This window comes from Novosphingobium sp. JCM 18896 (genome assembly GCF_025938095.1).
Taxonomy (GTDB): domain Bacteria; phylum Pseudomonadota; class Alphaproteobacteria; order Sphingomonadales; family Sphingomonadaceae; genus Novosphingobium.
The window spans coordinates 326246-440507 of the sequence record NZ_JAPCZF010000004.1; the positions used below are offsets into that span (position 1 = coordinate 326246).

Consider the following 114262-nt stretch of genomic DNA (forward strand, 5'->3'; position numbering starts at 1 on the left):
GGCACGATCAGCCAGTCGGGGGCTAGATTATCGGTCACGAGGGTGATCGGAATCGTTAGGCCCTGGGCGGACCGTACCTTTCTCCGCACGCCGACGGTGGTCACGTCGAATTGGGTCACCCCGCCCATCGCAGCCTGGGAGAGCGCGTTGGCCGTCGCGAACACGTCAAGGACCGAGGTCAGCCCGGTGTCGAACAGGCATTCCAATGCGAGCACAGCTATCTTCATGGCGGGAATGACCCTAAAGTTGTCATTTGTGACGATACCGGGCTTGGCGCCCGATTGCTACCTCGGGCGGGTCGACGATGGCTCGACGCAACGAGGAGACAATCCATGAAAGTATTGGCAATCGGATCGGCGGCGAAGGCGATGTCGGACGAAGACCGCAAACGGATCATGCCGAGCGAGGTGCCGCACACGCTGCAGCTCTACCTCGACGGCAAGCTCGAACATTTCTGGTTTCGCCAGGACGTGCCGGGCGTCGCGTTCGTCTTCAACGCCGAAACCGTCGATGAGGTGAAGGTCATCACCGATGCCATGCCGTTGGTGATCGAGGGCTTCCTCTCCTACGAGTTCCAGCCCATCGGTCCGTTGAGGCCGCTCGGCCTGTTGCTGCCCGACTTCTGCCCTGCCTGAATCCGCCGATCGGGCCGCTTGGCGCGGCCCGATCCCCTGTCCGGTATTCAGGTGCCAAGTATCTGGAGGGCGATCGTAACGATTGCGGCGATGCCGACCATGAACGCGATCGTGCGAACGACTGGGACGCCGGCAGCATAGACGACATAGTGAACGATACGGGCGCCGAGAAAGGTCTTCGATGCCAGGATCGTGGCAGGAGTGCTGACACCCGTCAGGGCTGCCACAAGAACAAGCGGAGCGAAGACGGCCAGGTTCTCGATGGCATTGGCGTGAGCGCGGCGCGCACGATCCACCCAGGGATTGTCGGGCGGATCGCTGGCATCGCGGTGGGCCATGGATTTCATCAGGCCGAGCGTCAGTACTCTGGTCGTGACATAGGGCAGCCACATGAGGGCGGTCGTGAGAGTCAGCAGGCTTAGTATGTAGAGCTCTGCAGTGAGCTTCATGGCTCCGGTCCTTTTTTGGAATTGCAGCCATCGGATTTAGAAGCGCAATGAAATTTCCCTACAGTCGTATGCGACAACAATGGCATCATTCACGCCAAACACGTTGTAGAGCTTTCTGTCGGGTCAAGCTGGACAGATCGCTGATAAAGCGGTCGCTCAGCGGCCTTGCGCTTATCCCGTTAGCCGCCGTTGGTCATCATGATGTGCTGCCCCGAGACGATCCGATCTCACCTGCTGCAACTGGGCATAGGATCAGGAGGCTTCCTAGCGATCAATCGTCCGCTCGCTACCCAATATTGGATCCTCGGGAATCAGGTCTGCCCGAGGATGCCTTGTCCCCGTCGCCGCTCGCTATCGACGCTGCGGTAGCCTTGATTCTCAAGGCAATCGCAGTGGCGCTCGCGACGAACGCTCTTTCGAACTCGGCACGGGCTATATACAGACGAATATAGATACTGTGGCTCATAACTCGGAAAATCGGGGTGGGCTGCAGTGGGATCGAGGAGAGAGTGATGAGCGGAGTTGCGGAACTGGACGCCCCGACCACGGGCGGCGTCATCGAGGTGTTCAACCCTTCGACCGAGCAGCGGATCGGCGAAGTCGCGGACAGCGACAAGGCGGCGGTCGACCGTGCCGTCGCGCGGGCGCGCGAAACCTTCGAGAAAGGCGTGTGGAAGAACCTGACCGCGGCCCGCCGTGCCGAAGTGCTGTGGCGCGCGGCAGACATCATCAAGGAACGCGCCAACGAGATCGCTGCGGTCGAGGCGATCGACAACGGCATGACCCGCGCCCACGCCCGCAACCTGATCCTCGGTTCGTGCGAGATGCTCTATTATTACGCGGGCTGGGTGACGAAGATCCACGGCGATGCCGTCGACATCATCACCGAGGGCGGCATCATGGGCACGTTCCAGGAATACCACGGCTATTCGCTGATGGAGCCGATCGGCGTGGTCGGGCTGATCATTCCGTGGAACGGACCGTTCTACGTCGCCATCTCGAAGATCGCACCCGCGCTCGCCGCTGGCTGCAGCGCCGTGCTCAAGCCCGCCGAGGAGACCCCGCTCAGCGCGCTCAAGCTCGAGAGCATCTTCCGCGACGCCGGCGTGCCCGAGGGCGTGCTCAACGTGCTGACCGGCAACGGCGAGACCACCGGCGCGGCGCTGGCCGCCCATCCCGACGTCAACAAGATTTCGTTCACCGGTTCGACCGAGGTCGGCAAGATCCTTGTCCGCGCCGCATCGGGCAATCTCAAGCGGCTCCAGTTGGAGCTCGGCGGCAAGTCGCCGCTGATCATGTTCAACGACGCGGACCTGACGCGCGCCATTCCCGGCGCGGCGATCGGCCTGCTCGTCAATTCCGGCCAGAATTGCTGCTGCACCTCGCGCATGTACGTCCAGCGCGGCATCTACGAAGAGGTCGTCGACAAGCTCGCCGTCGCGGCCAAAGCGTTCCGCATGGGCGGCAGCGAGGACACCGACGTCGACCTGGGCCCGCTGATCAGCGCCAAGCAGCGCGACCGCGTGCTCGGCATCGTCAACGAAGGCGTGGCGCGCGGCGCCACCGTCGTCACCGGCGGCAAGGCGATGGACCGGCCCGGCTATTTCGTCGAACCGACGATCCTGACGGGCACGACCCCCGACATGCGGCTGATCACCGACGAGATCTTCGGGCCCGTCGGCTCGGTCATCCCGTTCGATGACGAAGACGAAGTGCTCGGCTGGGCCAACGATACCGAATACGGCCTCGCGGCCACGCTCTGGACCGAGAACATCGGCCGTGCCCACCGCCTGGCCAAGCGCATCCAGTCGGGCCTGGTCTGGGTCAACTGCGCGCTCGCCGCCGATCAGTCGCTGCCGTTCGGTGGCTACAAGCAGTCGGGCTGGGGGCATGAGCGCGGCTGGAAAGGCCTCGAGGCCTACATGAACACCAAGTCGGTCTACGTCGGTCTCTGAATGGCTAGCGCGGCGACGCGCCTGGCCAAAATGGCGCCAGATTTCAACCGCATGGCTGCGCGGCGAGAATCTGGCGCCCTATCCGGCAAGCGGTTTGGGCAATCTGTTCGGCCGCGACGCGCGCGGCAGAGGTCGGATCCTGACTACTGCCACGCGCGGAACGTGACCCCGACCGTTCGCGGATCGCTCGGCGTGCCTACGATAAGGCCTGAATTGCCCGCCTGGATCGTCAGGTTCTGGAGATAGTCCTTGTCGAACAGGTTGCGCGCGAAGACGCTGATCTCCCAGCCCTTGTCCGAACGGTAGCCGATGCTGGCATTGGTCAGGTTGTAGCCGTCGATCAGCGTGAAGCGCGAAAGGCTGGGGTCGCCGTAGTAGCTGCTGCGCCAGGCGGTATCGGCATGGAACACCAGATTGCCACCCTTGCCGAGCGGTACCGTATAGTCGGCGCTGACCGTTTCGACCCAGCGCGGCAGACCGACCAGCGGCTTGCCCGTGAGATTGCAGGCCGTGGTCGCCGCGGTCTGCACTTCGAGCGGACAGGGTCCGGCCGGATAGTCGGTGTACTCGCCGTGCGAATAGGCGAGCGAACCGCGGATCGTCAGCCCGTCAACCGGGCGTACGACCGCGTCGGCCTCGATGCCCTTCACCACGACTTCGGGGATGTTCGACAGATAGCCGCGCAGGGCCACGGTCTGGCTGCTGTCCACGATCGTCGCCTGGAAGTTGCGGACCTGCGTGTAGAAGCCGGTGAGGTTGAACGTCACGCGATTGTCGAGGAACTGGGTCTTTAGACCCACCTCGTAAGTCGTGTTGCGCTCGGGCTTGACCACGGCCGTGGTCAGCGCCGGCAGGTTGGCGCTGGTCAGCGGCAGGCCCGACATGTTGATGCCGCCCGACTTGAAGCCGCGCGCGAAGCTCGCATAGGCCATCAGGCCATCGGTGAAGCGATAGGCGAGGTTGGCGCGGCCCGACAGGCTGCCGTCGCTGTCGCGCGCCTCGTAGGTCTGGCGGCGCAGGATCGACAGCCGGGCGTTGGTCAGCGCGGTGATCTGCGCGGCCGTTCCGGTCAGTTCGGGCCCGCCGAACACCGGGCTGTCGTAGTTCCCGTACTTCTTCTCGTGCGTGTAGCGCAGGCCGCCGGTGACGGTGAAGCGCGAGGTCACGTCGTAGTTGAGCTCGGCGAAGGCGGCATAGCTGTCGGTGGTGAAATGGGTGCGGCCGTCGGTGCCGTAGCCGTCGAGCAGGTTCGCCGGCACGTTCACCGTCGTGGTTCCCGAGGTGAAGGTCGGACCGATCAGCCAATAGGCCGCCTGCGGGCCGTAGATCGAGATCGGCCGACCATCGAGCGTCTGGTGGAAGAAGTAGAGCCCGCCCACGTAGCGGAACGGCCCGTCGCCGTTCGAGGCCAGACGCAGTTCCTGGCTGTACTGATCCTGGCGCGAGAGGATGTGCTGCGTCACCTGGATGTTGATGCCCGTGTAGTCACGGTCGTTGGCGGCGTCCCAGTTCCAGAAGCGCCAGGCGCTCACCGAGGTCAGCGTGACGGGGCCGAAGTCCCAGTCGGCGATCGCGGTGACGCCGCCCTCGTTGGTATCGACACCGAGTTCGGCATCGATGTCGACCAGCCGGTCGTAGGGGTTGGTGCTCGGCGGCACATAGCCGAGCCCCGCCGCGAGCGACGGATACTGGCGCGCCGCCGCGCGCAGGCTGGTGCCGACGCGCACGAAGACCTGAGTGCAGCACTCGTTCTGGAAATTGGCGAAATCGGCGATCAGACGTAGCTGAAAAGCCTCTGACGGCTTGAACAGCAGCTGCCCGCGCACGGCCTGATTGCCGATGTTGTTCTGCTTGTGCCCGCCCTGACGAACATTGGTGATCACGCCGTCGCGGCGGGTCATCAGACCCGACACGCGCAGCGCCAGCGTGTCGTCGATCAGCGGCAAGGAGCCCGCGGCCTTGACCTGGAGCCAGTTGCGCTCGCCGTAGCTGATCTCCTGGTTCGCCTCGGGCGTGAAGGTCGGTGCGCGGCTGGTGATGTTGATCGCACCGGCCGTGGTATTCTTGCCGAACAGCGTTCCTTGCGGGCCGCGCAGCACTTCGATCTGCTCGATGTCGGAAAAGTCGAAAGCGGCCGTCGCCGGACGCGCGTGATAGACCTGATCGACATAGAAGCCGACACCGGGCTCGAGCCCGTCGTTGGCCTGGCTGACCGCGACGACGCTCGAACCGAGGCCGCGGATCGTGAACGAGGTGTTGCGCGGATTGGCCGACGAATAGTTGAGCACGGGCACGAGGTTGGTCACGCCTTGCGTGTTGACCGTGTAGGCGCGGTCCAGATCTTCGCCGCGCACGACCGAAACGGCGACCGGTACGTCCTGCAGGTTCTCCGCGCGGCGCCGAGCCGTGACGATGATCGCGGCGCTCGAATCCGCCTCGGCCCCCGCCGGACGTTCGGCTTCCTCTGCAAAGCTCGGATCGGCGGACAGCGCCAGCATCAACGGCGCGGCCAGCAAGGCCGCGCGGCGGTTCGAATTGGTCAACGGAAATCCCCCATGCCCATATTGGCTATATTCGCCTGTATATAGACGGGCGAGGCTTGGAAAGCCCCGCATTGTGCATCGCCGCATTCGGGCGCATCCTGCGCTTGCGCGGCCCGAAACGCCGCGCATGGAGAGGAGACAGCGATGAAGATCAGCGCACGAAACCAACTCGCGGGGACCGTCACCGCGATCACTGCGGGTGCGGTCAACGGCCAGATCAAGGTCGACGTCGGGGGCGGCAACATCATCACCTCGAGCATCACCGAAGAGGCGATCGCCGATCTCGGCCTGGCCGTCGGCGACAAGGTCACTGTGCTGATCAAGGCCTCCGACGTGCTGATCGGCAAGTAAGGGCCGACGGGGTCCGCTGTCGTCCCACTCAAGCGGTCATGCCACGCGCAATCTCGAAGTCTGAAGCCTGCCGGCTGTTCACATTCCAAGCCGTAGCCCCTCTCAATTAAGTAAACGATTACGGCTGAAGCGTAGGTAATAACGATGCAACACCGCTTTCCGACGGGTCCGGCGGCCCCTGAATTACCCCCGGTGTTCTGGTTCGGCGCGGTCTTACAGGCTGTGGGCTTTTGGCTTGAGATCTACCTCAGCGGCAGATTTGGAAGCTTCCTGGCCGCAATGGCTGGAATGGCATTCATATTGCCGATAGCCATGAAAGCCACCATTTCGGCACCTGTGCTCCAAGGACAGGTGGCGGAAGCCGATCTCGTCCTGAGGTTCGGGCTAGGACTCACAGTAGTAGCGGTAACTGTACACCTTGCCGGGATTGTGTTCGACAACGGCCGCCACTTCCAGGAGAGCTTATGGGCCGCCGCCGTAATCTCTTCGATAGCCGCCGGCCTTATCGCGTTTCGCGGAATTAAGCCATTTCCGGCCGCTCAAGGCTGACGCCGCTCGACATCGGCAACTGCCAACGTGATGTGATTCAATTCCGTAACCTGTGGAGGCATCGAAGATCTCACGACTGGGTTTCGGCGACCTTATCAGATGTTGCGCCCAGCACATCAAGCGAACCACGTCACGTAGCGCCTCAGTGATCGGAGCCGGCGGCAGATGGAATCCGCGACGTGGCGGACGGCCGGCTTACCTCTCCAGTTCGTCGATAGTGGCTGGTCTACAGAACTGATAGTCGACGGCATGAACGAAGTTTTTGAACTGGGCTCTCGCGCCGGCATGCTGCTCAAGTCGCGGGGTGAAACAGTCGCTATTGGAGAAACCTCAGCAGGCGGCCTGATATCTGCAAGCCTCCTGGCCGTGCTCGGAGCGTCGGACTATTATGTCGGCGGTGCGATCACCTACTCCGCCCGGTCGATTGAGGCACTCGCCGGCATCTCCATCAGGCAAATGAGGGCCGACGGAATTCGTTCGAGCTCTGAACCCTATGCTCTCCTTCTCGCAACCGAGATTCGTGCTCGCCACGGAACGGCAAGTTGGGGGCTGTCAGAGACTGGTGTTGCAGGGCCCGCCAACGGCTACGGCGATCCGGCTGGCCACACTTGCATGGCGGTCGTCGGTACAATCACCGCGGTACGGACGCTGCGCACGGGGATAGACGACCGCGTTACCAATATGTGGGCGTTTGCCGAGGCCACTTTAAAGCTTTTCGTCGAGATTCTCGAAACTGCGCCGACTTGACTTGGCGTATTCACGTCAAATGCGCCCGCCGCCATGTCTTGTTATCCGACGACCGCCTACCTGCCGTTGACGCCAACCTTTCGGACGTTCGAGGACGCGCACGGTGTCGTTTTAAGTCGTCGCTCGTTCAGCCGCTTTAGTTGATGCCCGTCATTGACGGCGCTGGAGCGGTGTTGGGGGAGAGGGCGCGACAATCGAGCAGGATCTACAGATGGGAAGCCGTTTTGCCCAATGGGCACAAATAGAACTCCCGGCATCACCACTCTCAACGGGGAGAGAGTGGCGCTGCCGGGAGCTAATCGGATGTCCGGCATCCGATCGATATCAACCTAGCTCATCCCAAGATGACGCCGTCATCCTGGCGGATATGTTCTCAGAAGAAGAACTGGGCAGAGGCAGAGATCAGACGGCCGTAGAGCGTGCGAACCGTGGCCAGACCGGTGGCCGGGATCGCGCCGCCGCCCGAATTGACTTCGGTGATCGCCTTGGTGTTGAACAGGTTCGAGACATTCAGGCCCAGTTCGATCCGATCGACCGGACGATAGCGCGCGAAGGCTCCAACCGTGGTGAACCCGGGCATCTTCAGGAGATTGACGTCGTCGGCATAGCTCGACGTCTGCCCCAGGATGTTGGCGCCGATCGTGACGCGCTCGATGTCGAACTGCGGGGTCAGCGTATAGAGCAGCGTCGGTTGGCGGCGCGGCTGCTTGCCGACCAGCGCGGCCTGTTCGGCGGCCTTGATCTCGCCGCCCGTGACGGTCACGCTACCGGTGACACTGAACGGCCCGCGGCGCACCGCACCTTCGACTTCGGCGCCGTAGGTGTGGTAGGAACGCGACACCAGCGTCGGCGTCTTGATGCCGAGGCTGTCGGCGATGGTCGGCAGGTAGGTGCCCTTGGTCGTCGCGTAGAAACCGGTCAGGTTCAGCGAGATGCCGTTGTTGCGATACTTGAAGCCCGCTTCGGTCTGACGGACCGAATCGTGGCCCGCATCCTCGTTGAGGAGCGCACCCGAGGTCGCGCTGATGGCCGGCGAGAACAGCAGCGCATCGGCGCCGGCGCGGCCGCCGAGGCTGTGGCGAGCGAACACCGAGAACGACTTGCTCACGCGGTAGTTCACGCCCATCGAATAGGATACGTAGTCGTAGTCGTAGTCGACCGGCTGCGACGAGCCCGGCGCGATGTAGGGGATACCTACGACCTGGCCGGTCGATGCACCCTGCTCGGCGCGGTCGCCGGCCGTCGTGCCATTGCCGTTGACGTCGATCACCTTGCGCGCGGTGCCGCGAGCGATCGTGCCCGAGACCGAGCCCCGATCATAGCGCACCGAGCCGCCGACCGACAGCTTGCCGGTGTGGAAGTTGAACGAGCCGTAGGGCGCCAGGACATTGTAGTCGAGCTTCACGCGCTTCTTGCCGTTGAGGCTATCGTCGTAGGCGTAGGCACCGTTCACGAAGATGTCGCGGCCGGTAGCATCCTTGACGTTGAGCAGCGCCGAATTGCCGCCGCCGACGAGGTCCTGAACGATGATCGAGGCGTAGTATTCGCGGTCCAGCGTCTGCTGCGAATTGTACAGGCCCGCCGTGGTGGTCAGGTCGCCGCCGCCGACTTCCCAAACGCGGCTGACGCGGAAGTCGTTGGTCACGTTGTTCAGGCTGTTGATATTGGTGTGGCCAATCGTCGAAACTGAGACGAGGCCGTTTCCGCTAACCGTGACCGGATTGACGGCGGTACCCTTCTGCGGTCCCGAAGCGTACTGGATCGATCCGCCGGGTGCGAAGTAGCCGAGGAGCGTGCTCGCTGCGGCGAACTGGATCTGCGGATCGAGGATGTCGGCTTGGCCCGAAATGTCCGAATAACGGAAGCGTTCGCTGAAGTTCCACTCGCCGAGCGAGAAGACGACGTCGGTGCCGATGGTGTTCGCCTTGACGCGGTAGCCGTCCTGGGCGTCGTTCCGCACGACGTTGCCCGAGGAATTGACCTGCACGCCGTCCGAGATGTAGCGCGACATCATCGTGTCATCGACCGCGTTGAACTGCGCCAGCGGACGGAAGACGGGCTTGTCGTTCGTGCCGGTCACGGACATCGGGCTCGCGATGTAGCCGGGGAACTTGTCGTCGAGGACCTTGCCGTAGAAACGGATATAGCCGCCGTCGAATTCCTTGGTCGCGTTGAGCTTGATCTGACCGCCGCGCATCGCGGTATAGCCGGTTTCGCGCGGGCCTTCGCCGCGGCGATAGAAGCCGCCGACGTGGAAGCGCCAGCCGTCGCCGAGGCGGTGGCCATAGTCGAAGTCGATGCGATTGCTGTCGTGGTCGAGGCCCGTCGAGAGCCGGACCGAACCGCCTTCGACCTCACCCGTCTTGGAGATCAGGTTGATCACGCCGCCGGGCGCGTTCGAGGCGAAGGTCGAGGCCGAACCACCGCGGATCGATTCGACCGAAGCGAGATTGATGTCGGCACGGACGAAGGCATCGGGACCCATGTTGGTCAGATCGCCGAACTCGAGCACGGGCAGGCCGTCCTCCTGGATCTGAACGTATTTGGCGCCGCCGTTGACCAGCGGCAGGCCGCGCACGGTGTAGCTGTTGAGGCCTTCGCCCGCGCCGCCTTCGACGCGGATGCCCGGAATGTTGCGGAACAGGTCGGCGAGCGACGGTGCCGACAGCTTCACGACCTCGTTATCCTTGAGGACGCTGGTCGAGGTCGCGCTGTCGAGCGGATCGCGCGCCTTGGCGACGCCGGTCTTGACGGTCGCGTCGTCATCGATGGTGCGGCTGGCTTCCCATGCGGTGAGCGGCTTGGGCTCATCCTTCGCGAGTGCGGGTGCGGCGTAGGTGGCGAGAGCCAGGACTGCCAGCGAAGCGCAATTCGCGGCGTATGAACGACGATTGTGAAACATGATTCCCCTTGTCCCGATTTGGTGTTCTTCGGAATTCGGGGGCAATCGAGAAAAATGCTTAATGTCCCTTCAACCATACCCTCGTTGCCATACCTGCGGTTCGCCTAATGATTTGAAACATGAATTATTTTCGCACAAAGAATTGCAATTGGTGTGTTTAATTTCTCGTTGACGCGATTTATGGTCTTAGTTTTTGGTTGGGCAGGCGGGGGAACTGGCTAAAACGGCCGACCTTCCCGTCGCTTTCCGTGCTGCACTGATCGCTTAAGCCACAATCTGACTGGGCCGACCTTAGATTGTCTAGGACGCCTTGCAGCCGATATCTTTCTGCAGGCCGTGATCTGAAAAATATTCGGCCTCTTTTACATCACGAGGTCGTCACGCGCTGGAGCTGGGGCGGAATGGGCGGATCCGCGCTAACTAGGGGTTGCGATGAAGGCGATTTGGCATCCCTGAAAGTGGTCGTTTGTTCACAATATGCTGCTTTGTGTTCGCTCCACCCATCGATCACAGCGGGCATCTCGCCGCACCACTATGGGGATGGCCGGACGTTCCTGCTCAGCACGGATTGTCCCTGGCCATTAGCGACCCGGGGCAAGGGCGCCAGGATCCTCTTGCTACGCCCACCGATGTGGCGGGGGGATTTTCAACAACGGCCTTTTGTTCATTCGCCCGGCGAGACGTGCGACCAAAAGTCGTTGAACTCGATCGCGTCGAAAAAGGCCGAGGCGTGGATGATCTGCCCTTCGCGCAGATTGAGGAACGGCGTAGCTATTCACATAGGGCTTGCCGTCGCGCGCCGTGCCGCGCGCATCGAACAGCACGATCACGGTGTCGCCGTCCGCGTGAAGGCTACGTACCATAGGCTTGAGGCCAACCCGCATCCGTGCGTTGAACGGCCGTATCACTTCGGCGAGGAAGGCCTCCTTGTTCGGATAGGTTTTCGAGGCCACCGAATGGCCCTCGATGGTCCAGCGGGCATCGTCGGCCAGGAGATCGAACGGGCTGCCGGTGCCGCTGCGCCAGGCTTCGAAGCTCTGGGCGACGGCGGCGTGGTTGCGAGTTTCGATTCCATCGGACGTGCGTCTGTAGCACTCCGGTCGGCATAGACGACAGCTAGCGCCGCGGTGCCGAAGCCGAGGAGAGTGCGAAGCAGCAAGCGGGAATTGCGACCAAGCTTCAATAAGCTTCGCTTGCTTGCTCTCTGACAGAGAGCGAAGAAATTTGATGTTATGGGATTTTGGGAAATAGAAGGTCGCCGTCAATAGGTAGCAAACATACGCGCTCTGCGGCCTGATGGCGCGTAAATGCGGCGTCGTTGCGCCAGCCGTCGTCACCATCCCCCTTGGCGATTTGATAATGGGCAGTCTCTATTGCTCGATTGGTTTTTCGAGCCCCTCAGCGAAATACCGCTCCGCCAATCGAACTGCGTCAAGCTGACGACGATGAGCAGGTAGAAATCCGACTGGTAGCCGTTCTCGACTCGGAGGTTTGTTTCGAATTCCACCCTCTCCGCCAAGTGATCCTAGCTATTCCCATGTTTGACGAGGCTACCGAGTAAGGCGCTCGGGCTTCCGGTTAGGGCGCCCTCTCAAAGCTGGGGCGGCTCGATGTCGGCTGCCGAATCCGCCAATTCGCACGGCTCGTCGCTCTCGCGGTCGGCATCCGTTCGCAAAGCTGGTATTCAAGGAAGCGGACGGTGTTTTCGAAAGCTTTCGGTCGATGATCGATCGCGAGGGTCGGCCTGTCACTCCATTGTGAAAATACCGTCATTCAACTGTCATTGAAACGCCATAGAGGCGCGTCCGGTAACTCATGGAGGACCGGGTGCGAGGGTTGAAGTCTAAGAGCGCCGTCTTGTCGCTGAGCCTGCTGGCGCTGACGCCCGAAGCGGCGCGGGCGCAGACGAACGAGGATCTGCAGCGGCAGATCGACGAGCTCAAGGCGCAGGTGCAGGTGCTGACGGCGGCGCTGGCTGCGCAGAAGACCGCCAGCGCCGTGGCTCAGGCCCCCGTATCGCCGCCGGCTTCGACGCCAACTCGTGCACCCGTCCCCGTGATGGCGGTCGCGCCAGCGCCATCCTCTCCCGCCGCCGCCACGCCGCCGGCGGCAAAGCCCAAGGCCTGGTACGAACGCCTGTCTCTGCGCGGCTATACGCAGATGCGTTACAACGCCTTCCTGTCGGGCGACGATACGGCCCCCGCAGGCCAATCGCGGCTGCGATCGGTCCACGATAGCTCGATCTCGGACCGCGGCGGCTTTTCGCTGCGTCGCGCGCGCCTGGTGCTGCAGGGTGACGTTTCGGATCGGGTCTCGCTCTATCTGCAGTCGGATTTCGCGACCGCGGTGAACAATCAGGCCGGGACCGAACGCCGCGAGGGCTACGTCCAGTTGCGCGACGCCTATGCCGACGTGTTCCTCGACAAGGCCAAGACCTTCCGCGTTCGCCTGGGCCAGTCGAAGGTTCCGTTCGGCTGGGAAAACATGCAGTCGTCATCCAATCGCCTGACGCTCGACCGCAGCGATGCGATCAACAGCGCGGTTCCCAGCGAGCGCGATCTCGGCGTGGTCGGCTACTATACGCCGCCGTCGGTCCAGAAGATCTGGGATCGGCTTTCGCACGATGGCCAGAAGCTTTTCGGCAACTACGGCGCCTTCGGGCTCGGTGTGTTCAACGGCCAGGGCACCAACCGCACCGAGCAGAACCGCGGGCTGATGAAGGTGGCCTTCGCGACTTGGCCGATCGAACTCGACGGGCTTGGCGACGGACTCGCAGGCCAGGTCTTCGAGTTCGGCGGCTCGGGCATGCTCAACGACGTCCAGCCCGAACTGCGCAGCGGTGCGGTGAGCGCGCAGGCGTTCAAGGACAATCGCATCGGCCTGCACGCCATGCTCTATCCGCAGCCCTTCGGCATCCAGGCCGAATGGAACTGGGGCAAGGGGCCCGAGTTCGATCGCGCCACGCAGGCGATCGCGACCAAGAACCTCAGCGGCGGCTACGTCCAGCTGATGTATCGCCTGCCGACCGATACCTTCGGGGCGGTAATGCCCTATGCGCGCTGGCAGAGGTATCGCGGCGGGTGGAAAGCCTCGACCAGCGCGCCGCGTCTCGAGACCGACGAACTCGAACTCGGCGTCGAGTGGCAGCCGTGGAAGGCGCTGGAGCTGACCGTCGCCTATGCCCGAATGAACCGCACCGAGGCGGACGAACGTCGCACCGGCCGGGCACGCGGCGATTTGATCCGCACCCAGGTGCAGTGGAACTATTGATCGTAGCGATGGCACGCCCGGCGGTTCGCATCTCTCGCTGCGCACCCGCCGGGCGCTCGTCGATCGGCTATCCGGCGACCGTGTAGCGGCTGCGCAAGGTCGCGAGGGCCGCGGCGTCGAGCCCGAGCCGATCGCGAAGATAGCCCTCGGCACCGCCCGGATGGGCGTCGATCACGCGGAACACACCCTCGATGTAGCTGCGGTCGACGCCCATGAAGGCACGCGACACGTCGGCCGGAAGCTGGCGCCAGACGGCGAAGGCCGGATCGGCCGCCGCGGCGGACAGGTCCGGCCGGAACGTCTGGTTGGACAGCAGATAGTCCTCGATGATCGTCTCGCGCGGGACGTCGAGCGCGGTCAGGATCAGCGCCGCGGCGACCCCGGTACGGTCCTTGCCGGCCGAGCAGTTGAAGGCCAGCGGCGCGTCATCGGCGAGCAGGCGATCGAACAGCTCGCGATACTGGTCGTTGAAATGCTCCAGGATCCCCGGATAGATCGCGGCCATCCGCGCCCGCGCGGTCTCGCCGCTCAGCTTGGCGAGATCGATACCCTCGAGCCCCATGGCGTCCTGCCGATAGTCGCGGGTCAGAATGTGCGGCGCGGTCTTGTCCGGCCAGGGCACGGGTGCGGCCTGGCGTTCCTCGGTGCTGCGCAGGTCGACGACCGTGCGCAGCTTGAGCTTGGCGAGATAGTCGAAATCGGCGGCGGTCAGATGGTTCATCGCGCCCGAGCGCAGAAGCATCCGCCAGCGCACCGTACGCCCGTCGCGGGTCCTGTATCCGCCGAGATCGCGGAAGTTCTGCCCGCCCTGGAGCAATAGCGCGCGGCTGGGTTCGGCCGCGGTTGCCGCCGCGGCCTCGTTCGGCGCCGCGTGCAGCGGCGCTGCGGCTGCCAGAGCGGCAAAGGCGAGCCCGCCGAGAACGCGGGCCAGGATCGTGTTGCGCATCGTCTTCGTCCTCATGGCTCAGAACCGCACCGTGGCGTCGATGCCGTAGGTGCGCGGATCGTTGAACATGCCGAACGAACCCAGGGTCGGGTTGGGGCCGCCGCGGTAGAACAGGTGTTCCTCGTTGAAGAGATTGCGGCCCCAGGCGGCGAGTTCGAAGGTCGCGCCGCGGCCGAGATCGATATCGCCGAGCGACACGCGGCCGTTGAAGATCGTCGAGGGATCGGACAGCACGTCGGTGCCCGAGGCGACGCGGTAGCCATCGGCGAAATTGCCGTCGAGATGGAAGCGCAGGGTCGCGCCGCCCAGCGGCAGTTCATAGTCGATCGCCGTGCTCAGCGCGTTCTTCGGGGTGAACACGACGTAGGACGGGACCAGCGCGGTGCTCGTGTCGAAGGGGTTGTCCGCCGGTGGCAGCTTGCTCTTGGTATAGGCGTAGGACCCGGTCAGCGTCAGGCCCTCGACCGGGGCGATCGTGAGATCGGCTTCGAAGCCGTCGATCGTGCCCTTGCCTGTGGCATTGACGGTCTCGATCGTCGTGCGGTTGCTGCCGCCGAGATTGACCGCGTTGAAGTCGATCTGAATGTCCTTGAACGACGTGTGATAGGCGGCGAGGTTCAGGCGCACGCGGCGGTCGAGCAGTTCGGCCTTGATGCCGCCCTCGATCGTCGAGACCGTTTCGGGATCGAAGGCGCGATAGGTCAGCGAGCGCGAATTGGCGCCGCCGGCGCGATAGGCGGTGCCCCAGCGACCGTAGACGTGGATCGCGTCGGTCGGGTCGAAGGCCAGGGTCACCATCGGGTCGAAGCGGTTCCACTTGCCCTCGAACGGAATGGGGCCGGTCACGCCGTTGAGCACCGGCACGGCGCCGTTGACCTTGGTCAGATGGCCTTCCTTCTTGTCGCTGGTGTAGCGGCCGCCGACCGTCAGGTGCAGGCGTTCGTCGAGCACCGGCGGGGTCCAGGTCGCCTGGCCGAAGACCGCGATCGAGTCGGTCTTCGCGGTGCTGGCGCGGTCGGGAAACACCGTTGCGGCACCCGCGGCCAGCGTGGGCAGGCGCGTCGCGGCGGTGCCGGTCGCGTTCCACACCATCGTGTTGGGCGACCAGGCGTCGTCGTCACCCTTCTCGTGATAGTAGAAGACGCCGCCGACGAAATCGAGATTGTCGAACTTGCCGAGCACCTGCAGTTCCTGGCTGAACTGCTCCTGGCGCAGCGAGGCGAGGCTGTAGCGCGCGAACTGGGCATTGGGTACGAAGCGGCCCGAATAGGCGCCGATCGAGTTGTCGAACTGGCTCTGGTCGAGCTTGCGATAGGCGCTGATCGAGCGGACCTCGATGCTGTCGGCGGGGTGCCACGACAGGTGCAGCATATGGCCGTGGATGTTGCCCACGCTCTCCTGCTGCGGCAGCCCGATGTCGACCGTGTCCATGCGTTCCGGGTGAACCTGGACGAGCGGCGCGAAATTGGCCGCTGGTGCACTCGGATGGCGATCGATCAGCTGGACGAAGATCGGCGTCGTGCGGTCCTGCGAGATGTCGAAGTCATAGCGCGCCGAGAAGCTGTCGCTCGGTTCCCACTTGGCGCCGAGGTGCAGGCCGCGGCGATCGTAGGAATTGAAGTCGTCCTCGCCCTCGAGCGTGTTCTTGACCGTGCCGTCGCGCTTGGTCAGCACGCCGTCGATCTTGACCGCGATGTTGTTCCAGCTCGGCAGGTCGAGATGCGCCTCGACGCGGTGCGCGCCGTAGTTGCCGACGCCGGCGGTCGCGCGCAGGCCGAACTTGCCGCTCGGTTCGCGCGTGACGATGCTGACCGCGCCGCCGGTCGAATTGCGGCCGAACAGCGTGCCCTGCGGGCCCTTGAGCACTTCGATGCGCTCGATGTCGAACAGCGCCGCGCCGAGGCCTTGCGAGCGGCCGAGGATGACGCCGTCGAGATAGACGCCGACGCCCTGGTCGCGGCTGGGCTGGTTGGCGTCGGACGGTACGATGCCGCGAATGCCGACGCTGACGGCCGACTGGCGCGAGAAGAACGGGGCGACGCGCAGCGACGGCACGCTGCCGTCGATCAGGTCGAGCAGGCTCTGCACGCGACGGTTCTTGAGATCGTCGCCGCCGAGGACCGAGATCGCGATCGGCGTTTCCTGGAGGTTGGTCTCGCGCTTCTGCGCGGTCACGACGATGCTCTCGAGCCCGGCCGCGGCATCCGCACTGGCTTCGGCAGTCGTGGCCGCGGCGTCGGCGGCGAGCGCGTCGGTCGCACCGAGCATGGCGCAAAGCGCGGCGCCGGCCATCAGCCAGGCGCGCGGATCGAAGGAAGTAGTCTGTCGCATTTTTGGTGTCCCCGCACTATGATTCGGCGGGGAACTAGAACGCCTGTATTGCCCTTCTGTGACGCTTGTCTTTGGTGGCGCGATCGTCGAATATGCACGGGCCTTGGAGAGATAGCGGTGCCCGGAGAGCTTTCGAACATTCTGGAGAATGGCGGGAAAACGCCAGAAAGACTTGTTTCAGCGGTGCTTTTTGCCTGGGAGAGCCAAGGCTCTGCCGGCATGACCGCGCGAAATCTGGCGGCGCTGGCGCATATTCCCGTCTCCTCGATCTACCATCATTTCGGGAGTATGGAACATTTGTTGCAGGTCGCGCAGGGCGATGCTTGCGCGGCGGCGGGTCGCTGGTGCGAACGGCAGATCGAACTATCGAGCGGCGGCAAGATCGGTGGACCGAGGGCGTTAGGCTCCTTGCTGGCCACCTTGATCGACGACTGGTGCGAGACGCAGCGGAGCCTGGCCTTCGCCTTCCGGCAATCGCAGCTGATGGCGCTGCGCGACCCGGCGCACCGTGAAAAGCGCACACCGTGGAGTGCGCTGTGGCGGGAGTTCTGGAAGGAAATCTGCGATCACCTCGATCTGGGTGACGTGGCGCAGGGGACCGCCTGGTTGTTCGAGGGGCTCATTGCGCTGCATCTCCTGCGGTGGCGTCGGCCGATCGATCGTGCGGCGCTGGAAGAACTGTGTCGCGGCTGGGCCGACTGGCTCGATGGTCGGCTGGCCGGGCCTTCGCCGTGGTTCGATCTGGCCCGCCGCGAAGCGATGGCGCTTGCCACCCAGCGTCCGGTCGGGGTCGAGACGAACGCTTCCAGCATCGCCGCCGCGGCGGCGCGCACGATCGAACAGCACGGCATCGCCGGCCTCACGCATCGTGCGGTGGCGGCCGAGGCCGATGTCACGCTGGGTGTGGTTTCGCACCGCTATCGCACGAGTGCCGATCTGCTCAACGCGGCCTTCGAGGCGATCTACAGTCGGATGGTCCCGCAAGGCGAACCCGAAGAGCGCCTGCGGACGCTCGGGCGGCAGGAGGCCATCGGGCATCTCGAAGGCGCCTTCGCGCCGCGGGCCAATGCTCTCGGGTTGGAAGAGCTGTCGGTTGCAACCGCGCGCGATCCCGCTTTCGCGGGTTTCGCTGCGCAATTGCGATATTTGCGTGGCCGCTCGGCCGGACCCTATTTCCAGGCGATCCTGGGCTCGGATCGCCCCATATCGCCGATCGACGCCGCGATCTTTTCAGCGTTTCTGAGCGGCCGGGGCAACGCCTGCCTCCACGAAGACTGGACCGCAACCGCAGCCGACGCGGCGCCGCTATTGACGCGGCTTGGCGCGTGGACCTGACGCCGCCTCAGCTCTCGCTGCGGACCATTTCGAAGCTCTTGGCCATGTGCTCGAAGAAGCCGTTTTCGGCCGGGTGGAAGGTCCATCCCTCGGCGGGATCGCGAATGGCGGCGATGTCCGCGGCGACCCGCTCGATCGACCAGTCCGGGCGATAGACGCCGCGCGTCTCGGTCACATAGGCGCGCGCCAGACGACCGGCCATCGACACGTAGAGCTCGCCGGTGACCGCGCAGTCCTCGTGCACCAGGTATCCGACCATCGGCGCCACCATGTCCGGCCCCATCGGCGGATACTGCGTGACGTCGAGTCCCTCGGCCATGCGCGTGACCGCGCCGGGCAGGATGATGTTGGACTTCACGCCGCGATCCGCGCCCTCGATGGCGATCACGTTGTTGAGCCCGATCATGCCCGATTTCGACACCGCATAGCCGACCGTCTGGGGCATCGTGTAGAGGCCGCCGATCGAACCTGTCAGCACCACGCGGCCATATCCTGCTTCGCGCATGTGCGGGAAGGCGGCATGGGTTACGTGGAAGGCGCCGAGCAGGTGGACGTCGACCACGCTGCGGAAGGCTTCGGTCTCGATCGTCGCGAAATCGTCGAAGCGGGTGTTGCCGGCGTTGTGGATCAGCACGTCGACCCGGCCCCAGCGGTCGAGCGCGCTCTCGATGATCGCGCGTCCGCCTTCGGGGGTGGCGACGCTGGCGGTGCAGGCGATGGCCTCGCCGCCTTCGGCCTCGATCCGGCGAACGGCCTCGGCGGCGACGCCTTGATCTGCGCCCGATCCGTCGAGCGAACTGCCGTTGTCGTTGATCACCACGCGTGCGCCGCGGCTCGCGAGCAGGCGTGCATATTCGAAGCCGAGCCCGCGCCCAGCACCGGTGATGACGGCGACGCGTCCGTCGAAACGCATGTCGGCCATTCCTCGTCCCCTTTTCGCTGCCCCGTCTACCGGCTGCGGTGACTCGGCGGTTCGGGCGAGCTTAAACGCGATGGCGGCAGGCGCCTTGACCTATCCGGACAATCCTCGCCTGCCGCGACATCTGCCATGGGGTCGTTCGGCGGCGTTCGGTCCAAACTCGCCGGGTCCCGAGATTGACAGGATCGTGCCGCCGTCATCTAGTCGGGCAAAACGGGGAGGGGACCCATGGATAACGCCTTGCGGCAGCCGGCCATCTGGATGGTCCTCGTCGCCGCGTTTCTCGACATGATGGCGATGGGCATCGTCATGCCGGTGCTGCCCGGCCTGATCGAGGACCTGACCGGATCGCTCGCCGCGGCGGGCATCTGGACGGGGGTGATCGGCAGTCTCTGGGCGCTGATGCAGTTCGTCTGCGCGCCGATCATCGGTGGCCTGTCCGATCGCTTCGGGCGTCGGCCGGTGATCCTGATCTCGACCGCCGGGCTGACGCTCGACTGGGTGCTGATGGCGCTCGCGCCCACGCTCTGGTGGCTGGTGATCGGCCGCATCATCGGTGGGATCACTTCGGCGAGCGCCACCGCGCTGTTCGCCTATATGGCCGACGTCACGGCGCCCGAGCGTCGCGCCCGTGCTTTCGGGCTGATCGGTGCGGCGATCTCGGCGGGTTTTGTGCTCGGTCCGGCGATCGGCGGCATTCTTGGCGAGATGTCGCCGCGACTGCCGTTCTGGGTTGCTGCCGGTTTTTCCGGAGCCGCCTTTTTCTATGGCCTGATCGTTCTGCCCGAGTCCCTGCCGCCCGGGCGCCGCAGCCCGTTCACTTGGCGATCGGCCAGCCCGGTCACGGCGTTGCGGATGGTGGCTGGTAGGCGCGAACTGAGCCGCCTGGCGCTCAGCGTGTTCCTGCTGACCTTTTCGCATCGCCTGTTCATGACGATCTTCGTGCTGTTCGCCGGGCATCAGCACGGCCTTTCGACCTTGCAGGTCGGTGCGCTTCTGGCCTTTTCCAGCGTGCTCGACCTGATCATGCAGGGCGTCGTCGTCGGTCCCGCGACCGCGCGCTTCGGCGATCGCCGAACGACGATTGTCGGCCTCGTCGGCGGTATGGCGAGCTTTCTGGCGATGGGGCTGGCGCCCAACGCCGTGCTGTTCGTCGTCGCGATGATCCCGGCCTCGCTGATGGGGCTGGCCGAGCCGACGCTCAAGTCGATGCTGTCGCGGCGGGTGGCCGAGAGCGAGCAGGGCCGGCTGCAGGGCGCGATGCAGAGCCTAGCCAGCGTCGCGGGGATCGTCGGGCCGGTGTTCTTCGGCTGGATCTATGCGATTTCGAGCGCCAGCCTGCCCGGGCTCGGCTTCGCGATCGCCGCGGGCATTCTCGCCATGGCGGCCATCGCCGCTTCGGCTCGAACACCCGGCCCGCTCGCCGAGCCGCAGTCGGCTTCGGGCTGAAGCGTCGCGGAGACCGGGCTTACTGGCTCCCGCTGCCCTTCTCGCCCAGCAGCGTCTGCCGCCAGAACAGCAGGCCGGTCCAGAACTGGTAGTCGGCGTTCTCCTTCTTGGCGAAGCCGTGGCCCTCGTTCTGGCCGAGCAGGTGCCAGGCCGGCCGCCCCTTGGCGCGCACGGCCTTGACGATCTGGTCGGCTTCGGAGGCCGGCACGCGCGGATCGTTGCCGCCGGTGACGACCATCAGCGGGATCGTCAGCTTGTCGACGCTGGTCAGTGGCGAGATCGCCGTGAGCTTGGCGCGCTGCGCGGGATCGCGCTCGTCGCCGTATTCGACGCGGCGCAGGTCGCGGCGATAGGACTGCGTGTTCTCGAGGAAGGTCACGAAGTCGGAAATCGCGACCACGCAGTTCGCGCCCTTGAACCGCGCGCCATAGCGTATGGCCGAGGCATAGCACATGTAGCCGCCATAGGAGCCGCCGGTCACGGCCATGCGTGCGGGATCGATGGACTGGTCCTTGGACAGCGTGTCGAGGAAGGCGCCGATGTCGCGCACCGAATCCTCGCGCTTGAACGGCCCATTGTCGAGATTGACGAAGCGCTTGCCGAAGCCCGTCGAACCGCGGACGTTGGGATAGAACACGGCGACGCCGAGTTCGTTGACCAGATAGTTGTTGCGGCCGAGGAAGCCGGGGCGCGACTGGCCTTCGGGGCCGCCGTGGATGTTGACGATCAGCGGGCGCTTGCCGGGAAACCTCTTCGCGTCGGGGCTGTAGAGGAAGCCCGAGACGCGTTCGCCGTCGAAGCTCTTCACCTCGACCAGCCGGGGTTCGACGTTGGCCTGGGGGTCGAGGCCGCCGGTTTCGCTCTGGGTCCAGCGGGTGACCGCGAGCGTCGCCGGATCGACCGAATAGGCGTCCGAAGGCGATCGGGCCGAACTGAAGCCGAAGCCGACCGTGCCCCAGGGCGCGATGTCCATCTTGCCGAGTGTACCCAGCGGCAAACCCTTGACCTCGCGCACGGCAGCGCCGGGAGCCGCCTTCGGGTCGAGCAGCCGCAGCTTGCTGGCGCCGGCCTCGTTCACCGCATAGGCGATGAAGCTGCCGTCCTTGGCTATGTCGAAATCCTCGACGTCCCAACGCTGTTCGGGGTTGCGCGGCGAGAAGGCGCCGCTGGCGAGGTCGATCGTGCCGAGGCGCTGGAAGTCCGAACCTTCGTCGCTGGTGACCCACAGTGTGCCGTCGGGCGCGAACTCGGCCTCGCCATAGGCGATCGTCCGGCCGTGATCGCCGATCGGCGTCAGCTTGCCGCTGGCAAGGTCGAGCAGGTGGAGGTTCGACTTGGTGATCGAGACATATTCGGAAACCACCGCGCGCTTGCCGTCGGGCGCGAAGTCGGCGATCTGCCAGCCGCCGCCCTTGACCTGGGCGACCATGCGGCTCGACTTGGGATCGCGCGGGTCGGCGACGTAGAGGTCGCTGTCGGTGCCGTTGCGCCGGGTCGAGCTGTAGCCGATCTGCTTGCCGTCGTGGCTCCAGGCGCCGAAGGCGTTGCGGCTCTTGCCGTCGGTCAGCAGCGTGAGCCGACCGTCCTTGAGCGTGTAGAGCTGGAAGAACTCGTCGCCGCCCTTATCCTTGACGACGAGCAGGACGTCGCCGGTGGGCGACCAGCTGCCGCCCACGGGTTCGGCCTCGAAACTCACCTGGGTACGCGCACCCATCGGTTGCTTGACGACGTGGAGCTGGGCGGTGTTGCCGAATCGCGTGCCGATCAGCATCGCGCGGTCGGCGGCGTTCCAGCCGGCGAAGGAGGCGGTGCGGAACTCCATGTAGGGCCGGGTTTCCTCCACGACCGCATCGGGCACCGGCGGGGCGCCATCGACGACCAGCGCGGCGGGGCGCTCGGCATCGGCAAGCGCGGCGGTGCTGCACAGGAGCATGGTGGCGAGAAGGGCTGGGCGCATGGGCGACGATCTCCGGGGAAGGGGTCTGCCCGGCATCCTACATTCGAACGCGCCGGATGCCAGCGATGGCCGGCAAGAAAAAGGCCCCGCCGAAGCGGGGCCAGTTCAAGGTGATCGTTCTGACTTTGCGTGGTGCCGGGATCAGCTGCCGAAGTTCACGCGCAGGCGCACGCCGTACATCCGCGGCGGGGCCAGCAGATAGTCGTAGACGCCGAGCGAGTCGAAGCCGCCGCCCGCGGTCGAGAAATAGGTCTTGTTCGTCAGGTTGGTGACGAAGCCCATCAGGTCGATGTTCGAGCCGGCGATGTTCTTCCAGCCCAGGTTGGCATTGACCACGTTGCTCGGCGCGATGCTGAGGTTGCCGTCGACCAGCTGGCTCGCGGTGTAGACGTAGTTCGCACCGATCGACAGGCGACCGAGGTCGTCGTTCAGCGGCAGATTGTATTCGGCCGCCAGCGTCAGGCGATGCTTGGGCGAATAGGTCAGCGGGCTGCCGACCGAACCGCGCGGCAGGACGCGTTCGAACGGGCTCTGCGGCGCCAGAGTCGGTGCGACCAGTTCCTTGATCTTGGTGTCGAGGTAGGTGTAGCCGAGCGTCAGGTTCAGCGCGTCGAAGACGGTCACGCCGGCGTCGACCTCGAAACCCTTGATCTCGGACTTGCCGGCATTGATGATCGCCGCGCCACCGGCGATGCCGCTGCCCTGCTTGGCGACCAGGCCGCCGAAGATCTGCTGGTTGCTGAAGTCGTTGTAGAAGCCGGCGACGTTGAAGTAGCCGTTGACCGCGCCGCGGAAGGTCAGCTTCGCGCCGAGTTCATAGGAGTCCACCTTCTCGGGGTTCCAGGTCTCGAGCCCCGGGTTGGTGAAGTTGACGCCGCCCTGGCGATAGCCACGCGCCCACTTCGCATAGAACAGCATGTCGGGCGTCGGCTTGAAGTCTAGGTCGATCAGCCAGGTCGGCTTGCTCGACTTGTTGACGATCGTCGTGCCGCAGGCGGCGGTGTTGCCGCCATTCGTCAGCAGGTTGACCGTGGGGTGGTTGAAGTTGTCGTTGCACGACCGCGCGACGGGGATCGTGCCGGTGCCGGGAATGGTCGCGAAGGTGTAGCGGTTGCTTTCCGAATAGCCGACGATCTTGTCGAAGGTGTAGCGGAAGCCGCCGGTCAGCGCGAGCTGGTCGGTAAACTTGTAGGTCGCCTGGGCGAAGACGCCGTGGTTGTCGAAGGACAGCTTGGTGCGCGATTCCGAGACGATTGCCCCCGGCGCGGTGAAGGTGGCCGACAGCGGCACCAGCGGCAGGCCGCCCGCGCAGCTCAGAGTGCCTGGATCGGTGCAGTTGCCGTAGATGCCCGTGCGCTGCTGGCTGAAGCCGAGCGGGCGGCTGAATTCGAGGTAGCCGCCGAGTACGAAGTTGAACTTGCCGTCGGCCGAATTGCCCTGGATCTGCAGTTCTTCGGTCGCGGTCGATTCCGCCGAGGCGTGATAGCCGGGCTGGGTGGCGAGGCGGATGTACTGGAACGGCGTGCCGATCAGCTGCGGGAACTGCGCGCGCGTGATCGGGGTGTCGGGGAAGCGGAAGTTGTCGCTGTAGAGCGAGAAGGCGGCATCCTCGCGGAATTCGCCGTAGCTCATGATGTTCTTCACCGTCAGCGTGTCGCTGGCACGCCAGGTCGTGGTGTTGATCACCTGCCACTGCTCGAGCAGGATGCGCGGGTTGGGATTGCTGACGTCGACGTCGAACAGGCTGTCGCCGCGGGCGGCCTGGCGATCGATCTGCGCGCAGCCGGCCTGGGCGGTCAGATAGCGAATGAATGTCGTCGCGGTCGGCACGAAGTTGCGATCGCACTCGGCGTAGCGCGTGGCATAGCCGTTGGTGTCCGACCGACTGTAGGTCGCGATCATGTAGTTTTCGAGGTCCGGCGTCAGATCGGCGACGATGCTGAGGCGGCCATAGACATAGTCGGTGTCGTTGTAGTCTTTGGGGCCGATCCCGGACTTGTTGTTCATGTAGCCGTCGCGCTTGTTGCGATCGAGCGAGAGACGGACCTTGAAGGTATCGGCCAGCGGGATGTTCAGCGCGGCCTGGAGACGCATCTGGTCATAGTTGCCGTAGGTGCCCTCGACATAGCCCTCGAGATTGTCGGTCGGCTTCTGCGGGACGAGCAGCACCGCGCCGCCGGTGGTGTTGCGGCCGAACAGCGTGCCCTGCGGGCCCTTCAGCACCTGGACGTTCTGGAGGTCGGTGAACGAGCCGGCGCCGACGGTGTTGCCCGAAGTGGTGCCGCCCTGCGCACGCACGCCGACGACGTCGGCGAAGTAGACGCCGACGGTCGGCGCGGTCGACTGGTCCTGGTTGAAGCCGCGCAGCGAGAAGGCGGCCTTTTCCGCACCGTAACGCGCATTGACCGACAGCGACGGCGTGTAGGTCGCCAGGTCGGACGCGACGACGATGTTGCGATTGGCGATCTGTTCGGGGTTGTAGACCGTGATCGAGATCGGAACGTCCTGGAGCCGCTCCTCGGTGCGGCGGGCGGTCACGACGATGTCCGGCGTGCTCGAATCCGCCGAGGCGCTCTGCGCGTAAGCGGGCGCAGCCGCGAGAATGGCGCCCGAAGCGGCCCCAGCGAGTAGTGCAAACCTGCCGATGAACATCGTGTATTTCCCCTCCGATTAATTGCATGTGTGCTATTGCATAATCGCGGGGCTAACCGATCGCGGCAATGGATACAATCGGCCTGCCGGAGGCCGTTTCACGTATTTTGTGGAGAGTTGCCCGATGGCATCACTTCGGCTCGAAAGCGGCGTTAGGGGCGCAAGTAACCGCGTTCGAGCGCGAGTCAGCCGCCCGCGCAGGTGATCCCGATAAGCCAGTCCGAAAAGGCTCGCATCGCGCTGGATATGGGGCGAGAGGACAGGCGGGTCAGCCAGTAGGAGCCGCGATCGACGGCGATGTCGAAGGGATCGACCAGCAACCCGCTCTCGCGCTCGCGGCCGAACATCGCCAGCGGCAGCAGCGCCACCCCCATGCCGCGGATCGCCGCCGTGGCCATCAGGTGCGAGGCGTCGAACACCGGCCCGTTGGCGACGGGCCCCTTGACCTGGGCCTGGGCGAACCAGGCCGGCCAGTCCTGCAGGCGATAGGACCGCAGCAGCGGGAACCGCGCAAGGTCGCCGGGATGGCGGATCTGTTCGGCCAGGCGCGGGCTGCACATCGGCGTCATCGGCGCGGGCATCAGGCTCTCGGCCGCGACGCCGTGCCACGATCCGTCGCCGAAGCGGATCGCCAGGTCGAGGCTCTCGGTCCAGAGGTCGACCGCATTGTTGTTGGTCAGCAGGCGGACTTCGATCCCGGGATGGGCCGCCTGGAAATCGGGCAGCCGCTCGATCAGGAAGCTGACCGCGAAAGTACCCACTGCGCCGACCGTCAGGATCTCGCGGACACCTTCGCCGGCAACCACGGCGAGCGCCGCGCTCATCCGCCCGAGCGCGTCGGAAACCACGGGGGCGAGCACGACACCTTCGTCGCTGAGCACCAGCCCGCGCGTGGTCCGGCGGAACAGCGGCTTGCCAATATGGGTCTCTAGCATCTTCACCTGCTGGCTGACCGCGGCTTGCGTCACGCAGAGCTCGTCGGCCGCGCGGGTGAAATTGAGATGCCGGGCCGCGGCTTCGAAGGCGCGCAGGGTGTTGAGCGATAGCGCGCGGATATCCATGCTCGTTCCTAGTTTTCCTGGGGACGGACCGCAGAAACCATCATTTGCTCCAGGCGTCAAACCTGCGGAGATTGCCGGCGACATCTTGGCTCTAGGGAAGGAAAATCCGATGATCGATCGACGCAGTGCTCTGGCTGGCGCGGTGGCCGTGCTCGTGGCGGGATGCGGCGAGGCGGCGTCGCCCGCCATCGGCAAAGCTGGGGGCAATTTCGCGCGTGAGGTCGCGGCGCTGAAGCGGATCGAGCAGGCGGCGCGCGGGCGGCTCGGGGCTTTCGTGCTCGATCCGGCCAGCGGTCGCAGCTTCGGCTGGCGCGAGAACGAGCGCTTCGCCCATTGCAGTTCGTTCAAGCTCTCGCTGGCGGCGATGCTGCTGGCTCGGGCCGACAAGGGCGAAGTCGATCTCGACGAGATCCTGCGCTGGACCAAGGCCGACATGCTCTCGACCAGCCCGGTCACCTCCGAACACGTCGCTGACGGGCTTCCCGTTCGCGAACTGGCGCGGGCGACCCTGGTGACCAGCGACAACACCGCCGCCAACGTCCTGCTGCGGCGTTTCGGCGGACCCGAGGCGGTGACGCGTTTCTGGCGCTCGACGGGCGATACGGTCAGCCGGCTCGATCGCTACGAACCCGCGCTCAACCTGACGCCGCCGGGTACCGAACTCGACACGACGACGCCCGCCGCCATGGCTGCGACCCTGGCCAAGCTCGTGCTCGGCGATGTGCTGGCACCCGCGAGCCGCGGCACCTTGCGCGAATGGATGATCGCGGTCGCGACGGGCCGTAATCGTATCCGCGCCGGCTTTCCCGCGGACTGGATTTCGGGCGACAAGACCGGAACCGGTGTCGACGAGACCCGCCACACCTACGTCGATCTGGCCTTCGGCGGACCGGCCGGCGCTTCGCCGGTCATCGTCACCGCCTATTTCGAGCCAGAACGTCTGGTCGAGCCGATGGACCCGGTTTCGACCGGCGCGCTTGCCGAAGTCGGGCGCGTCGCCACCGCTTTCGCCGGAAAGCGAGGTTGATAAGGGCCGGCGCGGTGCTTGGCCTCGGCCGTGAACCAATGTTACAGGCGCCGCCCGAGATTTACCCAGGAACCCGAGACATGCCCGCGACGATCGAACCCACTGCAAGCTTCAAGGGCAATCTCGCGTTGCTGCCGTCGGTCGAAGGCCTCGCGCGGATCGATCTCGTCGACGACGCGGGCGTGGTGGTCGCCAGCATCGAGAACCAGCCGGGCAAGCAGGGTTCGCTGGCGGTCTATCAGTACCTGCAGCAGCAGTTCGCCAGCCTCGATGCGCCGGCTGCAGAGCACGGCCTGGCCGTGTTCGCCGAGCATACCGCCGATGCGCGCAACCGTCCGGGCGCGCATCCCAACGTCGATCGCCTGATCGCCATCGTCGAGGGTGCCGCGCCGCTGACGATCACTGTCGTCGCTGCGGGTAACTAAGTCCCTTCTAGACGGCGGCTTGCCTGTCATCAGGCAGGTCGTCGCTCAGGCGCTTTCGGAACAGGCGGCGGATCAGCCGGTCCTCGAGGATTCGTCCGACGACATAGAGTACCGCGAAGAGCCCGGCGAAAACATAGGCCGGAACCGGCGATGGTCCTTCGTCCTCGTCCTTCTTGTCGTCCTTCTTCGGCTTTTCCGGCGCGGGCGCGCCGAGGAACTTGTCGACCGGGTTGAGCTCGCGGACGACCTCCTTCTTCTCGGGCTTCTTCTTCTCGGCCGCCTCGGCCGCCGGCTTGTCGAGCTTGCCCACGGCAATCGTCAGCCCGGCGAAGGTCAGGAACAGCAGCGGTGCCAGGAAGCAGAACAGCAGCGCCCGGCTGGTCAGGCGATAGCGCAGCACGCCGCCGGTGGCGCCCTGCTCGATCCGCAGCACGCCGCCGTCGAAGATCGACATCTTGTCCTGCGCCGCCTGGGCTTTCTTGCTGAAGGTCAGCGTGTCGCCGGTCCTCTGGTGGCTGGTGCCGCCCGTATGGAACAGCGGATCCAGCCGGTCGAAGGCCTCCTCGTGCGTCTGGCCGGGGGCGAGTTCGACACTGCCCCGAACGGTCCAGATCCAGTCGACGAGGCCTGCGTTCACGGAAGGTCCTTGAGGCTGGGCAGCGAAACGGGCGGTCGAAGCGCTGCCCGTCACTCGGCCGGCCACTCCGCGGTCATCGCTGCGGGCATCGCCTGGCCGTAGCGACCACGCCCGAACCTCTCCTTCAGCGACGTCCAGCCCTCGGTGAAGGGGAAGGTCATGGTCTCGCGGATCGACATCTTGCGCCCGCCTTCCATGCCCAGCAGCTCCGCCTCGCCATCGATGCAGGTGCCGAACATGCGATCGATGATGATCCAGGTGCCCGAATAGTTGCTGCGGCTGGCCTCATAGTCCTGCGAATGATGGACGCTGTGGTGCTCGGTTGTGTTGAACAGGAAGCGCCACCAGCGCGGCGTGTTGAAGCGCACGTTGATGTGCTGATAGGTGCTGACCGCCATGCCGAAGGTACCCGCGAGCAGCGCGGCGCGCGGCAGGAAGTCGAAGAAGCCGCCGATGCCGAGGCCTATCAGGAACAGCTCGATCGGATTGCCGACCGCGCCTTTGTTGATGTTGAGCTGGGTGATGTAGTGGTGCGGCGCGTGGATCACCCACAGCGGCTGCCAATTGTGCATGCCGCGGTGCATCCAGTACTGCCCGAAATCGAAGATGAACGAGATCAGGAAGGCCTGGACCAGCAGCGGCAGGCCGGTGAACCAGGACAGCTTTTCCCACTCGAACGCGTTCTGAATCGCACCGATCATCGCGCCGTCGCCGATATAGCCTTCGATCAGACGCAGGACGGTGAAGCCCAGTCCGACGTAGAACAGGTCGACCACGGCTTCCTTCCAGGTCAGTTGCCAGCTCTTGAAGCGCGGATTGACCCATTCGAGCGCCAACAGCAGGACCATGAGGCCGAGGCCGATGACGATCGCGGTGGAGGCCTTGGCGATCGAATTGGGGGCGTAGTACCAGAAGGCGATCAGCGCGAAGAACAGCGTCGGCTGGAACCAGGTGAAGACGAACCGTTTGACCGGTCCGCCTTCGACGCGCGGGACGTTCTCCCAGCCGACGGCTACCGGCGACTGCGCGCCGATGATCCTGTTTCCGACCCGAACTCCGTCCATGGTGCCTTGCCTCGTGCCACCTATCCCATGTCCCTTCAGGCGCGCCGATCGAACAGGGATATGTCCGCCCCCGCGGACTTCATCTCGAAGAGCAATCGTAACAGCGCACGTATTACGCCAGACCGCAATGGGATATATGGGGCATAGATAGCCTCTATGCCCCTGAGTGCCGGCATATGGCATTAACCATGATTCCGCGCCGCCGCGTATTGTAGGCAGCACGGTGTCCTGCAATCGAACGGAACCACTTCGGCCAAAGGGACGCGTTTTGCTGGAACTTCGGGATCTGTTGCGGTAATCTTAACAACTTGTTGAGATTCGCTTGCGGAATGGGGAAGGCGAAATGGGGGCAGCAAAGAACTTCGGATCGGTCACGCTGCGCAATAGCGCATTGGGTTCGGTTGCATTGGGGATGCTGGTGGTCGGGGCGGGCGCCATGCCCTTCGAATGGACCGTCGCGCAGCCTTCGCGGGTGGTGACGGCGCCTTTGATCGCGACGCCTGAGGTTCGGCGCGCCGTCGTCGCTCCGCTGAAATGGGCGAAGCGCAGCTCGCTGCCGAAGCTGACGGCCGTGGCCGCGCCCGACGCCATCGCGCTTCCGGTCGAGCCCGCCGCTGCTGTGGCGCCCGCGGCGACTGCCGTCGCGGTCGGTCCGATCGCGCTGTTGCCGCTGGCCGCGCCCATGCCTGCTACGCCGCAGGTCGAGACGGCCGCCATGATCGCGCAACTGCCGGTCGCAATGCCGGTGGCCGCGACGCCGCCTGCCGAAACGGCTGCGCTGGCCGTACAGCCCTCGCTCGCGGCGCCGATGTCTGCCGCGCCGCCGGCCGAGATGGCAGCTCTGGTCGCGCAGTTGCCGATCGCAGCGCCGACGCCTGCTGCGCCTCGCGTCGAGATGGCAGCCCTGGTCACGCAATTGCCGGTCGCGGCGCCCGCACCTGCTGCGCCCGCAGTCGAGGTGGTTGCGCTGGTTGCGCCGGCAGCGGAGCCGGTGGTCGAGCCCACCGCGCGCGCGGTCTTGCCCGTGGCGCCGATCGCACCGGCCGAGCCGGCGCTCGTGGCCGTGTCCACCGCGAAGCCGGTGATGCCGACGGCAGCGATGCGGCCGGCGATGTCCGACCTCATCCACGTCGATCAGATCTCGGCGCTCGCGCCGATGGCGCAGGTGCCTGCTGCCGGTTTGGCCGCTGCAACGCCGTTCTCGGCGACGCCCTACGGCATCTCCGAGGCGATCTACGTCGAGCAGATCTCGTCCGCCGCGCCGGCCCGGCTCGCGGCTCCGGCTGCCAAGCCTGTTGCGCTGGCTCCCGTCACGGTGACGAAGCTTGCGAAGACCTCGAATCCGTCGCTCGTGGCGAGCGGCGAGCGCTACAAGGTGACCGCTCGTGGGCTCGAGATGAACATTCCGGTCGTGGTCAACGGTACGCCCGGTGGCCGGGTGTCGCTGGTGATCGATTCGCACAATGCGATCTCGATGCGTCTCGCCGACGTACTCGGCCTCGTTCGTCCGCTGATGAACGACGCGAGCTTCGCACGGCTCAACGCCGCCGGGGCAGCGCAGGACTACGTGAGCTTCGCCACGCTGCGCGGGGCCGGGCTTGACCTGCACTACGACGCGGATGCCGATCGCCTGGCGCTGGCCGTCGCTCAGGATTGAACGACGGAGCGGCGCGTGACCGGCTAATCGTTAGTTAGCCGGCGATGGTCAGAAGTTGGCGCTGAGCCGGGTTCCGGCGAAGCCGTGCAGCCACTTGCGGTCGCCGCTGAACGACATGATCGGTTGGTAGTCGTAGCTGCTCGACGCGTCGAGAACGCGGTCGGTGCCATTGTCGAGCAGCCAGTAGCGGCCGCCGCGCTTGACCACGAGCAGCGCATGATCGGCGTTGCGGGCACGGTCGCGCGCGATGGTCAGGAAGACGTCGGAGCGCGGCACGCCGAGCGCGTTGAGCAGCGCCAGCTTGGCGATCGCGATGTCCTCGCAGTCACCGGCGCCGCGTTCGAGCGTGGCCTGCGCGCCGGCCCAGTAATCCGAGCGGCCGTAGAGCTTGCTGTCTTCGACATAGCGGACGTGGCGATTGGTCCAGCTGTTGACCGCCTGGAGCATCGCCTCGTCGCCAGCGGACTGGCTGGTCGCGGCGATCTGGCGGACGAAGGCCTGCGATACGCTGCCGTGACGCACGCGATCCCACTGGCGATCGAAGGCGGTGTGCCGCACTGCGAGCCGGCGGCTGCCGAGGTAGTCGTCGGGGCTGGCCATGGCGCCGCCCGGCATCTGGCCTAGCGAAAGTTCGCCACCGCGCTGCGGTAGAGCAAGGCCGGCGCAGGGCACGCCGCCGGCCGCGGGCTCGGGACGCCAGCCGATCGTGCCGCTGGCGGCGCCGGTGTCGGCTTTCGAGAGCGCGGTCGCGGCCTGTTGCGCGGCGATGCGTTCGAGCTGGCTGACGCCGCCGCCCAGGATCGCCGAAGCCTTGCTCTCCGCACCAGCCAGCGAGCCGGAGCCGTTGATGGCCGGCGTGCACGCGGGGCGCGCCTGGAATGCGCCGAACGGTGCGAGCAGTGTGAACGTGCTGGCCGAAGCCGGCGCGGCACCCAGAGCGGTCGCCGCGAGCGCGAGCAGTGCGAAGGGGGAGGTGCGGGTCACCATGCCCGCGAATCTCGCAGCTAGTGCTTTTGATCGCGTATAATTCCAAGGTTAACCATCCGTTGATGGAAGCGCAGGGCGAATGGCTCTCGGTGGGGCGCTCGAGGGAGCATCCTAGGTAAATGTAAACTTGATCAGTAGGGTTAACTTAATCTTTGTGAGCCAAATTGTGTGGGCAACATTGATGAGGTGACTCATGACCGGATCCATTCACAGCGTCGGCCGGGCCGACACCGCTCCGACGCATACCCGCCAGGCCAATTGGGGCTCGCTGATGTCGGCCATCCGTCGCGGCGACGCGAGCGCGGCTGAGACCGCGAGTACCGCGCTTCGCCAGGGCGAGGGCAAAGGGCAGGTGCCCAAGGGGCGCGCCGAGATTTTCGCGGCACTCGAAGGTGCGCTGCAGACCGGCGGTATCGAAGCGGCGCGCAAGGTGCTCGAAGGCGGCAAGAAGGCGGCTCCGGTCGAACAGCCGGCGGTGCCTGCCGCCCCGGTCGTGCCCACGACCAGCCAGGATGGCGCCAGCGGTTCGGTAGACATCCTCGTCTGAGCCGAGCGTGGCTGACCGAACCTAGCGTTTCCGCAGGAAGCTGGGCAACGGATCGATCGGCTGGCCGTTTACCCGCATCTCGTAGTGGAGATGCGGGCCGGTCGAGAGCCCGGTGGAACCGACGAAGCCCAGGATCTGTCCCCGGCTGACCCGTTGGCCCACGCCGACGCCGAGCCGCGACATGTGGCCATAGCGGGTCTCGAGACCGCGGCCGTGGTCGAGCGCCACGAACAGCCCGTATCCGCCACGCCAGTCGGCGGTGGTGACCACGCCGTCGGACGTCGCGACGATCGGCGAGCCCGTCGGTGCAGCCAGATCGATTCCCAGATGCGCGCGCTGGCGCCCCAGCAGCGGATGTCCGCGCATGCCGAACCCGCTCGTGAGCGCGCGTGCGGCGACGGGAAGGGCGTTGCCCGTCGGCGCCATGATCATGGAGGGGGCCGACAACGCCGAGGTCGTCGAGGGCGTCGAGAAAACCCGAGGGCGGCTAGTCGAGAATACCACCAGCGATCCCGTACCGGCGAGGCTGGTCCGCGCGGCGTAGACGGGTTTGCCCAGCGCATCTGCTGCCCGGCTCACGCTGATGACCGCGCGCGGCGCGCTTCGTGTGTCGATTTCGGCGGGCGCACTGCCGTGTAAGCCTGTCGCGCCGATCGTTCCGCCGGCCGCCGTGGTCGCGATTTCGCCTGCGATGGCTGGCGCTGCGCAGGCGGCGAAGGCCAGCGCGCCAATCGCCGCGGGTAGCCATGACCGTTTGAGCGCCACCAGGTTCATCCCGTTGTCCCGCCAGGCCTGCTTGCGACGGAGCACGCGCCGTCGAAGCGTTAAACTTTGGGAAAATATACCGGTCAAAAGGTAGTCGGCCAATACGAAAAAGCGTAAACCCGGCTTTCTCCACGCGCGCCGTCGCGGTGTGGCTGTCTCCTTTTGGGGCGGGATGCCTAGCCCTCAGGGTTAATTTATACCGGGATCGGCTCGGTTTTCTCGCGAGGTTTATCCTGAAACGGTGCCAGGTTGCTACGCTTGGTCGGCTCTGGAGGGCAGTGTAACTCGATTTGCATTTGTATGAGTTGCAATCATATAATTGAATTAAAACGTATTTTGTCCAAAAATTCGTTTGAATTGCCATCGCTTGCGAGCCGCTGGCCTGCGGGCAGTCATCGTTGACAAGACGTTAAATCTGCAGCAATGTTAATTTCTAGTTGGCGATGCCCCCCTTCGCCACGAGCTTCGAAGAACATGGAGACTGCAGTGGTTGAACCGTCGAAGGCGTTCGCCTCGCAACTTCGTTCGTTGCGTGAAGCGCGTGGGCTCTCCGTACGCGCGCTCGCGGACAGTGTCGGAGTTTCCAAGGTGACCATCTGGAAGTGGGAGCGCGGCGACAACGAGCCGCGTGCGCGCATGGCCACGGCCCTGGCGCGCGCGCTTGAGGTGAGTCCGGTCCAGCTGGGCCTCACCGCTGGTCCCGGTGCCAGTGAGCTGACCGACGATGGTGCGATCGCGGGCATGTCGACGGATCGCGGATCGCTCGAGGTGCGCGCGCAGGAATCCGCCGAAACGCTGGCCGAAGTGATCGCGCGCGCCAAGCAGATGATCGCCGACGCTTCGGGAACGGGGCGCAACAACATCACGATTTCGATCGAATACTGATCGAGGTGGGGCGGCCCTGACCGGCCGCGTGGAGGCAGCGACAAGCGCCTCGGCCGAGCGACCGACGCTTCCCGCTGTCAAGGCAAACGGCGCGAGGGAGGCGTTCGGCATGCACATTCGTCCCGATCGGCGACAAGCTGCTGGTCGAGGCGCGGGTCGCGCCCAAGGACATCGCCTTCATCAAGGCCGGCGATCCCGCGACGGTGAAGGTCACCGCCTACGACTTCTCGATCTACGGCGGCCTGGTCGGCCGGGTGCGCAACATCAGCGCCGACAGCATCTACGACGAGGCCGACAAGCAGGCCTATTACAGCGTCATGGTCGAGACCGATCGGGCCTATCTGGTCAAGAGCGGTCGCCGCCTGCCGATCATGCCGGGCATGATCTGCGACGTGGAGATCATCACCGGCCGCAAGAGCGTGCTGACCTATCTGTTGAAACCGGTGGTGAAGGGATTGAACGAGGCGCTGACCGAGCGTTGAAATAGGTGCCGATGGGCCGGCGTCGTCCGGCTGCGCCTATTCGATGACGAATTTCTTTCCCCTCTCATCCCATGGGTGACGAGGTGCGCTGGTGTTTTCTGAAATATCCTTGAATTTCTTTGGAACGGGAAATTGTATTTCTTGTTTGGGATATTTTTTCGGAATATAGGATATCGATAAGGGAACATTGTATTTTCCCAATGTATCTTACTTGACTCGATTGGCGAAAATTTCGGCGTTACAACTCTTGAACACATAAGAGTTGTGGGTGCGCAATTGGGACATATTCCGACTTTCTCTCCGGGTGATCTGGCCGTTCTGGTCGCCGTTGCCGATGCTGGATCGAGCCGCGAAGCGGCGAGCGCGCTGGGGCGCACGCCCGCCGCGGTAAGTTATGCCATCGGCCGGCTCGAACGCGACGCCGGCTTCCCGATCCTGGCGCGGCCTTCCTATCGCACCCAGTTCACCCGCCGCGGCGAGGCGCTGGCCTCGCGGGCGCGCTCGGTGCTGCACGAGCTCGAGGCGCTGGGCTCGCTGGCCGCGGTGCTCGCGAGCGGGGTCGAGCCGCGCTGGGTGCTCGTGGTCGACCGCGCGATATCGCAGCCGATCTGGTCCTCGATCGCCAAGGCCATCGCGCATTCCTTTCCGAATACCGAGCTCGAAGTGCGCGGCGCCGACGGCAACGACGCCTTCCAACTCCTGGCCTCGGGCTATGCCCAGGCCGCGATCGTCATGGACTATGCCTGCGGCGATCCGGTTCCGGGTTTCGAATACCAGCAGATGGGCAAGATCGAATTCGTCGAAGTGATGAACAACCGCCAGTCGGCCGATCCGGCGGGCGCCCATCTGCCCGAGATCGTCATCGGTGGCGATTTCCCGCACGACCGCCCGCATCAGGTGGCAAACCGGGTCAAGGTGTCCGATCGCAGCGTCCAGCTCGGCCTCGTGCTCGACGGGCTCGGCTGGGGACGCCTGCCGAAGGAACTGGTCGCGGCGCATATCGCCCGCGGCGACCTCGTGGTCATGCCCAATTCGCGGACGGTCGACTATTCGTTCTCGATCTGCCGCAAGAGCGATGCGATCGGGCCGGTCGCCGATCTGGTCTGGCTCTGCGCCGGCCTGCCGATCACGCAGGCGGTGATGTGAGGCGGCGCGGCGCCTAGGCCCGCGTCGCAAGGCTTGCGCAGGTTCGTTACAGGCGCCAAGCAGCCGCGATGCGCATTGCCCTTTTCGAGCCCGAGATTGCCGGGAATGTCGGCGCCGTCCTGCGCCTGGGTGCCTGCCTCGGCGCCGAGGTGGACCTGATCGAGCCGCTGGGCTTCGTCTGGGACGACCGCCGCGTGCGCCGCGCGGCGATGGACTACATCGATCACGTCGCGGTGACCCGCCACGCCGATTTCGCCGCGTTCCGCCAGGCGATGGGCGCGCGGCGGCTGGTGCTCTTCACCACCAAGAGCGAGAGCTCGATCTACGACTTCCGCTTCGCCGCCGATGACGTCCTGCTGTTCGGCAAGGAGAGCGCGGGCGTGCCGGCCGCGGTTTCCGAGGCCTGCGACGCCCGGGTGCGGATCCCGATGCGCCCGCAGGTGCGGTCGATGAACCTGGCCTCTTCGGCGGCGCTCGCGCTCGGCGAAGCCCTGCGTCAGACAGGCACCTTGCCCGGCGACCTGCGCGCATGACCGAACCCGCAAAGGCCGATCGCCCGGCGCAGTCGCGGCGGAACCGGACCTTCGAGGCGACGCACCAGGCGTTGATCGAGGCTTCGGTCGCGCTGATTTCCGAAAAGGGCGTGGACTCGCTGTCGGTTGCCGGCCTGGCGCGCGCGGTGGGAATGAACCGGGCGACGGTCTACTACCACTTCGCCAGCCGCGAGGCGCTGCTCGAGGCCGTCAGCACCTGGTCGTCGGAGCAATTGACGCGCGGCTTCGCCGGTTCCGAAAGCCAGCAGGAGCGGATCGACTTCGTCGCGCGCTTCGTGCTCGAGAACCCCGACCTGATTAAGCTGTGGATCGAGCAGTTCATCGCCCCCGGCGACATCCGCACGCGCTATCCCAAATGGGACGAATTCATCGCCGCCAGCCGGCAGCACGGCCCCCATGCGAGCGATGGCGGCGACGCGGGCGATATCGACGTCGAGGTCTACTGCACCTTCCTGCTCGCGGGCGCGATCATCGGCCCGCGCGTGTTCCAGAGCAGCGTCCGGCCCGACCTCAGCGAAGACGAGGTGATCGAGCGCTTCCGCGCCGAGCAGCAGCGCATGCTTCGGCGCGACGGCCTGCTGCGCAAATAGAAACTTCCAACACATGTGTTGGAAGTTTGGCGCGGGTGCGGTAGAGGAGGGCGACAAGACAACGAGAGGATTCGCTCGTGAAGCCAGCCGTCGCCACCTTTCAGCGCATCCCCGACGATGAGCTGTCGTGGCTGGGTACCGACCCGGTCCCGGCCAAGCCCTATTACGATCCCGCCTATTTCGAGCTCGAACGGCGCGCGGTCTTCCTCAAGAGCTGGATCCACGTCGGCCATGCCTGCGAACTGGCCGAGCCGGGCAGTTTCGTGCGTCGCGATCTGGAATTCGCACGGGCATCGCTTCTGATCGTGCGCGGCCGCGACCAGCGGGTCCGCGCCTTCCACAACGTCTGCCCGCACCGTGGCACCCGGCTGGTCGACGAGGCGGCGGGCCGCCAGACGAAGTTCAGCTGTCCCTACCACATGTGGACCTTCGGCACCGAAGGCGCGCTCCTGTCCGCGCCGGACTTCGAAGCCTTCGGTCTCGACAAGAAGGACTGTTCGCTGCGCGAAGTGGCGCTGCAGGAATGCGGCGGCATGCTGTTCGTCAATTTCGATCGCGACGCCGCACCCTTGCGCGAATGGCTGGGCGGCTATGCCGAGCGGCTCGAGCAGATGCCCGTCGCGCGTGCGACGACCTTCGCCGAATATACCTACGAGATCGCGGCGAACTGGAAGCTGACCTACGACAACTTCCAGGAGAACTATCACCTGCGCTTCATCCATCCGCGCTCGGGCGGTGCGGGGATCGGCGGCGACAACCAGTTCGGCTATCCCGCCAGCATGGGCTTCGACGGCCCGCATCGCACCCAGCGCATCTGGTCGAATCCCGAGCCCGATCTCAAGCCGTTCCAGCGCGCCGCCGCGATGCGCGGCATTCCGGCGCTGGCCGAGCAGGGCCTGCTCGATCTGCCCTATGCGCGCGACTATCTGGCCTTCTTTCCCAACCTCTTCGTCATCGGCACGCCGACGCAGCCGTTCTCGCACACGGTCTATCCGATCGCGGCCGATCGCTCGCGCGGGGTCGTGCGGGTCTATTGGGTGGGCGAGGATCGCAATGCCAGCCACCGCTTCGCGCGCGAATATTCGCTCGGCCAGATCCGCGACATCCATTGCGAGGACATCGCGATGATCGAACGCGGGCAGAGCGGGCTGACCAGCGGCGCGCTCGATCACATCCATTTCCAGAGCATGGAGGCGCTGTGCCGCCACCTGTTCAACGAGGTCGATCGGCGGGTGCAGGACCACGCCCGCGAAACGGGAGTCCCGGCATGAGCACCGCGTCTCTCCCCGAAGGTTTCGCCGCGCTCGAGGGCTTCGTCGATCGCTGGGCGCTCGACGGCACCGCCGCGCGCGCCGCGCGCCGCAGCGAGTCCACGGCCGAGGAGCGCGAGGCGTTCTTCGCGGCCGCCAGTCCGCTGCTCGATGCGGCGCTCGCCCATCTCGATGCGCATGAGCTGGACACATTGCCCGCACCCGAACAGCGGCTGATGGATCTCATGCTCGCGCTCGCGCACGTCGCCCTGGCGGTCGAGATCCAGGGACCCGACGAAGCGAAGTCCGCGCCTTGGCGCGATCGCATGCGGATCACCCGTTCGACCGCCGACCGGGGAGCGCCAGCATGTTCGAACTGACCGGCAAGACCGTCTTCATCACCGGCGGCGGTGGCGGGATCGGGGCGGGCATGGCGCAGGCCTTTGCCGAGCGCGGCGCCCGGATCGTCCTGGCCGACATCGAGCTCGCCTTCGCCGAGCGGGAAGCCGGCAAGCTGCCCGCTTCGGCCGAGGCGCGCGCGATCGCGCTCGACGTCCGCGATCTCGCCAGTTGGCAGGCCGCGAGTGAAGCCGTGGGCGCGATCGACGTCCTGTGCAACAACGCCGGCATTTCCACTGGCTTCAAGCCGCTCGTCGAGCTCTCGCCCGAGACCTTCGAGCGGTTGATGGCGATCAACGTCACGGGGGTGTTCAACGGCATCAAAACCTTCGCGCCGCAGATGATCGCGCGCGGCAGCGGCCATATCGTCAACACGTCTTCGATGAACGGCCTGAGCCCTTTCGCCAGCTTCGCGGCCTATTCGGCGAGCAAGTTCGCGGTGCTCGGGCTGTCCGACGCGCTGCGCGACGAACTCTCGCCGGCCGGGGTGGGGGTCTCGACCCTGTTTCCCGGCCTGACCCGCAGCCGCATGTCCGAGGCCGATGCCAGCGAACTGACGCGCGCGAACATGATGGACCCGGTCTGGCTCGGTCGCGCCGTGGTGCGCGCGGTCGAGGCCGACGAGCCCTATATCGTCACCCATCCCGAATACCGCGATGCGCTGGCCGATCGCCAGGCGCGCATCCTCGCAGCCTTCGGCGAGCCGGCACAGCCCGGATACCGCACCGGCCCGAGCGCTACGCGCTGAGCGAGGCGCTCATGGCGGGGGTCACTGCGGGCGGGCGGGGACCGGCGTGATGATGAAGCGGTCGTGGACTTGCGGCTGGCCGGGCTGATCGAGCGGCGCCTTCAGGCCGGTCCTGAGCTCGGCGATGGTCTCGACGGGCAGTTCGAGCGGATGCTCGTCGGGATGGGTCGCCGCTTCGTGCGGATAGTCCTGCCCCGGCTTGTTGGTCATCTCGATATGCGCGCCGAGCAGGGCGCGGATCGGGTGCCGCGCGGCGAAGCCGGCGACGCGGTCTATCGAGGCGCGATTGTCGGCAAGGAAGTTGACCGGGACGTAGAGCCTGCCGGGGTAGATGGTATCACCCGACAGCAGGATCCTGAGCCGCGGATCATAGACCATGATCGCAGCGGCCTGGTGGCCGGGGGTGGGAATGATGCTCAGCGCGCGTCCGCCGAGATCGTAGCGGACGATCTGATCGGGCCATTTCGCCACGCCGAAGAAACTCGCGACCTCTTCGGCCTTGAGCCCGACCACCGTGGTGTTCGGGCGTTCGCGGAAGGCCGCGTCGCCGGCGACGTGATCGCCGTGGCTGTGGCTGTGCGCGACGATCAGCGGGATGTCGCTGCGGCCGTGCGCCGCCAGCCATTCGGCCACGAGCCGGTCGACGGCGGGGCGGATGCGCCCGTCCTTCGCGCCGGTGTCGAGCAGCAGCGCCTTGTCGCGCCCGAACAGCAGGTAGAGGAACGGCGCTTCGAAATTGGTCTTGACCGATTGCCGGATGACAAAGGTGTCGGCGTCGAGCGCCTGGATCTGGACGACGGGCTCTTCCGCCTGGGTGCCGTCGATCCAGCGTTCGGCGAACAGGTGGGGAAGGGGAGCGGCCGCCGCATGGGCCGTGGTTGCGAGCAGCGCGCTGCAGGCGAGCAGGCTGCGGATGATGCCGTGGTCGAAATTCATTCTGCCCTCGTCCCGAACCGATCGTGATTTGGCGGGGCCGGCTTGCGACCGGCCCCGCTCCGCACAGGTCAATACTTGTACCGCAGCTCGAGGCCGAAGGTCCGCGGGTTGATGACGGTCTGCTTGTAGTAACGCAGGCGCACGCCATCGTTGAGGCCGACGCGCGAACGGTCGTTGGAGACCGAGGCGACGGCGTACTTGTCGAAGATGTTGTTGATGAAGAAGCCGATGCTGTACTTCTCGGCCTCGTAGGTCAGCGAGGCGCGGTTCAGGACGTAGCCGGGCAGCTTGTCGCCGAAGGCACGGTCCCAGCCGAGCCGGGTCACCACGTCGCCGCGGTAGGTCGCGGTCCAGTCGGCGATCAGGTTGTCGTTCCCGAACGGCGCCGTATAGGTCACACCCAGGCTGCCGCTGTTCTTCGCCGAACCGGGCAGGCGATCGCCGGCCAGCGCGTCGAGCTGGATCGGGCTGCTGGGATAGGTGCCCGCCGGCGAATTGACCGCGATGATCCCGGGCACGTCCTCGGTCAGCCTGGCGTTGACGTAGGAATAGGTGCCCTGGATCGACAGACGGTCGATCGGCCGCATGTGGAACGAGGCTTCGAAGCCTTCCGACTTGGCCTTGCCGCCGTTCACGGTGATGCCGACGATGCCGTTGAGCGTTGCGGAATCGACCTGGATGCCGTCCCACTTGATCTGGAAGACGTTGAAATTGAACGTCAGCTTGCGATCGAAGAACTGGGTGCGGATGCCGATTTCGGCGTTCTTGGTGGTGTCGGGACCGTACTGGATCTCGTTCGGCAGGCCGCAGACGTTCTGCTGGGTGGGATCGAGCGGCAGGATGCACGGCGCGACCGTGTTCGGGCCGCCGATGCGATAGCCCTTGCTGTAGGTGGCATAGAGCATGATGTCGGGCGTGATGTTGAACGAGGTGTTGAACTTCCACACCCAGCCGCTCTTCTTCGCATTGCCGCCGGCCGGCGCGATGTCATAGGGGCTGACCGGATCGCCGAGCAGCGGCAGCACCGAGGTGCCGCGGATGTCCGAGGTATAGCCGAAGTAGCGCGCCCCGGCGGTGACCTGCCACTGCGGGATGATGCGGAAGGTGCCTTCGCCGAAGATCGCCTTCTCGGTGATCTTCGATTTCACGAACGAAGCGTATTCGACCTCGTCGGTGTTCGGCTGGACGCCGAATTCGACCCAGGGGTGGTTCGGCACGATCTCGCGATAGTCGCGCTGGCGCTTCTGCTCGTTGTAGAAGCCGCCGAGGACCCAGGAGAACGGCCCGCCGTGGCGCGAGACCAGACGCACTTCCTGGTTGAACTGGCGGCGCTTGTCGGTGCTCTCGTTGTAGCTCGAGAAGGCCGGGAAGGTCTCGTAGCCATAGTCGAGGTCGAGCAGCAGGTCGGTGTTGTCGGACTGCGCCTGGTTGCGGACGTTGGTATAGGCCGAGGTCGCGACCAGATCGACGATGTCGGCGATGTTGGCGTTGATCTCCATCGACGCCAGGTGGGCGCGGCGCGTCACCGGTTCGGTATAGCGGCCGGCGCTCTCGTAGCGGCCGGTGCCGAGCACGCCGTCGCTGTTGTACTGGCCGCCTTCGGTCGTCGTGCGCTGGTAGGCGTAGGTGAAGTTGACCTTCAGGTCCTCGTTGAACTGGACCAGCAGCTGGTTGCGCGAGCTGACCGTGCGCTCGTAGTTGAGGTCCTGGCGGCGGTAGAGGTTGGCCGCATAGCCCGCGTCGGTGATCACGTTCGGGCCGTTCGGCTGCGGCAGCGACACGCCGGGGGTCTGCAGCAGCAGCGGATAGTCGATGAAGCCGGGATCGTAGAAATAGCCCGAGGCCGAGCGGAAGGCGATGTGGTCCTTGACGATCGGAATGTTGATCACGCCATCGACGTTGTAGCCGTAGTTGCGGCTGTGATCCTTGGCGAAGACGCGTCCGTGGACTTCGGCCTCGACCGCATCGGTGTTCGGTCGGTTGGGAATGTTGCGGATCGCGCCGGCCAGGGTGCCGAGGCCGTAGAGCGTGCCCTGCGGGCCGAGCAAGGTCTCGACGCGCGCGATGTCGAGCAGCTTGAAGTCGTAGTAGAGCGGCACTTCGCCCAGATACATGCCCAGCGCGTCGTCATAGGAGGCGCCGGTGGCGTCGGTGTCCGAGGCGTTGAGGCCGCGCAGCACGATCGAGCCGGTCGAGCCCGGGCCCGTGTCCGAGATGGTCATGCCGGGGGTGAAGTCGGCGAGATCGCGGACGTCGTCGATCCGCTGGCGTTCGAGCTGTTCCGAACCGACCGCGCTGATGTTGATCGGCACGTCCTGGATCGAGGTCGCACGGCGGGTGGCGGTAACGACGATCTCGCCGCCTTCGCTGCCTCCGGCGTTGTCCGGCGCCACATCCTGCGCGTAAACCGGAGCGATCCCAACGCCCATGAGCATCGTCGCGCCGAGCAGCGTGTTGCGAAACAGTTTCATAGTCACTCCGAGCCCTTTGTTTTATCGAGCCTTCAAGTGACACCCTTCCCCTTGACGCTCTGGCTATGCCGGCGCCTTGTCAGCCGCATTGCGGCTGATTGAATGCGGTATTCCGTGGTGCCCACCGCGCGTGGCGGCGGGCCTTTCTTGGCACAGAGGGCTGTGCCGATCGTCATTTGCCGGATGGTCCCAGGATCGGAACGCGGACCGAAAATCGCCCAGCGTCGGACAGCGCCGACAACGGACGGTGGGGCGCCCGATGATACAGCTCTGCAGGCCGGTGTTCGATCCGTTGAACCCTCGTTTTGTGCCGGCACCTGGCCGGCGAGACCACCCTTTTCGTTCGCCGCCTCGAAGGGCGACGACCCATACGGTATGGATATTACGGAAAGGGTCAAGAGTAATAATTCCGCACTTGCTCAGTATGACGGCTATTAATGCTGCGTCGCACAAATCTTCGGTTTTTCAAAGATTGGGGCTCGGCCTGCAGCTCGTGGCTCCGCGTCAAAAAGCCAGCGGCGTCATACGGACGACTCATTTTGCTCTCGCTGATTCGCGAATCATGCCGCGATCGCGACGATGGCCGAGAGGTGAGGGATCATCCCCACTCGCGAGGCCAGGATTTCCGACGATCAGTCACCCGAAGGCGAAAATCGCCGGGTAATCGCCGCGCCGGGGCGGGCCGCAAGGCAAGCCTCGGTCCAAGCCACGGCCCCGAGCCACCGTGGTATTACCTATTTTGCCATCTGTAATATTTTTTGATGGACAAGCCTCGGTCTCTCGCTGATGCTGCAATGCGAAAGGGGATCGAATCAATGATCGGGTCGTTCGTCAAGCTGAGCAGGATCGCACTGATGGCCGGGGCGCTTTCGCTGGTCTCGTGCTCGCCCGCCAAGGAGGCTTCCGCCCCCCGTACCGAGTTCAGCATCGGCTGGTCGATCTATGCCGGCTGGATGCCCTGGCCCTATGCGCAGCAGGCCGGGATCGTGAAGAAGTGGGCCGACAAGTACGGCATCAAGATCAACGTCGTTCAGGTCAACGACTACGTTGAATCGATCAACCAGTATACCGCGGGCAAGTTCGACGGCGTGGCCGTCACCAACATGGACGCGCTGACCATCCCCGCCGCCGGCGGCAAGGATACCAGCGCGATCATCGTCGGCGACTATTCGAACGGCAACGACGGTATCCTGCTCAAGGGCGCCGACAACCTCGCCGCGATCAAGGGGCGCCAGGCCTATCTGGTCGAGCTCTCGGTCTCGCACTATCTGCTGGCCCGCGCGCTCGAGAAGGCGGGTCTGAAGCCGACCGACGTGCGGACCGTCAACACCTCCGACGCGGACATCGTCGGCGCCTTCGGCAGCCCCGACGCCACTGCGGCGGTCGCCTGGAACCCACAGCTCTCGGTGATGCGCGGCCAGCCGGGCGCCAAGCAGGTGTTCAGCTCGGCGGAGATCCCCGGCGAGATCCTCGATTTGATGGTCGTCGACACCGCCACGCTCAAGGCCAATCCGAACCTCGGCAAGGCCCTCGCGGGCATCTGGTACGAGACGGTCGCGCTGATGCAGCGCCAGGATGCCGAGGGTAAGGCGGCGCGCGCGGCCATGGCCAAGCTCGCTGGCTCGACGCCCGAGAACTTCGACAGCCAGCTGTCGACGACCTTCCTCTACGCCGATCCCAAGGCGGCGGTGGCCGCGACTTCGGCCCCGGCGCTCGTGACGACGATGACGCAGGTGCGCGACTTCAGCTTCTCCAAGGGTCTGTTCAAGGGCGCCACCTCGGCCGACGCCGTGGGCATGGCGTTCCCCGGCGGCAAGACGCTGGGCGACGCGCAGCACGTGACGCTCCGCTTCGACGAAAGCTTCATGAAGCTCGCGGCGGACGGAAAGCTCTGAGCCGGGTTCCGCAAGGTCTAGCGAAAGTTGGTGTGACGACATGCGTTGGGTGAACCGTCAAATCGATCGGAGCGGGCGGATCCTGCTCGGATCGCTACCGATCCTGTTGCTGGTGCTGCTCTACCTGTTCCTCGCGGCGCAGCGGCACGCAGCCAATCCGATGGACAAGATCCTGCCGCTGCCCACGGGCATGGCGCAAGGGATGGCGGCGCTGCTGTTCCAGCCGGACCAGCTGACCGGCCAGCTGATCTTCTGGGCGGATACCTTGGCGAGCCTGCAGCGGCTGGGCATCGGCCTGGGCATCGCGACCGTATCGGCCCTGGTGGTCGGTCTGGTCCTGGGCATCCTGCCGCCGGTCCGCGCCACTTTCGGCCCGCTGGTGACCGGCATCGCCGTGATCCCGCCGATCGCACTGCTGCCGATCCTGTTCATCGCCCTGGGCCTGGGCGAGACGGCCAAGGTCGCGCTCATCGTCATCGGCATCGCGCCGGTCATGGTGCGCGACATCATGGCCCACGTTTCCGCCCTCCCGCGCGAACAGATCATCAAGGCGCAGACCTTGGGCGCCAGTTCCTGGCAGATCATGATCCGGGTGGCGCTGCCGCAGGCCATGCCGCGCCTGTTCCACGCGGTGAAGCTGGCGCTCGGTCCGGCCTGGGTCTTCCTGATCTCGGCCGAGGCGATCGCCTCCGACGTCGGCCTCGGCTACCGCATCTTCCTCGTTCGCCGCTATCTCTCGATGGACGTCATCATCCCCTATGTCGCCTGGATCGCACTGCTCGCCATCTTGATGGACGTGGCCCTGACCGTGCTGAGCCAGCGTCTCTACCCCTGGGCACACGGAGCAAGCCATTGAACGCGCGCGCCGAAACCCTCCTCAGCCTGCGCGACGTCTGGGTCGAGTATGGCGACAAGATCGTCCTCGAAAAGGTGGATCTCGACATCGAGGCCGGCTCCTTCGTCTCGATCATCGGTCCGTCCGGCGCGGGCAAGTCCAGCCTGCTGCGGATCGTCCTCGGCCAGGAAGTGCCGACCCGCGGCAGCATCCTGCTCGACGGTACGCCGCTGACCCCCGAATGCGGTCCCGATCGCGGCGTCGTGTTCCAGCGCTACTCGGTGTTCCCGCACTTGTCGGTGCTGCGCAACACGGTGTTCGGCCTCGAATGCGAGAAGGCGCCGCTGACCGCGCGACTGTTCGGCAAGGCGCGCCGCGCCGCCGAGGCCGAAGCCGCCGAAATGCTGCACGCGGTCGGCCTGGGTGATTCCATGCATCTCTACCCGGCGCAGATGTCGGGCGGCATGCAGCAGCGGCTGGCGATCGCCCAGGCGCTGATCAAGCGGCCGCGCATCCTGCTGCTCGACGAGCCGTTCGGCGCGCTCGATCCCGGCATCCGCGCGGACATGCACACGCTGATCACCAAGCTGTGGCGCGACTATTCGCTGACGATCATCATGGTCACGCACGACATCCGCGAGGCCTTCTCGCTGGGGACGCGCGTGCTGGCGCTCGACAAGCGCCGCCACGATCCCCACGCGCCCCACCGCTTTGGCGCCACCGCGGTCTACGACCTGCCGCTGCGCCGCGATGAACAGCCGGCGAGCGAAGGCATCGTCGTCGTCGCCGACACCCCGCTCAGCATCGAGGAGACTATTCGACATGGCTAGCGACACCGCGGGCCTGGCCCGGCTCAGCATGAGCCTTCCGGGCGATCTGTTCCGGCAGCTCGACATGATGGTCGAGGAGCGCGGCTTGCCGTCGCGATCGCAGCTGATCGCCGAGCTGATCCGTCACGCCCTGGCCGAGCACGAGGCCTTCACTCGCCCCGACGAGATGCTCGCGGGCACGATCACCATCGTCTACCGCGGCGATCGTGGCCGGGTGCGCCATCAGCTCGCGCAGACCCAGGCCGATTACCTCAAGGAGGTGATCTCGTCGCAGCACGTGTTCTTAGAGGACGACCAGTCGCTCGAGGTGCTGCTCGTCCAGGGACCGGCGCTGCTGCTCAAGGAACTGTGCGACGCGCTGCGCCGCGTGCGTGGGGTGCACCAGCTCCAGCTCGTCACGACGACCGCGCTGCTGCCGCCGCTTTACGACAAGGATGCCGAAGAAAAGGGAGTCGCGGCATGACCCAGGTTTTGGCAAATCCTTCGGCGGCACGCGATCACGCGCGCGCCATGGCGGGCACCGTGGTCGAGGCCATGCCGATCGTACCCCCGGTCGCGGGTGATCTGCCCGCGGGCGTTTCCGCCGACGACCTGCTGTGGGAAGAGACGATTGCGGCGGGCGGCTATGCCACGCGTCGGTTGGCGCGCGGCGATCGCCTGCGCTTGATCGATCTCGAGGGCGACGCCTGCGCATCGCTGCAAATCTTCAACGCCGAAATGCCGACCGAGAGGCTCAACGTCGCCGATACGGTGAAGATCCAGTGGAACGCCTATCTCGGCGCGGGCAAGCTGCTGCTCTCGGACATGGGCCGGGTGCTGATGAGCCTGATCGAGGACGGGGCCGAGACGCACGATACCTTCTGCGGCACGTCCAACGCCGAAACCAATGCCGCCAAGTACGGCAATGGCGCGAACAGCGGACCCTATCCGAACGGCCGCGATCGCCTGCTGCTCGGTGCCGCCAAGCACGGTCTGCAAAGGCGCGACGTCCATCCCTGCGTGAACCTGTTCAAGGGCGCGAAGATCGAGGCCGACGGCACGATCACGCCGCAGGTCGGGCCCTTCGCGCCGGGCCGCAGCCTGGTCCTGCGCGCCGAGATGGACGTGATCGTGGTGGTCGCCAACTGCCCCCACGTGCTCGATCCGCGCGAGGACTGGACCGTGACCCCGCTGCGCGCGACCGCCTGGCGCGGCCCGGTCACCTCGGCCGAAGATCCGGTCCGCAATGCGACGCCGGAGGGCCTGCGCGCCTTCCAGAACGTCGAAGACTATTTCCGTCGTTAACGAGGACAGGCCCCACATGAGCGTCGATCCCCACCTTTCCGGCCTTTCCGGCACTGTCGTCCACGATGTCGTCGTGCCCGCGCGCGCGCCGTGGCTGCACCGCATCGCGGCCGGCCAAACGCTCCGCATCGTCGATCTCGAGGGCAACCAGGCCGTCGATTTCCTGCTCTATGCGGCTGAAGACGACGCCGAGCGCTATTCCGCCCAGGATACGGTCTCGGCCCAAGGCAACCTGTTCCTGCGCCAGGGAACCGTCCTGCGTTCGAACGAAGGGCGGCCGATGATGACGATCGCGGCGACTTCGGTCGACTATCACGACACGATCGGCGGCGCCTGCTCGTGCGAGTCCAACACCCTGCGCTATGGCCACCACACCAAGGCGCAGCACGCCTGCGTCGAGAATTTCCTCGAAGCCAACCTGCTCGACGGCCGCGGCAAGCGCGACATCGTCTCCAACATCAACTTCTTCATGAACGTGCCCGTGGAAGCGGACGGCTCGCTGGGCATCGTCGACGGGATTTCCGCGCCCGGACTGACCGTGGATCTCAAGGCCGAGATGGACGTCGTCGTCGTCGTCTCGAACTGCCCGCAGATCAACAACCCGTGCAACGGGTTCAACCCGACCCCCGTGCGCATGATTGTCGCCGCATGAGCTACGATACCGTCCTCATCGCGAACCGCGGCGCGATCGCCACCCGGATCATCCGCACCCTGCGGCGCATGGGCCTGCGCTCGGTCGCCGTCTTCTCCGAGGCCGACGAGGGCTCGCTCCACGTCTCCGAGGCCGACGAAGCCGTCTGCATCGGCCCGGGCCGTGCGTCCGACTCCTATCTCAACGTCGCCAAGATCCTCGATGCGGCGCGCAAGACCGGTGCAGGGGCGATCCACCCCGGATACGGCTTCCTGGCGGAGAACGTCGATTTCGCCGAGGCTTGCGCCGAGGCGGGGATCGTCTTCATCGGCCCGACGCCCGACAACATCCGCACCTTCGGCCTCAAGCACAGCGCCCGCGAGCTGGCCGCGGCCCATGGCGTGCCGCTGGCGCCGGGTACCGATCTACTCACCGATGAGGAACAGGCAGCCGAAGCAGCGAACCGTATCGGCTTCCCGGTGATCCTCAAGGCGACCGCCGGCGGCGGCGGCATCGGCATGCGCGTCTGCGAGGACGAGGCGGCCGTGCGAGAGGGCTTTGCCGCAGTCCAGCGCCAGGGCCAGAGCAATTTCGGCGACGCCGGCATCTTCCTCGAACGCTACATCCGCCGCGCGCGGCACATCGAGGTGCAGATCTTCGGCGACGGCGAGGGGCGGATCATGCCGCTCGGCGAGCGCGACTGCTCGCTCCAGCGCCGCAACCAGAAGGTCGTCGAGGAAGCCCCCGCGCCGCTGCTGCCCGCGGCGGTCCGCAGCGAGCTCATCGCCGCGGCGACACGGCTCGGCCAGGCGGCGAACTATCGTTCGGCGGGCACGGTCGAATTCCTCTACGACGCCGAGCGCGAGGAGTTCTTCTTCCTCGAGATGAACACCCGTCTCCAGGTCGAGCACGGCGTGACCGAAGAGGTCATGGGCATCGACCTCGTCGAGTGGATGATCCGCGGCGGCGCCGGCGATTTCGCCTTCCTCGATGCGCCGATCCCCGAGCCGCGCGGCCATTCGGTGCAGGTCCGGCTCTATGCCGAGGACCCGGCGCTCGACTACCGCCCGACCTCGGGCACGCTGACCGCGGTCGAGTTCCCCGACGACATCCGCGCCGAGACCTGGATCATGGCGGGCAACACCGTCAGCCCCTGGTACGACCCGATGCTGGCCAAGCTGATCGTCCACGCGCCGACGCGGGCCGAGGCGATCAAGGCGATGCAGACCGCGCTCGATCGCAGCCGAGTCGACGGCATCGAGACCAACCTGCGCTGGCTGCGCGACGTCGTCCGCACGCCCGAGTTCACCAGCGGCGAGGTATCGACGCGCGTACTCGACGGCATCACCTCGAACCCGCGGTCGATCCGCGTGATCAGCGGCGGCACGGCGACGACCGTGCAGGACTGGCCGGGTCGCCAGAAGCTCTGGGCGGTCGGCGTGCCGCCTTCGGGCCCGATGGACGACCAGTCGTTCCGCCTCGGCAACCGCCTGCTCGGCAATCCCGAGGGTACCGAGGGGCTCGAGGTTACCGTGACCGGGCCGACGCTGAGCTTCACCGCGCCGGCGCGGATATGCCTGACCGGCGCCGATTTCGGCGCCACGCTCGACGGTCGCCCGGTTGCGCGCGGCGTGGCGATCGAGGTCGAGGCCGGGCAGACGCTCGCGCTCGGCCGCGCCGCAGGCGGTGGCCTGCGCGGCTATATCCTGTTCGCCGGCGGGCTCGACATCGCAGCCTATCTCGGCAGCCGCTCCACCTTCGAGCTCGGCCAGTTCGGCGGCCACGCCGCACGCCGGCTGCTCGCCGGTGATACCCTGCATCTCGGCGACCAGCCCACGGGCGCGGCGCTGCCCGCGGTTGCCTTGCCCGAGCTCTCGACCGAGTGGACCGTGCGCGTGCTCTACGGCCCGCACGGCGCGCCGGACTTCTTCACCGATGGCGACATCGATGCGATCGTCGCGGCCGAGTGGCAGGTCCACTACAACAGCAACCGCACCGGCGTTCGCCTGATCGGCCCCAAGCCGCAATGGGCGCGCAAGGACGGCGGCGAGGCGGGGCTCCACCCGTCGAACATCCACGACAATCCCTATGCGATCGGCGCGGTGGACTTCACCGGCGACATGCCGATCATCCTGGGTCCCGACGGTCCGTCGCTGGGCGGCTTCGTCTGTCCCTTCGTGGTGATCGCCGCCGATCGCTGGAAGATCGGCCAGCTCTCGCCGGGCGACAAGCTGCGCTTCGTGCCGGTCAATGCCGGCGACGCGACGACGGCCGACCGGCTGCAGCGCGAACTGGTCGCGACGGGCAGGGTTCCCGGTGCCGGCCCGGCGCGTCCGATCGAGACGCTTTCGCCGATCCTCGCCGAGATCGACGAGCGGCCCGGCTGCCCGCGCACGGTCTATCGCCAGCAGGGCGATCGCAACATCCTCGTCGAATATGGCCCGATCGTGCTCGACATCGAGCTGCGCATCCGCGTCCACGCGCTGATGACCGAGCTCGAGCGGCTGGCCCTGCCGGGCATCGTCGACGTCGTTCCCGGCATCCGCTCGCTGCAGGTGCATTTCGACGGCGAGACGCTGAACCAGCGCGCGGCGCTGACGGCACTGATCGCCGCCGAGGAGCGGCTGGGTGACCTCGAGGATTTCGCGATCCCCTCGCGCATCGTCCACCTGCCGCTGTCCTGGCGCGATCCGGCGACGCTCGAGACGATCGAGAAGTACATGAGCGGGGTTCGCGCCGATGCGCCCTGGTGCCCGGACAACATCGAGTTCATCCGCCGCGTCAACGGCCTGCCCGATACGGCGGCGGTGGAGAACCTGATCTTCGAGGCTAACTACCTCGTGCTCGGGCTCGGCGATGTCTATCTGGGCGCGCCGGTGGCCACCCCGGTCGACCCGCGCCACCGCCTGGTCACCACCAAGTACAACCCCGCGCGCACCTGGACGCCGCCCAACGTCGTCGGCATCGGCGGGGCCTACATGTGCATCTACGGGATGGAAGGCCCGGGCGGCTATCAGCTGTTCGGCCGGACCATTCAGGTGTGGAACACGCACCGCCAGACCGACGCCTTCATCGAGGGCAAGCCCTGGCTGCTGCGCTTCTTCGACCAGATCCGCTTCTACCCGGTCAGCGCCGAAGAGCTCGTCGAGTGGCGGCGTGACTTCCCGACCGGGCGGCGCGCGATCCAGGTCGAGGAATCGGAGTTCCGCCTCGCCGACTATCGCGCCTTCCTGGCCGAGAACGCCGAAGCGATCGCCGCTTTCGAAGATCAGCGCCAGGCCGCCTTCGACGAGGAGCGCGCGGAGTGGCAGCGATCGGGCGAGTTCGACCGCGTCACCAACCTGGCCGAGGCGGACGCACCGCAGGCCGGCGCGGTCGACGTGCCCGACGGGGCGGACGTCGTCGAAGCGCCGTTCGGCGGTAGCGTCTGGAAGCTGCTGGTCGCCGCGGGCGACGAAGTGAAGGCCGGCGATACGATCGCGATAATCGAGGCAATGAAGATGGAATGCGAAGTGCACAGCCCGGGTACGGGCACCGTGGCCGCCCTCTACGTTCACGAACGGCAGGCGCTGCAACCCGGTTCGCCGATGCTCGCGCTGAGGGCCGAGGCATGACCGCGCGGGCCGTCAGCACGCTCGAACGTCGCAGCGCGACGGGCATTGCCGCCGCGGTTCAGGCCGGCAAGACCAGCGCGGTCGCGGTGATCGAGGAAACCCTCGCGCGTCTGGCCGACTACGATGCGATCCAGCCGCAGGTGTGGATCAGCCGCGCGACCGCGGAAGATCTGCTCGCGGCGGCGCGTGCGGTCGACGCGCGGGTCGCGGCTGGCGAAGTGCTGCCGCTGGCCGGCGTACCCTTCGCGGCCAAGGACAACATCGACGTCGCGGGGCTCGAAACCACGGCGGCCTGTCCGGCCTTCGCCTATCGCCCGGCGGAATCGGCGACGGTGATCGAGCGACTGACCGCGGCGGGCGCGATCTGCGTGGGCAAGACCAACCTCGATCAGTTCGCCACGGGGCTCAACGGCACGCGCAGCCCTTACGGCAGCCCGCGCAACGCCTACAACCTGGCCTATGTCAGCGGCGGTTCGAGCTCGGGCTCGTCGGTCGCCGTGGCGGCCGGGTTGGTGGCTTTCGCGCTCGGGACCGACACCGCGGGTTCGGGCCGCGTTCCGGCCGCTTTCCAGCACCTGATCGGCTTCAAGCCGAGCAAGGGCCGCTGGAGCAACCGCGGGCTGGTACCCGCCTGTCGCACGCTCGACTGCATCACCGTCTTCACCGACGACACTGCCGACGCGCGGCTGGTCGACGGCGTGGTCGCGGGCTTCGACGTGGAGGATCCCTATTCGAAGCCGCTGGCCGACCGAACCTTGGGACGCAAGACGATCGGCGTGCCGCGCCGCGACCAGCGCGTGTGGTTCGGCGATGCCGAGTCCGAATTCCTCTACGACAAGGCGCTCGAGACGCTCTCCGGCATGGCCGAGATCGTCGAGATCGACCTGGCGCCGCTACAGGAAGCCGCGCTGCTGCTCTACGGCGGCCCCTGGGTGGCCGAGCGCACGGCGGCGATGATGGACATCCTCACGAACAATCCCGGTGCGGTCGATCCGACCGTGCGCGAAGTCGTCGAGCCCGGGCTGACGATGACCGCGGTGGAGCTGTTCAACGGCATCTACCGCATGGCCGAGCTCAAGCGTCACGCTGACCTGCTGTGGGAGGGCATCGACATGATGGCCTTCCCCACCGTGGGCACGACCTATCGCGTGACCGAACTCAAGGCCGCGCCGGTCCAGCTCAACAGCGCCTTCGGCGTCTACACGAACTTCGTGAACCTGCTCGACATGGCCGCGGTCGCCGTGCCGGCCGGCATCCGCGGCAATGCCACGGGCTTCGGCATCACCCTGATCGGCCCGGCCGATACCGACCGCGCGCTGCTCGACGCGGCCGACGCCTACCTTGCCGTTGCCGATCTTCCGTCCCCGCCACCACTCGATCTGGAGGGTAAAATGCAGACCGTGAAACTCGCCGTCGTCGGCGCCCATCTCAAGGACATGCCGCTGCATTGGCAGCTGACTTCGCGCTCGGCCGCCTTCGTCGGCGCCTTCGAAACCGCGCCGACCTACAAGCTCTACGCAATGGCCGACAGCGTGCCGCCCAAGCCCGCGCTGGTGCACAGCCCGGACGGCGCGCCGATCGCGCTCGAGGTCTACGAGCTGGGCGTCGCCGAGTTCGGCAGCTTCGTCGCCGAAGTGCCGGCGCCGCTGGCGATCGGCACGGTAACCCTGGCCGACGGCAGCAGCGTCAAGGGCTTCGTTTCCGAGCCCCGCGCGGTGACCGGTGCTGAGGACATCACCCACCTCGGTGGCTGGCGCGCCTTCATCAACGCGAAGGCCCCGGCATGAACCGCCTCCGCGCAATCACGCTGGCGCTGGTCGCCGGCATCGCCGCCACCCCGCTCGCCGTCCAGGCGAAGGCACCGGCCGAGCAGGTCATCCAGGTTCCCGGCTTCGCCGACTTCCTGGCCCCCGACGGCGACACCGTCTGGGCGACCAATCGCGGTCGGATCGAGCGCTGGTCGCGCACCCAGGGCAAGCTCGCCGAAGTGGCGATCGCCCGGCCCTGCGGCGCCATGGTGATCGCCGACGGCAGTCTCTGGGCCGCCAATTGCGCCGACGGCACGGTTAACCGCATCGATCTGGCGACCGCAAAGCTGGTCGCGACGATCCCCACCGGCCTCGCCAAGCTGACCAAGTCCGAGCACCAGCTCGCCGCGGGGGCAGGCTCGATCTGGGTCGCCAGCAATGCCACGGGGCAGATCTCGCGGATCGACACCGCGACCAATCAGGTCGTCGCGACGATCGCGGTCGATCCCGAGACGTCCTATCTGACCTTCGGCTTCGGTTCGGTCTGGGCGGTATGCCTGCCCGGGCAGACGATCCAGCGCATCGATCCCGCGACGAACAGCGTGACCAAGCGGACCGCCCTGGGCAAGGCGCCGGGCTTCCTCGCGGCTGGCGAGGGCGCGGTCTGGGTGCAGGAGCAGGGCGACGGCACGCTCGCGCGCATCGATCCGACCAGCGGCGAGGTCTCCGGCCGGGTCAAGGTCGGCACCGTGCTCAAATATGGGGACGTCGATACCGGTGCCGGCAAGGTCTGGCTGCGGACCACCGAGGATCAGACCTTCGTCGCGATCGATGCGCGGACGCTGGAGATCAACGCGCGGGTGGGCAAGCCCGAGGGCAGCGGTGCGCTGCGCTATACGCGTGACGGCCTGTGGACCTCGGCCCACGACGTTCACACGCTGACCTGGTGGCCCAAGCCCCGCAAGATCGCGAAATAATTCGTTCCACCCCTGGCCTGCCTCCTTGCTGCTGTGGGGAGGCAGGTCCTTTTTCGGGTCTTCGGCCCGTCCCGGTTCAACTTGAACCGGAACGAACCTGCATCATTATTACTTTGCCGTGATTTTCAAGGCAGCAGGCGTGTTCGCTTGCCGCGAAATCACTTAGCGGCTGTAGGCCACGCGGGCAGCAGCCGGAGCCATCGCCGTGCGCGCTTCGATCTGCGAGCGGACGTCGGCGATCACCGCGGTGCGGCATTCCTGCGACTTGGCTTCGAGCGAGAGGTGCACGTTGGCCAGACGCTCGCCGCAAACGGCGCGTGCAGCCTGGTCGACGCGGATCGCGAGGCGCTGCTCGCCATCGGCGGTCGACAGGTCGAGACCCTTGAGCGTGAGGATCGCCGAGTCCTGGGCGAGGGGGTTTTCGGTGGTGGTGTTCGCGGACGCCGAGGTCGCGAAAGCAAGTGCGGCGAGAGCCGCCAGACCAATCTTCATCGTCATCTCCTGTGCGTTAGGCAAGCGCCGCTGTTCGGCGATTGACGCCTACATAAAGCCAGGAGATGAAACTTACAATACTGCGGTCTAAATTATTCTTTTATTACTTGGGTTGTCTCCAGTTATTACTTCACCCGGATCGTCAGGGTGGCCAGATCGGTCACATGGCCGAGCAATCCGATGGGCAGATCGGCTTCGGTCGAGCTGTCGCGGACCGAGACGGTGATCGTCCGGGCATAGGGGGCAGACCATTCGCGCACCGCATCCATGGGCACCCGGACGCGCCAACGATTCTGGCCTTCTACAATGACTTGGCGGCCGTTGATCAGCACGGGCGCGGCGGCATCGGCGCGGTGGCCCGAGACCAGCAGGCAGCTCTCGGCGCCGCACGAGACGAGGCGCGTGCTCGCTTCGCTCGCCGCCATCGCGGGCGAGGCAAAGGCGGCGGTGAAGGCCGCGCCAGTCAGCAGAAGTCGGGAAAGGTCAGTCCAGGGCAATGCCTGCCTCCTCGAAGAAAAGCCTCACGGGCTCCAGAATTTCGGCGTGCTGCTTCCAGCGCGCGACCGAATCGGCGTAGATCGGCCGACGGACCTGCGCGGCGCTCGGCGTCGAGACGGGCGCGGCATTGGCGTGGAAGCTCAGGCAGTCGTCCGACCAGTCGAGATCGCAATGCGCGAGCAGGCGGCGCGTCTGGCCTTCCTGGTCGGCGACCAGATCCTCGTAACGCAGTTCGAGCACGCGGCCGGGCAGCGTCTCGCGCCAATGCGCCATCAGGCGATCGAAGCGGACATAGTAGGCGGCGATGTCGAGCAGGTCGTAGCTGTAGTCGTAGTAGCGCGAGCTGACCGCGAAGAGGTTGCGGAAGTTGCTCAGCACCGTGTCCATCGGGTGGCGGCGCAGGCAGACGATCTTCGCCGCGGGCAGGGCCTTCGCGATGAAGCCGGCATAGAGGAAGTTGCCCGGGAACTTGTCGGTGAAGCGCAGGCTCGCGTCGCGGCGGTGGTGGCTGGCGCGCTGGAGGAAGTCCTGGCCGATCGCGTCCATGTCAGCCTGCGCGGCCATGGCGACGGTCTCGGGGTCGAGCACCACCGGCGTGCGCGTGCCGGCAGCCTTCTTGACCGCGAGCGGCATTGCCTGGAGCTCGCCGGCGCTTTCGACCAGCGGGTGCGACGAGAGGATGCGGTCGACCAAGGTCGTGCCCGTGCGCGGCATGCCGATGACGAAGATCGGCGCCTCGACGGCGGTTCCCGGCTGGGCCGCGGTGAGCGCGCCGGCCGCTTCGACCGCGTCGAACACCACCGCATCGCGTTCGAAGGTATAGGGCAGGGCGCGGCGGTGCTCGCCATTCGCCGCGCAGAGCGTGTCGAGCGCCTCGGCCGGGCGGCCCACGTCTTCGAGCTCCTTGGCCAGCGCATAGCCCAGCAGCAGGCGGCCCTGGCCGTCGCGCGTCGCATTGCGCACTCGGCCCAGTCGCTCGACGTGGTTGCGGGCTGTGGTCTGCTTGCGCAGGCCGGCGAGCAGGTGGTGCGCGCGGGCATTGCCGGGCTCGAGCTTGAGCAGGTCCTCGAGCGCGGCGTCGGCTTCGTCGGTGCGCCCGAGGAAGTTCAAGGTCACCGCCTGGTTGTAGCGGTACTCGGTATTTTCGGGTTCGATCCGCACGGCTTCGACGAAGTGCGGCAGCGCGGCGGCGTGGTCGCCGAGGCGGGCGTAGACGCAGCCCATCGTGTCGCGGCTGAGTGCGTCGGTCGGTGGTGCCTGCTCGGCATCGCGCAGCATGGCGGCGGCGTCGCCGTCCTGGCGGACCAGGGTGAACAGCTTGGCGAGCTGGGCGCGGTATTCGCCCTGCGGGTCGAGTGCCACGGCATCGGCGATGTGCTTGATGCCCTGGCGGATGCGGCCGGCGCTGGATTCGACGATGCCGAGGAGGAAGTGGCCTTCGGCGTCCTTGGCGTTCTCCGCGATCAGGGTCGTGGCGAAACGGTGCGTCGCGCCCAGATCACCGCGCATCAGTGCGCTGCGAGCGGCTTCGATCCGGGCGGAACGCATGCCGGTCATGCCGTGGCCGCCGGTTCGGTCTGGTCGTTGTCGGCGCGGCGCGCCTTGTAGCGATCGATCAGCGGCTGGAACGGGAACACCGTCTGCTCCCAGATCGACAGGCGACGGCGATCGTCCTGGCCCACGAGCACGCCTTCGCCTTCACGGTAGGTGCCGAAGATACGGTCGAGCAGGATCAGCGAATTGCCGTAGTTGCAGCGCGTGCTCTCGTAGTCGGTCGAGTGGTGCAGGCTGTGGTGGCGGATCGTCGTGAAGAAGAACGAATACCAGATCGGCGGGTTCGACCGGACGTTGGCGTGAGCGAAGGTCGCGATGACGCCGGTGGTGCTGAATGCGGCGAACAGTGCGGTCTTGTCGACGTCGAAGAAGGCCAGCACGCTCAGGCTGATCAGGAACAGTTCGATCGGGTTGCCGACCGCGCCCTTGGCGGCGTTGAGCTGGGTGATGTGGTGATGCGGCGCGTGGGTCAGCCAGAACGGCGTCACGTTGTGCATCAGCCGGTGCATCCAGTACTGGCCGAATTCGAAGACCACCACGACCAGCGCGACCTGCGCGAGCCAGGGCAGGGCGGCCGCCCAGGCGGTGGTGATGCCGAGCGAGGCCTTGAGTGCGCGCAGCGGCTCCTCGGCGACGTTTTCGGTCAGCCAGGCGATGAGCGTGCCGCTGAGCACGGCGTAGAACAGGTCGGTGAAGAACTCCTGCTTGTTCATGCGCCAGCCGGCGTGGCGTTCGTGGACCTGCTCGAGCAGCAGCACGATGATCACGATCACCGGGCCGGCGGCGATGATGGTTGCCGGATGGTCGAGCAGCGACTTGGGGCCGAAGGCCCAGAAGCAAAGCACCAGCGCGATCATCGCTGGGGGAAGCAGGTTGAAGACTTTGTCCTTCATGCCATCACACTGCGCTGCAGTGCGTCATGAGGGCAGGCGCTATTTGGCGATGAAAGCCATAGCTTGGGTCTATGACCTGTGCTGGGCGCGAATCCTTCGGATCACCTCGTCCCAGAACAGCTGGGTCGCAGTGTCGCGCGCCGTCTCCGCCCGCGCGAGCAGGAAGATGTCGTAGGACGGCTCGAAATCGGCGTGGAGCATCGGCCAGAGCCGGCCCTTGGCGACCTCGCTCTCGGCGGCGAGGATCGGCAGGAAGCCGATGCCGATGCCGTGGACGATCAGCCGCCGCGCCTCGTTGATGTCCTCGGCGAGGCCGCTGACCCTGGTGCCCAGGCGGTAGCGCCGGCGCAGGTGGGTGATCTGTTCGATCTCGTCTTCGCCGGTGAGGACGAAGTCCTGGTCCTTGAGTTCGCCCAGCCGGCTCACGCGGTAACCGAAATAGGCGCTGCTGCGCGAGCAGTAGAGCTGCTGGCGCTCGACCAGCAGCGGCTCGTACATCAGGCTGCCGCGCACGCTGCTGTCGTAGCCGACGCCGATCTCGACCTCGCCCTGTTCGAGCGCGTCGAGCACCTGGCGCCAGGGCGAGACGCGGATTTCGACGTGGATCGCGGGATTGCGCCGGTGAAAGCTGGCGATCGCCTCGTCGAACTCGGTCGAGACCAGGCCCGAGACGATCTGCATGCGCACGATGCCTTCGACGCGCTTGGTCGCCTGGGCGATCTGGTGCGGCATCATCCGCGCCGATTCGAGCATGTCCTCGCACAGTGACATCATCGCCTTGCCGGCCGCGGTCATCTCGACGCCGGTGGCGTGGCGGTGGAGCAGTGTCGTCCCGACATGCTCCTCGAGCCGCTTGAGCGCGGCGCTGATGCTCGGCTGCTGGCGGTTGAGCTGCCGCGCCGCCGCGCCGATGCCGCCGGCGCGGACGATGTCGACGAAAGTGCGCATCAGGTTCCAGTCGACCCGGCTCGCGAACTTCTTGTCAATCAGCGGGGCGCGATCGCTCATCCTCGGTGCTTTCCTTGATCGGTCGCTTGATCGGCCGACTTGGTGTCGCGGCTAGATCGGCCAAGTCATAGATCAAATCAATGCAAATCATCGAACTGTCGTAACTACCCCTATGACCCGCTCCGCCTAAGGGTGGGCGCATGACCGTGCTGCCCCTCGTCGACATTTCCATGCTGGCCAGCGAGCGCCTCGAGGACCGGCTCGCGGTCGCCGAGGCGCTCGATCGCGCCTGCGCCGAGGCTGGTTTCCTCTACATCAAGGGAACGCAGCTCGACGCCGCGGTGTTCGGCCGGCTGCTGTCGCGGGCCGAGGCCTATTTCGCGCTCGACCAGGCCGCCAAGATGCGCAGCTACATCGGCGCTTCGGAAAACCACAGCGGCTACGTACCCGTGGGCGAAGAGGAGTTCGGCGTCGGCACCAGCGATCTCAAGGAAGCCTACGACGTCAACTGCGACTACCAGCCGACCACCGGCCGCCGGCCGCTGCTGGGGCCGAACATCTGGCCCGACATGCCAGGCTTCCGCGAGGACGTGCAGGCCTATTACGGCCACGTCACTGGGATCGGCCGCCAGTTGTTTCGGGGTTTCGCGCTCGCGCTGGGCCTGCCCGAAGACCATTTCGAGGCGCATCTGCAGAACCCGCCGAGCCAGCTTCGCCTGATCCACTATCCGTTCGATGCCAGCGCCGAGGATCGCCCCGGGATCGGCGCACACACCGATTACGAGTGCTTCACCCTGCTGTTCGCGACGGCGCCCGGGCTGCAGATCGTCGACCGGCAGGGCGACTGGGTCGACGTGCCGCTGATCGAAGGCACGATGATCATGAACATCGGCGACATGATGGAGATCCTCTCCAACGGCCGCTACGTCGCCACCCGGCACCGGGTGAAGAAGGTCCGCGAGGAGCGCTATTCCTTCGCGCTGTTCCATGCCTGCGACTACGACTACGTCGTCGCGCCGGCGGTGCATGGCGAGGCGCCGCGCTATGCACCGCTCAAGGGCGGCGAGCATCTGTTCAACCAGACCGCGCAGACCTTCGCCTACCTCAAGCGCCGGGTCGCCAGCGGGCAATTGGTCCTGGCCGATGCGGTGCCGCTCGATTCCTTCGGGCAGCGGAGCCTGGCCGGCTCATGAAGCTGATGGATCTGCTCGGCGTCATGCCGCCGGTGGGGGCGGATGGCCCGGCTTTCCCGAGCCGGCTGCTCGGCGCGTTCCGGCGCAAGAGCATCAGCTTCTGTACGGGGCTGACCGACGAGACCAGCGTCGTCTACTGGTTCCAGTCGCGAAGCTTCACCATCGACCTGCGCCTGCCCGACGCGGCGGCGACGCCGGTGCTCGCGCGGCAGGGCTGGGTCGGCGACACCTTGTGGGATGCCGACAAGCAGGAACTCTCCTGGGCGGTCGAAACGGGCTATCAGTTGCACAATCAGTGGCCCGAACCCGCGCGCTTCCACTACATCGGCAACAGCGTGCTCGAGTTCGCGCCGTCGGGCGCCTATGTCGAGGACTGGCGCCAGCAAAGCTCGACCGGCCCGCTGCTCGGTCTGCGGCTGCTGGGCATGCTCGATCGGCGTACGGGGCAGGAGCGACCGATGGACGGCGGGCTCATCCTGGCCGGCGAGCATATCGCCTATGCGCAGTCGCGGCCGCCGTCGATCCACCAGGCGCTGCGGAACGCTGCGAGTCTCGACCAGGCCCGGGCCGACGGGATCGTCACGGCGCGCGAGATCGAGAGCTACGAGGTCTCGGTGGCGATCGGCGGCCGGACCGTCACCCACAGCACCCAAGCGAACGCGGTCGGCCAGGAGATCGCCACGGGCGACTTCGAACTGCAGCCCGACGGATCGGTGATCCTGTCGCGACTGATCGACGGCGAACTGCGCGGCCTGCGTTTCGCGGTCGATCTGCATCTGCCCGAATTCGCCTTCGCGCGGCAGACGCCCTGCGATCCCGAGGCGCTGCGCTGGATGGAAGCGGAGCAGGACCATCTCGCCCGGCACGCATCGATCGCGCTGTGAACAGGATCTCGCTTCTTCCGACGCGCAGGGTCGCGGCGACCCGGGTATGGCTGGCGCCATGACCATCCTGTCCCATATCTCGCCGCGCCGCGCGCGCCTCGTCCTCCTGCCGCTACTGCTGGCGCCGCTCCCGGCCGCGGCCGCCGAACCGGCGCGTGCCGCGACCGCCGAGATCATTCCGCTGCCGCTGAACCCGGTCCTGCCCGCAGGCCAGCGCCTGTGCACGGCGAAGACCGCATCGGGGCTGGGCTACATGATGCTTCGCCCGGCGATGGGAGCGAAGCCGGCCGAGAGCGACTTCGTGCTGGTCAACTACATCGGCTACCTGGCCGCCACCGGCGCCGTGTTCGACCAGGGCACGCAGGCGGCCTTTCCGGTCAACGGGGTGATCCCGGGCTTCTCGGAAGGGCTGCAGATGCTGGCGAAGACCGGTGTCGCGCGCTTCTGTATCCCCGCGGCGATGGGCTATGGCGCCCAGGCCTCTGGGCCGATCCCGGCGAATTCGGACCTGGTGTTCCAGGTCGAGCTGCTCGATTCCAAGTCCGCTGCGGAAATCGAGGCTATGCGCAAGGCCAGCGGCGCCGAAACCACGTCGGGCAGGCAACAGGAGTAAGGAAAGCGATGGCTTTTACCGTCAACGTCAACGGCCAGGATCGTCAGGTCGATCTGCCTGGCGCCATGCCATTGCTGTGGGTGCTGCGCGACGAGCTCGGCCTGCTGGGCACCAAGTTCGGCTGCGGCATCGCGCAGTGCGGGGCCTGCACGGTCCATGTCGACGGCGCCGCCGTCCGCTCGTGCAGCCTGCCGCTCGAGGCCGTGGGCGAGGGCAAGGTCACCACGATCGAGGCGATCGCCAAGTCGCCGGTCGGCGCCGCGCTGCAGGCGGCTTGGGTCGAGCACGACGTGCCCCAGTGCGGCTATTGCCAGTCGGGCCAGATCATGACCGCCTGCGCCGCTTTGACGGAAAATCCCAAGCTGGGCCGCGCCGGCGCGGTCGAGGCGCTCAACGGCAACATCTGCCGCTGCGGCTGCTACAACCGCATCGGCGACGCGGTCGCCGCCGTCGCGCAGAAGCTCGAGGGAGGCGCCCGTGCCAAGGCCTGACACGATCGATCGCCGCTCGTTCCTGCGCGTCGGCGCGCTCGCCGGCGGCGGCCTGGCGCTCAACCTGGGCTTCGCCGCCGACCTCTTCGCGGCCGAGATCGGCAAGGGCGCTCTGCCCAGCGCCGGCATGCTCAACGCCTTCGTCTCGATCGCGCCCGACGGGTTGGTGACGATCGTCTCGAAGAACCCCGAGATCGGCCAGGGCATCAGCACCTCCTTGCCGATGATCATCGCCGAGGAGCTCGACGCCGACTGGGATCGCGTGGTCATCACCCGCGCCCAGGCGAACCAGGCGCTCTATGGCCCGCAGTTCGCGGGCGGATCGCTGTCGACGCCGACCAACTGGCTGCCGATGCGCCGCGCCGGCGCTACCGCGCGCGACCTGTTGGTGCGCGCCGCCGCCGCCGAGTGGGGCGTTCCCGCGGCTGAGTTGAGCACCGCGAAGGGGGTGATCAGCCACGCAGCCTCGGGCCGATCGACGACCTATGGCGCGGTCGCTTCGGCCGCAGCGAAGCTGACGCCGCTGCCGGCCGAGCAGATCAAGCTCAAGGATCCCGCGCGCTTCAGCATCATCGGCAAGCCGATGCGCCAGGTGGCGACGCCGGGCATCGTCCGCGGCGAGCCGATGTTTGGCCTCGATACGCGCCTGCCGGGCATGCTCTTCGCGGTCTATGCGCGCAGCCCGGTGATCGGCGCGAAGCTCAAGCGGGCCGAGCTCGACGCGGTCAAGGCCAAGCCCGGCGTGCGCCATGCCTTCCCGGTCCAGGGCAACGGCAATCCGATGGAGCTCGTCGACGGCGTGGCGATCCTGGCGACGCACTGGTGGCTGGCGCGCGATGCCAGCGACGCGCTCGTCGCCGAATGGGACGAGACGATCGGCGCGGGCCATTCGAGCACGACCTATGCCGAGAAGGCCGCGCCGCTGCTCAAGGCAGTGCCCGCCAAGGTCGTGCGGCAGGACGGCGACCTGGCGGCAGCGCGCGGCAGTGCGGCCAAGCGCGTCCAGGCCGAATATCACTATCCGTTCCTCCACCACATGCCGATGGAGCCGCAGAACTGCACCGCGCTCTACGAGAACGGCAAGTTCACGCTGTGGGCGCCGACCCAGGCGCCGCAGAACGGCATCGACGGTATCGTCAAGGCGCTCGGCGTGGCCGAGAGCGACATCACCGTGAACATCACGCGCATCGGCGGCGGTTTCGGCCGGCGGCTGATCAACGACACGATGGTCCAGGCGGCGGCGATCGCGAAGGGCGTGCCGGGCACGCCGGTCCAGCTCATCGTCACGCGCGAAGACGATACGATGCACGGCTTCTACCGGCCCGGCGGTTGGCACGCCTATGAGGCGCTGCTCGATGGCAAGGGCAAGGTGACGGGCTTCGCCAATCACCTCGTCGGCTTCGGCACGGGGGGCAAGCCGGTCCGCTCGGGCGAGATCAACGCGCAGGAGTTTCCCGCGGGCCTCGTCGACAATCTGCTGATCGGGCAGACCAATATCGAGACGATGATCCCGACCGGGCCGATGCGCGCGCCGTTCTCGAACGGCATCTGCTTCGCCAGCCAGTCGTTCCTCGACGAAGTGGCGCTGGCCAGCGGCCGCGACCTGCCGACCTTGCTGCTCGAAATGCTGGGCGAACCGCGGCAGCTGCCCTCGGCGCGGCCCGGACAGCGCGGCTTCGATACCGGCCGTGCCCGCGGCGTGATCGAGAAGGTGGTGGCGACCTCGGGCTGGAAGCAGCGGCCCAAGGCGCGCGGCAAGACCGGCTATGGTTTCGCCTTCTACTTCTGCCACCAGGGCTATTCGGCACAGGTGGTCGAAGTGCGCGTCGACCAGGGCAAGATCTCGGTACCGCGCGTCTGGACCGCGACCGACGTCGGCAGCCACATCATCAACACTTCGGGCGCGCAGCACCAGGTGCGCGGCTCGGTGATCGACGGGATCGGCCAAGCGCTGGGTCAGGCGATGACCTTCGAGAACGGCAAGGCGGTCGAGACCAATTTCGACGCGATCCAGATGGCGCGGCACGAGATCACGCCGGGCCGGATCGAGGTGGACTTCGTGATCAGCGACAATCCGCCGACCGGGTTGGGCGAACCGGCATTGCCGCCGGTAATCCCGGCGCTGACCAATGCGATCTTCGCCGCGACGGGCAAACGGATCCGTTCGCTGCCGATCCGGCTCGACGAGACCGCGGCCTAGCGCGCCATCGCGCAGGGCTGAGCCCGGTTGGAACGCGTCGCGACAGCGGGGGCGCGCTCCAACCGGGCCTTCGATGGCTCAGATCTGCTTCGACAGGGTCAGGCGCCAGTTGCGCGGATTGCCGGGCGTGACGCGGTCGATGCCGCCGGTGTCGGGCCAGTATCGCTTGTCGAACAGGTTGGCGACGGTGAGCGCAAGGCCCCAGCCGTCGCGCTTGTAGGACAGGCCGGCGTCGACCAGCGTATAGCCGGGCAGCCAGAGCAGGACCGAACCGTCGGGCCGGGTCGAATAGATGTCGCCGTTGCGCCTGGAGTTGTAGCTGACGCCGAGGTTTGCGCCGAGCCCGGCGAGCGGTCCCGATTGCACCTCGTACTGCGCGAAGGCGCCGATGTTGTGCTTGGGCACGTTCGACAGCGGCGCGCCGACGGTGAAGAAGTTGTCCTTCGTCACTTCGGCGTCGACGTAAGTGTAGGCCAGGCTCAGGTCGAAACCGGGACGCGGCTGCCAGTGCATCTCGGCCTCGACCCCGCGCGAGCGCTGCTCGCCGGTGATCACGACGAAGTCGAGATAGATCGGATCGGCGGTGGCCACGTTCTGGCGGGTCAGCTGGTAGATCGCCAGGCTGCCGCTGAGGTTCAGGCCCTCGGGCGCGAACTTGAGGCCGGCTTCGATGTTCTTGCCGCGCTCGGGCACGACGGGGCCGCCGATCGGATTGCCGGCGCTGTCGAAGCCCGCGACCTGCTGGGCGTAGAGCTGCGGCAGGAACGACTTCGACCAGGAGGCATAGGCGTTGACCCCCGAGACGAGCTTCACGGTGGCGCCGACGCGCGGGCTGAAGGCATGGTCCTTCTGCCCCGAGGAATCGGACCAGTCGTAGCGGCCGCCGAGCGTCAGGGTGAACAGGTCGCCGAACTTGAGGTGATCCTGGACGTAGATGCCGGTCTGGTGGCTCTTGCTGCTGCCCGGTGCGCCGCTGACCTGCGAGGTGTCGTAGGGCAGGTCGTAGTTCGGATTGACCAGGCTCAGCGGGAAGCGGGTCTGGTCGAAGTCGCCGGCGCTGAAATAGGTCTGGCGGTTCTGGCGATAGTCGAGGCCGGCCAGCCATTCGTGCTCGATGCCGCCGGTCTTGAACGAGCCCTTGAGCCGGTTGTCGACCGCGAAGTCCTTGTCGGTCGCGTTGTAGGGGCCGTAGTAGTAGCGGCCGATCGTCGCGGTCGGCAACTCGTTGAAGTCGGCGTCGTAGGACGGCGCGCCGCTCGCGTCGAGGAAGCCCGCGGCGAACATCCAGCGGTCCCAGAACTCCTTGCGCCGCGTGTAGCGCAAGGTCTGCGAGAAGCTCAGCGCCTCGCTGAAGCGATGGTCGAACATATAGCCGATCTGCACGCGGTCGCGGTTGTTGATCACGCGCTGGTCGCCGGCGTTGTTGATCGAGAAATCCTCGGGGATCGCGACGACGCCGAGCAGGACGGTGCCATAGGCCGGGACCGGCGAGATCGGGCTGTCGTGATCGCGCTGGTAGCGGCCGAGCACGGTCAAGGTCGTGTCGGGGCCCGGGCGCCAGGTGATCGCCGGCGCGGCGAACAGGCGGTTGATCCCCGAATTGCGCACGAAGCTGTCGGCATCGCGATAGGTCAGGTTGATCCGCGCGAGCAGGGTGCCGCTGGCATTGAGCGGGGCATTGGCGTCGACCGTGCCTTCGACCAGGTTCCACGATCCGGTCGAGGCGGTGACCTTGACGAAGGCCTCGTCGCGCGGACGCTTGCTGACGAGGTTGATCAGGCCGCCGAGCGGCGCCTGGCCGAACAGCATCGACGAGGGGCCCTTGAGCACTTCGATCTGCTCGATCGCCGAGAGCTCCTGGTTGAAGCCGACCCCGGCCTCGTTGACCAGGCCGTCGAGGTAGACGCTGCCATAGGCCGCGTCGAAGCCACGGATCGTATAGGCGTCGTAGAAGCCGTAGGTCGTCGAGCGCGACACGCCGGCGACAGTGCGCAGGGCTTCGGACAGCCGGGTGACGCCGCGTGCCTCGATGTCCGCGGCCGATACGACCGAGATCGCCTGCGGCGTCTCGATAAGCGGGATGTCGGCCTTGCCGGCGACGACCGCCTCGCGCAGCTGCGCGCCGGTGACGACGATGTCCGATCGCTGCGCCGGCTCGTTCTCACCGGTCGCGTCGTCGGCCCAGGCGGGCGAGGCCCAGATCGTGGCCAGGGCCAGGGCCGCGATGCTGGCGCGGCCGTTGAATGTCGTCATGTCACCCTCCTCTGAACGGCGGGCGGGGTAACGCTAATGAGAATCCTTATCAAGATAGATTGTAGCCGAACATTGCTCGGTGTGCGGGTCATCGGCGCAGCGATCACCATTCCGTCAATATAACCATTTGGGCATATCGGGCGTGCCGATATTGTATTAGCATGATGGTGGAAATCGGAGGACGCTGCGGGATCACGTTCCTGTCGCTTCGGGTTGCCTGCCATGACCATCGTCGAAAAGAAGTCGTTCTGCCGCATCTGCGGATCGGGCTGCGGCATCGTCGTCACGCTCGACGGCGAGCAGGTGCTCAAGGTCCGCGCCGACGAGGAGCATCCGGTCTCGCGCGGCTATACCTGCCCCAAGGGGCGGGCGATCGCGACCGATCACCACCGCGCGGAACGCCTCGAAGGCCCGATGATCCGAGTGGACGGCGAACTCGTCCCGACGACCTGGGATCACCTGCTCGACGATCTCGCTCCTAAGCTCAAGCGCATCATCGCCACGACCGGGCCGGTCGGTGTGGGCACTTTCATCGGCGGCGGCGGGTTCCTCGACGCCAGCGGCTTCTACAGCCTGCTGGCCTTCGGCAAGACCATCGGCACGCCGTCGTCCTACAGCGACATGACGATCGACTCGGTGTCGAAGGCGCTGGCAGGCGAGCTGTTCGCGGGGATCTCCGGCCTCGAGCCACGCGCGGACCTCTCGAAGACCAAGATGGTGATCTTCATCGGCACCAATCCGGTCATCTCGCACACGCGCACGATCCAGATGCACGCGCCCACCGCGGCGATGCGCGACATGCGCGCGCACGGCGCCGAGCTGTGGACGATCGATCCGCGCAAGTGCGAGACGGCGATGCGCTCGGACGGCTTCATCCAGCCGCGTCCCGGCCTCGACTATGCGGTGCTCGGCCATGCGATCCGCGAACTGCTGATCGACGGTGCCGACCGCGATTACATCGCCGACCACGCCCAGGGCGTCGACAGGCTGGCGGCGGCCGTCGAGCGCTTCACGCTCGATTACACCAGCGCGGTCGCCGGGGTAGAGGCCGAGACCCTGCAGGCCTTCGTCGCGGCGATCCGCAAGGCCGGGCGGCTCTCGGTCGAGACCGGCACCGGCGTCACCATGCAGCGCGCGGGCAACGTCACCGGCTGGCTCGCGCTGGCGCTGATGGCGGTGACCGGCTCGCTCGACCGCGAGGGCGGCTCCTGGGTCAATCCGGGCCGCATCATGCGCAAGGACAAGGCGGACTTCCCCGCCGCGCCCGAGGACGGCTGGAACCGGCCGGGCCCGAAGAGCCGGCCCGAATTGCGGGGCACCCACGGCGACTTCCCCTGCGCCGCGATCCCCGACGAGATCGCTGCCGGGAACCTGCGCGCGATGATGGTCTGGGGCGGCAATCTCGAAGTCTGCCTGCCCGAGACTGCGCGGAGCTATGCCGCGCTGCAGGACCTCGAAGTGCTCGGCGTGTTCGACGTGCGCGGCAACCGCACGGTCGACATCGCCACCCACGTCATGCCCACCAAGGGCCAGCTCGAACGCGCGGACATGAGCTTCGTCACCGACACCTCGTTCCCGCTGCTGGTCACGCAGTACACCCCGGCGCTGATTGCGCCGCTCGGCGATCGCAAGGCCTTCTGGTGGATCCTGGGCGAGCTGGGCAAGCGGATGGAGATCGATTTCTTCCCCGGCTTCGACCACGCGGCGGGCAGCGACGACAGCTTCCTTGCCTATGTCCTCGGCCTGTTCGGGCATGATTTCGCGGAGCTCAAGGAAAAGCGCCTGCTCATCGAGGAGCCGGTGATCGGCTGGGTGCAGAAGTTCGTCGACGAGAAGCTGGGCGGCTGGCGCCTCGCGCCGCGGCTGCTGGCCGAGCAACTCGCCGGCCTCGAAGCGCGCGAGAGCGCGCACGATGCCGACAAGCTGATCCTGATCCCACGCCGCCAGAAGTATCACGAGAATTCGAAGCTGATCGACCTGCGCGACCCGCCGCAGGTGATGATGAATTCGATCGATGCGCAGAAGCGCGGCTTCGCCGAAGGCGCGCTGATCCGGGTCAGCACGGTCAGCGGCAAGGTCGAGCGGCCGCTCAAGATCGACGACACCTTGCGGCCCGGGGTGATCAACATCCCGCACGGCTGGTCCGACGAGATGAACGTCAACAACCTCACCAGCACCACGCGCGAGGTCGATCCGATCACCGGCATGCTGCTGTTTTCGGGGCTGGAGGTCTCGGTCGAGGCGGCCTGAGGCTAGCGGACCACGAGCAGATTGACCGGATGCGCCGACATAGGGGGCATTCGCAAGGCCTCGTCGGTCCTATCAGCCGCCCTTGTCTTCCAGCCGTCGCCCCTGCGCAGGCAGGGGCCCAACCAAGCTCTCATCCTTCAACGGAAGGCGCGTGGAGGTGCGGTCAGTTGTGCCCCTGCCTGCGCAGGGGCGACGGGGAAGGGGCGGGGCCGCTTTTCCGGCGGTCACGGCTGACACTCGCCCGTACGCACCCTACGACCAAACCGCCGCGCTCCGGCCACGACATCGTGGGGTGTGCCTAGCCCGCCGGAAACAGGGTCGGTGCGTCCCCGGTCCGCCAGGGCTGCAGCCGGACCATGATCGCGGCGAACAGGTCCGAGGCGAGATGCCGGGTGAGCCAGGCCTGCAGGTGCGGCAGCGGCTGCGCGTCGAACCATGCGCGGTCGGTCTCTGCGAACTGCCGGACGAAGGGGAAGATCGCGGCGTCGGTCAGCCCGCGGTGGTCGCCGCAGAGATTGGCCTGTGCGGCCAGCCTGGCGTCGAGCACGCGCAGCAGTTCGAGCGCGGTGGTGCGGTGGTCCGCGGGGTCGGAGCCATGGCGCTCGGGATACTTGTAGCGATCGAGATGGTGCTTGAACGGTCCGTCGTTGACCGCGATGAGGTCGCGATTCTCGCGCCCCAGCCAGCCCTCGGGATCGCGCTGCGCGAGCGCCCAGGCCATGATCTCGCGGCTTTCCTCGATCACCCCGCCATCGGGCAGCACGAGCACGGGCACGGTCGCCTTGGGCGAGGCTTCGATCAGCTCGGCGGGCTTCTGCGCAAGCTTGACCTCGCGGATCTCGCAGGTCGTGCCGCTGATCAGCAGCGCCAGTCTTGCGCGCATGGCGTAAGGGCAGCGCCGGAAGCTGTAGAGGATCGGGTCAGCCATCGCCGTGTTCGGACGGCTTGGCCGGCAGCTTGGCACCGACGTGCGCGGTCCCGCGCTGCTGTGCCAGACGTTCCTGACGATCGCGTTCGGCATAGCCGGCGCGCTGGTCGTCGCTGCGTTCGGCATGGCAGGCCGGGCAACTCACCCCTTCGACGTAGAGCGGATCGGCCTGGTCGGCCGCACTCACCGGCCGGCGGCAGGCATGGCACAGCGCGTGGGTGCCGAGTTCGAGCCCATGCCCAACCGCGACCCTCTGGTCGAAGACGAAGCACTCGCCCTTCCACAGGCTCTCGTCGGCGGGCACGGTCTCGAGATATTTGAGCACGCCGCCGTGGAGGTGGTAGACCTCGTCGACGCCTTCGGCCTTGAGGAAGGCGGTCGACTTCTCGCAGCGGATCCCGCCGGTGCAGAACATTGCGACCTTGGGTGGCGCGCCCTGCCCATGACCTTCGCCGAGCAGCCGCTCGCGCTCGGCGCGGAACCAGGCGGGGAAGTCGCGGAAGGTCGCGGTCTGCGGGTTGATCGCGCCGGCGAAGGTGCCGATCGCCACCTCGTAGTCGTTGCGCGTGTCGATCACGATCGTACCGGGATCGCTGATCAGCGCGTTCCAGTCCTGCGGCGAAACGTAGTGGCCAGCGTCGGTCAGCGGATCGATTTCGGGCTCACCCATGGTCACGATCTCGCGCTTTACGCGCACCTTCATGCGGTGGAACGGCAGGGCCTCGGCGCGCGAATACTTGACCTCGAGTTCGGCGAAGCCGGGCAGGGCGCGGCAATGGGCGACGACGCGCGCGATCGCCTCGTCCGAACCCGCGATCGTGCCGTTGATCCCTTCGTGCGCCAGGATCAGCGTGCCCTTCACGCCCTGGCCACAGCACAGCTGCGCGAGCTCCCGCTGCACCGTTTCGCAATCGTCGAGCCGCGCGAACTTGTAGAGCGCGGCGACGCAAATCGGCGAAAGGTCGGTCTTGGCCACGAATGAGAAATCCAGCGAGTCAGATTGGGGTGAAGCGGCTCCCTAGGCGACTTGGTCGTTCGACAACAGCGCTAGAAGCTGGGCGAAGCCGACCGAGGCGATTTCCTCGACCGCAGCCGCTTGACCCGCCAGCGCCGGCCCCTTAGGTGACGCCGCTTGGTCGGGCCCTTAGCTCAGTCGGTAGAGCAACTGACTTTTAATCAGTAGGTCGCTGGTTCGAACCCAGCAGGGCTCACCATATTTCGCAACCGCCGGAGGGCGGTTGCGGCGTCCGACAGGCAGCTTCACACCAGCTTTGCGTCGAGCGTGATCTCCGCGCGGAACAGCTTGGAAACCGGGCAATTGCGCTCGGCGGTCTGGGCGAGTTCCTGGAACTGCTCCGCGTCGATCCCGGGGACCGCGGCCTCGAGCGAAAGCGCGATCGCGGGGATGGCGAAACCGCTGTCCTGTTGGGCCAGGGTGACCGTCGCCTGCGTATCGAGGCGTTCGGCCTTGAAGCCCGCCTTTTCGAGCGTCAGGGTCAGCGACATGGTGAAGCAGGCGGCATGGGCGGCGCCGAGCAGTTCCTCGGGATTGCTGCCTTTGACGCCTTCGAAGCGGCTGGCGAAGCCATAGGGATAGGCGGCCAGCGCGCCGCTCTCGGTGCTGATCTCGCCCTTGCCGTCCTTGAGGCCGCCCGTCCAATGGGCCGAGCCCTTGCGCCGAATTTCCATGGTCTTTCGCTCCTTGGCTGAGGTGCGGGAACGTACCCTACCGAACGCGCTTCCGCCAAGCATCGCGGAGGTGGGGCAGCCATACCATCGCATAGTGCACGCTGTTCATGGCGGGGCGGATCGGGCTATGCTGGCGGCATGGCGCGCGAGACCCAATCCGAGCTTCGCATGCGGATCGTCATCGAACGGCCGGTTGTCGGCGTGATGCACAGCCTTCAGGACAAGGACGGCCATCCGCTCGATCCCAAGCGTTCGGCCGCAGGCGAGCCGCTCGCGTTCGATTTCGCGATCCGCGTCGCGCCCGGCCCCAGGTTCTTCGGCGACCAGGTGAGGCGGGAAGGACCGCAGCGCCGCTTCGTCTATGTCCGCGTCGGGGAACTCGCCGGCGATCCCGCCTCGCCGTGGTCGCGCCGGATGAAGCTCGACATCCACGACATCGACCCGGACCTGCTCGACCGTGCCGTGGCCGATGGCGGCACGATCGAACTCACGGTCGACGGGACTGGCAAGGACGGCACGCCCGCCTGCGCCACCATCCCCGTCGCGAAACGGCTCAGATGACCTTGCGCTCGCGCAGCGCACCGATCCGGTCCCAGTCGTAGCCGAGCATTTCGAGCAGCACTTCCTCGGTATGCTCGCCGAATTCGGGCGCCTGGCGATGGATGCGCGCGGGCGTCTGCGAGAGCGCGATCGGGAAGCCAGGCAGGCGGATCTTGCCGTGCGAGGGGTGATCGAGCTCGGTGACGTAGCCGTTGATCAGCGCCTGCGGATCGTTCGCGGCTTCCTCGGTCGTGTTGATCGCGCAGACGGGCAGGTCGCCCCGGGCGGTCAAGCGGTCGAGCCAATGGGTGCGGTCCTGCGAGGCGAAGATGCGGTCGAGCACTTCGGTCGCCTCGCGCGCGTTGGCGCAGCGGCTCCAGTGATCGCCATAGCGTGCCGCGTCGGCCAGCTCGGGCGGGTTGCCCAGCGCCTCCATCACCACCGGCCAGTGCGGATCGGTGGCAAGGATCGCCAGGGCCAGCCACTTGCCGTCGGCGCATTTGAACGTGTTCCACAGCGGATTGCCCGGATCGCGGCGCGTCGGCACCTTGGCCTTCATGTGCTTCTGCATGTCCGAGACCGCGCGCTTGCCGTCCTGCTTCATCAGTTCGAGCACCACGGGCAGCCCGCGCAGCCACATCATCGAGCCGAGCAGCGATGTGTCGACCTTCTGGCCGATCCCGTGCCGCTCGCGCGCCATCAGACCCGCCAGCACGCCATAGGCCAGCATGATCGCGCCCATCTGATCGGCCATGCCGCCGTCGGGAGTGTCGGGCTCGTCCTCGTGGCCCGTGCGCAGCAGGAAGCCCGAGCGTGCCTGGCCGAGCAGGTCGTAAGCGCGCGAGCTGCGTTCAGGGCCCTCGGGGCCGAAGGCGCTGGCCGAGGCATAGATCAGCTTGGGATTGCGCTGTGACAGCGTCTCGTAGTCGAGCCCGATCTTCTCGGCGACCGAGGGGCGGAAGTTCTGGATGAACACGTCGGCGCCGGCGATCAGCTCGCGCACCAGCGCGACGCCTTCGGGCTGCTTGAGATCGACCGCGAAGCTCTTCTTGTTGCGGTTGTTCATCTCCCAATAGGGCGACTTGTCCGAGCCTTCGAAGCGCAGCATCGCGCGGCCGCCGTCGCCACGCTCGCGCTCCTCGATCTTGATCACCTCGGCGCCGAGGTCGCCCAGCATGGCGCCGGCGACGGGGCCCTGCTGCCAGATCGTCCAGTCGACCACGCGGATGCCGTCGAGCGGGCCCAGGCCCTGCGCCGTGCAGCTCACGCGCCGGCGCTTTCAGTGCAGTTCACCGCCCAGAGGCCCTGGCGGATATATTCCTTGGCGAGCGCGGCGATGCCCTTCTCGCCCTCGATGTATATCCGTGCCTGGCGCATCAGGTGCGCGGGGTTCTCGGGATCGATCGTCGAATGCAGCACGGCGGGCACGCCGAGCGCGAAGGACCATTCGGGCATTTCCTTGCGGTCCATCAGCACCGAGCCCGCGGCCAGGGTCGAATGCGCGCCGAGCCGCGACATCGGCATCATCGAGGCGGTGTTGCCCAGCATGCAGTCGTGGCCGATGAAGCCCTCGATGCAGCAGCCGTGACCGATCATCACGTTGTCCTCGATATGCGTCGCCGTATGGAGGATCGCGTTCTCCTCGATGTGGACGTTGTTGCCGATGCGGATCGGCGTGGTGTCCGAGCGGATCACCACCCCCGGCCAGATCGAGCAGTCGTCACCGATCTCGACGTCGCCGATGATCGTCACGTTGTCGGCGATCATGTTGTTCTTGCCGATGCGCGGCATCTTGCCGTTGAACGGATAGAGTTTCATCGCTTGTCTCCCAATCGTTGTGGTTCTTGGTGCCCGTCGGTCAGGCGGTCTGAAGCTCGGCCGCCACGCTGGCCGGCCGGTCGCCGATGCCGAGGATCGGGCCCTGCTTGACCGAAATCCGCTCGAGGTAGCGGTCGGTCGTCTGGTCGGGCACGCCGTAATGCATGACCAGGCGGTTATCCCAGATCGCCAGGGCGCCGGGCTCCCACTGCCAGCGCACCTGGTATTCGGGGCGGGCATATTCCTCGGACAGCCGCCTGATCAGCGCCTGCCCGACCTCGACCGGCATGCCCTCGATGTCGAGCGACCAGGTCGTGTTGGCATAGAGCGCGCGCGCGCCGGTGGCGGGGTGCACGCTGACCACCGGCTGGTGCACCTCGGGATACTTGGCGCGCAGTTCGTCCCACTTCTCGGCCGTGCCGAAGCTGTCGTTCTTCTTGGGCATCCGCTCGGCCAGGCTCGAGCGGAAACGCAGGCTCTCGATCTCTTGCCGCAGGTCCTCGGGCAGGCCGGCATAGGCCGCGACCGCGCTGGCGTAGCAAGTGTCGCCGCCGAAAGGGCAAGGCTCGATCGCGCGCAGCACCGAGACCGCGGGCGGCACCGGCAGGTAGCAGCCGTCGGTGTGCCAGACCGAGGCCGTGCCCTCGCGCGAGCCGGCCTTGCTGCGCACCGGCGTGATCATCGGCCGCGCGGGATCGGGGCCGTCGTCGATCGGTTCGCCGAACACCCGCGCGAAGGCTAGGTGCTCGGCGAAGCCGATATGCGCCTGGCCGCGCAGGAAGATCACGCCATGCGCGTAGAGCGTCTGGCGAAGGTCCTCCGCCTGATCTTCGGCGATCGGCGCGGCCAGGTCGATGCCCGACACCACGGCGCCGACCGCAGGCTGCAGGCGATAGACGCCGAGGCCGCTGGCCGTGCGATATTCGCGGGGCTGGTCCATCCTCTCTCCTCGTTCGGATCCACTCGTTCGCTCGGTGATCCTGATGCGGGCATGGTAGCGCGGTGGCCGGCGGCCCGCGCTTCCCAGGCGGCCAACTTGTGGTCCTGAGCGGCCAGATTGCCCGGCGCGGCTATCGGCAGCGCGCGGTTGTGATAGGATGGCGGAAACGAACGGTTGGATTGGGAGATGCCGGCGTTGAACGATTCGAGCGCCGACTATTCGGCGTTGAAGCGCCGCCTATGGCCGGGGGACTCGGTCGTGCCCGAGATCGCGGCGGCGCGCGATGCCACCTTGCTGCGCATGTATCCCGCGGGACAGCAGCCGCGCGCGGGTTCGCTCTGCAGCACGCCGGTCGACGTCGATTCCCACTGGCACTTCCACGACATGCACCAGCTGATCTACCCCTTCGAAGGCGCGATCGAGGTCGAGGCCGAAGCCGGGCGGCACCTGATCCCGCGTCAGCTCGCGGCCTGGATTCCGGCCGGGGTCGCGCACCGTGCGAGCCTGCACAAGGTGCGCTCGGTGGTGGTGTTCTTTCCCTGGGCGATGGTGCCGGATGCGGGCACGCACATCCGCGTGCTCCTGGTCTCGTCGCTGCTGCGCGAGATGATGCGCGAGTCCATGCGCTGGCCCTTGCATGCACCGGATACGCCGCTGCGCGAGGCCTTCTTTCGGACGATGGCGCTGCTCTGCGGCGAGTGGATCGAGAGCGAGGCCGACCTGTTCCTGCCCTCGAGCAACGATGCGCGGCTCAAGCGCGCACTCGATTTCACCGCGCGCAACAGCGCGGCGCGGCTGACCGACGTCTGCCTGCATGCCGGCATGTCCGAGCGCTCGTTGCGGCGCCACCTCAAGGCCGAGACGGGCATGACCTGGGAAGGCTATCGCCAGCGCAGCCGTCTGATCGCGGCGATCACCCTGCTCGGCGAGACCGAGGCCGCGATCGGCGATATCGCCGCGCGGTGCGGGTTCGAAAGTGCCTCGGCCTTCGCCAAGGCGTTTCGCGGCGTGGTGGGGGAAACGCCGCGCGACTATCGGCGCAGGTCCGTCAGCTAGCGAAGGTCAGGCGCTCCAGGCCGGTGGCGCCGCGCAAGGGCGTCGCCACCGGCAGAGGGCTTCGGGTCAGTAGGCCGCCGACAGGGTCAGGAACCACTGGCGCGGGGGGATCGGATAGGCCGAATAGTTGTTCGTGGCCGAACCGATCGAGAGCGTCGACACGCCCTTCTTGTCGCCGAGATTGGTGACGTTGAGCGCGAGCTCGACCTTGCGCAGCGGCAAGGTGCCTTCGGGAACCTTCGCCGCGATGCGCGCCGAGGTCAGGAAGTACGACTTGACGCTGGCATCGTTGGTGAAGGTCGCGAAGCGGCGGCCGACGTAGTCGCCGATCACCTGCGCCTCGAACGGCCCGACGTTGAGCGTCGCCACCGTCTTGTTCATCCACTTCGGCGTGCCGGGGAGCTGCTTGCCGCAGGTCGGCACGATGCCGCCGACGACGAGGAAGCCGCCGATGCAGGTGTCCGAAGCCGCGCCGATGCCGAGCGCGGTCGAGGTATAGTCGTTCTGGTACTTCGACAGGTTGTACGAGGTCGCGTTGTAGAGCGAGAAGGTCCGGCCGAAGCGCAAGGTGAAGGCCGCGTCGACGCCGTCGGTCTTCACGTCGCCGACGTTGACGAGGGTCGAGGTGCCGCCGGTGATGCCGCTGCCGGCGATGCCGCCGGGATTGGTCGGGATCGCCAGCAGGCGGTTCTTGAACTCGACGTGGTAGTAGTTGATCTGCGCCTGGAAGCCGATCTCGCCCGCGAAAGTGCGGCTGGTGCGCAGGCCCGCCTCGTAGGTCCAGCTCGTCTCCGGCTTGCCCTGCTCGGCGAAGGCGTCGAATGCGGCCTGGCTGCCCGTGAACCAGGGACCGCCACCGCCGGCCAGATAGGCCTGGTACTGGCGCAGGTTCTTCTGGACGTTGAAGTAGACCTGCTCGTGGCCGTTGAAGTCGTAGGTCGCGCCGAAGGCGGGCAGGAACCAGTTCTGCGTGTTGATCTTGCCTTCGGGCAGGGCGGTGGTGCCGCCGAGCGAGCCGACGCGCGGCTGGACGGGGAATTCACCCTTGGCCCACTGCGCGCTGGTCTTGAAGCCGGCCTGGATCAGCAGCCGGTCGTTGACCTTCCAGGTGTCCTGGAGGTGCAGCTGGAGCTGCTGGATGCGCGCTTCGCCCTGATACTGGGTGAACAGCGGCTGCAGCACGTCGCCGGGGCGGATGTAGGGCGTGCTCAGCGACGGATCGGCAAGCGGCACCGCGTACCAGCGGCGCCACTGCGTCGTGCTGTTGTGCTCGAACCAGCCGCCGAGCTCGATGCGGTGCGCGCCGAGATCGAGATCGAGCGAGGTGATCAGGCCGCCGCGGTCGATGCGGTATTCGGTGGTGCGGGTGATCATGCCCGAGCCGCCCGTCGCGGCGACCAGCGCGGCGCCGGCCGCGGCCGCCTGGGCGTCGGTCAGCGCGGTACAGGCGGCCGGGCGGATGCCGTTGGCGTTGGCGGCGAAGCGGCAGTTCGTCGGCAGGGTCGCATAGGCGGGATCGAGATAGGCCTGGGCCGTGGTGATCGACTGGCCGACCGGTCCGGCTACGACGCCGGCGCCGTCGTTGTGGTGGTAATAGCCGGTGTTCGTCCAGGTGATCTTGTCGGACAGGCGCGCCTCATAGCGCAGATAGCCGAGGTAGTCGGTGCGCTGCGCGTCCGAATAGTAGTTGCGATAGTTGCTGCCCTCGGCCGCGGGCGAATTGCCCAACGCGGTCATGTAGCTGGTGCGATAGCCGTTGAAGTCGGGGTAGAAGAACGGCTTGGTATAGGGCGTGTAGAGCTGCACCGGCGTGGCCGTGCCGCCCGCGGAGGGCACGAAGAAGACCGTCGCGTCCTCGTTCGGCTGGACCATGTCGTTGTAGTCGAGATAGGCCGTGAACTTGCCGGCATCGCTCTCGTGGACGAACTTGGCGTTGGCCTGCCAGCCCTTCTGGATGCCGTTGAAGTCCCAGGCGCGGGCGCGCTGGCGGACGCCCGAGATATAGGCCGAATTGCCGCCGCCGAACTCGCCGGTGTCGATGCGTACGAAGGTGCGGGAGGTGCTGTAGCTGCCGACGGTCTGCGCGGCCTGAATGCCCATCTCGCTGAGCGGATCGGCCGAGAAGGTCTCGACCGTGCCGCCGAGGTTGCTGTTCGACAGCGTGGCGAGGTCGCCGGCGCCCGTCGCCACGATCACGCGCGCGACGTTCTCCGAGATCACCGCACGCTGCGGCGACAAGCCGTTGTAGTTGCCGTAGCTCTGGTCGCCCAGCGGAATGCCGTCCATCGTGTAGCCGAGCTGGTTGCCGGCGAAGCCGTGGATCAGGATCTGCGCGTTCTGTTCGTTGTTACCCCAGGGGTCGGCGGTCACGTAGAGCACGCCGGGCAGGGTCTGGATCGCCTTGAGCGGCGAGACGCCGGGCAGGATCTTCTGGATTTCGGCCTGCTGGATCGCGGTCGCCGAGCGGGTCGTCTTGGCACCGGTCACGATGATCGAACCGGCATCGGCGCTCTCGGCCTCGGCCGCCGCTGCGTCCGCGGCTTCGGCAGCGACCTCGTCGGCGTGTGCCGTGGCCGCAACGCAAAGCGAAAGCGCCGTACCCGCCAGCATGGCGCACCGCACGACCACGGCCGCCGATCGAATTACCCTCATGGATCTCGTTCCTACCCTTCGCAGTGCGCTTGATCGCACGCTGCGAAGGGGCGGTTAGACATCCTGCATGGCGGTTTGATTTAACCGCGATGACGGTAATGTTTCAGCGGGATTGCTGCGTTCGGTCGGCCTAGTCGCAGGTGACGAGCACGTTGGTGATCTCGAAGGTCGAGACGTTCGGTTCCCACTCGATATGCGGCGTCGAGGCGAGCTTGATGCCGGGTACGCGCAGCAGCCGGTCCATCAGGAACAGGGTTTCGTTGAACGCCAGCGGCGAGCCCGGGCAGCGATGCATGCCGTTGCCGAAGCTCATCATCGGCGCCTGATCGCCGAGCCGCTCCTTGCGCGAGAGATCGATCGCATGGGGGCAGGCGCCGACCAGTGCTGGGTCATGGTTGGCGTGGCGGATGGATAGGCCATAGCGCGTGCCGGCGGTGAACTCGCCCTTGGCGTTCTCGGGCAGGTCTTCGGGTGCGCGGCGATAGAGCGTCGAGACGATCGGATCGAGGCGCAGGATCTCCTCGAGAATGCCCATCTTGCCTTCGTAGTCGGCGGCGAGGAAGGCGTCCTTCAGATAGTCCTTCTCGAGCATGTGCCAGGCGACCATCGAGATGAATTCGCGCGTGGTCTGCATGCCCGCGCCGCAGAGCATCATCACGTCGGCGAGGATCGCGCGATCACCGTAGTTCTCCTTGACGAGGGTGGAGATCACGTCGTCTTGCGGCTTCTGGCGGCGTGCCTTGACCGTGGGCAGCACGTCCTTGCGCCAGAACATCATCATGTCCCACACGCGCCGGATCTTCGCATAGCGCAGGCGCCAGCCGGTCATCGTGCGCATCTTGGTGGCGTAGAGGCAGTTCTCGATCCGTCGGGCGGTCTGCTTCATCCCCTCGCGGTCCTTGCCGCGGGTGACGCCGATCAGGTCGCCGACCAGGGTTACGGCCATCTGCCAGGACACCTCGTCGATCCGCAATTGCTTGTTCTTCTCGAGATCGGCGACGAGCATGTCGGCCGTCTTGCGCATCAGCGGCTCGAAATGCTCCTTGATGTAGCGCGGCGAGAAGTAGCTGGTGATGTGCTTGCGCCGGTCGCGGTGGGCCTTGCCGTCGAGGAAGATCAGCGGCACTTCCTCGGGCTTCATCCCGACTGCATTGGCGTCGAAAACGTCCTGCAACATGTGCGGACTGCGCAGGATGCTTTTGACCCGGTCGCCGTCGTAGACGACTTCGGCCTTCTTCTTGAAGATCTTGCCCTGCTCGTAGAGGTCTGCCGTCTTCCGGTCGTCCCGATCCTGATCCAGCGGCGGCTGTGCAAGGGTGGCCACGCGTACTCTCCAATGCGTCGTTATGATATATGGCGTATCATAGTTGCGATCGGGACTCGGGGGCAACCGCAAGCCGTCGCTCTGCCGCTGCGGGCAGTGATGGCTGCCTCGTCATGCAACTTGAGGCATTGGGACGATGAAAAACCAGGCCCGATGGCCGCACGGGCTAGACATTGGTCGGAGAAACGGGGGCGCCTCATGGACTCCGCGCATAGCTTGGCATAGCTCCAGGTCATCGCCGCCGGACGTCCGGGCCGTCACCCGGATAACCCACCGGCGGTTCTGCCTTATTGATTCCCTGATAGCCTGCCCTGCGGATCGCTCCGCAGGGCATTTTTTTCGTGCGCCCTATGCGTTGCAGAGTTCGGCTCGCGGCGCCGGTCGGCGCGAGAGCAGCACGGCGCCGAGCCCGATCGCCGAAGTCGCCGCGCCCGCGAGCGCTACGGTCGGGTAACCGAGGTCGAGCGCGATCACGCCGCCGCCGAGCGCCGCGCCCAGCGCATTGCCCAGATTGAAGGCGCCGATGTTGACCGAGGAGGCCAGGTTCGGCGCATCGGCGGCGGCGGTCATGACGCGGACCTGCAGCGGCGGCACCAGCGCGAAACTGGCGATTCCCCAGAGGAAGATCAGCACCGCGCTCGCCCCGGCCTGCGGCATCAGCGCGGCGAAGGCGATCAGCACAAGCGACAGTGCGGCCAGCGTGACGATCAGGGTGCGATCGACCGAGCGGTCGGCGAACTTGCCGCCGAGCCAGTTGCCGATCGTCAGACCCAGGCCATAGGTCACCAGCATCGCGGTGACGAAGCCCAGCGAGGCGTGGGTCACCTCGCGCAGGATCGGCACGATATAGGTGAAGACGGTGAACATCGCGCTCGATCCGACGACGGTCAGCGCGAGGGCGCCGAGCACGGGGCCGCGCGCGAGGACGCGCAGCTCGGTCATCGCATTGCCGCCGCTCTCGGCCGGGAGCGTGGGCAGGGTGAGCCGCAGCGCCGCCATCGTCGCCAGGCCGAGCGCGGCGATGCCCCAGAACGAAGCGCGCCAGCCCATGTGCTCGCCGGCCCAGGTCGCCAGCGGCACGCCGACGACGTTGGCGATCGTCAGGCCCATGAACATCGCCGCGACCGCGCCCGCCTGCCGCTGCGGCGGCACGAGGCTGGCGGCGACGATCGAGCCGACGCCGAAGAAGGCGCCGTGGTTGAGCGAGGTGACGATCCGCGCGAACAGCAGCATGGCATAGCCGTCCGAGATTGCCGCCAGGACGTTGCCGATCGTGAACAGCGCGGCGAGGCCGATCAGCAGAGCACGGCGCGGCACGCGTCCGGTCGTCAGGGTCATCAGCGGCGCGCCGGCCATGACGCCGATCGCATAGGCGCTGATCAGCAGCCCGGCGGCCGGGATCGACACGCCGAGATCGCCGGCGATCACCGGCAACAGGCCCATCGGCGCGAATTCGGTCACGCCGATGCCGAAGGCACCGACCGCCAGCGCGAGCAGTCCAGGGTTGAGTTTCATCGGAAAGGTCCTTCAGACGAGCGCGGGATTGAGGCGCGCGAAGCCCTCTTGCTGGCGATAGGGCGTGTGCGGGTAGGGCGGCAGCTCCTGACTGGCCGCGTCGAGCGCCGCGATCTGCTCGCGGGTCAGCGACCAGCCGACCGCGCCGAGGTTCTGGCGGAGCTGCTCCTCGTTGCGTGCGCCGATGATCACCGAGGACACGGTCGGGCGCTGCAGCAGCCAGTTGATCGCGATCTGCGGCACCTTGCGCCCGGTTTCTTCGGCCACGGCTTCGAGCGCGTCGATCACGCGGTAGAGGCGTTCGCTCTCGACCGGCGGGGCGAACTGCTCGGTGTCATGAAGCCGGCTGTTGGCGGGGAGCGGGCGGTCGCGGCCGACCTTGCCGGTGAGGCGGCCCCAGCCGAGCGGGCTCCAGACCAGTGCGCCCACGCCCTGGTCGGCGCCGAGCGGCATGAGGTCGGCTTCGTAGGCGCGGCCGATCAGCGAGTAGTAGACCTGATGCGCGACGAGGCGCTGCCAGCCGTTGCGATCGGCCACGGCCTGCGCCTTCATCAGCTGCCAGCCCGGATAGTTCGACACCCCGGCATAGCGCACCTTGCCCGCGGCGATCAGCTGATCGAGTGTCGCCATCAGTTCCTCCACCGGTGTAGAGGCGTCGAAGGCGTGGAGCTGGAGCAGGTCGATGTGATCGCTGCCGAGCCGGCGCAGCGAGGCCTCGACCGCGCGGATCAGCCGCGCGCGCGACACGCCCCAGTCCTGCGGACCGTCGCCCAAGGGCAGGCCGGTCTTGGTCGAGATCAGCACCGAGTCGCGGCGGCCGCGGATCGCTTCGCCGAGAATCTGTTCGGAAGCACCGTCCGAATAGACGTCGGCGGTGTCGAACAGCGTGACGCCCGCGTCGAGGCAGATGTCGATCAGGCGGCGTGCTTCGCTCGCGTCGCTCTGGCCCCAGGCGCCGAACAGCGGGCCGGTGCCGCCGAAGGTGCCGGTGCCGAAACTCAAGGTCGGGACGCGCAGTCCCGACGATCCCAATTGCCGATATTCCATGGTGGACCTTCCGATTGCAAATTCCAGGCATAGATGGACTGCGCCAGCTTGGCTGAGTAGCGTCGGCTCAGGCGAAAGATTTGTGCGACAGGAGCAAAGATGATCGGAGATGCCAGGCTGGCCGGCGGTGACGATCGGGCGCGTTCGCTGGAGATCTTCGTCGCCGTGGTCGATCATGGCAGCTTTTCCGCGGCGGGTCGCCTGCTCGAACTGACGCCTTCGGCGGTCAGTCGTGCCGTCGATCGTATCGAGGCGCGGCTCGGCGTGCGCCTGCTGCTGCGTTCGACGCGGGCACTGTCGCTGACCGCCGAGGGACAGGCCTATCTCCAGTCCGCCCGGCGCATCCTCGCCGATCTCGACGACGCCGAACAGCAGATCGCCGACCAGGGTGCGCCGCGCGGCCGGTTGCGGGTCAGCGCGGCGCTGTCGCACGGCCGGCTCTGCGTCGTGCCGCTGCTGGGCGACTTCGTCCGGCTCTACCCGCACATCATCGTCGACATCGCGCTGACCGATGCCCTGGTGGACGTTGCCGCCGGCCAGGCCGACGTCGCGATCCGCTTCGGGCCCTTGCCCGACAGTGCGCTCACTGCGCGCAAGCTGGGGGAGACCCGCCGCGTGATCGTCGCCTCGCCCGATTACCTCGCGCGCCACGGCACGCCGCAGTCGCCCGAGGACCTGCTCGCGCACAACTGCCTGAATTTCGATTTCCGTCGGGCAGAGCCGGTCTGGCCGTTCCGGCGTGACGGCGAGGAATTCGCCTTGCCGATGCGTGGCAATCTCGAGGCCAACAACGGCGAGACCCTGGGGCAACTCGCGGCGATCGGCATCGGCATCGCCCGGGTCGGCGCGTTCAGCGTTGCGCCCGAACTGGCCGACGGGCGGCTCGTGCCGATCCTCGAAGACTTCAATCCGGGCGACATCGAACTCGTGCATGCGGTCTTCGTCGGCGGCGCGAATACCCCGGCGCGGGTCCGTGCCTTCGTCGATTTCCTCGCCGAGCGGTTGCGTTAGACGTCGGTCTGACCGCCTTATTTCCCGCCGGCAGGCGCCGAAGATTGCAAAACCGCGCGAAGCTCCTATCTTGAGCCGGCACTCGTCGCCTGCGACGGACCTTATCGGCCTAGGGCCTTTTCGATCCATCTCATGCACCAAGCTCCGCCCACCATGTGGTGGCGGATCGTTCTTCTATTGATTGGATCGTTTCATGCCCGTTGGCACCGTCAAATTCTTCAACGTCGATAAGGGCTACGGTTTCATCCAGCCCGACGATGGCACCACCGACAGCTTCGTTCACATCAGCGCCGTCGAGCGCTCGGGCATGGCCACGCTGACCAAGGATCAGCGCGTCAACTACGAGCTCGAGACCGATCGTCGCGGCAAGATCGCTGCGGTCAACCTGACGTCGGCGTAACCGCATGGCGAAGGAAGAGCTTCTCACGCTCGAAGGCGTGATCGACGAACTGTTTCCCGACGGGCGCTGCGGCGTCATGCTCGAGAACGATCATCGGATCATCGCCTATACCGCCGGCAAGATGCGCAAGTTTCGCATCAAGTCGATCGTCGGCGATCGTGTCCGCGTCGAGATGACGCCCTACGATCTCACCAAGGGCCGCATCGTCTTCCGCGAGAAGGTCGCGGGTTCGGGCGGCCCCGGGCGTTTCCGCCGCTAAGGACCCGCCTGGCTTCGGGCGTGGCCGGCGGAACACCGGATAGAGGAGTTTTGCATGGCAGAGCCGATCACTTTCTATCAGAGCCAGGCCGAAAGCTGCGCCAAGGCCGCTGCCGAGGCCAGCCTGGAAAACCAGCGCGACAAGTTCCTCCAGGCGCAGGCCGCCTGGCAGGCGCTCGCTGACAAGACCGCGATGGTCCAGGCACAGGCCGCCAAGCGCGAGGCCGAACGCGAGCGCGCGCGAGTTGACTAGTAAATCGTGATGGAGCGCGGGCCTTCGGCTTCGCGCTCTACACGTAGTCGCGTTTCTGCGTGAAGCTCTGGAAGGTGTCCGGGTCTTCGAGCGGGATGCCGAAGCTTTTCGTCAGCATGGCCATGGTCACGTAGGTTCCGACGAGCGCGACGACTTCCATCAGTTGGACCCGCGAATAGACCTGGGCGAGTGCGTCCCAGGTCGAATCGCCGATGCGCTGCGTCCGCACGAGGTCTGCCGCCGCCTGTGCCAGGGTGGCATCGAAACCCGATAGGGCCGTTTCCGCTTCGCCGGCGGCCGCGATCGTCGCCGTGTCGAGACCCGCGGTTCGCGAGATCATCGCGTGGTGCCGGGCTTCGTATTCCTCGTCGCAGAGCGCGAGCGTGCGCATGACGAGAATCTGCCGGTCGTGCGGGGGCAACTGGGTTCCGGCGATCACCTTGGCGATCAGCGGCATGAACACCGCGTAGAATTCGGGGTGATTCACGAGCACCGCCGCGAAGTTCATCGTGCCCCAGCCGCCCAGCAGTTCCACCTGGGCCGCGTCCAGTTCTCCGGTGCTGGCCGGCGGAATGCGGACGGGAAAGTCGGGCATGGCTATCCTCTCCTGTTTTGTGTTCGCGGGCAGACTGGCGCGAAGCGGCGGCGTTTGCACGGGCGCGACGCGGCAAGCTTGGATCGCCGGGGCTTCGCGTTCCAACCATTGACGCTTGGGGTGGTGTTCCTGCGGAGCCCGCGGGGCGGGGCGTAAAGCCCGCGGCAAGCCCAGTTAAAGGAATTTCAGAATCGCTTTACGAATTGTTTACTACATCAGTTTACCAAGCACCTGTTCGGTCCATTTTTTTGGTTCGGATGTTCGACATTCTCTCTCCTGTCTGCCCCCGGCCCCGGCCGGGGGATCTTGTCCGGAAGACCGAAGGAACTAGCGGTCTGAAGGGGGTCAGAAGAGGGATTGCCGGAAAAATTGCATTAAGGGCTAAAAATCTTGGACGGTTTGAAATCTGCAGAAATCCGGGCCTTACGGGACCAGACGAAGCGCTTCCGGCCTTCCGAATTCAGGAATTTTAATCCGTTGGTAACCAAGGGTCTTAATAATAACCCTTAGTAACCGCTCTTGTTGCTGGAGGTCGCTCGAAGGGTCGGGCGGCACCCCCGGGAAACCGGGTGAGTTTTTAGGAACTGATCATGGCTGTTATCAACACTAACATCGCCGCCATGAAGGCGTCGAATGCGTCGACTTCTGCGAATAGAATGCTCGGCAGCGCTATGGAGCGTCTGTCGACGGGTAAGCGCATCAACAGCGCAAAGGACGATGCCGCCGGCCTCGCCATTGCGACGACGATGACTTCCCAGGTGCGCGGCATGAACCAGGCCATCCGCAACGCGAACGATGGTATCGCGTTGGCGCAGACGGCCGATGGCGCGCTCAACGAAGTTACCAACATGCTGCAGCGTATCCGCGAACTTTCGATCCAGTCGAAGTCGGGTACCTACAGCACCACCGACCGCACGAATCTGCAGGCGGAAGTCACGCAGCTGACGAGCCAGATCGACGACATTCTGACGAACACCAAGTTCAACGGCGTGACGTTGTTCTCGAAGGCTTCGAACGCCAGCGTTACGATCACGATCCAGGCCGGCGATGCCGCTGCGAGCACGATCAACCTGCGCATCGACGGCGTCGACGGCACCAAGCTGACCAACTCGTCGCTCGACGTGTCGGATCCGACCAGGGCTGCGGACACGATCGGCAACGTCGACTCGGCGCTGACCTCGATCAACACCACGCGCGCTGCGCTGGGTGCCGGCCAGAGCCGTCTGGAATCGGCCGTCAACAACCTGACGACCAACATGACGAACCTGTCGGAAGCCCGCTCGCGCATCGAGGACGCGGACTACTCTTCGGAGACGACCGCGCTGGCCAAGGCACAGATCCTCAGCCAGGCCTCGACTGCGATGATCTCGCAGGCGAACCAGAGCCAGCAGAACGTACTCTCGCTGCTCAAGTAAAACAGCCATAGGTAACGCCTGTCCCTTCCAGGCGAGCCCGACGGTCCTTCTTGGACCGTCGGGCCAATACCGCATGCGTCGATAGCGCGTGTGAAGGGAGCGAGCCCCAAGGCTCCATGAATGTGGACGCCGTGCGCGACTTGTGGTCATCTGCCTCCGGCCTGACGGCGGAGGAACCAGAGGTTGAACGACGCCGGCCCAGATTTCCCGCCGGGCGCCTTCGACCGGATCGACGAGGACGACGACAGCGTCTTCTACGCGCCGCCTCGGCTCGTCACCCACATCGACGAAAGCGCGATTGCCGCGCTGACCGACTGCTACCGCGCAGAGTTGCCCCAAGGCGGCCATGTGCTCGATCTGATGTCGAGCTGGGTCAGCCATCTTCCGCCCGAACTCGAACTCGGCGAATGCGTCGGCCACGGCATGAACGCCGAAGAGTTGACCGCCAATCCCCGCCTCGATTCGTGGTTCGTCCAGGATCTCAACCGCGATCCCGCGCTGCCTTTCGGCGATGCACGCTTCGACGCCGTGCTCTGCTGCGTCAGCGTTCAGTACCTGCAGAACCCGATCGCGGTCTTTGCCGAGGTGCGCCGGCTGTTGCGCCCCGGCGCGCCGTTCATCGTCAGCTTCTCCAACCGCTGCTTCCCGACCAAGGCCGTGGCGATCTGGCGCGCGCTCGATCTGCCGCGCCACGCCGGCCTGGTCGGCGCCTATGCCGAGCGCGCGGGCTTCTCCGCGATCGAGCCGCGCTTGCTTGCCAACGGTAGCCAGGGCGATCCGCTGGTGGTGGTAATCGCGCGGGCCTAACGGCCCGGCTCGACGATTTCGAAGACGTTGCCGTCGGGATCGCGGCAATAGAGCGCCTTCATGCCGCTGCCGGGGAAGGTGATCACGCGACTGTGGATGCGGACGCCGGCTGCGCGCAGCCGCTCGTGGGTTGCGGCGATGTCCTCCACTTCGACGCAGAAGTGCGAATAGCCGCGATCGCTGACCGGGTGGTCGGGCGCCTTGGGCCGCGCATCGGCGAATTCGAACAGTTCGAGCCGCAGTGCGTCGCTGCCGATCATGCACATCCGGCCCGCGACGTCGGGGATGGCCATGATCGTCGCGAAGTCCTCGCCGCCGAAGTCGAACACATCGCAGAGCGGTTCGAGGCCCAGCATGTCGCGATAGAAGGCTATCGAGCGTTCGATGTCGACGACCGACAGGCCGATATGGCTGAATTTCATGCGGCCATCCTTCACAGCGCCCGTGCGGTGCGGAACAGCTCGAGCAGGTGCGCGCCCTCCGCCGCGCCGCTGATCGCGGGAAGCGTGGCATCGCGTTCGGCGATCAGCACGTCGTCGCGTTCGAGCATGCGGCCGGCGACCTCGGCCGTGCCGCCGAGCACCAGCGCGGCATACCAGTCACCGCGCGCACGGGGCGCGATCGTCTCGCCCAGGGCCAGCCGGGTAGCGCGCACCACGCCGCGGTCGGGATCGTCGGCCGCGCCGAGATCCCATTGCCAGCCGGGTGCGAGCCGGGACTTCCACAGCCCCGCGGCGCCGTCGAGCGGCAGGCTCGACCGTCCTTCGTTGTGCCGGTTGCCTTCGGCCCTCGGATGGAACGCGAAAGTGCCGCCCTGGAGCGTGGGGTGATCGCGGTACTCGGGGGCATAGCCGCCGGACGAACGCGCGAGGTCGCCGAAAATCTCGAGCAGCCGCGTGCCCTTGGAGCCGGGCACCAGCGGACCGTATTCGATCGACGGTGCGGCGACGAAGGCGTCGCCCGGCGCCATGTACCAGTCGCCGACCGCGCAGTTGCCTTCTAGAATCACGACCACGGTCCAGCAGTCGTGCCAGTGCATCGGCCAGAGCTGGTTGGGCGGCATACGGATGTCGGGCAGGCACAGGACGAAATCGTCCTCGGGCGTGCCCAGCAGCACGGCTTCGCTCCAGGTCTGGCCGCCGGGAACGTCGGCGTGCACTTCGCCGTTCGGGCCGGCCATGCCGCCGGGATGAAGGCGCCGTACCGTCACGCCGGGGGCGAGGGCGTCGACCCGATAGGGCGCGGCTGGCCCGACGGTGCGTCTGAAGCCGGTCATGTCTCTCTCCCGTCCCGCTTTGCGGTTTATCCGAGTTTGCCACAAGACGATTGCGAAGCAAGCGCTTGGTGATCTACCCTCTTCGCGAGAGCACGAGGCGGATTCGCGCAAGGCGGACGCCGTGACGGCCATAATGGGGAGTGGGACGATGAACGGAGTTTTCGCCGGCGTACGCGTGATCGAGCTGGCGCAGTACGTCTATGTCCCCGGCGCCGGCGTGATGCTGGCCGATCAGGGTGCCGAAGTGATCAAGATCGAGGCGATCGAGGGCGATCCCTACCGCACGCTGCGGATCGCCGGTGGCAGCCGCAATATCGGCAACATCAACATCGCCATGGAGCAGAACAACCGCAACAAGAAGAGCGTCGCGCTCGATCTCAAGAGCGAGGAGGGGCGCGAGGCGCTGCTCAAGCTGGTCGAGACCGCCGACGTCTTCCTCACCAGCCTGCGCCCCAAGGCGCTACGCTCGCTGCGGCTCGACGTCGAGGACCTGCGCGCGCGCAATCCCAAGCTCATCTACGTGCGCGGCAACGGGCTGGGCTTCCGCGGCGCCGAGGCGGACCGTCCGGGGTTCGACGCCTCGGCCTTCTGGGCGCGCGGCGGCGCCTGCTTCGCCTTCACGCGCCCCGGCCAGCAGCCGACCTCGCCGCGCCCGGCCTATGGCGATCACACGGGTTCGATGGCCATCGCCTTCGGCATTGCCGGCGCCCTGTTCAAGCGTGCGCAGACGGGGGAGGCCTCGGTGGTCGAGAACTCGTTGCTTTCGACCGCGGCCTGGGTGCTGTCGGGCGACATCACCGCGGCGCAGATTCCCGGCTATGTCACGCATCAGGCGACGCCCATCAAGGTGCCGCTCAAATTCGCCTATACCACGCGCGACGGCCGCATGGTCCAGTTCATGGTGCTGAATCCCGAGCCCGCCTGGCCGGGCTTCTGCGAGGCGATGGGCCTGCCCGAGATCGTCGACGATCCGCGCTTCGCCACCGAGGAAGCGCGGAACGCGAACGCCGACGTGCTGATCCCGATGATCCAGGAGAAGTTCGGTGCGCGCGACTATGCCGAGTGGAAGCCGATCCTTTCGGGTCTCGATGCACCGTCGGAACTGATCAGTTCGATCGACGACGTGGTCAACGATCCGCAGGTCCATGCCAACGGCATGATCCAGACGATGGCGGTCGAGGATCGCGAGATCAACGTCGTCGCCGGACCAACGGCTTTCGACGGCGCGCCGGTTTCCGGGCGGCTCGATCCCGCGCCCGCGCTCGGCGCCCATACCGAGGCGCTGTTGCGCGAGGTCGGCTATGGCGAGGCGGAAATCGCCGATCTGCGCGCACGTTCGGTCGCACGCTGACAGAGGGAATGCGGTTTTAAGGGCGGCTGGCGCCGGCGTTCCGTTTCGGGACAGTCGCACGATTGCAAGCTGCTGTAATAATTCGTCAATTCGCCAGTGTTAGACAATCACAGCGGGCCCGGCTCCATTGGCTGCAGTCGGGTCCGCTACTGACTTTCGGCATCACGCGTCGGCAAGCCCGCGCCTTTTCCTCCGATGCCGAGCGATCCCCCGCAAAGAGATACTGGCATTATTGCGCACGGAGTCGCATGATGCTCCTTCCGGCCCGCGAGTCCGGCATCTGATCTCAAGTCGTTTTGCAGCTCCACCCCCCAGTGCCTAGCTGGCCTTTCCGGCCGATCGCGGAGGGAGATTTTTGAATGCGCACCACTTGGACCAAAGACTTTCTCGGGCGCCGGATCGACCGCTGTTACCTGATCGCCGCCTGGACTCGGATCGCCGAGAAGCGCGAGGCCTATCTCAAGCTGGCGCGTTACTATCGCGGCATTCTCGCGACCATGTCGAACCGCAACCTGGTGCCCGAAGGCGCCTGAGCGAGGCATGAACGCGCGCTGCAATACCGCTGCCTAACACCACATCTCCGGACCGGATCAGGCGCGACGCCGCTCGGGCTGCGTGTCGTAAAGCCGGCTGACGGCTGCGGGAACTTCGGTGGCGGGCAGCGCGCGCGAATAGAGGAAACCCTGGCCGGTATCGCAGCCCATGGCGAGAAGCTGGCTTTCCTGTGCCGGGGTCTCGATACCTTCGGCGATGACCTCCAGCCCCAGGCAGCGACCGAGGTTGATCACGGTCGAGGAGATCGCATCGGCATCGACGCTCGATCCGATCTGGCGGATGAACGAGCGATCGATCTTGAGCAGGTTCACGGGGAACTGATTGAGGTGCGATAGCGAGGCGTAGCCGGTGCCGAAGTCGTCGAGCGCGATGCGGATGCCCATGCCGCTGAGCCGTTGGAGGACGTTCTTCACCTCGTCGGCGCCCTGGCCGAGGAAGACGTTTTCGGTGACTTCGATCTGGATGCAGGTTGGCGGCAGATCGCGCTCGGCGAGCGCGGTGCAGATCGTCTCGACGAAGTCCTCGCGGCGGAAATCAGCGCTGGTGACGTTGATCGCGACGTGGCCGAAATCGATGCTGGCCGCGGACCAGCGGCGGATGTCGTCGAGCACCCCTTCGAGCATGCGGTCGCTGAGCAAGGTGCCGAGCACCGGATCGTCGAAGGCCGCTTCGATCGTATCGGGTCCGCGGAGCTGTCCGTCGCGATCGTGCCAGCGCAGCAACGCTTCGAAGCCGACGATGCGCGAGGTCCGCAGGCAGACCTTGGGCTGATAGTGCGGGACCACCGCGCTGCGCTGCAAGGCAAGGCGGGCCGAGGTGATCATGGTCTGGTGGCGTTCGACCTCGATCATCATCGCGCGTTCGAAGATCCGCAACTGGGCGCGACCAGCAGCCTTGGCGGCATAGAGCGCGATGTCGGCCGCCTTCATGATCTCCGAGCGATCGCGGCCATCGCGCGGGATGAAGCTGGCGCCCATGCTCGCGCCGCATTCGAGCAGACGGCCGGCGTGGCTGATCGGTTCGCGCAAACCTTCGTAGATCCGCTCGGCGATGCGTTCGACGTCGGCATTGCTCCGCGCCGCGACGAGCAGGGCGAATTCGTCCCCGCCGGTTCGCGCCACGAGATCGCCTTCGGCCACCGCCCCGGCGAGCCGACCCGCGATCGCGCAGAGCAGGGCATCGCCGGCGTCGTGACCGAGCGAGTCGTTGATCGTCTTGAAATTGTCGACGTCGACGATGATCATCGCCGCCGTGTCCGCCGTGCCGAGGTCTTCCAGCAGGCCGTCGAGCCGGTCTTGCAGGAGTGCGCGGTTGGGCAGCCCGGTCAGCGCGTCGTGCTGGGCCATCCAGATGGCCTGTTCCTCTGACCGCTTCTGGTGGGTGATGTCGCGCGAGACCACGATCAGCCGGCCCGAGGTGTCGGACGTGCGGTTGATCACGTTGTCGAACCAGCGCTGTTCGCCTGAAGGCGTCGCGTGGGTCGTCACGATGTTGACCAGATTGCCCGCTGCGGCCTTGGCCAGCGCGGCCAGCGCGACGTCGCGCACGTCGGCGGGAAGCAGGTTGAGCCAGTTTCGCCCGATCAGCGAATCCTTGTCCGAAACCTCCTGGCCCGGTCGCTTGCAGAACACGATGCGATGATCCTGATCGAGGATCAGCGTGTGATCGGGGCTCGATTGCAGGATCGTCTCGTTCAGCGACCGGCTGTGTTCGAGTTCGCCGATGGCGGTCATCCACGAAACCATCATGCGATGCAGCCCGAACGATGCAGACAGGATCGTCAGCATGAAGATCGGCAACTGGACGCTGATCACGGGCATGATCGGTTCGGCGGTGAGCAGGCCGGCCACGGCGCAGGGCAGCAGGGCCGCGACGACCATGGCTGCCGCCAGTCGGGGCGTGCCGAAGTTGCGCAGGCACATGCCACAGACCATCGCGGCTGCCGACAGGCAGGCGATCGTGGCGAGGACCCAGTCCTCGCTGGTGACGCAGATGAAAGTGCCGAAGCCGACCGAGCCGGCCCAGATGCACGACAGCCAGGCGGCCAGTTCGCGCCGTGGGTTTCCCCCGGCAGCGATCCGCCTGCGTCCGTCCACCAGCACGCAGAGACGCACGACGCCGAGCACGAGCTCGAAGATCAGCCAGCCGATGAACGGCGGAGTGCCATGGCGCAAGGCAGCGATCGTGGCGACCGCGGTGGTATTCAGGATGCCGCCCAGGAAGATCGGTACCGACTGGAACAGCGCATTGGTGAGCTTGGCGGCGATTGCGGGCGGCACAGAGGCCGGCGTGCCCAGCAACCAGGTCGCCAGTCTTCCCGTATGCTCCCGTAGAGACTTCATTCCACTCAACCCATGCGACCGCTGAAGTGGACTACAGTCGATTGGTTAACATTCACCCCGGATCACCGTTGGTGGCGCCGCATTTTTCGCGGCAGCCGCGGTGGCATGCTCCGCGGCAGACAAGGAGGCGCGCTTGGTCGATTCTCGCGCGAGTATTATGGTCGGTTGGAACCGGCCGCTTGCGGGACATACCGCTCTTCCGCTCGACAAGGCCGCAAGGGAGAGATGCCGATGACCTCGCAGACCTTCGCCGATGCCGTACCGGCTACGTCGACCCTCCAAATCGAAGCGATCTCGCCCGCCGTCGGCGGCATCGTCAGTGGTGTCGATCTGACCAAGCCGCTTGCGACGGAAACCGTCAGGGCGCTTCGCGCGGGCGTGCTCGAACACGGTGCGCTATTCTTCCGTGACCAAGATCTCACGCGCGAGCAGACCGCCGATTTCATGGCTCGTTTCGGAACCTTGGGCACCGATCCGTTCTCGGTCGCCGCGAAGCACCCGACGAAGGACAACGCCGTCCACAACATGCCGACATATGCCCAGCGCCGCGCGACTGCGGTCTGGCACATGGACTCAACGCTGGCGCCCGAACCCGCCGCCCTGCTGGCGCTGCGCGCGCTCGAACTGCCGCCTTCGGGCGGCGGCGATACCTGCTGGGGCAGCATGTATGCGGCCTACGAGACGCTGTCGGAGCCGGTGAAGGCCATGATCGACGGGCTCAGCGCCGAGCATTCGGCCTACAAGACGCTGCCGCTGCTTGGCGGATCGAACACCGGCTACCTCCAGGCCGACATGCGCAGCGTGCATCCGGTGGTGCGCGTGCACCCCGAGACGGGGCGCAAGGCACTGTTCGTCAACGAGCTCTGGACCGAGAGCATCGTCGGCCTGTCGCGGCACGAGAGCGACAGCCTGCTGGCGATGCTCTGGGCGCATTCGCGGTCCGAGGAGTTCACCATGCGCTGGCGCTGGCGGGTGAACGACATCGTGCTCTGGGACAATCGCGCGTTCCAGCACTATGCGGTCATGGACTACGAGGGCAATCGCGTGCTGCAGAAGAGCTATGTGCAGGGCGATCGGCCGCGCGGCCCCTTCGAAAACGGTTAGGCGCCGCGTCCCATGCCGCTGTCGGCCGTGGCATGGCGCTCGCTCCACAGGAAGCGGATCTGGCGATCGAGGATCAGCCAGCGTCCCTCGTGCCGGACATAGCGATCGACATAGCGAATGTGCACGTTGATCGACACCGGATCGACGTCGTCGCGGGTCAGGTGCCGGGCGACGCAGAGCACTTCGCCGCTGGCGGTGTCGCCATCCACCTCCACGAGATGGTTGGTCATCATGTGCATCGTCGCACGGTACATGCCGCGCATGGCATTGGGCACGGCCGCGAGCTGGTCCGAGCCGCGCAGATCGGCGAAGGGTTCCTCGGCGTCGGGCTGATAGCTGCGCAGCCGGCCTTCGGGATGGAACACGCGCTGGATCCCGGCGACGTCGCAGGCATCGACCGCGGCGGCATAGCGAAAGGCCAGCTGGTTCAGTTCGACGATGTCGGCGGTGTTCACGCGGATGTCTCCCTCGCTTGCGTCAACGCCGCGTCAGGAGGTCCGCACTTGCGATCCTAGTCAAGCGCTCAGGTCCCAAGCGCCGCCGGCTTGCGCGTCAGGCCGCGCGCCTGTGCTTCTCGAGGCTCTCGACCACGTCCTCGATCCGGCCCGGTCGGGCGAGGTAGTAGCCCTGCGCGTAGTCGAAGCCGGCCAGGGTCGCCTCGACGAGCTGCTGTTCGGTTTCGATCCCCTCCAGCACGCATTGCAGCGACAGCGTTTCCGCGAGGCCGCGGATGGCGCTGACGAGCCGGCGCCCGGTGTGGTCGTTCAAGCGTGCGGCGAAGCTGCGATCGATCTTGAGGATGTCGAAGGGCAGCTCGTGGAGCGTTGAGAGGCTGGAGAAGCCCGTGCCGAAGTCGTCGAGCGCGAGCAGGGCGCCGGTGTTCCGCAGTCGCTCGAGCGAGAGCCGCGCGGTGCCGAGATCGGTGATCAGCGAATTCTCGGTCAGCTCGAAGACGATCCGCTGCGGCGCGATCCCCGAGCGGGCGAGCCTGTCGAGCAGCGAGGTCACGGTGACTTCGTCGGCGATGTCGAGCGCCGAGAGGTTGAAGGTCAGGCGCACGTCGAGCGGCAGCCGGGCCGCGCCTTCGAGCGCCTTGTCGAACAGGGTGAGGGTGGTGCGGCGCGCCATGCCCACGCGCTCGGCGGCGGCGATTAGTTGTTCGGGCGGTACGGTGCCGACCTGCGGCGATTCCCAGCGTGCCAGGGCCTCGACGCCGACGAGCTGGATTTCGCGCGTCGCGAAGATCGGCTGGAAGACCACCGAAAGCTCGCGATCGAGGTCCGCGGCCTGGAATGCGCTGTCGACCGCCTGTTCGGAGCGGATCAGTTCCTCGAGCTCGCTTGAGAAGACGACGCAGGCGCCGCGCCGCTGCTCCTTGGCATGATAGAGCGCGAAGTCGGCGCAATCGAACAGGCCCTGTGCGGTCTGGCCGGCATCGGGATAGGTCGCCAGGCCCAGCGAGCATCCGACCACGACGGTCGCCTCGGGGAGCGGGACCGGTTCCTTGACGATGTCGCAGAACTGCTGGCCCCGGACCACGGCTTCCTGCGCATCGAGTTTCATGAGAACGCCGAATTCGTCGCCGCCGAGGCGGGCCACCACCATCTGGCCGGCGCTGACCTGCCGCAGGCGCTGCGATATGATCTGGAGAAGCTGATCGCCCTGAGCGTGCCCGTAAGTGTCGTTCACCGGCTTGAAGCCGTCGAGATCGAGCAGGGCAACGGTGAACGAACGGTCGCCCTCGGCAAGCAGGCGGTCGAGCTCGGCGAAGAAGAAGCGGCGATTGGGCAGGCCGGTCAGCGGGTCGGTCTGCGCGAGCAGGGCGTTTTCCTCGCTGAGCTCCTGGGCTTCGGCGCGCTTCTGCTCGAGCGCCTGCTGCGACAATTCGAGATTGAGGAATCCGGCGAAGGAATCGCGCAGGACCTTGAGGATGACGCCGGTCACCAGCGCGATGTTGATCGCGATCGCGGCGATGACCTCCGAGCCCTTGCTCAGGCAATAGGCGAGGAACGTGCCGATGACGATCGCGCAGACCAGTGCTGCGGCGTGCGGATGATAGCCGAGGCAGAACACGCAACCGAGCACGGTCACCGCGACGAACATCGCGACGTGCCCCTGTTCGTAGGGACCGCCGTACTGATCGAGCGCGATTGCCCAGGCGACGAAGAGCACGGCGAAGACACCCGCCATGACCAGCGTTCGCTGCAGGATGATCCGCGCTTCCGCCGGAGTGATCTGCCGGTCGGTCGGCACCATCAGCCAGCGGATGATCCTGCCGATGCAGGCCGTGATGAGCAGGGCGGGCAGGATAAGCGTGAGCACCGTCGGCGCGACGTGGCGATGGGTGAAGGCCAACGAGGCCGCGCTCAGCGACAGCAGCGAATAGAGCGGCGCGATCTGACGCTGCAGCTTGGCGACCTGCGCGACCTCGAAATGCGTCGCGTCGGCCGCATAGCGGTACCGCTTCAGCAGGGAGAATCGCCCATCCATCCGAATCGGCGTAACGGCAAGTCGTTGACGGGCGGTCAAAGTTGTGACGGGTAACAACCGAATCGGATGTTTAGCCCCTCGCAATATGCCCGTCAGCCCGTCGCCCAGAGACCCAGGGTGACATAGTCGGTCTTGCCGGTACCGAGCACCGGTAGCGCCTCGACGCTGCGGATGTCGCGCGGGACCATGAGCTCGGTCACGCCGTTGCCGCGTGCCCATTCCTGCAGCGCTTTTGCATCGGGCGCCTTGATCGTGGTGAACAGCACGAGCTGTTCGCCCTTCTTGGGATCGGGCCGGGTCACCACCGCATGTTCGGCGCCCGGCCAGACCGCGGCGGCATAGCCTTCGACCGCGGGCAACGAGACCATCTCGCCGCCGATCTTGGCGAACCGCTTGGCGCGGCCGCGGATCGTGACGAAGCCGGCCTGGTCGATCGTGACGATATCGCCGGTATCGTGCCAGCCCTCGGCGGGCGGCTGGAGCATGCCGGGCTCGCTGGCGAGGTAGTAGCCGGCCATGACGTTGGGGCCGCGGATGTAGAGCCTTCCGCCTTCGGTGATGCCGGGCACGTCGTCGAGCCGCGCCTCGATCGCGGGCAGCAGCCGGCCGACGGTGCCGGCCTGGTAGTGCATCGGCGTGTTGACCGCGATGACCGGCGCGGCCTCGGTCGCGCCATAGCCTTCGAGCACGCGCAGGCCGAACTTCTCGGCATAGACCTGGCGGGTTTCAGGCCGCACGCGTTCGGCGCCGGCGAAGATGTAGCGCAGCGAGTAGAAGTCGTAGCCGTGGGCCATGCGCGCATAGCCCGAGAGGAAGGTGTCGGTGCCGAACAGGATCGTCGCGTTGCAATCGTAGGCCAGCGCGGGGACGATCCGGTAGTGCAGCGGGCTCGGGTAGAGCACGGTGCGGATGCCGTTGAGCAGCGGCAGCAGGGTGCCGCCCGTAAGCCCGAAGCTGTGGAACACGGGTAGCGCGTTGAGCACGACGTCGCTGGCGTTGAAGTCGATCCGCGCGGCGAGTTGGGCCAGGTTCGACAGCAGGTTGCGGTGGGTCAGGACCACGCCTTTGGGCACGCCCTCCGATCCCGAGGTGAACAGGATCACCGCCGGTGCATCGGCCGCAATGCCGAGCTTGCGATGGTGGCCGGCGAGGCCCTGCTTGCGGAAGGCGGTCCAGAGCTTGGCGCCGGTGCCGATCGAGGCGCTGACGTCCTCGAGATAGACCACACGCAGGCCGTCGCCCTTGAGTGCGACGATCGTGTCGTGGAGCTTGGACTGATCGACGAAGGCGCGCGCGGTAACGACCGTGCGGATCGCCGCGGTGGTGCAGGCCGAGCGCAGGTTGGCGAGGCCGGCGGTGAAGTTGAGCATCGCCGCGACGCGGCCCTGCGCCTGGAGCCCGAAGAAGGCGACCGCAACGCCGGCGACGTTGGGCAGCAGCAGGCCGACGGCCTCGCCCTGGCGCGTGCCCGCGGCCAGCTTGCCGCCGAGCAGGTGGGCGGCGATCAGCAGGCGGTCGTAGGACAGAGGCTCGCGCTTGATGTCCTCGACCACCAGCGCCTTGCCGCCGTGGATCTCGCGCGCCTCGCAGAGCGCGTCGAACAAGGTGCGGTTCGTGTCGGTGGTGTCGAAGATCATCCGGCTCATCTCGTCGTAGAGGCGGCGGCCGGCCACGGCGCGGCGCTCGCGCGCCGACATCTCGCCCTCTATCGCGAAGCGGCGCGGCGGCAGGACGGTCAGCGAGACCTTGGGGAACCAGCGCTGGCGGACCTTGCCCTTGAGATAGGAGGCCGGCGTGTACTGCGGCCCGTCGAGGCGCAGTGGAATGATCGGCGCGTCGGCCTTGTCGGCGACCATGCCGGGGCCGTCGAACACCTTCATCAGCGCGCCGGTCACGGTGATGCGGCCTTCGGGGAAGATCACCAAGGTCCGTCCCTCGCGTACGGCCTTGACCATCGCCTTGGCCGCCATCGGGTTGGTTGGATCGACGGGGAAGGCCTCGAACAGGCCGAGGAACGGCTTGACCCACCAGGCCTTGGCGATGTGGGTGTTAATCGCGAAGGTCGGCTTGCCCGGCAGGAAGGCGCCGAGCAGCACGCCGTCGAGCAGGCTGAGGTGGTTGACCACGACCACGGCGCGCTCACCGGGCCTGGGCATGTTCTCGATGCCGTTGACCTCGACGCGATAGAGCGTCTTGAGGATCACGCGGATCGTCCACTTGAACAAGGTGTCGGGCAGCAGCCAGATCGAGACGAAGGCGACGACCAGGGTGGCGAGGCCGAGTGCACCGATCAGGCCGGGCACGCGGACACCGAGCGCCATGAGCCCGCTGATCGCCAGCACGCAGAGCACGGCGACGAGCGCGTTGACGATGTTGTTCGCCGCGATGATGCGCGAGCGTTCCTCGGGCGGGCTCTTGGTCTGGAGGATCGCGTAGAGCGGCACGATGAACATGCCGCCGGCGAAGGCGATCACGCCGAGGTCGATCAGCACGCGCAGCGAGCCCGGCGTGGCGAGGAACTGCGCGATCGAGGCGCCCGCGGTGCGCACCGCGAAGTGGCTGGTCGAGAGCCACAGGTCGATCATGCCGAAGGCCATGAACAGCGCCGAAACCGGCACGTACTTCGCCGAGACCTCGCCGCCGAGCAGCTTGTTGACCGCGAGCGAGCCCACCGCGATCGTCACCGAGAAGACCACGAGGAACAGCGTGGCGACCTGCTGGCTCGCCCCCAGGGGACCGCTGACCAGCGGCACGAATTCGGAGACGAGCACCGCGCCTGCGGCGAAGAACCACGAGATGCCGAGGATCGACAGCCAGACGCCGCGGCCGTGGCGCGCGGTCTTGAGGATATGCATGGTCCCGCGCCAGACGTTCCAGTCGACCGGGTGGTCACCCTTGAGTGGCGGGGCCGAGGGCACCGTCAGCGCTGCGCAATAGCCCAGCATCGCGCAGCCCATCGCCACGAGCCCGGCCTCCCACGGCGGCAGAACACCCGCGAGCAACTGGCCGCCGAGGATGGCGAGGAAGGTGCCCCCCTCGATCAGGCCGGTGCCGCCCATGATCTCGTGCGCGCCCAGGTGCTGCGGCAGGATCGAATACTTGACCGGGCCGAAGATCGTCGAGTGCAGGCCCATCAGGAACAGCGCGGTCATCAGCAGTGCGATCGACTGGAACCAGAAGCCGGCCAGGCCGATCGTCATGATGCCGATCTCGGCGAGCTTGATCCAGCGCACCAGCCGCGCCTTGTCGATGCGATCGGCGAGCTGGCCGGCGAGCGCCGAGAACAGGAAATAGGGCGCGATGAACAGCCCGGTCGCCGCCGCGGCCAGCATCTCGGCCTTGGCCGGCTCGGCCGCGAAGATCGTGAAGTTGGCGAGGAACAGCATCGCGAACTTCAGCACGTTGTCGTTGAACGCGCCCAGGAACTGGACGACGAACATCGGTGCGAAGCGGCGCTTGGTCAGCAGCGACAGGTCAGGTGCGGACATCGGTAATTTCCCCCCGGCAGAGCCGTAATAGCAGGAAAGTTAAAAACCACTCAGGCGGCGAAGAAGTAGTTGGTCAGGTGGAAGAACACCGGCGCGGCGAAGCTGACCGAGTCCATACGGTCGAGCGCGCCGCCATGGCCTTCGATCATCGTGCCCCAGTCCTTGGCGCCGAGCGAGCGCTTGACGGCCGAGAGCACGAGCCCGCCGGCAAAGCCCGCCAGCACGATCGCCAGCGCCATCAGCGCCGCCTGCCAGGGTGCGAAGGGCGTGATCCACCAGAGGCCGGCGCCGACCGCGGTCGCGGCGAGGCCGCCACCGATCAGGCCTTCCCAGGTCTTGGCCGGGCTGACGCGCGGCGCAATTTTGTGGCGCCCGAACAGCTTGCCGAAGACGTATTGCAGCACGTCGGAGAGCTGGACGACGGTGATCAGGAAGAACAGCAGCAGGAAGTTCTGCCCTGCGAAGCCCGGAACATGCAGGATCAGCAGCGCCGGCGCGTGGCTGACGCAGAACACGCAGAGCATCAGCGCCCACTGGATGCGCGCGGTGCGGGCCATGAAATCCTCGGTCTCGCCCTTGAGCACGGCGAGCACGGGCAGCAGCAGGAAAGCCCAGACCGGGATCAGGATCGCGAAAAGGCTCTGCCAACCGTCCCAGATCAGCCAGTACTGGAGCGGGATGAACAGGTAGAAGGCGAAAGCGACCGCGCGGTGATCCTCGGGCCGGGTCGGCGTGATCGAGAGGAATTCGCGCAGGCACCAGAAGCTGGTCAGCGCGAACAGCGCGATCGTCAGCTCCTTGCCGACGAGGAAGGCCAGGGCGAAGACCGCCACCATGGCCCACCAGGCCTTGATGCGTGCGTTGAGGTTGGTGACGGTTTCGCTTGGCTTGCGACGGGAGAGCGCGAAGCCCACCACCGAAGCCGCGGCGAGCAGCGCGAAGACGCCGCCGAGCAGCAGGATCATCTTGTCGTTCACTGGACATCTCCCAGCGTGCGGACCGCCTGGCGGGCGCGTTCGAGAAAGGCGGGCTTGGTCTCGTCCGCGGCGAGCGCGATCGGCGCGCCGAAGCTTGCGGTGCAGACGATCGGCGCGGGCAGGATGGCGCCTTTGGGATAGGCGCGCGCGAGGTTGGTCAGGTGGACGGGTACCAGTTCGACCGCGGGATAGTCGCGTGCGAGGTGGTGCAGGCCGCCCTTGAACCGCCCCGGTTCGGTCGCCGAGCTGCGCGTGCCTTCGGGGAACAGGATCAGCGAGTGGCCGCGGTCGAGCGCTGCGCGCAAAGGGGCAAGCGGATCATGGCGCGTGCTTCTGTCCACCAGCACGGCGTTGAGCACCTTGGTGGCGATGTGCCGGCGCAGCCGCCCTTTGCCCCAATAGTCCTGCGCGGCGACGGGATGCGTGGTCGGGCGCAGGTCCTCGGGCAGCGCGGCCCAGAGGATCAGCGTGTCGAGGTGGCTCGAATGGTTGGCGAAGTAGATCCGCTGCGCAGACGAGGGCGCGCAGCCCTGCCAGCGCGCGTGGCCGCCGACGAGGAAGCGCGTGGCGGCGCGGAGCAAGGCGCCGATCATCGTGCCGCCTCGTTCAGAAGGTGCGCCTGGCGCATGAGGCGGCGGCCGGCGGTGAGGGCCGAGCCGAGGGCGATCGCGCCGAGTATCCAGGGCAGGGCGGGGACGAAGAGGCTCGCCACGGCGCCCGCGGTCAGCAGCGCCATGCGGTGCTGCTTGGCCATCGGCCCGCGGAAGTCCTGCGGCAGGCCCAGCGAACCACCGAGCGCGCGGACATAGGCGGTGCCCATCGCGAGCAGCGCCGCGGCCCAGCCCAAGGTCGGCACTCCCGCGCCATAACCGGCCGCGACGAGCAGCAGCGCGTCCTCGATGCGATCGGGGAATTCGTTGAACAGCGCTCCGGTCGGCGACTTGCGGCCGCCCTCGACCGCGAGCAGCCCGTCCATCAGGTTGGCGAGCAGTCGCAACTGGATGAACAGCGCGCCGCCGAGCCAGAGCAGCGGCTTGTCGCCGGCGAAGACGAAACAGGTGGCGCCGGCGGCGGCAAAGCCGATTCCCGCGACCGATACGGCGTTGGGCGTCAGCGGCGTCTTGAACAGCACCTGCGCGAGCGTCGTAGCCCAGCCGGTCTGGCGCGATCGCAGCGGTCTGCGGTTGGCAATCTCGCTCATCGTTCGTTTCTCCGAAGCCGGCTCGACTCGCCGGCCCGGCATCAGATCGCACGATATTGATCACTGTTCAATTAAAATAATAGACAGTGTTCAATTGTCGGGTTAGGGCTGTCTGCATGGGTCGGAGATCGGATCATTCCCGGGAGGAGCTGCGCGCGCTGATCGTAGCCGAGGGGCATCGCCAGATGGCCGAGGTAGGTTTCGCCAAGTTCTCGGCGCGCGAGGTGGCCAAGGCGATCGGCTATTCGATCGGTACGCTTTACAACGTGTTCGGCTCCTACGATCAGCTGATCCTGGCGATCAACGGGCACACGCTCGACCTCTGGCTGGCCGATCTGGAAGCCAAACTTGACAGCTTGCCTGCAAGCCGCCTTCGCGCCGCAATCGACGCCTATTTCGATTTCGCTCTCGGCAACCGCAACGCCTGGACCGCGCTCTACGATTTCCGCCTGCCCGCCGACGAGGTCATGCCCGAGGACTATCGGATCAAGGTGACCGCGATCACCGAGGTCGTCGTCCGCGAGATCCGCAGCGAACTGCCCACCGAACATGCCGGTGAGGCACCCGCTCTGGCACGCTCGCTGCTCGCGACCGTGCATGGGCATTGCTACTTCGCGCTCAACGGCACTTTCGCCTTGCTCGGCGAGCAGGATCCGCTGGCCGCTGCGCTCGACCGCGTCGACGACGCGCTGGCGCGGTTCAAATCCTGATCAGCCGTGCCAGCGGCAGAAGTCGCTGGCCGTCGCCTGGGCGAGCAGGTCGCGATAGGCCGCGTCGTCGACCAGGCCGAATTGCAGGCTGGCGGTCTGATCGAGCGGGACCAGCGCGATCGGGCAGGCGACGGGGATGAGCTGCGAGCCCGAACCGACCTGTAGGGTCGACAAAAGCCCGAACATCCGCCGCTCGCGCGTCGCGCGGCCGAGCATGACCAGCCGGTATTGCCCTTCCTCGCTGGTTACCAGGTAGGTGTGGCCGGAGAGATTGGGCATCGACACGAAGCCTGCCTGGGTGAAGGCGCTATCGGCGCGCTCGCTCTCGGCGAAGCGCAAATGTCCGCTCGGCTCGTCCCAGAAGATCTCGGTGCGATAGGCATAGACCGCGTCGGGCTGGCTGAAGGCCGGGCGCAGGGTCAGGTAGCTGCCCTCGATCCAGCGCACCGCCGGCCGGCTGTAGGAGCCCATCGCCTCGGGCGCGAGCAGCGCGTCAGGCGCAGATGTTGCCGCCACCTGACGCAGCGAGGTGCCGAGCACGTCCTCGATCCGCACCACCGTGGCGAGCGTGAAGGGCCGAGCGCCCGATAGCGCCTTTTCCAGGGTCGACAGGCTGATCCTGGCCATGTCGGCCAGCGCCTGGCGCGAGATGCGCCGCCGCGCCAGTTCCTCGCGCAGCCGTGTCGCGATGGTCTCGTTCTCGGCGCTGCGCAGTTCGGTCATGCGGACATTTCCGCACATTTGCGCACATTCCGTCAAGCGGCTTGCACGCAGCCGTCCGAATGCGCCGCCGCCTGCCGAAACTGGCGGACATTTCGCGTGGCTGTCCGGCACGCGCGCTGCCTAGTCGAAGGGCTCCACAGAACGGAGCCAAGCCCATGCTGATCCATCCTCCCCTTCGCCCCGCCTTCCGCAAGGAAGCGCGCAAGCGCCTGAGCGTCGGCACGATCACTCTGGTCGCGGTCGTGGTCTCCTGCCTCGCCGCGAGCCAGGCCCGTGCCCAGGATGCAAAGGATCCCGCGGTCGGCGGCGCGCTGATGCTCCAGGGCAAGGGCGTGGCGACGACCATGCCCGCGGTCCGCCTGGGCACCGATATGGACGTCACCGTCAGCGGCCAGATCCTGCGCGTGCGCGTCACCCAGGCTTTCCGCAACACCAGCGACAAGTGGATGGAGGCGACCTATCTCTACCCGCTACCCGACGACGGCGCGGTCGATACCTTGAAGATGGTCGTCGGCCAGCGCGTGATCCTCGGCAAGATCAAGCGCCGCCAGGAGGCGCGCGAGATCTACGACCAGGCCAAGGCCGAGGGCCGCAAGGCGGGGCTGGTCGAGAGCGACCGGCCGAACCTGTTCCGCAATTCGGTGGCCAACATCGGTCCCGGCGAGACCGTGCTGATCTCGATCGAATACCAAGCGCCGGTCCGCCAGCTCGGCGGCGAGTTCGCCATGCGGCTGCCGCTGGTCGTCGGCCCGCGCTATGTCCCGCCGCACACGCTGACAGACGGCGCCGCCCTGGCCGATGCCACGCGCGTGATCGCGCCGCTGGCCGATCCCGCGCTGGCCAGCGTCCTGGGGCGTTCGCTCAATCCGGTGTCGATCACCGTCCACCTGGCGCCGGGCTTCGTGCCGGCGAACGTCATCAGCCCTTATCACAAGATCGCCGTGGTCGACGCCGGCCCGGCCGAGCGAACGGTCACGCTGGCAGCGGGCGAGGAGCCCGCCGACCGCGACTTCGAGCTGCGCTGGCGCTCGGCCAGTGCCGATCCGACGATCGGCCTGTTTCGTCAGGCGCTGGCCGGCCAGCAATATGTCATGGCGACGATCACGCCGCAGGCGAAAGTCGAGGCGGGCAAGCTGGCTCCGCGCGAGATGATCTTCGTGATCGACAATTCGGGGTCGATGGGCGGGGAATCGATGGCCGCGGCCAAGGCGAGCCTGCTGCATGCGCTGTCGACCCTTCGCCCCGAGGATCGCTTCAACGTGATCCGCTTCGACGATACCATGACCCAGCTGTTCGATCACGTAACCCCGGCCAGCGCCGAACAGGTCGCGCTCGCGCGCCGCTTCACCGAAGGGCTCGATGCGGCCGGTGGCACCGAGATGCTGCCCGCGCTCAAGGCCGCGCTGGTCGACGACAATCCCGACGATCCCGGGCTGCGCCAGGTGGTGTTCCTGACCGACGGCGACCTGTCGAACGAGAAGGAGATGATGGCCGAGATCGCCGCCCATGCCGATCGCAGCCGCGTGTTCATGGTCGGCATCGGCTCGGCTCCGAACAACTTCCTGATGCGCCGCATGGCCGAGACCGGGCGCGGGACCTACACGAACATCGGTGACGGGGGCGAGGTCATGGCCAAGATGACCGCGCTGCTCAATCGCCTGACCGCGCCCGCGGTGCGCGAGCTGGCGGCGCGCGTCGAAGGCTCGGCGCTGTCGCTGACGCCCGCGCGTCTGCCCGATCTCTATGCGGGCGAGCCACTGGTGCTGCTGGGCAAGGGTGACCGGATCGAGGGCAAGCTCGTGGTCAGCGGCAAGATCGGCGACAAGCCGTGGAGCCAGACCGTCGATCTCGACCGGGCGACGGACAGCCCCTCGGTCGCGCGGCTCTGGGCCAATCGCCGGATCGGCGATGTCGAGGCGCAGCGTTGGTCGGGGCAGATCGAGAGCGAGGCGGCTGACGATGCGATCGCCGAACTGGGCCTGACCTACAACATCGTCACCACCCAGACGAGCCTCGTCGCGGTCGACGAGACGCCGGCCCGGCCCGAAGGTGCACGGCTGACGCGTGAGGACCTGCCGCTGCTGTTGCCCAAAGGCTGGGATTTCGACCGACTGCTCGGCAAGGATGCGCCGGCGCCCGCCGCCAGCGCGCCGCCGCCCGAGCAGGAGCAGCAGATGGACCTGCCGCAGACCGCCACGGGCTTCCTGGGCGCGATCTACCGCGGGCTGGCCTTGCTGGGGTTGGGGCTCGCCGGTCTGGCGGCGTCGCGTCGCCGCCGTGCTGCGGAGCCGCGCTCGTGAGCGCGACCGGCTGGCAGCGCGGCGCGATCGCCGCCGCCTCGCTGGCGCTCTGCCTCGGCGGGCTCGCTAGCGTAACGCAGGGCGTCGCGGTGCCGGTTCGCGCTCGGCTGGCACAGGATGGGCTCGAGCACGAGTTTGCGCGCCGGCTGGAAAACCATCGCGTGACCTTGGCGGCGGAACCTCGGGGGCGCCGCCTCGCGCGCCCGGCCAGCGGGTCCGCAGCTGCCACCCTGGCGCTGCCGAGCAGCGGCCCGATCGCGCGGATCACCGTGGCCCGGCTCGGGGTTGCCGAGATCGTTCTGGCCGGCGCCGCGACTCACGAGCAACTCGCGCGTGGCCCGGCCGTGATCAAGCAGGGGGATGCGGCGAATCCGGTCACCGTTCTCGCCGCGCATCGCGACACGCATTTCCTTTTCGTCCGTGATCTGCGCGAGGGCGACGAAATCACCCTGCAATATGTCACCGGCAGCAAGGAACGCTATCGCGTGGTGCGTTTTGAGACCCTTCGATGGGATACATTTTTCTATCCGCTCGATCCGGCACGGCCGCTGTTGGCGCTGGCGACCTGTTACCCATTTGGAGGAACCGAATACGGCGGGCCGTGGCGCAGGGTGGCATGGGCTGAGCGAGTTGCGTGATTTTGGCGTGTATTACCGCAATCAATTTTACGCAAGTCGTGGTCAATTTGTCGAAATGCGCCAGATCAATTGTGATTCAATCGTATCGCGCGCGCTCGATGATGCGCATTTAGACCCGAAGTCGATGAATACATTGGATCCGTTGTTGCGCTCGAAAACAGAATGAGTCAGGTTTCGAGAACGCCGTTCCTGATTTGCCGACAAAGGCAGACGGGAATGCGCTGTGGGAACAGGATGGGAGTGAGAGGCATGAGAGGATCGATCACGTGCGCCTTGGTCGCGACGACGGCGCTGACCTGGATGACGCCGGCACTGGCGCAGGACGAGGCGAATAGCGGAGCTGCGGCAGGCGACATCATCGTGACCGCGCGTCGTACCGAGGAACGCCTGCAGGACGTTCCGATCTCGATGACCGTGTTCAACCAGGAACAGGTGACCGCGCGCAACATCGTCTCGGGCAACGATCTCGCCACCTATACGCCGTCGCTTTCGGCCAACTCGCGCTTCGGCGCCGAGACCGCCGCCTTCGCCATTCGCGGCTTCACCCAGGAAAACTTCACCTCGCCGTCGGTGGCGACCTATTTCGCCGACGTGATCGGGCCGCGCGCTAACGGCGGTACGGCCGGTGGTAACGGTGCCGGTGTCGGCCAGTTCTTCGACCTGCAGAACGTCCAGGTGCTCAAGGGCCCGCAGGGCACGCTGTTCGGCCGCAACACGACGGGCGGCGCGGTGCTGATCGTGCCGCAGAAGCCGACCGACGAACTCGGCGGCTATATCGAGGGCTCGATCGGCAACTTCGACATGTACCGCATTCAGGGCGTGCTCAACGTGCCGCTGGCCGATACCTTCAAGGTCCGCCTCGGCTTCGAACGGCAGAAGCGCGACGGTTTCGTCCGCAACAAGTCGGGCATCGGGCCGGCCGACTACGACGACGTCGATTACTGGGCAATCCGCGGCGCGATCGTCGCCGATCTGACGCCCGATCTCGAGAACTACCTGATCGTCCGCTACAGCGAGTCGAGCACCAACGGCACCTTCGGCAAGATCGTCGGCGTCAACGCCGTGGGCTGCGACGCCGGAGTCGATCGCTCGCGTTATCCGCTGCCCGGATCGTCGCAGGTCAACCTGCCCGGGCAGACGCTCGCGACCACGGCCTCGTTCCTCGCGCCGCTCGCCTGTTCCGGCACCGTGGCACGCCAGCGCGCGCGGGGCGACGGGTTCTGGGACGTGGAATCGGGCAACACCGATCCCTTCCTCAAGATCAAGCAGTGGGGCGTGACCAACACCACGACCTGGCGCGTCAGCGATACGGTGACCCTGAAGAACATCGCCAGCTATCAGCAGTTCCGCCAGAAGCAGAGCCTGCTGATCGGCAACGACAACTTCACCTTCCCAGCCAGCCCGAACCCGGCCTGGACCGGCCTGCCCTTCACCTGGGTCGGCGTCTATCCGGCGCAGGGCCTCGCCAACGTCGAGCAGGCGACCTTCACCGAGGAATTCCAGATCCAGGGCAAGTCTGGTGACGGCAAGCTCGACTACGTGCTGGGTGCCTACTACGAACGCGCCGATCCGCTGAGCCCGTTCCAGGGCACATATTCGAACATCAGCTACGTCAACTACTCGCCCGCACCGGCGGCGCTCGGACTGCCGGCGGGGACGCTGCTGCCGTTCCTGGCGACGCTGTCGTGTTCGAACGTCGGCCTGTTGCAGTGTACGCCGATCAACACCTTCGGCTCGCCGCAGATCCCCAGCCTGCTGCAGAACTCGCTGACCCGCTACTGGTATGAGAACATCGGCTTCTTCGGCCAGGCGACCTACAAGCTGACCGACCAGCTCTCGCTGACTGGCGGCATCCGCTACACGATCGACAAGACCCGCGCCGAGGGCGGTACGCGCCAGCTCTTCTTCTTCGCACCCAACCAGTACAACGCGGTCTGCGCCGCCAACAACGCGATCCCGGCGGCCAGCGGCGAGGACTGCGTCACTGCGCTGCCGGCGTCGAGCGCGCGCCAGACGACCAAGCGGCCGACCTGGCTGATCAACCTCGACTACAAGCCGACCGACGACGTCATGCTCTATGCCAAGTATGCGCGCGGCTATCGTCAGGGCAATATCAACGCCTCGAACACGATCCCGCAGGGTTGGGGGCCGGAGAAGGTCGAAAGCTACGAAATCGGTGCGAAGCTGTCGTTCCGCGGCGATCTCAGCGGTTATTTCAACGTCGCCGGCTTCTACAACGACTTCAGCGACCAGCAACTCGCGGCCTCGCTGATCCCCTCGCCGGGCTCGACCGCTTCGCCGGCCCAGGCGATCGTCAACGCCGGCAAGTCGCGCATCCAGGGCTTCGAGGTCGATGCCCTGGCCTCCTACTCGGCCTTCAGCCTCGGGGTGGGCTATACCTATCTCGATACCAAGCTGAAGAGCTTCACCCCGGTGAACTTCCCCGGCTATCTGCCGGCGACGCCGAACTCGGACCTCGGTGGCCCGCTGCCGCTCTCGCCCAAGCACAAGCTGACGCTGACGCCGTCGATCCGACTGCCGCTCGACGAGAGCGTCGGCAAGGTCACGCTCAGCGCGACCTACGTGCACACGTCGAGCCAGGTCACGTCGGCCTCGGCAGTCACGCCGTTCGGTACGGTGCCGGCCTTCGACCTGCTCAACCTCAACCTTGCCTGGAACGGCATCGCCGGCTCGCCGATCGATCTGGCGGCCTTCGTCACCAACGTCACCAACGAGAAGTATTACACCTTCCTCGGTGGCGGCTGGCAGTCGACCGGCGTCGAATATGCCAGCCTCGGCATGCCGCGCATGTACGGTCTGCGGCTGAAGTTCCGCTTCGGCGCCATGGCCGACTGACCTATCGGAGCTTCCGGCCTGTCTTCGGGCAGGCCGGAAATCCCGCGACTTAGCGCGCCGACGGAGCTGTCCCGACCAGCGCGGGGCCCACGTCCTGGCGATCCTCGAAACGCAATCCGCAGCCGCCGTCGATCTGCCAGATGGCCACGGCCGGCACGCGTGACAACCCCGGTATCTCGATCAGGACCCGCTGCCCGGGGCGCGGCAGTGTGGGCCCATCGGCGCGCAGGCCGTGGGGCGAGAGGTTGCGGATGCGGCAGGCGCGTTCGTCGCCCGAGACGATCAGCATGCCCGATGCGGCAAGACTGGCACGGCCCTCGCGCCGACGTTCGCCGAAGGGAAGATTGTCGAAAGGGGATGAGGCACTCGAATTGCTCATTTCTGTCCTTGTTTTCAGCGAATCTTGACGCGGAAGCGCAGCTGGAACTGGGTGCCCGTCGCGAAGGTGGAGGTGGTGCGCACGCGGATGCCACGGACATTGGCGTCGTAGCCGCTGGCATCGGGCGTGGGCGTGTAGGTCCAGGTCGTGCCGTTGTAGAAATCGATCCCGTCGGTCGTGCTCGCCAGGCTGGTGAAGGTGTAGCCGAGCCCGCTGCCGCCGAGCCCGGTGCCGAGCAGGCTGCCGTCGAGGAATTCGACCGGCCCCTTGCCCGCCGCCGCGATGTCGGACACGCGCAGGATCACGTTGGCCGGAAGCATGTCCTCGCTGACGATGTTCCGGACGGGCCAGAGCCAGTTCGCGTTCGGATTGAGGTAGAGGATCTTGTAGTCGACGATAGCGCCTGGCAGCGAACGCGGCGTCACGGTATAGCCGAGCGGATCCGAGATCACCGTCGCGGTCTTGGTGATCGTCAGCGGGTCCGCCAATGCCGGCGAGGCAGTGACGAGCGCGAGCAAGGTGAGGAAAAGGCGGCGCATCAGCGGGCCTTCCCCAGCGCGCGGCCGATCGAAGCCTGGTCGAACTTCAGGCGCATCGTCAGATAGGCGCCCTGGCGCGTGTAGCGGTCGTTCTCGAAGTCGCGGTCGCGATAGCCGGCGACGTTGTAGCCGGCGCTGACCCACAGGTTGCCGCCGGGCGAGAAGCCGGCCGAGGGACCGAAGCTGAAGGCCTTGGCGCCGCGGTTCCAGGCGTGCTGCATCGATCCCTGCACGCCCAGGTCGAAGCGGCGTCCCAGATCCTTGCGCAGGTCGAAGCCGATCACGTCGACGTAGCCCGTGTAGTCGTCGTCGCCGAAGCTGCCGCGCACCCATTTCGAGCCGTAGTAGACGGTGGCCTCGAAGCCATGACCGTCGCCCTCGGCGCCGCTGCGATAGTTGACCGCGAGATTGTTGACCAGGCGCAGGGTCGACTGGAAACCGCCGAGGCCGGTCGAGATGCCGAGGACGTTGCCCGCGGTGATCCCGGCATCGGCCTTGTCGTTGCGGAATTCGAAGCGTTCGAGCAGCGACCAGCGGCTGTCGAGCGGTCGCAGCGCCAAGGCGACGTCGGCGTTGAGCGACGATCCGCTCGCACCGTCGCGCTGGCGCAGCCGCGAATAGCGCAGGCCGGCGGCCAGGGTCTGGCCTTCGCCGAGCGTGCGCAGGACGCTGGTGGTCAGGTTCCAGCGATCGTCCTTGTCGCCGTGGCGGAATTCGAGCCGGCCGGTCCACGACCAGCGCGCGGCGCGGTAGGTGGCGCCGAGGGTCACGGCGGTGAAGTCGCCGCTGTCGTTCTGCCCGGCAAAGCCGCTGCCGACGCCGATCGGCGAGAAGGCGTTGATCGCCGCGCCGGTCGGCACCTTGCCGCTGATCGTGTTGCTGGCGTCGAGCGAGGCGTCGATCGTCCAGCTCTTGCCCAGAGGCAGCGACTGGCTGAGGCCGTATTGCGCGAAAGTGCGGCGGCCGTCCTCGGCCACGGCCTGCTGGTTGAGTGTCGAGGTCAGCTTGGCGCCGGTCCAGGGGGCGACGTCGAAGCCGACTCGCGCGGTGTGCGCGGTATAGTCGTCGCCCTTGGCGATCTCGTAGCCGCCGAGCAGGCGGATGCCGTCCTTGACCCTCAAGGCGGCATTGATCTGGTGGCGGACGGGGAAATCGACGCTGGCCTTGTCGCCGCCGGGGGCGAACTGGGTCTGGCCCGAAAGTTCGAGCTTGCCGTCGAACAGCGCCTGGCTGCCGCCGATCGTCAGCAGCTTGGAATTGCGGTCCTTGCCGTCCATCCCGCGATCGAGCGCGAGCTGGCCGCCGACGAAGACCGTACCGCCCTGGCGGCGATGTTCGAGGCGGACGTCGGCGGCGGTGCGCGTGCCCGGCGCGTCGAGCTGCTGCTGGTGCCAGACCGTGCCGGTGAAGGTCAGCTTGTCGTTGAGGCGCCAGGAGCCGTCGACGCCCAGCTTGCGCGTGCCGGCCTCGATCAGGTTCTGCTGACCGAGGCCGAAGCCGCGATCCTGCTGGCGGGCGTAGACGAGCACGTCGACCGACTGGCCATGGTGCTCGGCCTCGGCCAGCCAGGCGCGGCCCGAATTGATGCCCTGGCGGCCGCCGGTAGCCAGTTCGCCGCGCAGTTCGGTGTTCTTCGCGGGACGGGCCTTCACGTCGACCGCGACGATCGTGCCATTGCCGTCGCCGACGCTCTCGTCGCGGATGGCGCTGGCGCCGAGCTCGACCTTGCCCTGGGCGAGGCTCGCCGCGGCGCGGCCGCCGGCGACGAGCTTCTTGCCCCGGCCGAAGGTCTCGTACTCGACCACGACAAAGATCGGATTGAGCTGCGCGTCGCGGCTCAGCACCGGCTGGCGGAAGCGGATCGTGCCCGAGGTCACGTCGATGTCGTAGTCGATGTGGCGCGTCAGCAGTTCGCTCGACACCACCAGTTCGGGGCGCAGGCGATCGCGGACCTCGATGCGCAGCTTGTCGCTGTTGGGGATGATGTCGCGCGCGGAGAGGCGATAGGGGCCCGACAGACCGTTGCCCTGGAACTCGTCGCGCGCATAGCGTTCCTCGCTGTGTGCGGCGAAGCCGGTGAAGCTGATGGTCTTGCCCTGGTACTCGACCTTGGCACCGTTGAGCGTGCGGCTGTAGCGACCGAGGTTCGTCCGCGTCAGGCCGGTCTCGAAATCGCCGAACAGCGCATAGAATTCGCGGCGTTCGAGGCGGAGGTAGAGCTTGCGGCGCGTCGGCGCGTCATAGCCCTGGCGCGAGCCGTCGCCATAGGCGGTGTAGTAGCGGTTGGGATCGATCGTGCCGAGCAGGCCGCGATCGGGATCGAAGCTGCGGTCGCTGTCGTAGGCCAGGGTCAGCAGCCACGAGCCCTTGATCCGGCCCTTGGCATAGAAGGCGAGCTGGCCGTCGGTGACGAGCTTGCCGCGCTGGCTGCGGGGCAGGGCGCTCGACCGCGTCTTGAGCGTGTCGTAGCCGATCGTGCCCGAACCGAAGCCGACGATCATCCAGTCCTTCTGCGTCGCCGCGAGCCAGGCGCGAATATCGCCGGTCCGGGCCGCGTCGCGGTCGCCGAGCGTCAGGGTGGCGTGGACCGCGCCCGCCTGGGTCGTGGGTTCGAGCGCGATGAAGGCCAGGCCGTCGTCGCTGGTGACCCGGGCCGTGGCCTCGGCGCTGTCGGTCCCGGCCAGCTGGCGCGCCTGCTGGAGTTCGATCTCGGTCGCCGCGACATAGGGCTGGTCGACGCGGAAGGCCACGGTCGTGCCGTCGCGCGCGGGCTTGCCGGCGCGGTCGGTCAGGCGCACCGCGATCAGCGGGCGGGTCAGGCCGTCGGCGACGAGCAGGCTCTTTTCGGGCACGAAGGTGGCGGTCACGGCCGCGCCCGAGGCGTGGACCGTACGCGTCAGCGTCTCGACCAGCGTACCGTCGGCGGCGAGCACGCGGGCTTCGAGCTGGTTGTCACCCTCTGCGAGCGGCAGGCCGGTCCAGCGCGAGATCGCGACGTTGCGTGCGGCATCGGCATCGGTCGTGTCGAAGGCGAGGGGATCGATCGGCTGGCCGTTAAGGCGCAGCGCCACGCGCTGGCTGGGATAGTGCTTGATCACCACGCGCAGGGTCGGCGCGCGCGGGTTGTGGTCGACTTCGGGAAACAGCATGGCGATGCCCGGCTGTTCGAACGGCAACCAGTCGCGGTTGCCCGCGGCATGGGCATCGGACGCGACGAGCGGGAGGGCGCTCGTGGTCTCGGCCTTGAGGCCGGTGGGGCGCAGCTGGAAATCGACGCGCTTGAGCAGGCCGCCGTCGCTCTCGACGAAGCGCGAGATGGCGCTGCCGGCCTGGCGCGTGTCGGCGTCGCAGGCGACGGGCTCGTGCGTCGCGGGCAGGCTGGCGGTGTCGATCTGGACGACGTGGCGGCCCGGGCGAACGCCTTCGACGTGGTAGAGACCGTCCTTGTCGGTGATCACGAAAGTGCCGTCTTCGAGCATCAGGCGGATGTTGGGAACGCCCTTGCGCTTGTCCGAGGGATCGCCGCAGCCGCCTTCGGTGACGCGGCCGATCAGGGTGAAGCCGTCGGTGAACAGCAGGGCCTTGATGCGGACGGGTGCCGAGGCCTCGTTGCCGGTCACGCCGTTGTCGGCCGAGGCCAGGACGCGGTTCACCGCTTCGCCCTTGGGGGCGCCGGGGGCGACGGTCACCACGTAGCTGAGATCGATCGACGCGCCGGCGGCGATCGTCGGGATGAGGAATTTCATCGAGCGGCCGTCGGTCGCGACCTCGGGCTCATCCGCGCCGCGCGTCGAACGGCGTTCGTAGCGCAGACCCTGCGGCAGCAGATCTGTCACCTGGACCGCGCGTGCCGCGACTTCCCCGCGATTGGCCACGGTCACGCGATATTGCACGAAGTCTCCGGGCGAGGCTTCGCGAACCGAGGCGGATTTGGTCAGCAGGAGCTTGGTATCACCCTGCCGATCGACCGGAATGTCGGCATAGAACGGATCGAGCGATTCGATGACGAAGCCGCGGCCGAAGGAGGCATCGTTCAATATGAAGTGACGACCCGTCGGGTCCTTGCGCTTGGCGAGTTCGGCAGGCGACTGCGTCGACGGTGCGGTATAGCCCGGCGGCGGCTTGATGCTGATCTGATACTTGCCCTTGTTGACCAGCGGAAAGCGGTAATTGCCCTGGCTGAAGTCGTATTTGCGACCGCTGGCGTCGGTCACGCTCGAGCCGGTGACTACGGTGGAGGGATAGCGGCTGACGCCGTCGTCGCCGTAGACGACCGCGCGTTGGCCGTTCTCGTCCCACAGCGAGACTTCGGCGCCATCGATGAGTGCACCCGTCTGCGAATCGAACACGTAGCCCGCGGGATCGACCAGGATCCAGGCGT

Annotated in this window: 97 protein-coding genes and 1 tRNA gene (2 of these 98 cut by a window edge); 51 read left to right on the forward strand and 47 right to left on the reverse strand. The window is 66.5% G+C overall.

All coding sequences use genetic code 11. From position 1 onward, the window contains the following. Positions 1–227: the start of a GlxA family transcriptional regulator gene (locus tag OLX23_RS16200; protein ID WP_264446052.1), read on the reverse strand. Its footprint begins 736 nt before the window's first position; 227 of the gene's 963 nt are visible here — the first part of the coding sequence; the start codon lies at positions 225–227; the stop codon falls past the left edge of the window. A gap of 105 nt (positions 228–332) precedes the next feature. Here OLX23_RS16200 and OLX23_RS16205 point away from each other — a divergent pair, with 105 nt between their 5' ends. Then, entirely contained in the window at positions 333–635 is a 303-nt protein-coding gene (locus tag OLX23_RS16205) for a hypothetical protein (protein WP_264446053.1), read from the forward strand. Between the two features lie 47 nt (positions 636–682). Here OLX23_RS16205 and OLX23_RS16210 read toward each other — a convergent pair whose 3' ends face one another. Then, the gene (locus OLX23_RS16210; protein ID WP_264446054.1) at positions 683–1084 is read right to left on the reverse strand and encodes an MAPEG family protein; all 402 of its coding nucleotides are present in this window, start codon (positions 1082–1084) and stop codon (positions 683–685) included. 512 nt (positions 1085–1596) lie between these two features. Here OLX23_RS16210 and OLX23_RS16215 point away from each other — a divergent pair. Then, complete coding sequence (locus OLX23_RS16215) at positions 1597–3039, forward strand: aldehyde dehydrogenase family protein (RefSeq protein WP_264446055.1); 1443 nt, start codon at positions 1597–1599, stop codon at positions 3037–3039. A gap of 143 nt (positions 3040–3182) precedes the next feature. Here OLX23_RS16215 and OLX23_RS16220 read toward each other — a convergent pair whose 3' ends face one another. Next, positions 3183–5537, reverse strand: a complete 2355-nt coding sequence (locus OLX23_RS16220) for a TonB-dependent receptor (protein WP_264446269.1) — start codon at positions 5535–5537, stop codon at positions 3183–3185. Between the two features lie 189 nt (positions 5538–5726). Here OLX23_RS16220 and OLX23_RS16225 point away from each other — a divergent pair, with 189 nt between their 5' ends. From OLX23_RS16225 to OLX23_RS16235, 3 genes are all read left to right on the forward strand, one after another. After that, the gene (locus tag OLX23_RS16225; protein ID WP_264446056.1) at positions 5727–5933 is read left to right on the forward strand and encodes a TOBE domain-containing protein; all 207 of its coding nucleotides are present in this window, start codon (positions 5727–5729) and stop codon (positions 5931–5933) included. Between the two features lie 192 nt (positions 5934–6125). Next, the gene (locus OLX23_RS16230) at positions 6126–6482 is read left to right on the forward strand and encodes a hypothetical protein (RefSeq protein WP_264446057.1); all 357 of its coding nucleotides are present in this window, start codon (positions 6126–6128) and stop codon (positions 6480–6482) included. A 165-nt stretch (positions 6483–6647) separates the two neighbouring features. Continuing rightward, positions 6648–7229: a CinA family protein gene (locus tag OLX23_RS16235; protein WP_264446058.1), complete on the forward strand. Its 582-nt coding sequence runs from the start codon at positions 6648–6650 to the stop codon at positions 7227–7229. A gap of 373 nt (positions 7230–7602) precedes the next feature. On the opposite strand, the gene OLX23_RS16240 is transcribed toward OLX23_RS16235, so the two are convergent. Further along, on the reverse strand, positions 7603–10131 hold the full coding sequence (locus tag OLX23_RS16240) for a TonB-dependent receptor domain-containing protein (protein ID WP_264446059.1): 2529 nt from the start codon (positions 10129–10131) through the stop codon (positions 7603–7605). A 617-nt stretch (positions 10132–10748) separates the two neighbouring features. Next, on the reverse strand, positions 10749–11471 hold the full coding sequence (locus OLX23_RS16245; protein ID WP_264446060.1) for a nuclear transport factor 2 family protein: 723 nt from the start codon (positions 11469–11471) through the stop codon (positions 10749–10751). A 475-nt stretch (positions 11472–11946) separates the two neighbouring features. Here OLX23_RS16245 and OLX23_RS16250 point away from each other — a divergent pair, with 475 nt between their 5' ends. Next, complete coding sequence (locus OLX23_RS16250; protein WP_264446061.1) at positions 11947–13401, forward strand: OprO/OprP family phosphate-selective porin; 1455 nt, start codon at positions 11947–11949, stop codon at positions 13399–13401. A gap of 67 nt (positions 13402–13468) precedes the next feature. Here OLX23_RS16250 and OLX23_RS16255 read toward each other — a convergent pair whose 3' ends face one another. Next, the gene (locus OLX23_RS16255; RefSeq protein ID WP_264446062.1) at positions 13469–14347 is read right to left on the reverse strand and encodes a tyrosine-protein phosphatase; all 879 of its coding nucleotides are present in this window, start codon (positions 14345–14347) and stop codon (positions 13469–13471) included. 18 nt (positions 14348–14365) lie between these two features. After that, positions 14366–16678: a TonB-dependent receptor gene (locus tag OLX23_RS16260; protein WP_264446063.1), complete on the reverse strand. Its 2313-nt coding sequence runs from the start codon at positions 16676–16678 to the stop codon at positions 14366–14368. 117 nt (positions 16679–16795) lie between these two features. Here OLX23_RS16260 and OLX23_RS16265 point away from each other — a divergent pair, with 117 nt between their 5' ends. After that, positions 16796–18013, forward strand: a complete 1218-nt coding sequence (locus OLX23_RS16265) for a TetR/AcrR family transcriptional regulator (RefSeq protein ID WP_264446064.1) — start codon at positions 16796–16798, stop codon at positions 18011–18013. Between the two features lie 7 nt (positions 18014–18020). Here the strand turns inward: OLX23_RS16265 and OLX23_RS16270 are convergent, their stop codons facing one another. After that, on the reverse strand, positions 18021–18935 hold the full coding sequence (locus OLX23_RS16270) for an SDR family NAD(P)-dependent oxidoreductase (protein ID WP_264446065.1): 915 nt from the start codon (positions 18933–18935) through the stop codon (positions 18021–18023). Between the two features lie 225 nt (positions 18936–19160). Between OLX23_RS16270 and OLX23_RS16275 the strand changes: the two genes are divergently transcribed. Next, on the forward strand, positions 19161–20381 hold the full coding sequence (locus tag OLX23_RS16275; RefSeq protein WP_264446066.1) for a TCR/Tet family MFS transporter: 1221 nt from the start codon (positions 19161–19163) through the stop codon (positions 20379–20381). Positions 20382–20400: 19 nt separating this feature from the next. Here the strand turns inward: OLX23_RS16275 and OLX23_RS16280 are convergent, their stop codons facing one another. The 3 genes from OLX23_RS16280 to OLX23_RS16290 all read right to left on the reverse strand — a co-directional run bounded on the left by OLX23_RS16280 (position 20401) and on the right by OLX23_RS16290 (position 26051). Next, positions 20401–22338, reverse strand: a complete 1938-nt coding sequence (locus OLX23_RS16280) for a prolyl oligopeptidase family serine peptidase (protein WP_264446067.1) — start codon at positions 22336–22338, stop codon at positions 20401–20403. 141 nt (positions 22339–22479) lie between these two features. Then, on the reverse strand, positions 22480–24990 hold the full coding sequence (locus OLX23_RS16285; RefSeq protein ID WP_264446068.1) for a TonB-dependent receptor: 2511 nt from the start codon (positions 24988–24990) through the stop codon (positions 22480–22482). A 185-nt stretch (positions 24991–25175) separates the two neighbouring features. Beyond that, positions 25176–26051: a LysR family transcriptional regulator gene (locus tag OLX23_RS16290; RefSeq protein WP_264446069.1), complete on the reverse strand. Its 876-nt coding sequence runs from the start codon at positions 26049–26051 to the stop codon at positions 25176–25178. Positions 26052–26160: 109 nt separating this feature from the next. Here OLX23_RS16290 and bla point away from each other — a divergent pair, with 109 nt between their 5' ends. Beyond that, positions 26161–27078 (forward strand): class A beta-lactamase, encoded by a 918-nt coding sequence (gene bla / locus OLX23_RS16295; RefSeq protein WP_264446070.1) that lies wholly within the window; start codon positions 26161–26163, stop codon positions 27076–27078. A gap of 80 nt (positions 27079–27158) precedes the next feature. Next, positions 27159–27503 (forward strand): DUF2322 family protein, encoded by a 345-nt coding sequence (locus OLX23_RS16300; RefSeq protein WP_264446071.1) that lies wholly within the window; start codon positions 27159–27161, stop codon positions 27501–27503. Positions 27504–27510: 7 nt separating this feature from the next. Here the strand turns inward: OLX23_RS16300 and OLX23_RS16305 are convergent, their stop codons facing one another. Next, the gene (locus tag OLX23_RS16305) at positions 27511–28140 is read right to left on the reverse strand and encodes a hypothetical protein (RefSeq protein WP_264446072.1); all 630 of its coding nucleotides are present in this window, start codon (positions 28138–28140) and stop codon (positions 27511–27513) included. A gap of 50 nt (positions 28141–28190) precedes the next feature. Next, a complete protein-coding gene (locus OLX23_RS16310; RefSeq protein WP_264446073.1) occupies positions 28191–29204 on the reverse strand; it encodes a sterol desaturase family protein in 1014 nt (337 codons plus the stop codon). A gap of 343 nt (positions 29205–29547) precedes the next feature. On the opposite strand from OLX23_RS16310, the gene OLX23_RS16315 reads away from it, so the two are divergent. Beyond that, positions 29548–30861, forward strand: a complete 1314-nt coding sequence (locus OLX23_RS16315) for a hypothetical protein (protein ID WP_264446074.1) — start codon at positions 29548–29550, stop codon at positions 30859–30861. Between the two features lie 48 nt (positions 30862–30909). Here OLX23_RS16315 and OLX23_RS16320 read toward each other — a convergent pair whose 3' ends face one another. Then, the gene (locus OLX23_RS16320; RefSeq protein ID WP_264446075.1) at positions 30910–31848 is read right to left on the reverse strand and encodes a transglutaminase-like cysteine peptidase; all 939 of its coding nucleotides are present in this window, start codon (positions 31846–31848) and stop codon (positions 30910–30912) included. Between the two features lie 193 nt (positions 31849–32041). Between OLX23_RS16320 and OLX23_RS16325 the strand changes: the two genes are divergently transcribed. Next, positions 32042–32395 (forward strand): hypothetical protein, encoded by a 354-nt coding sequence (locus OLX23_RS16325; protein ID WP_264446076.1) that lies wholly within the window; start codon positions 32042–32044, stop codon positions 32393–32395. Positions 32396–32416: 21 nt separating this feature from the next. Here the strand turns inward: OLX23_RS16325 and OLX23_RS16330 are convergent, their stop codons facing one another. Beyond that, positions 32417–33169 (reverse strand): M23 family metallopeptidase, encoded by a 753-nt coding sequence (locus tag OLX23_RS16330; protein WP_264446077.1) that lies wholly within the window; start codon positions 33167–33169, stop codon positions 32417–32419. A 465-nt stretch (positions 33170–33634) separates the two neighbouring features. Between OLX23_RS16330 and OLX23_RS16335 the strand changes: the two genes are divergently transcribed. The 8 genes from OLX23_RS16335 (at position 33635) to OLX23_RS16370 (ending at position 39214) form a co-directional block, all read left to right on the forward strand. Beyond that, entirely contained in the window at positions 33635–34045 is a 411-nt protein-coding gene (locus tag OLX23_RS16335) for a helix-turn-helix domain-containing protein (protein WP_264446078.1), read from the forward strand. A gap of 125 nt (positions 34046–34170) precedes the next feature. Next, entirely contained in the window at positions 34171–34527 is a 357-nt protein-coding gene (locus tag OLX23_RS16340; RefSeq protein WP_413629907.1) for an HlyD family efflux transporter periplasmic adaptor subunit, read from the forward strand. Positions 34528–34803: 276 nt separating this feature from the next. After that, positions 34804–35673: a LysR family transcriptional regulator gene (locus OLX23_RS16345; RefSeq protein ID WP_264446079.1), complete on the forward strand. Its 870-nt coding sequence runs from the start codon at positions 34804–34806 to the stop codon at positions 35671–35673. A gap of 68 nt (positions 35674–35741) precedes the next feature. Beyond that, positions 35742–36206, forward strand: a complete 465-nt coding sequence (locus OLX23_RS16350; RefSeq protein WP_264446080.1) for a tRNA (cytidine(34)-2'-O)-methyltransferase — start codon at positions 35742–35744, stop codon at positions 36204–36206. After that, positions 36203–36817: a TetR/AcrR family transcriptional regulator gene (locus OLX23_RS16355; RefSeq protein ID WP_264446081.1), complete on the forward strand. Its 615-nt coding sequence runs from the start codon at positions 36203–36205 to the stop codon at positions 36815–36817. The genes OLX23_RS16350 and OLX23_RS16355 overlap by 4 nt, the downstream gene beginning before the upstream one ends. A 77-nt stretch (positions 36818–36894) precedes the next feature. Next, the gene (locus tag OLX23_RS16360) at positions 36895–38088 is read left to right on the forward strand and encodes an aromatic ring-hydroxylating oxygenase subunit alpha (protein WP_264446082.1); all 1194 of its coding nucleotides are present in this window, start codon (positions 36895–36897) and stop codon (positions 38086–38088) included. Further along, positions 38085–38447, forward strand: a complete 363-nt coding sequence (locus tag OLX23_RS16365) for a hypothetical protein (protein WP_264446083.1) — start codon at positions 38085–38087, stop codon at positions 38445–38447. Before OLX23_RS16360 ends, OLX23_RS16365 begins: the two co-directional genes overlap by 4 nt. Further along, positions 38435–39214, forward strand: a complete 780-nt coding sequence (locus OLX23_RS16370; RefSeq protein ID WP_264446084.1) for an SDR family NAD(P)-dependent oxidoreductase — start codon at positions 38435–38437, stop codon at positions 39212–39214. The genes OLX23_RS16365 and OLX23_RS16370 overlap by 13 nt, the downstream gene beginning before the upstream one ends. 21 nt (positions 39215–39235) lie before the next feature. On the opposite strand, the gene OLX23_RS16375 is transcribed toward OLX23_RS16370, so the two are convergent. Together OLX23_RS16375 and OLX23_RS16380 are read right to left on the reverse strand one after the other, a co-directional pair. After that, positions 39236–40150: an MBL fold metallo-hydrolase gene (locus tag OLX23_RS16375; protein WP_264446085.1), complete on the reverse strand. Its 915-nt coding sequence runs from the start codon at positions 40148–40150 to the stop codon at positions 39236–39238. A 68-nt stretch (positions 40151–40218) separates the two neighbouring features. After that, positions 40219–42621 carry a TonB-dependent receptor gene (locus OLX23_RS16380; RefSeq protein ID WP_264446086.1) on the reverse strand — a complete coding sequence of 801 codons (2403 nt, stop codon included), beginning with the start codon at positions 42619–42621 and terminating at the stop codon, positions 40219–40221. Between the two features lie 815 nt (positions 42622–43436). On the opposite strand from OLX23_RS16380, the gene OLX23_RS16385 reads away from it, so the two are divergent. Genes OLX23_RS16385 through OLX23_RS16425 form a run of 9 tightly spaced genes read left to right on the forward strand, consistent with a single transcriptional unit; the run spans position 43437 to position 54435 of the window. Next, complete coding sequence (locus tag OLX23_RS16385) at positions 43437–44516, forward strand: putative urea ABC transporter substrate-binding protein (protein WP_264446087.1); 1080 nt, start codon at positions 43437–43439, stop codon at positions 44514–44516. A gap of 40 nt (positions 44517–44556) precedes the next feature. Continuing rightward, positions 44557–45372 carry an ABC transporter permease gene (locus OLX23_RS16390; protein ID WP_264446088.1) on the forward strand — a complete coding sequence of 272 codons (816 nt, stop codon included), beginning with the start codon at positions 44557–44559 and terminating at the stop codon, positions 45370–45372. Then, positions 45369–46181: an ATP-binding cassette domain-containing protein gene (locus tag OLX23_RS16395; RefSeq protein ID WP_264446089.1), complete on the forward strand. Its 813-nt coding sequence runs from the start codon at positions 45369–45371 to the stop codon at positions 46179–46181. The genes OLX23_RS16390 and OLX23_RS16395 overlap by 4 nt, the downstream gene beginning before the upstream one ends. Beyond that, positions 46174–46644, forward strand: coding sequence for a CopG family ribbon-helix-helix protein (locus tag OLX23_RS16400; RefSeq protein ID WP_264446090.1), 471 nt, complete (start codon positions 46174–46176; stop codon positions 46642–46644). Before OLX23_RS16395 ends, OLX23_RS16400 begins: the two co-directional genes overlap by 8 nt. Continuing rightward, on the forward strand, positions 46641–47465 hold the full coding sequence (locus OLX23_RS16405; protein WP_264446091.1) for an urea amidolyase associated protein UAAP1: 825 nt from the start codon (positions 46641–46643) through the stop codon (positions 47463–47465). Before OLX23_RS16400 ends, OLX23_RS16405 begins: the two co-directional genes overlap by 4 nt. A gap of 16 nt (positions 47466–47481) precedes the next feature. After that, on the forward strand, positions 47482–48117 hold the full coding sequence (locus OLX23_RS16410; RefSeq protein ID WP_264446092.1) for an urea amidolyase associated protein UAAP2: 636 nt from the start codon (positions 47482–47484) through the stop codon (positions 48115–48117). Continuing rightward, the gene (uca, locus tag OLX23_RS16415) at positions 48114–51710 is read left to right on the forward strand and encodes an urea carboxylase (protein WP_264446093.1); all 3597 of its coding nucleotides are present in this window, start codon (positions 48114–48116) and stop codon (positions 51708–51710) included. Before OLX23_RS16410 ends, uca begins: the two co-directional genes overlap by 4 nt. Beyond that, positions 51707–53497 carry an allophanate hydrolase gene (gene atzF, locus OLX23_RS16420; protein WP_264446094.1) on the forward strand — a complete coding sequence of 597 codons (1791 nt, stop codon included), beginning with the start codon at positions 51707–51709 and terminating at the stop codon, positions 53495–53497. Before uca ends, atzF begins: the two co-directional genes overlap by 4 nt. Beyond that, positions 53494–54435, forward strand: coding sequence for a YncE family protein (locus tag OLX23_RS16425; RefSeq protein WP_264446095.1), 942 nt, complete (start codon positions 53494–53496; stop codon positions 54433–54435). The genes atzF and OLX23_RS16425 overlap by 4 nt, the downstream gene beginning before the upstream one ends. A 162-nt stretch (positions 54436–54597) precedes the next feature. Here the strand turns inward: OLX23_RS16425 and OLX23_RS16430 are convergent, their stop codons facing one another. From OLX23_RS16430 to OLX23_RS16450, 5 genes are all read right to left on the reverse strand, one after another. Further along, positions 54598–54927, reverse strand: a complete 330-nt coding sequence (locus tag OLX23_RS16430) for a UrcA family protein (RefSeq protein WP_264446096.1) — start codon at positions 54925–54927, stop codon at positions 54598–54600. A 125-nt stretch (positions 54928–55052) separates the two neighbouring features. Then, positions 55053–55424, reverse strand: coding sequence for a hypothetical protein (locus OLX23_RS16435; RefSeq protein ID WP_264446097.1), 372 nt, complete (start codon positions 55422–55424; stop codon positions 55053–55055). Then, complete coding sequence (locus OLX23_RS16440; protein WP_264446098.1) at positions 55411–56982, reverse strand: tetratricopeptide repeat-containing sulfotransferase family protein; 1572 nt, start codon at positions 56980–56982, stop codon at positions 55411–55413. The genes OLX23_RS16435 and OLX23_RS16440 overlap by 14 nt, the downstream gene beginning before the upstream one ends. Next, positions 56979–57872, reverse strand: a complete 894-nt coding sequence (locus OLX23_RS16445; protein WP_264446099.1) for a sterol desaturase family protein — start codon at positions 57870–57872, stop codon at positions 56979–56981. The genes OLX23_RS16440 and OLX23_RS16445 overlap by 4 nt, the downstream gene beginning before the upstream one ends. A gap of 69 nt (positions 57873–57941) precedes the next feature. After that, complete coding sequence (locus OLX23_RS16450) at positions 57942–58880, reverse strand: LysR family transcriptional regulator (protein WP_264446100.1); 939 nt, start codon at positions 58878–58880, stop codon at positions 57942–57944. 140 nt (positions 58881–59020) lie between these two features. On the opposite strand from OLX23_RS16450, the gene OLX23_RS16455 reads away from it, so the two are divergent. The 5 genes from OLX23_RS16455 to OLX23_RS16475 are packed head-to-tail and all read left to right on the forward strand — an operon-like array spanning position 59021 to position 64201. Beyond that, positions 59021–60013, forward strand: a complete 993-nt coding sequence (locus tag OLX23_RS16455) for an isopenicillin N synthase family dioxygenase (RefSeq protein ID WP_264446101.1) — start codon at positions 59021–59023, stop codon at positions 60011–60013. Further along, positions 60010–60897, forward strand: coding sequence for a hypothetical protein (locus OLX23_RS16460; protein WP_264446102.1), 888 nt, complete (start codon positions 60010–60012; stop codon positions 60895–60897). The genes OLX23_RS16455 and OLX23_RS16460 overlap by 4 nt, the downstream gene beginning before the upstream one ends. 58 nt (positions 60898–60955) lie before the next feature. Further along, the gene (locus OLX23_RS16465; protein WP_264446103.1) at positions 60956–61510 is read left to right on the forward strand and encodes an FKBP-type peptidyl-prolyl cis-trans isomerase; all 555 of its coding nucleotides are present in this window, start codon (positions 60956–60958) and stop codon (positions 61508–61510) included. A gap of 8 nt (positions 61511–61518) precedes the next feature. Further along, on the forward strand, positions 61519–62001 hold the full coding sequence (locus OLX23_RS16470; protein ID WP_264446104.1) for a (2Fe-2S)-binding protein: 483 nt from the start codon (positions 61519–61521) through the stop codon (positions 61999–62001). After that, positions 61988–64201, forward strand: a complete 2214-nt coding sequence (locus OLX23_RS16475) for a xanthine dehydrogenase family protein molybdopterin-binding subunit (protein ID WP_264446105.1) — start codon at positions 61988–61990, stop codon at positions 64199–64201. Before OLX23_RS16470 ends, OLX23_RS16475 begins: the two co-directional genes overlap by 14 nt. 78 nt (positions 64202–64279) lie before the next feature. Here the strand turns inward: OLX23_RS16475 and OLX23_RS16480 are convergent, their stop codons facing one another. Then, positions 64280–66454, reverse strand: a complete 2175-nt coding sequence (locus tag OLX23_RS16480; RefSeq protein WP_264446106.1) for a TonB-dependent siderophore receptor — start codon at positions 66452–66454, stop codon at positions 64280–64282. Positions 66455–66676: 222 nt separating this feature from the next. Between OLX23_RS16480 and OLX23_RS16485 the strand changes: the two genes are divergently transcribed. Continuing rightward, positions 66677–68704 carry a molybdopterin-dependent oxidoreductase gene (locus OLX23_RS16485; RefSeq protein ID WP_264446107.1) on the forward strand — a complete coding sequence of 676 codons (2028 nt, stop codon included), beginning with the start codon at positions 66677–66679 and terminating at the stop codon, positions 68702–68704. 298 nt (positions 68705–69002) lie between these two features. Here OLX23_RS16485 and OLX23_RS16490 read toward each other — a convergent pair whose 3' ends face one another. Both OLX23_RS16490 and OLX23_RS16495 read right to left on the reverse strand, forming a co-directional pair. Beyond that, a complete protein-coding gene (locus OLX23_RS16490; RefSeq protein WP_264446108.1) occupies positions 69003–69632 on the reverse strand; it encodes a glutathione S-transferase in 630 nt (209 codons plus the stop codon). Next, positions 69625–70608, reverse strand: a complete 984-nt coding sequence (locus tag OLX23_RS16495) for a rhodanese-related sulfurtransferase (protein WP_264446109.1) — start codon at positions 70606–70608, stop codon at positions 69625–69627. Before OLX23_RS16495 ends, OLX23_RS16490 begins: the two co-directional genes overlap by 8 nt. Before the next feature lie 162 nt (positions 70609–70770). On the opposite strand from OLX23_RS16495, the gene OLX23_RS16500 reads away from it, so the two are divergent. Next, positions 70771–70846 (forward strand) — tRNA-Lys (locus tag OLX23_RS16500). Between the two features lie 46 nt (positions 70847–70892). Here OLX23_RS16500 and OLX23_RS16505 read toward each other — a convergent pair. Continuing rightward, entirely contained in the window at positions 70893–71321 is a 429-nt protein-coding gene (locus OLX23_RS16505) for an OsmC family protein (RefSeq protein ID WP_264446110.1), read from the reverse strand. A gap of 138 nt (positions 71322–71459) precedes the next feature. Here OLX23_RS16505 and OLX23_RS16510 point away from each other — a divergent pair, with 138 nt between their 5' ends. Next, positions 71460–71882, forward strand: coding sequence for a DUF5990 family protein (locus OLX23_RS16510; RefSeq protein ID WP_264446111.1), 423 nt, complete (start codon positions 71460–71462; stop codon positions 71880–71882). Here the strand turns inward: OLX23_RS16510 and OLX23_RS16515 are convergent. From OLX23_RS16515 to OLX23_RS16525, 3 genes are read right to left on the reverse strand one after another with little or no spacing between them, the layout of a single operon-like run. Next, entirely contained in the window at positions 71875–73128 is a 1254-nt protein-coding gene (locus OLX23_RS16515) for a CaiB/BaiF CoA transferase family protein (protein ID WP_264446112.1), read from the reverse strand. The two genes, OLX23_RS16510 and OLX23_RS16515, sit on opposite strands and share 8 nt — an antisense overlap. Beyond that, the gene (locus OLX23_RS16520; protein WP_264446113.1) at positions 73125–73679 is read right to left on the reverse strand and encodes a gamma carbonic anhydrase family protein; all 555 of its coding nucleotides are present in this window, start codon (positions 73677–73679) and stop codon (positions 73125–73127) included. The genes OLX23_RS16515 and OLX23_RS16520 overlap by 4 nt, the downstream gene beginning before the upstream one ends. A 40-nt stretch (positions 73680–73719) precedes the next feature. Beyond that, a complete protein-coding gene (locus OLX23_RS16525) occupies positions 73720–74619 on the reverse strand; it encodes a TauD/TfdA dioxygenase family protein (RefSeq protein ID WP_264446114.1) in 900 nt (299 codons plus the stop codon). A 195-nt stretch (positions 74620–74814) separates the two neighbouring features. On the opposite strand from OLX23_RS16525, the gene OLX23_RS16530 reads away from it, so the two are divergent. Continuing rightward, positions 74815–75675, forward strand: a complete 861-nt coding sequence (locus OLX23_RS16530) for a helix-turn-helix domain-containing protein (protein WP_264446115.1) — start codon at positions 74815–74817, stop codon at positions 75673–75675. Between the two features lie 66 nt (positions 75676–75741). Here OLX23_RS16530 and OLX23_RS16535 read toward each other — a convergent pair whose 3' ends face one another. The 4 genes from OLX23_RS16535 to OLX23_RS16550 all read right to left on the reverse strand — a co-directional run bounded on the left by OLX23_RS16535 (position 75742) and on the right by OLX23_RS16550 (position 82213). Continuing rightward, positions 75742–78327 (reverse strand): TonB-dependent receptor, encoded by a 2586-nt coding sequence (locus tag OLX23_RS16535; protein ID WP_264446116.1) that lies wholly within the window; start codon positions 78325–78327, stop codon positions 75742–75744. Between the two features lie 130 nt (positions 78328–78457). Beyond that, complete coding sequence (locus tag OLX23_RS16540) at positions 78458–79651, reverse strand: cytochrome P450 (RefSeq protein WP_264446117.1); 1194 nt, start codon at positions 79649–79651, stop codon at positions 78458–78460. A gap of 348 nt (positions 79652–79999) precedes the next feature. Continuing rightward, on the reverse strand, positions 80000–81166 hold the full coding sequence (locus tag OLX23_RS16545; RefSeq protein ID WP_264446118.1) for an MFS transporter: 1167 nt from the start codon (positions 81164–81166) through the stop codon (positions 80000–80002). Positions 81167–81178: 12 nt separating this feature from the next. Beyond that, on the reverse strand, positions 81179–82213 hold the full coding sequence (locus tag OLX23_RS16550) for an aldo/keto reductase (protein ID WP_264446119.1): 1035 nt from the start codon (positions 82211–82213) through the stop codon (positions 81179–81181). A 99-nt stretch (positions 82214–82312) separates the two neighbouring features. Between OLX23_RS16550 and OLX23_RS16555 the strand changes: the two genes are divergently transcribed. From OLX23_RS16555 to OLX23_RS16570, 4 genes are all read left to right on the forward strand, one after another. Continuing rightward, positions 82313–83224, forward strand: coding sequence for a LysR family transcriptional regulator (locus tag OLX23_RS16555; RefSeq protein WP_264446120.1), 912 nt, complete (start codon positions 82313–82315; stop codon positions 83222–83224). 193 nt (positions 83225–83417) lie between these two features. Next, the gene (locus OLX23_RS16560) at positions 83418–83624 is read left to right on the forward strand and encodes a cold-shock protein (RefSeq protein WP_264446121.1); all 207 of its coding nucleotides are present in this window, start codon (positions 83418–83420) and stop codon (positions 83622–83624) included. 4 nt (positions 83625–83628) lie between these two features. Next, positions 83629–83883 carry a translation initiation factor IF-1 gene (infA, locus tag OLX23_RS16565; protein WP_264446122.1) on the forward strand — a complete coding sequence of 85 codons (255 nt, stop codon included), beginning with the start codon at positions 83629–83631 and terminating at the stop codon, positions 83881–83883. A gap of 54 nt (positions 83884–83937) precedes the next feature. Continuing rightward, the gene (locus OLX23_RS16570) at positions 83938–84135 is read left to right on the forward strand and encodes a hypothetical protein (protein ID WP_264446123.1); all 198 of its coding nucleotides are present in this window, start codon (positions 83938–83940) and stop codon (positions 84133–84135) included. A gap of 37 nt (positions 84136–84172) precedes the next feature. Here the strand turns inward: OLX23_RS16570 and OLX23_RS16575 are convergent, their stop codons facing one another. Continuing rightward, entirely contained in the window at positions 84173–84730 is a 558-nt protein-coding gene (locus tag OLX23_RS16575) for a carboxymuconolactone decarboxylase family protein (protein WP_264446124.1), read from the reverse strand. Between the two features lie 590 nt (positions 84731–85320). Here OLX23_RS16575 and OLX23_RS16580 point away from each other — a divergent pair. Then, the gene (locus OLX23_RS16580; protein ID WP_264446125.1) at positions 85321–86145 is read left to right on the forward strand and encodes a flagellin; all 825 of its coding nucleotides are present in this window, start codon (positions 85321–85323) and stop codon (positions 86143–86145) included. Between the two features lie 183 nt (positions 86146–86328). Further along, entirely contained in the window at positions 86329–86952 is a 624-nt protein-coding gene (locus OLX23_RS16585; RefSeq protein WP_264446126.1) for a class I SAM-dependent methyltransferase, read from the forward strand. On the opposite strand, the gene OLX23_RS16590 is transcribed toward OLX23_RS16585, so the two are convergent. Further along, the gene (locus tag OLX23_RS16590; RefSeq protein ID WP_264446127.1) at positions 86949–87374 is read right to left on the reverse strand and encodes a VOC family protein; all 426 of its coding nucleotides are present in this window, start codon (positions 87372–87374) and stop codon (positions 86949–86951) included. The genes OLX23_RS16585 and OLX23_RS16590 overlap by 4 nt on opposite strands. Positions 87375–87385: 11 nt before the next feature. After that, positions 87386–88228: a cupin domain-containing protein gene (locus OLX23_RS16595; RefSeq protein WP_264446128.1), complete on the reverse strand. Its 843-nt coding sequence runs from the start codon at positions 88226–88228 to the stop codon at positions 87386–87388. A 148-nt stretch (positions 88229–88376) separates the two neighbouring features. Between OLX23_RS16595 and OLX23_RS16600 the strand changes: the two genes are divergently transcribed. Then, the gene (locus tag OLX23_RS16600; protein ID WP_264446129.1) at positions 88377–89579 is read left to right on the forward strand and encodes a CaiB/BaiF CoA transferase family protein; all 1203 of its coding nucleotides are present in this window, start codon (positions 88377–88379) and stop codon (positions 89577–89579) included. Positions 89580–89938: 359 nt separating this feature from the next. Beyond that, entirely contained in the window at positions 89939–90112 is a 174-nt protein-coding gene (locus OLX23_RS16605) for a hypothetical protein (protein WP_264446130.1), read from the forward strand. A gap of 57 nt (positions 90113–90169) precedes the next feature. Here the strand turns inward: OLX23_RS16605 and OLX23_RS16610 are convergent, their stop codons facing one another. After that, a complete protein-coding gene (locus OLX23_RS16610; protein WP_264446131.1) occupies positions 90170–92476 on the reverse strand; it encodes a putative bifunctional diguanylate cyclase/phosphodiesterase in 2307 nt (768 codons plus the stop codon). 231 nt (positions 92477–92707) lie between these two features. On the opposite strand from OLX23_RS16610, the gene OLX23_RS16615 reads away from it, so the two are divergent. Beyond that, a complete protein-coding gene (locus tag OLX23_RS16615; RefSeq protein WP_264446132.1) occupies positions 92708–93580 on the forward strand; it encodes a TauD/TfdA dioxygenase family protein in 873 nt (290 codons plus the stop codon). Here OLX23_RS16615 and OLX23_RS16620 read toward each other — a convergent pair. The 6 genes from OLX23_RS16620 to OLX23_RS16645 all read right to left on the reverse strand — a co-directional run bounded on the left by OLX23_RS16620 (position 93577) and on the right by OLX23_RS16645 (position 101736). After that, positions 93577–94035 (reverse strand): nuclear transport factor 2 family protein, encoded by a 459-nt coding sequence (locus OLX23_RS16620; protein WP_264446133.1) that lies wholly within the window; start codon positions 94033–94035, stop codon positions 93577–93579. The two genes, OLX23_RS16615 and OLX23_RS16620, sit on opposite strands and share 4 nt — an antisense overlap. Before the next feature lie 97 nt (positions 94036–94132). Continuing rightward, positions 94133–96070: a putative bifunctional diguanylate cyclase/phosphodiesterase gene (locus OLX23_RS16625; protein ID WP_264446134.1), complete on the reverse strand. Its 1938-nt coding sequence runs from the start codon at positions 96068–96070 to the stop codon at positions 94133–94135. 92 nt (positions 96071–96162) lie between these two features. Further along, the gene (locus OLX23_RS16630) at positions 96163–99558 is read right to left on the reverse strand and encodes an acyl-[ACP]--phospholipid O-acyltransferase (protein ID WP_264446135.1); all 3396 of its coding nucleotides are present in this window, start codon (positions 99556–99558) and stop codon (positions 96163–96165) included. 50 nt (positions 99559–99608) lie between these two features. Next, on the reverse strand, positions 99609–100535 hold the full coding sequence (locus OLX23_RS16635) for a phosphatidate cytidylyltransferase (RefSeq protein ID WP_264446136.1): 927 nt from the start codon (positions 100533–100535) through the stop codon (positions 99609–99611). Further along, complete coding sequence (locus tag OLX23_RS16640) at positions 100532–101128, reverse strand: lysophospholipid acyltransferase family protein (RefSeq protein ID WP_264446137.1); 597 nt, start codon at positions 101126–101128, stop codon at positions 100532–100534. The genes OLX23_RS16635 and OLX23_RS16640 overlap by 4 nt, the downstream gene beginning before the upstream one ends. Continuing rightward, entirely contained in the window at positions 101125–101736 is a 612-nt protein-coding gene (locus OLX23_RS16645; RefSeq protein WP_264446138.1) for a CDP-alcohol phosphatidyltransferase family protein, read from the reverse strand. Before OLX23_RS16645 ends, OLX23_RS16640 begins: the two co-directional genes overlap by 4 nt. A gap of 116 nt (positions 101737–101852) precedes the next feature. Between OLX23_RS16645 and OLX23_RS16650 the strand changes: the two genes are divergently transcribed. Then, positions 101853–102446, forward strand: a complete 594-nt coding sequence (locus OLX23_RS16650; protein WP_264446139.1) for a TetR/AcrR family transcriptional regulator — start codon at positions 101853–101855, stop codon at positions 102444–102446. Here the strand turns inward: OLX23_RS16650 and OLX23_RS16655 are convergent, their stop codons facing one another. After that, the gene (locus tag OLX23_RS16655) at positions 102447–103169 is read right to left on the reverse strand and encodes a helix-turn-helix domain-containing protein (protein WP_264446140.1); all 723 of its coding nucleotides are present in this window, start codon (positions 103167–103169) and stop codon (positions 102447–102449) included. A 155-nt stretch (positions 103170–103324) separates the two neighbouring features. On the opposite strand from OLX23_RS16655, the gene OLX23_RS16660 reads away from it, so the two are divergent. The 3 genes from OLX23_RS16660 (at position 103325) to OLX23_RS16670 (ending at position 108963) form a co-directional block, all read left to right on the forward strand. After that, a complete protein-coding gene (locus OLX23_RS16660) occupies positions 103325–105469 on the forward strand; it encodes a marine proteobacterial sortase target protein (RefSeq protein ID WP_264446141.1) in 2145 nt (714 codons plus the stop codon). Continuing rightward, entirely contained in the window at positions 105466–106107 is a 642-nt protein-coding gene (locus OLX23_RS16665) for a class D sortase (RefSeq protein ID WP_264446142.1), read from the forward strand. Before OLX23_RS16660 ends, OLX23_RS16665 begins: the two co-directional genes overlap by 4 nt. A 249-nt stretch (positions 106108–106356) precedes the next feature. Next, positions 106357–108963: a TonB-dependent receptor gene (locus OLX23_RS16670; RefSeq protein WP_264446143.1), complete on the forward strand. Its 2607-nt coding sequence runs from the start codon at positions 106357–106359 to the stop codon at positions 108961–108963. 49 nt (positions 108964–109012) lie between these two features. Here the strand turns inward: OLX23_RS16670 and OLX23_RS16675 are convergent, their stop codons facing one another. The 3 genes in view from OLX23_RS16675 to OLX23_RS16685 are tightly spaced (at most 14 nt apart) and all read right to left on the reverse strand, a layout consistent with a single transcriptional unit that may run on beyond the window. Further along, positions 109013–109342, reverse strand: coding sequence for a PilZ domain-containing protein (locus tag OLX23_RS16675; RefSeq protein WP_264446144.1), 330 nt, complete (start codon positions 109340–109342; stop codon positions 109013–109015). A 14-nt stretch (positions 109343–109356) separates the two neighbouring features. Then, complete coding sequence (locus OLX23_RS16680) at positions 109357–109881, reverse strand: hypothetical protein (protein ID WP_264446145.1); 525 nt, start codon at positions 109879–109881, stop codon at positions 109357–109359. Continuing rightward, positions 109881–114262: the 3' portion of a DUF11 domain-containing protein gene (locus tag OLX23_RS16685; RefSeq protein ID WP_264446146.1), read on the reverse strand. 607 nt of this gene lie beyond the right edge of the window; the window shows 4382 of its 4989 coding nt (coding positions 608–4989); its start codon lies off the right edge, out of view; the stop codon is at positions 109881–109883. Before OLX23_RS16685 ends, OLX23_RS16680 begins: the two co-directional genes overlap by 1 nt.

Excerpts from the sequence above, each read along its gene's own strand:
- OLX23_RS16525 (WP_264446114.1), bottom strand. The coding sequence starts at position 74,619 with ATGGACCAGCCCCGCGAATATCGCACGGCCAGCGGCCTCGGCGTCTAT.
- OLX23_RS16405 (WP_264446091.1), top strand. The coding sequence starts at position 46,641 with ATGACCCAGGTTTTGGCAAATCCTTCGGCGGCACGCGATCACGCGCGC.
- OLX23_RS16385 (WP_264446087.1), top strand. The coding sequence starts at position 43,437 with ATGATCGGGTCGTTCGTCAAGCTGAGCAGGATCGCACTGATGGCCGGG.
- OLX23_RS16460 (WP_264446102.1), top strand. The coding sequence starts at position 60,010 with ATGAAGCTGATGGATCTGCTCGGCGTCATGCCGCCGGTGGGGGCGGAT.
- OLX23_RS16275 (WP_264446066.1), top strand. The coding sequence starts at position 19,161 with ATGGATAACGCCTTGCGGCAGCCGGCCATCTGGATGGTCCTCGTCGCC.
- OLX23_RS16300 (WP_264446071.1), top strand. The coding sequence starts at position 27,159 with ATGCCCGCGACGATCGAACCCACTGCAAGCTTCAAGGGCAATCTCGCG.
- OLX23_RS16520 (WP_264446113.1), bottom strand. The coding sequence starts at position 73,679 with ATGAAACTCTATCCGTTCAACGGCAAGATGCCGCGCATCGGCAAGAAC.
- OLX23_RS16355 (WP_264446081.1), top strand. The coding sequence starts at position 36,203 with ATGACCGAACCCGCAAAGGCCGATCGCCCGGCGCAGTCGCGGCGGAAC.
- OLX23_RS16335 (WP_264446078.1), top strand. The coding sequence starts at position 33,635 with ATGGAGACTGCAGTGGTTGAACCGTCGAAGGCGTTCGCCTCGCAACTT.
- OLX23_RS16290 (WP_264446069.1), bottom strand. The coding sequence starts at position 26,051 with ATGGATATCCGCGCGCTATCGCTCAACACCCTGCGCGCCTTCGAAGCC.
- OLX23_RS16610 (WP_264446131.1), bottom strand. The coding sequence starts at position 92,476 with ATGAAGTCTCTACGGGAGCATACGGGAAGACTGGCGACCTGGTTGCTG.
- OLX23_RS16330 (WP_264446077.1), bottom strand. The coding sequence starts at position 33,169 with ATGAACCTGGTGGCGCTCAAACGGTCATGGCTACCCGCGGCGATTGGC.
- OLX23_RS16285 (WP_264446068.1), bottom strand. The coding sequence starts at position 24,990 with ATGTTCATCGGCAGGTTTGCACTACTCGCTGGGGCCGCTTCGGGCGCC.
- infA (WP_264446122.1), top strand. The coding sequence starts at position 83,629 with ATGGCGAAGGAAGAGCTTCTCACGCTCGAAGGCGTGATCGACGAACTG.
- OLX23_RS16605 (WP_264446130.1), top strand. The coding sequence starts at position 89,939 with ATGCGCACCACTTGGACCAAAGACTTTCTCGGGCGCCGGATCGACCGC.
- OLX23_RS16210 (WP_264446054.1), bottom strand. The coding sequence starts at position 1,084 with ATGAAGCTCACTGCAGAGCTCTACATACTAAGCCTGCTGACTCTCACG.
- OLX23_RS16490 (WP_264446108.1), bottom strand. The coding sequence starts at position 69,632 with ATGGCTGACCCGATCCTCTACAGCTTCCGGCGCTGCCCTTACGCCATG.
- OLX23_RS16660 (WP_264446141.1), top strand. The coding sequence starts at position 103,325 with ATGCTGATCCATCCTCCCCTTCGCCCCGCCTTCCGCAAGGAAGCGCGC.
- OLX23_RS16555 (WP_264446120.1), top strand. The coding sequence starts at position 82,313 with ATGATCGGAGATGCCAGGCTGGCCGGCGGTGACGATCGGGCGCGTTCG.
- OLX23_RS16550 (WP_264446119.1), bottom strand. The coding sequence starts at position 82,213 with ATGGAATATCGGCAATTGGGATCGTCGGGACTGCGCGTCCCGACCTTG.
- OLX23_RS16380 (WP_264446086.1), bottom strand. The coding sequence starts at position 42,621 with ATGAAACTGTTTCGCAACACGCTGCTCGGCGCGACGATGCTCATGGGC.
- OLX23_RS16580 (WP_264446125.1), top strand. The coding sequence starts at position 85,321 with ATGGCTGTTATCAACACTAACATCGCCGCCATGAAGGCGTCGAATGCG.
- OLX23_RS16485 (WP_264446107.1), top strand. The coding sequence starts at position 66,677 with ATGACCATCGTCGAAAAGAAGTCGTTCTGCCGCATCTGCGGATCGGGC.
- OLX23_RS16670 (WP_264446143.1), top strand. The coding sequence starts at position 106,357 with ATGAGAGGATCGATCACGTGCGCCTTGGTCGCGACGACGGCGCTGACC.
- OLX23_RS16245 (WP_264446060.1), bottom strand. The coding sequence starts at position 11,471 with ATGGTGACGACGGCTGGCGCAACGACGCCGCATTTACGCGCCATCAGG.
- uca (WP_264446093.1), top strand. The coding sequence starts at position 48,114 with ATGAGCTACGATACCGTCCTCATCGCGAACCGCGGCGCGATCGCCACC.
- OLX23_RS16545 (WP_264446118.1), bottom strand. The coding sequence starts at position 81,166 with ATGAAACTCAACCCTGGACTGCTCGCGCTGGCGGTCGGTGCCTTCGGC.
- OLX23_RS16455 (WP_264446101.1), top strand. The coding sequence starts at position 59,021 with ATGACCGTGCTGCCCCTCGTCGACATTTCCATGCTGGCCAGCGAGCGC.
- OLX23_RS16465 (WP_264446103.1), top strand. The coding sequence starts at position 60,956 with ATGACCATCCTGTCCCATATCTCGCCGCGCCGCGCGCGCCTCGTCCTC.
- OLX23_RS16215 (WP_264446055.1), top strand. The coding sequence starts at position 1,597 with ATGAGCGGAGTTGCGGAACTGGACGCCCCGACCACGGGCGGCGTCATC.
- OLX23_RS16675 (WP_264446144.1), bottom strand. The coding sequence starts at position 109,342 with ATGAGCAATTCGAGTGCCTCATCCCCTTTCGACAATCTTCCCTTCGGC.
- OLX23_RS16430 (WP_264446096.1), bottom strand. The coding sequence starts at position 54,927 with ATGAAGATTGGTCTGGCGGCTCTCGCCGCACTTGCTTTCGCGACCTCG.
- OLX23_RS16270 (WP_264446065.1), bottom strand. The coding sequence starts at position 18,935 with ATGGCCGACATGCGTTTCGACGGACGCGTCGCCGTCATCACCGGTGCT.
- OLX23_RS16535 (WP_264446116.1), bottom strand. The coding sequence starts at position 78,327 with ATGAGGGTAATTCGATCGGCGGCCGTGGTCGTGCGGTGCGCCATGCTG.
- atzF (WP_264446094.1), top strand. The coding sequence starts at position 51,707 with ATGACCGCGCGGGCCGTCAGCACGCTCGAACGTCGCAGCGCGACGGGC.
- OLX23_RS16505 (WP_264446110.1), bottom strand. The coding sequence starts at position 71,321 with ATGGAAATTCGGCGCAAGGGCTCGGCCCATTGGACGGGCGGCCTCAAG.
- OLX23_RS16400 (WP_264446090.1), top strand. The coding sequence starts at position 46,174 with ATGGCTAGCGACACCGCGGGCCTGGCCCGGCTCAGCATGAGCCTTCCG.
- OLX23_RS16480 (WP_264446106.1), bottom strand. The coding sequence starts at position 66,454 with ATGACGACATTCAACGGCCGCGCCAGCATCGCGGCCCTGGCCCTGGCC.
- OLX23_RS16315 (WP_264446074.1), top strand. The coding sequence starts at position 29,548 with ATGGGGGCAGCAAAGAACTTCGGATCGGTCACGCTGCGCAATAGCGCA.
- OLX23_RS16680 (WP_264446145.1), bottom strand. The coding sequence starts at position 109,881 with ATGCGCCGCCTTTTCCTCACCTTGCTCGCGCTCGTCACTGCCTCGCCG.
- OLX23_RS16375 (WP_264446085.1), bottom strand. The coding sequence starts at position 40,150 with ATGAATTTCGACCACGGCATCATCCGCAGCCTGCTCGCCTGCAGCGCG.
- OLX23_RS16325 (WP_264446076.1), top strand. The coding sequence starts at position 32,042 with ATGACCGGATCCATTCACAGCGTCGGCCGGGCCGACACCGCTCCGACG.
- OLX23_RS16410 (WP_264446092.1), top strand. The coding sequence starts at position 47,482 with ATGAGCGTCGATCCCCACCTTTCCGGCCTTTCCGGCACTGTCGTCCAC.
- OLX23_RS16310 (WP_264446073.1), bottom strand. The coding sequence starts at position 29,204 with ATGGACGGAGTTCGGGTCGGAAACAGGATCATCGGCGCGCAGTCGCCG.
- OLX23_RS16575 (WP_264446124.1), bottom strand. The coding sequence starts at position 84,730 with ATGCCCGACTTTCCCGTCCGCATTCCGCCGGCCAGCACCGGAGAACTG.
- OLX23_RS16595 (WP_264446128.1), bottom strand. The coding sequence starts at position 88,228 with ATGACCGGCTTCAGACGCACCGTCGGGCCAGCCGCGCCCTATCGGGTC.
- OLX23_RS16615 (WP_264446132.1), top strand. The coding sequence starts at position 92,708 with ATGACCTCGCAGACCTTCGCCGATGCCGTACCGGCTACGTCGACCCTC.
- OLX23_RS16225 (WP_264446056.1), top strand. The coding sequence starts at position 5,727 with ATGAAGATCAGCGCACGAAACCAACTCGCGGGGACCGTCACCGCGATC.
- OLX23_RS16365 (WP_264446083.1), top strand. The coding sequence starts at position 38,085 with ATGAGCACCGCGTCTCTCCCCGAAGGTTTCGCCGCGCTCGAGGGCTTC.
- OLX23_RS16425 (WP_264446095.1), top strand. The coding sequence starts at position 53,494 with ATGAACCGCCTCCGCGCAATCACGCTGGCGCTGGTCGCCGGCATCGCC.
- OLX23_RS16470 (WP_264446104.1), top strand. The coding sequence starts at position 61,519 with ATGGCTTTTACCGTCAACGTCAACGGCCAGGATCGTCAGGTCGATCTG.
- OLX23_RS16655 (WP_264446140.1), bottom strand. The coding sequence starts at position 103,169 with ATGACCGAACTGCGCAGCGCCGAGAACGAGACCATCGCGACACGGCTG.
- OLX23_RS16450 (WP_264446100.1), bottom strand. The coding sequence starts at position 58,880 with ATGAGCGATCGCGCCCCGCTGATTGACAAGAAGTTCGCGAGCCGGGTC.
- OLX23_RS16390 (WP_264446088.1), top strand. The coding sequence starts at position 44,557 with ATGCGTTGGGTGAACCGTCAAATCGATCGGAGCGGGCGGATCCTGCTC.
- bla (WP_264446070.1), top strand. The coding sequence starts at position 26,161 with ATGATCGATCGACGCAGTGCTCTGGCTGGCGCGGTGGCCGTGCTCGTG.
- OLX23_RS16625 (WP_264446134.1), bottom strand. The coding sequence starts at position 96,070 with ATGGATGGGCGATTCTCCCTGCTGAAGCGGTACCGCTATGCGGCCGAC.
- OLX23_RS16220 (WP_264446269.1), bottom strand. The coding sequence starts at position 5,537 with ATGCTGGCGCTGTCCGCCGATCCGAGCTTTGCAGAGGAAGCCGAACGT.
- OLX23_RS16350 (WP_264446080.1), top strand. The coding sequence starts at position 35,742 with ATGCGCATTGCCCTTTTCGAGCCCGAGATTGCCGGGAATGTCGGCGCC.
- OLX23_RS16640 (WP_264446137.1), bottom strand. The coding sequence starts at position 101,128 with ATGATCGGCGCCTTGCTCCGCGCCGCCACGCGCTTCCTCGTCGGCGGC.
- OLX23_RS16320 (WP_264446075.1), bottom strand. The coding sequence starts at position 31,848 with ATGGTGACCCGCACCTCCCCCTTCGCACTGCTCGCGCTCGCGGCGACC.
- OLX23_RS16440 (WP_264446098.1), bottom strand. The coding sequence starts at position 56,982 with ATGACCGGCATGCGTTCCGCCCGGATCGAAGCCGCTCGCAGCGCACTG.
- OLX23_RS16560 (WP_264446121.1), top strand. The coding sequence starts at position 83,418 with ATGCCCGTTGGCACCGTCAAATTCTTCAACGTCGATAAGGGCTACGGT.
- OLX23_RS16630 (WP_264446135.1), bottom strand. The coding sequence starts at position 99,558 with ATGTCCGCACCTGACCTGTCGCTGCTGACCAAGCGCCGCTTCGCACCG.
- OLX23_RS16570 (WP_264446123.1), top strand. The coding sequence starts at position 83,938 with ATGGCAGAGCCGATCACTTTCTATCAGAGCCAGGCCGAAAGCTGCGCC.
- OLX23_RS16255 (WP_264446062.1), bottom strand. The coding sequence starts at position 14,347 with ATGCGCAACACGATCCTGGCCCGCGTTCTCGGCGGGCTCGCCTTTGCC.
- OLX23_RS16240 (WP_264446059.1), bottom strand. The coding sequence starts at position 10,131 with ATGTTTCACAATCGTCGTTCATACGCCGCGAATTGCGCTTCGCTGGCA.
- OLX23_RS16370 (WP_264446084.1), top strand. The coding sequence starts at position 38,435 with ATGTTCGAACTGACCGGCAAGACCGTCTTCATCACCGGCGGCGGTGGC.
- OLX23_RS16280 (WP_264446067.1), bottom strand. The coding sequence starts at position 22,338 with ATGCGCCCAGCCCTTCTCGCCACCATGCTCCTGTGCAGCACCGCCGCG.
- OLX23_RS16600 (WP_264446129.1), top strand. The coding sequence starts at position 88,377 with ATGAACGGAGTTTTCGCCGGCGTACGCGTGATCGAGCTGGCGCAGTAC.
- OLX23_RS16250 (WP_264446061.1), top strand. The coding sequence starts at position 11,947 with ATGGAGGACCGGGTGCGAGGGTTGAAGTCTAAGAGCGCCGTCTTGTCG.
- OLX23_RS16590 (WP_264446127.1), bottom strand. The coding sequence starts at position 87,374 with ATGAAATTCAGCCATATCGGCCTGTCGGTCGTCGACATCGAACGCTCG.
- OLX23_RS16510 (WP_264446111.1), top strand. The coding sequence starts at position 71,460 with ATGGCGCGCGAGACCCAATCCGAGCTTCGCATGCGGATCGTCATCGAA.
- OLX23_RS16235 (WP_264446058.1), top strand. The coding sequence starts at position 6,648 with ATGGAATCCGCGACGTGGCGGACGGCCGGCTTACCTCTCCAGTTCGTC.
- OLX23_RS16650 (WP_264446139.1), top strand. The coding sequence starts at position 101,853 with ATGGGTCGGAGATCGGATCATTCCCGGGAGGAGCTGCGCGCGCTGATC.
- OLX23_RS16445 (WP_264446099.1), bottom strand. The coding sequence starts at position 57,872 with ATGAAGGACAAAGTCTTCAACCTGCTTCCCCCAGCGATGATCGCGCTG.
- OLX23_RS16205 (WP_264446053.1), top strand. The coding sequence starts at position 333 with ATGAAAGTATTGGCAATCGGATCGGCGGCGAAGGCGATGTCGGACGAA.
- OLX23_RS16645 (WP_264446138.1), bottom strand. The coding sequence starts at position 101,736 with ATGAGCGAGATTGCCAACCGCAGACCGCTGCGATCGCGCCAGACCGGC.
- OLX23_RS16260 (WP_264446063.1), bottom strand. The coding sequence starts at position 16,678 with ATGCGACAGACTACTTCCTTCGATCCGCGCGCCTGGCTGATGGCCGGC.